103 protein-coding genes, 1 tRNA gene and 8 pseudogenes (2 of these 112 cut by a window edge) are annotated in these 115,343 nt (G+C 57.9%); 51 read left to right on the top strand and 61 right to left on the bottom strand.

The window, feature by feature from the left end; translation table 11 throughout:
- The 5 genes and pseudogenes from AC0L39_RS02890 to AC0L39_RS02910 all read left to right on the top strand — a co-directional run.
- Positions 1-59 carry the final stretch of an aromatic ring-hydroxylating oxygenase subunit alpha gene (locus tag AC0L39_RS02890; protein WP_473260600.1) on the top strand. 1,099 nt of this gene lie to the left of the window's left edge, so 59 of the gene's 1,158 nt are visible here — the last part of the coding sequence; the start codon falls outside the window, past its left edge; its stop codon occupies positions 57-59.
- Positions 56-457: a PaaI family thioesterase gene (locus AC0L39_RS02895; protein ID WP_473260602.1), complete on the top strand. Its 402-nt coding sequence runs from the start codon at positions 56-58 to the stop codon at positions 455-457. The genes AC0L39_RS02890 and AC0L39_RS02895 overlap by 4 nt, the downstream gene beginning before the upstream one ends.
- 151 nt (positions 458-608) lie before the next feature.
- Positions 609-1,022, top strand: a complete 414-nt coding sequence (locus AC0L39_RS02900) for a DUF4279 domain-containing protein (protein WP_473260604.1) — start codon at positions 609-611, stop codon at positions 1,020-1,022.
- A 210-nt stretch (positions 1,023-1,232) separates the two neighbouring features.
- Entirely contained in the window at positions 1,233-1,937 is a 705-nt protein-coding gene (locus tag AC0L39_RS02905) for an aspartate/glutamate racemase family protein (protein WP_473260605.1), read from the top strand.
- Between the two features lie 271 nt (positions 1,938-2,208).
- A pseudogene (locus AC0L39_RS02910) lies at positions 2,209-2,558 on the top strand (DDE-type integrase/transposase/recombinase); the annotation flags it as partial.
- Between the two features lie 219 nt (positions 2,559-2,777).
- Here the strand turns inward: AC0L39_RS02910 and AC0L39_RS02915 are convergent.
- From AC0L39_RS02915 to AC0L39_RS02945, 7 genes are all read right to left on the bottom strand, one after another.
- Positions 2,778-3,269 carry a hypothetical protein gene (locus tag AC0L39_RS02915; protein WP_473260607.1) on the bottom strand — a complete coding sequence of 164 codons (492 nt, stop codon included), beginning with the start codon at positions 3,267-3,269 and terminating at the stop codon, positions 2,778-2,780.
- On the bottom strand, positions 3,266-3,817 hold the full coding sequence (locus AC0L39_RS02920) for a hypothetical protein (RefSeq protein WP_473260608.1): 552 nt from the start codon (positions 3,815-3,817) through the stop codon (positions 3,266-3,268). Before AC0L39_RS02920 ends, AC0L39_RS02915 begins: the two co-directional genes overlap by 4 nt.
- Positions 3,818-4,263: 446 nt before the next feature.
- Positions 4,264-4,635, bottom strand: a complete 372-nt coding sequence (locus AC0L39_RS02925; protein ID WP_473260609.1) for a bleomycin resistance protein — start codon at positions 4,633-4,635, stop codon at positions 4,264-4,266.
- Positions 4,636-4,990: 355 nt separating this feature from the next.
- Entirely contained in the window at positions 4,991-5,209 is a 219-nt protein-coding gene (locus tag AC0L39_RS02930; protein ID WP_473260611.1) for a hypothetical protein, read from the bottom strand.
- Between the two features lie 167 nt (positions 5,210-5,376).
- Entirely contained in the window at positions 5,377-5,595 is a 219-nt protein-coding gene (locus AC0L39_RS02935) for a hypothetical protein (protein WP_473260613.1), read from the bottom strand.
- Positions 5,596-5,763: 168 nt separating this feature from the next.
- Positions 5,764-5,895, bottom strand: coding sequence for a hypothetical protein (locus tag AC0L39_RS02940; protein WP_473260615.1), 132 nt, complete (start codon positions 5,893-5,895; stop codon positions 5,764-5,766).
- A gap of 367 nt (positions 5,896-6,262) precedes the next feature.
- Positions 6,263-6,517: a cold-shock protein gene (locus AC0L39_RS02945; protein WP_473260616.1), complete on the bottom strand. Its 255-nt coding sequence runs from the start codon at positions 6,515-6,517 to the stop codon at positions 6,263-6,265.
- Positions 6,518-6,955: 438 nt separating this feature from the next.
- Here AC0L39_RS02945 and AC0L39_RS02950 point away from each other — a divergent pair, with 438 nt between their 5' ends.
- Complete coding sequence (locus AC0L39_RS02950; protein ID WP_473260618.1) at positions 6,956-8,194, top strand: sensor domain-containing phosphodiesterase; 1,239 nt, start codon at positions 6,956-6,958, stop codon at positions 8,192-8,194.
- Positions 8,195-8,234: 40 nt separating this feature from the next.
- On the opposite strand, the gene AC0L39_RS02955 is transcribed toward AC0L39_RS02950, so the two are convergent.
- Positions 8,235-10,421 (bottom strand): sensor domain-containing phosphodiesterase, encoded by a 2,187-nt coding sequence (locus AC0L39_RS02955; RefSeq protein ID WP_473260620.1) that lies wholly within the window; start codon positions 10,419-10,421, stop codon positions 8,235-8,237.
- A gap of 536 nt (positions 10,422-10,957) precedes the next feature.
- Between AC0L39_RS02955 and AC0L39_RS02960 the strand changes: the two genes are divergently transcribed.
- Complete coding sequence (locus AC0L39_RS02960; protein WP_473260622.1) at positions 10,958-11,218, top strand: hypothetical protein; 261 nt, start codon at positions 10,958-10,960, stop codon at positions 11,216-11,218.
- A gap of 206 nt (positions 11,219-11,424) precedes the next feature.
- On the opposite strand, the gene AC0L39_RS02965 is transcribed toward AC0L39_RS02960, so the two are convergent.
- Positions 11,425-12,060, bottom strand: coding sequence for a PilZ domain-containing protein (locus AC0L39_RS02965; protein WP_473260623.1), 636 nt, complete (start codon positions 12,058-12,060; stop codon positions 11,425-11,427).
- A 477-nt stretch (positions 12,061-12,537) separates the two neighbouring features.
- On the opposite strand from AC0L39_RS02965, the gene AC0L39_RS02970 reads away from it, so the two are divergent.
- The 6 genes from AC0L39_RS02970 (at position 12,538) to AC0L39_RS02995 (ending at position 20,401) form a co-directional block, all read left to right on the top strand.
- Positions 12,538-14,160, top strand: coding sequence for a tetratricopeptide repeat protein (locus AC0L39_RS02970; protein ID WP_473260625.1), 1,623 nt, complete (start codon positions 12,538-12,540; stop codon positions 14,158-14,160).
- Between the two features lie 312 nt (positions 14,161-14,472).
- Positions 14,473-14,868 (top strand): response regulator, encoded by a 396-nt coding sequence (locus AC0L39_RS02975; RefSeq protein ID WP_473260583.1) that lies wholly within the window; start codon positions 14,473-14,475, stop codon positions 14,866-14,868.
- Positions 14,869-15,245: 377 nt separating this feature from the next.
- Positions 15,246-18,056 (top strand): TonB-dependent receptor, encoded by a 2,811-nt coding sequence (locus AC0L39_RS02980; RefSeq protein WP_473260627.1) that lies wholly within the window; start codon positions 15,246-15,248, stop codon positions 18,054-18,056.
- 62 nt (positions 18,057-18,118) lie between these two features.
- Complete coding sequence (locus AC0L39_RS02985; RefSeq protein ID WP_473260628.1) at positions 18,119-18,610, top strand: phytase; 492 nt, start codon at positions 18,119-18,121, stop codon at positions 18,608-18,610.
- Positions 18,522-19,091 (top strand): phytase, encoded by a 570-nt coding sequence (locus AC0L39_RS02990; RefSeq protein ID WP_473260630.1) that lies wholly within the window; start codon positions 18,522-18,524, stop codon positions 19,089-19,091. The genes AC0L39_RS02985 and AC0L39_RS02990 overlap by 89 nt, the downstream gene beginning before the upstream one ends.
- Positions 19,088-20,401 (top strand): alkaline phosphatase PhoX, encoded by a 1,314-nt coding sequence (locus AC0L39_RS02995; protein WP_473260632.1) that lies wholly within the window; start codon positions 19,088-19,090, stop codon positions 20,399-20,401. Before AC0L39_RS02990 ends, AC0L39_RS02995 begins: the two co-directional genes overlap by 4 nt.
- A gap of 95 nt (positions 20,402-20,496) precedes the next feature.
- On the opposite strand, the gene AC0L39_RS03000 is transcribed toward AC0L39_RS02995, so the two are convergent.
- The 3 genes from AC0L39_RS03000 to AC0L39_RS03010 all read right to left on the bottom strand — a co-directional run bounded on the left by AC0L39_RS03000 (position 20,497) and on the right by AC0L39_RS03010 (position 24,069).
- On the bottom strand, positions 20,497-22,854 hold the full coding sequence (locus tag AC0L39_RS03000; RefSeq protein WP_473260633.1) for a TonB-dependent receptor: 2,358 nt from the start codon (positions 22,852-22,854) through the stop codon (positions 20,497-20,499).
- Between the two features lie 536 nt (positions 22,855-23,390).
- On the bottom strand, positions 23,391-23,501 hold the full coding sequence (locus AC0L39_RS03005) for a hypothetical protein (RefSeq protein ID WP_473262474.1): 111 nt from the start codon (positions 23,499-23,501) through the stop codon (positions 23,391-23,393).
- A 70-nt stretch (positions 23,502-23,571) separates the two neighbouring features.
- Positions 23,572-24,069, bottom strand: a complete 498-nt coding sequence (locus AC0L39_RS03010) for a Fe2+-dependent dioxygenase (protein ID WP_473260635.1) — start codon at positions 24,067-24,069, stop codon at positions 23,572-23,574.
- A gap of 82 nt (positions 24,070-24,151) precedes the next feature.
- Between AC0L39_RS03010 and AC0L39_RS03015 the strand changes: the two genes are divergently transcribed.
- The 12 genes and pseudogenes from AC0L39_RS03015 to AC0L39_RS03070 all read left to right on the top strand — a co-directional run bounded on the left by AC0L39_RS03015 (position 24,152) and on the right by AC0L39_RS03070 (position 35,283).
- Positions 24,152-24,976 carry a hypothetical protein gene (locus AC0L39_RS03015; protein WP_473260637.1) on the top strand — a complete coding sequence of 275 codons (825 nt, stop codon included), beginning with the start codon at positions 24,152-24,154 and terminating at the stop codon, positions 24,974-24,976.
- A 217-nt stretch (positions 24,977-25,193) separates the two neighbouring features.
- Positions 25,194-25,505 (top strand): annotated as a pseudogene (locus tag AC0L39_RS03020) (hypothetical protein); the annotation flags it as partial.
- A gap of 68 nt (positions 25,506-25,573) precedes the next feature.
- Complete coding sequence (locus tag AC0L39_RS03025) at positions 25,574-27,325, top strand: TonB-dependent receptor (RefSeq protein ID WP_473260639.1); 1,752 nt, start codon at positions 25,574-25,576, stop codon at positions 27,323-27,325.
- Positions 27,312-28,562, top strand: a complete 1,251-nt coding sequence (locus AC0L39_RS03030; protein WP_473260641.1) for a PepSY-associated TM helix domain-containing protein — start codon at positions 27,312-27,314, stop codon at positions 28,560-28,562. The genes AC0L39_RS03025 and AC0L39_RS03030 overlap by 14 nt, the downstream gene beginning before the upstream one ends.
- Positions 28,505-29,245 carry a phosphate-starvation-inducible protein PsiE gene (locus tag AC0L39_RS03035; protein ID WP_473260643.1) on the top strand — a complete coding sequence of 247 codons (741 nt, stop codon included), beginning with the start codon at positions 28,505-28,507 and terminating at the stop codon, positions 29,243-29,245. Before AC0L39_RS03030 ends, AC0L39_RS03035 begins: the two co-directional genes overlap by 58 nt.
- Before the next feature lie 102 nt (positions 29,246-29,347).
- Entirely contained in the window at positions 29,348-30,217 is an 870-nt protein-coding gene (locus AC0L39_RS03040) for a LysR family transcriptional regulator (RefSeq protein WP_473260645.1), read from the top strand.
- Positions 30,218-30,336: 119 nt separating this feature from the next.
- A complete protein-coding gene (locus AC0L39_RS03045) occupies positions 30,337-31,347 on the top strand; it encodes a sodium-dependent bicarbonate transport family permease (protein ID WP_473260647.1) in 1,011 nt (336 codons plus the stop codon).
- Between the two features lie 41 nt (positions 31,348-31,388).
- Positions 31,389-31,703, top strand: coding sequence for a P-II family nitrogen regulator (locus AC0L39_RS03050; protein ID WP_473260649.1), 315 nt, complete (start codon positions 31,389-31,391; stop codon positions 31,701-31,703).
- Between the two features lie 397 nt (positions 31,704-32,100).
- A pseudogene (locus tag AC0L39_RS03055) lies at positions 32,101-32,406 on the top strand (transposase); the annotation flags it as partial.
- A gap of 275 nt (positions 32,407-32,681) precedes the next feature.
- Positions 32,682-32,954: a hypothetical protein gene (locus AC0L39_RS03060; protein ID WP_473260650.1), complete on the top strand. Its 273-nt coding sequence runs from the start codon at positions 32,682-32,684 to the stop codon at positions 32,952-32,954.
- Between the two features lie 213 nt (positions 32,955-33,167).
- Positions 33,168-33,809 (top strand): hypothetical protein, encoded by a 642-nt coding sequence (locus tag AC0L39_RS03065; protein ID WP_473260652.1) that lies wholly within the window; start codon positions 33,168-33,170, stop codon positions 33,807-33,809.
- 418 nt (positions 33,810-34,227) lie between these two features.
- Positions 34,228-35,283: a BLUF domain-containing protein gene (locus AC0L39_RS03070; protein WP_473260654.1), complete on the top strand. Its 1,056-nt coding sequence runs from the start codon at positions 34,228-34,230 to the stop codon at positions 35,281-35,283.
- Between the two features lie 104 nt (positions 35,284-35,387).
- On the opposite strand, the gene AC0L39_RS03075 is transcribed toward AC0L39_RS03070, so the two are convergent.
- Genes AC0L39_RS03075 through AC0L39_RS03085 form a run of 3 tightly spaced genes read right to left on the bottom strand, consistent with a single transcriptional unit; the run spans position 35,388 to position 37,545 of the window.
- Complete coding sequence (locus tag AC0L39_RS03075) at positions 35,388-35,810, bottom strand: universal stress protein (protein ID WP_473260656.1); 423 nt, start codon at positions 35,808-35,810, stop codon at positions 35,388-35,390.
- Positions 35,811-35,824: 14 nt separating this feature from the next.
- On the bottom strand, positions 35,825-36,637 hold the full coding sequence (locus AC0L39_RS03080; protein WP_473260658.1) for an NAD-binding protein: 813 nt from the start codon (positions 36,635-36,637) through the stop codon (positions 35,825-35,827).
- Positions 36,634-37,545, bottom strand: coding sequence for a cation:proton antiporter domain-containing protein (locus AC0L39_RS03085; protein WP_473260660.1), 912 nt, complete (start codon positions 37,543-37,545; stop codon positions 36,634-36,636). The genes AC0L39_RS03080 and AC0L39_RS03085 overlap by 4 nt, the downstream gene beginning before the upstream one ends.
- Positions 37,546-38,021: 476 nt before the next feature.
- Between AC0L39_RS03085 and AC0L39_RS03090 the strand changes: the two genes are divergently transcribed.
- Together AC0L39_RS03090 and AC0L39_RS03095 are read left to right on the top strand one after the other, a co-directional pair.
- Positions 38,022-38,354, top strand: coding sequence for an HU family DNA-binding protein (locus AC0L39_RS03090; RefSeq protein WP_473260662.1), 333 nt, complete (start codon positions 38,022-38,024; stop codon positions 38,352-38,354).
- 430 nt (positions 38,355-38,784) lie between these two features.
- Positions 38,785-39,996, top strand: coding sequence for a DUF3363 domain-containing protein (locus AC0L39_RS03095; RefSeq protein ID WP_473260664.1), 1,212 nt, complete (start codon positions 38,785-38,787; stop codon positions 39,994-39,996).
- A 210-nt stretch (positions 39,997-40,206) separates the two neighbouring features.
- Here the strand turns inward: AC0L39_RS03095 and AC0L39_RS03100 are convergent, their stop codons facing one another.
- The 3 genes and pseudogenes from AC0L39_RS03100 to AC0L39_RS03110 form a co-directional block, all read right to left on the bottom strand.
- On the bottom strand, positions 40,207-40,887 hold the full coding sequence (locus AC0L39_RS03100; protein WP_473260666.1) for a class I SAM-dependent methyltransferase: 681 nt from the start codon (positions 40,885-40,887) through the stop codon (positions 40,207-40,209).
- A gap of 258 nt (positions 40,888-41,145) precedes the next feature.
- A pseudogene (locus tag AC0L39_RS03105) lies at positions 41,146-41,860 on the bottom strand (RES family NAD+ phosphorylase).
- Positions 41,857-42,273, bottom strand: a complete 417-nt coding sequence (locus AC0L39_RS03110; protein WP_473260667.1) for an MbcA/ParS/Xre antitoxin family protein — start codon at positions 42,271-42,273, stop codon at positions 41,857-41,859. The pseudogene AC0L39_RS03105 and the gene AC0L39_RS03110 overlap by 4 nt, the downstream one beginning before the upstream one ends.
- Positions 42,274-42,506: 233 nt before the next feature.
- On the opposite strand from AC0L39_RS03110, the gene AC0L39_RS03115 reads away from it, so the two are divergent.
- From AC0L39_RS03115 to AC0L39_RS03130, 4 genes and pseudogenes are all read left to right on the top strand, one after another.
- Positions 42,507-44,534, top strand: a complete 2,028-nt coding sequence (locus AC0L39_RS03115; RefSeq protein ID WP_473260669.1) for a conjugal transfer protein TraG — start codon at positions 42,507-42,509, stop codon at positions 44,532-44,534.
- A 12-nt stretch (positions 44,535-44,546) separates the two neighbouring features.
- Entirely contained in the window at positions 44,547-44,975 is a 429-nt protein-coding gene (locus AC0L39_RS03120) for a CopG family transcriptional regulator (protein WP_473260671.1), read from the top strand.
- Positions 44,976-44,999: 24 nt separating this feature from the next.
- Complete coding sequence (locus AC0L39_RS03125; RefSeq protein ID WP_473260673.1) at positions 45,000-45,524, top strand: tyrosine-type recombinase/integrase; 525 nt, start codon at positions 45,000-45,002, stop codon at positions 45,522-45,524.
- Between the two features lie 957 nt (positions 45,525-46,481).
- Positions 46,482-46,761: pseudogene (locus AC0L39_RS03130) on the top strand (IS110 family transposase); the annotation flags it as partial.
- Positions 46,762-47,115: 354 nt separating this feature from the next.
- On the opposite strand, the gene AC0L39_RS03135 reads toward AC0L39_RS03130, so the two are convergent.
- From AC0L39_RS03135 to AC0L39_RS03160, 6 genes are all read right to left on the bottom strand, one after another.
- Positions 47,116-49,281, bottom strand: coding sequence for an amidohydrolase family protein (locus tag AC0L39_RS03135; protein WP_473260675.1), 2,166 nt, complete (start codon positions 49,279-49,281; stop codon positions 47,116-47,118).
- Entirely contained in the window at positions 49,235-50,293 is a 1,059-nt protein-coding gene (locus tag AC0L39_RS03140; protein ID WP_473260677.1) for a TolB family protein, read from the bottom strand. The genes AC0L39_RS03135 and AC0L39_RS03140 overlap by 47 nt, the downstream gene beginning before the upstream one ends.
- A 68-nt stretch (positions 50,294-50,361) precedes the next feature.
- Entirely contained in the window at positions 50,362-53,391 is a 3,030-nt protein-coding gene (locus tag AC0L39_RS03145; protein ID WP_473260678.1) for a TonB-dependent receptor domain-containing protein, read from the bottom strand.
- A gap of 140 nt (positions 53,392-53,531) precedes the next feature.
- On the bottom strand, positions 53,532-54,593 hold the full coding sequence (locus AC0L39_RS03150) for a FecR family protein (protein ID WP_473260680.1): 1,062 nt from the start codon (positions 54,591-54,593) through the stop codon (positions 53,532-53,534).
- Complete coding sequence (locus AC0L39_RS03155; protein ID WP_473260681.1) at positions 54,574-55,032, bottom strand: RNA polymerase sigma factor; 459 nt, start codon at positions 55,030-55,032, stop codon at positions 54,574-54,576. Before AC0L39_RS03155 ends, AC0L39_RS03150 begins: the two co-directional genes overlap by 20 nt.
- A gap of 314 nt (positions 55,033-55,346) precedes the next feature.
- Positions 55,347-56,840: an aminotransferase class V-fold PLP-dependent enzyme gene (locus AC0L39_RS03160; protein WP_473260682.1), complete on the bottom strand. Its 1,494-nt coding sequence runs from the start codon at positions 56,838-56,840 to the stop codon at positions 55,347-55,349.
- 73 nt (positions 56,841-56,913) lie between these two features.
- Between AC0L39_RS03160 and AC0L39_RS03165 the strand changes: the two genes are divergently transcribed.
- A complete protein-coding gene (locus AC0L39_RS03165; RefSeq protein ID WP_473260684.1) occupies positions 56,914-57,387 on the top strand; it encodes an Lrp/AsnC family transcriptional regulator in 474 nt (157 codons plus the stop codon).
- 62 nt (positions 57,388-57,449) lie between these two features.
- Here AC0L39_RS03165 and AC0L39_RS03170 read toward each other — a convergent pair whose 3' ends face one another.
- From AC0L39_RS03170 to AC0L39_RS03205, 8 genes and pseudogenes are all read right to left on the bottom strand, one after another.
- Positions 57,450-58,400 (bottom strand): branched-chain amino acid transaminase, encoded by a 951-nt coding sequence (locus tag AC0L39_RS03170; RefSeq protein WP_473260686.1) that lies wholly within the window; start codon positions 58,398-58,400, stop codon positions 57,450-57,452.
- Between the two features lie 29 nt (positions 58,401-58,429).
- Positions 58,430-60,361: a transketolase gene (locus AC0L39_RS03175; RefSeq protein ID WP_473260688.1), complete on the bottom strand. Its 1,932-nt coding sequence runs from the start codon at positions 60,359-60,361 to the stop codon at positions 58,430-58,432.
- Positions 60,358-60,816 carry a hypothetical protein gene (locus tag AC0L39_RS03180; RefSeq protein WP_473260690.1) on the bottom strand — a complete coding sequence of 153 codons (459 nt, stop codon included), beginning with the start codon at positions 60,814-60,816 and terminating at the stop codon, positions 60,358-60,360. Before AC0L39_RS03180 ends, AC0L39_RS03175 begins: the two co-directional genes overlap by 4 nt.
- A gap of 42 nt (positions 60,817-60,858) precedes the next feature.
- On the bottom strand, positions 60,859-61,353 hold the full coding sequence (locus AC0L39_RS03185) for a GNAT family N-acetyltransferase (protein ID WP_473260692.1): 495 nt from the start codon (positions 61,351-61,353) through the stop codon (positions 60,859-60,861).
- Positions 61,350-62,504, bottom strand: a complete 1,155-nt coding sequence (locus AC0L39_RS03190) for a PLP-dependent cysteine synthase family protein (protein ID WP_473260694.1) — start codon at positions 62,502-62,504, stop codon at positions 61,350-61,352. Before AC0L39_RS03190 ends, AC0L39_RS03185 begins: the two co-directional genes overlap by 4 nt.
- Positions 62,491-64,242, bottom strand: coding sequence for an amino acid kinase family protein (locus AC0L39_RS03195; protein ID WP_473260696.1), 1,752 nt, complete (start codon positions 64,240-64,242; stop codon positions 62,491-62,493). The genes AC0L39_RS03190 and AC0L39_RS03195 overlap by 14 nt, the downstream gene beginning before the upstream one ends.
- A 760-nt stretch (positions 64,243-65,002) precedes the next feature.
- Positions 65,003-68,533, bottom strand: a pseudogene (gene putA, locus AC0L39_RS03200) (bifunctional proline dehydrogenase/L-glutamate gamma-semialdehyde dehydrogenase PutA).
- 11 nt (positions 68,534-68,544) lie between these two features.
- Entirely contained in the window at positions 68,545-71,115 is a 2,571-nt protein-coding gene (locus AC0L39_RS03205; RefSeq protein WP_473260698.1) for a prolyl oligopeptidase family serine peptidase, read from the bottom strand.
- Positions 71,116-71,442: 327 nt separating this feature from the next.
- Here AC0L39_RS03205 and AC0L39_RS03210 point away from each other — a divergent pair, with 327 nt between their 5' ends.
- Positions 71,443-71,982: an RNA polymerase sigma factor gene (locus AC0L39_RS03210; protein ID WP_473260700.1), complete on the top strand. Its 540-nt coding sequence runs from the start codon at positions 71,443-71,445 to the stop codon at positions 71,980-71,982.
- Positions 71,983-72,128: 146 nt separating this feature from the next.
- Here the strand turns inward: AC0L39_RS03210 and AC0L39_RS03215 are convergent, their stop codons facing one another.
- The 16 genes and pseudogenes from AC0L39_RS03215 to AC0L39_RS03290 form a co-directional block, all read right to left on the bottom strand.
- Positions 72,129-73,094 carry a TniQ family protein gene (locus tag AC0L39_RS03215; protein ID WP_473260702.1) on the bottom strand — a complete coding sequence of 322 codons (966 nt, stop codon included), beginning with the start codon at positions 73,092-73,094 and terminating at the stop codon, positions 72,129-72,131.
- On the bottom strand, positions 73,091-73,303 hold the full coding sequence (locus tag AC0L39_RS03220; RefSeq protein WP_473260704.1) for a hypothetical protein: 213 nt from the start codon (positions 73,301-73,303) through the stop codon (positions 73,091-73,093). Before AC0L39_RS03220 ends, AC0L39_RS03215 begins: the two co-directional genes overlap by 4 nt.
- Positions 73,304-73,329: 26 nt before the next feature.
- Complete coding sequence (locus AC0L39_RS03225) at positions 73,330-73,983, bottom strand: TniB family NTP-binding protein (protein ID WP_473260706.1); 654 nt, start codon at positions 73,981-73,983, stop codon at positions 73,330-73,332.
- On the bottom strand, positions 73,980-75,380 hold the full coding sequence (locus AC0L39_RS03230) for a transposase (protein WP_473260708.1): 1,401 nt from the start codon (positions 75,378-75,380) through the stop codon (positions 73,980-73,982). Before AC0L39_RS03230 ends, AC0L39_RS03225 begins: the two co-directional genes overlap by 4 nt.
- An 818-nt stretch (positions 75,381-76,198) precedes the next feature.
- Positions 76,199-76,675, bottom strand: a complete 477-nt coding sequence (locus tag AC0L39_RS03235; RefSeq protein ID WP_473260709.1) for a DUF6262 family protein — start codon at positions 76,673-76,675, stop codon at positions 76,199-76,201.
- Positions 76,672-78,804, bottom strand: coding sequence for a site-specific integrase (locus AC0L39_RS03240; RefSeq protein WP_473260711.1), 2,133 nt, complete (start codon positions 78,802-78,804; stop codon positions 76,672-76,674). The genes AC0L39_RS03235 and AC0L39_RS03240 overlap by 4 nt, the downstream gene beginning before the upstream one ends.
- The gene (locus AC0L39_RS03245; RefSeq protein ID WP_473260713.1) at positions 78,795-80,006 is read right to left on the bottom strand and encodes a tyrosine-type recombinase/integrase; all 1,212 of its coding nucleotides are present in this window, start codon (positions 80,004-80,006) and stop codon (positions 78,795-78,797) included. Before AC0L39_RS03245 ends, AC0L39_RS03240 begins: the two co-directional genes overlap by 10 nt.
- A gap of 158 nt (positions 80,007-80,164) precedes the next feature.
- The gene (locus AC0L39_RS03250; protein WP_473260714.1) at positions 80,165-81,319 is read right to left on the bottom strand and encodes a thioredoxin family protein; all 1,155 of its coding nucleotides are present in this window, start codon (positions 81,317-81,319) and stop codon (positions 80,165-80,167) included.
- Positions 81,320-81,366: 47 nt separating this feature from the next.
- A complete protein-coding gene (locus AC0L39_RS03255; RefSeq protein WP_473260715.1) occupies positions 81,367-81,621 on the bottom strand; it encodes an alpha/beta hydrolase family protein in 255 nt (84 codons plus the stop codon).
- Positions 81,551-82,054 carry an alpha/beta hydrolase family protein gene (locus AC0L39_RS03260; RefSeq protein ID WP_473260717.1) on the bottom strand — a complete coding sequence of 168 codons (504 nt, stop codon included), beginning with the start codon at positions 82,052-82,054 and terminating at the stop codon, positions 81,551-81,553. The genes AC0L39_RS03255 and AC0L39_RS03260 overlap by 71 nt, the downstream gene beginning before the upstream one ends.
- The gene (locus AC0L39_RS03265; RefSeq protein WP_473260719.1) at positions 82,039-83,910 is read right to left on the bottom strand and encodes a hypothetical protein; all 1,872 of its coding nucleotides are present in this window, start codon (positions 83,908-83,910) and stop codon (positions 82,039-82,041) included. The genes AC0L39_RS03260 and AC0L39_RS03265 overlap by 16 nt, the downstream gene beginning before the upstream one ends.
- Before the next feature lie 85 nt (positions 83,911-83,995).
- Positions 83,996-85,678 (bottom strand): TonB-dependent receptor plug domain-containing protein, encoded by a 1,683-nt coding sequence (locus tag AC0L39_RS03270; protein WP_473260721.1) that lies wholly within the window; start codon positions 85,676-85,678, stop codon positions 83,996-83,998.
- Positions 85,671-86,678 carry a TonB-dependent receptor plug domain-containing protein gene (locus AC0L39_RS03275; RefSeq protein ID WP_473260722.1) on the bottom strand — a complete coding sequence of 336 codons (1,008 nt, stop codon included), beginning with the start codon at positions 86,676-86,678 and terminating at the stop codon, positions 85,671-85,673. The genes AC0L39_RS03270 and AC0L39_RS03275 overlap by 8 nt, the downstream gene beginning before the upstream one ends.
- Before the next feature lie 107 nt (positions 86,679-86,785).
- Positions 86,786-87,340, bottom strand: coding sequence for a FecR family protein (locus tag AC0L39_RS03280; protein WP_473260723.1), 555 nt, complete (start codon positions 87,338-87,340; stop codon positions 86,786-86,788).
- A 382-nt stretch (positions 87,341-87,722) separates the two neighbouring features.
- Positions 87,723-87,827: pseudogene (locus tag AC0L39_RS03285) on the bottom strand (hypothetical protein); the annotation flags it as partial.
- Positions 87,824-88,333 carry an RNA polymerase sigma factor gene (locus AC0L39_RS03290; protein ID WP_473260725.1) on the bottom strand — a complete coding sequence of 170 codons (510 nt, stop codon included), beginning with the start codon at positions 88,331-88,333 and terminating at the stop codon, positions 87,824-87,826. The pseudogene AC0L39_RS03285 and the gene AC0L39_RS03290, both read right to left, overlap by 4 nt.
- A 347-nt stretch (positions 88,334-88,680) precedes the next feature.
- Here AC0L39_RS03290 and AC0L39_RS03295 point away from each other — a divergent pair, with 347 nt between their 5' ends.
- The 6 genes from AC0L39_RS03295 to AC0L39_RS03320 all read left to right on the top strand — a co-directional run bounded on the left by AC0L39_RS03295 (position 88,681) and on the right by AC0L39_RS03320 (position 97,209).
- Positions 88,681-89,274: an RNA polymerase sigma factor gene (locus AC0L39_RS03295; RefSeq protein WP_473260726.1), complete on the top strand. Its 594-nt coding sequence runs from the start codon at positions 88,681-88,683 to the stop codon at positions 89,272-89,274.
- A gap of 270 nt (positions 89,275-89,544) precedes the next feature.
- Positions 89,545-90,357 carry a FecR family protein gene (locus AC0L39_RS03300; RefSeq protein ID WP_473260727.1) on the top strand — a complete coding sequence of 271 codons (813 nt, stop codon included), beginning with the start codon at positions 89,545-89,547 and terminating at the stop codon, positions 90,355-90,357.
- Between the two features lie 248 nt (positions 90,358-90,605).
- Positions 90,606-93,146, top strand: a complete 2,541-nt coding sequence (locus AC0L39_RS03305) for a TonB-dependent receptor domain-containing protein (RefSeq protein ID WP_473260729.1) — start codon at positions 90,606-90,608, stop codon at positions 93,144-93,146.
- Between the two features lie 133 nt (positions 93,147-93,279).
- Positions 93,280-95,523, top strand: coding sequence for a S9 family peptidase (locus tag AC0L39_RS03310; RefSeq protein WP_473260731.1), 2,244 nt, complete (start codon positions 93,280-93,282; stop codon positions 95,521-95,523).
- Between the two features lie 248 nt (positions 95,524-95,771).
- A complete protein-coding gene (locus AC0L39_RS03315) occupies positions 95,772-96,044 on the top strand; it encodes a beta-eliminating lyase-related protein (protein WP_473260733.1) in 273 nt (90 codons plus the stop codon).
- Positions 96,034-97,209 carry a tryptophanase gene (locus AC0L39_RS03320; RefSeq protein WP_473260734.1) on the top strand — a complete coding sequence of 392 codons (1,176 nt, stop codon included), beginning with the start codon at positions 96,034-96,036 and terminating at the stop codon, positions 97,207-97,209. Before AC0L39_RS03315 ends, AC0L39_RS03320 begins: the two co-directional genes overlap by 11 nt.
- A 335-nt stretch (positions 97,210-97,544) precedes the next feature.
- On the opposite strand, the gene AC0L39_RS03325 is transcribed toward AC0L39_RS03320, so the two are convergent.
- From AC0L39_RS03325 to AC0L39_RS03335, 3 genes are all read right to left on the bottom strand, one after another.
- A complete protein-coding gene (locus AC0L39_RS03325) occupies positions 97,545-97,868 on the bottom strand; it encodes a hypothetical protein (protein WP_473260735.1) in 324 nt (107 codons plus the stop codon).
- 227 nt (positions 97,869-98,095) lie between these two features.
- Complete coding sequence (locus tag AC0L39_RS03330; RefSeq protein ID WP_473260737.1) at positions 98,096-98,851, bottom strand: tyrosine-type recombinase/integrase; 756 nt, start codon at positions 98,849-98,851, stop codon at positions 98,096-98,098.
- Positions 98,852-98,998: 147 nt separating this feature from the next.
- Positions 98,999-99,090, bottom strand: a tRNA-Ser gene (locus AC0L39_RS03335).
- Positions 99,091-99,365: 275 nt separating this feature from the next.
- Between AC0L39_RS03335 and AC0L39_RS03340 the strand changes: the two genes are divergently transcribed.
- Positions 99,366-100,223 (top strand): DUF1134 domain-containing protein, encoded by an 858-nt coding sequence (locus tag AC0L39_RS03340; RefSeq protein ID WP_473260738.1) that lies wholly within the window; start codon positions 99,366-99,368, stop codon positions 100,221-100,223.
- 105 nt (positions 100,224-100,328) lie between these two features.
- Positions 100,329-101,505 (top strand): annotated as a pseudogene (locus AC0L39_RS03345) (amino acid aminotransferase).
- Between the two features lie 62 nt (positions 101,506-101,567).
- Here AC0L39_RS03345 and AC0L39_RS03350 read toward each other — a convergent pair.
- The gene (locus AC0L39_RS03350; RefSeq protein ID WP_473260740.1) at positions 101,568-102,056 is read right to left on the bottom strand and encodes a hypothetical protein; all 489 of its coding nucleotides are present in this window, start codon (positions 102,054-102,056) and stop codon (positions 101,568-101,570) included.
- Positions 102,057-102,197: 141 nt separating this feature from the next.
- On the opposite strand from AC0L39_RS03350, the gene AC0L39_RS03355 reads away from it, so the two are divergent.
- Positions 102,198-102,653 (top strand): DUF6869 domain-containing protein, encoded by a 456-nt coding sequence (locus AC0L39_RS03355; RefSeq protein WP_473260742.1) that lies wholly within the window; start codon positions 102,198-102,200, stop codon positions 102,651-102,653.
- Between the two features lie 64 nt (positions 102,654-102,717).
- On the opposite strand, the gene AC0L39_RS03360 is transcribed toward AC0L39_RS03355, so the two are convergent.
- From AC0L39_RS03360 to AC0L39_RS03390, 7 genes are all read right to left on the bottom strand, one after another.
- Complete coding sequence (locus AC0L39_RS03360) at positions 102,718-103,068, bottom strand: hypothetical protein (protein ID WP_473260744.1); 351 nt, start codon at positions 103,066-103,068, stop codon at positions 102,718-102,720.
- 171 nt (positions 103,069-103,239) lie between these two features.
- Complete coding sequence (locus AC0L39_RS03365; protein ID WP_473260745.1) at positions 103,240-103,863, bottom strand: riboflavin synthase; 624 nt, start codon at positions 103,861-103,863, stop codon at positions 103,240-103,242.
- A 16-nt stretch (positions 103,864-103,879) separates the two neighbouring features.
- Positions 103,880-104,824 carry a bifunctional diaminohydroxyphosphoribosylaminopyrimidine deaminase/5-amino-6-(5-phosphoribosylamino)uracil reductase RibD gene (ribD, locus tag AC0L39_RS03370; protein WP_473260747.1) on the bottom strand — a complete coding sequence of 315 codons (945 nt, stop codon included), beginning with the start codon at positions 104,822-104,824 and terminating at the stop codon, positions 103,880-103,882.
- Between the two features lie 96 nt (positions 104,825-104,920).
- Positions 104,921-105,352 (bottom strand): hypothetical protein, encoded by a 432-nt coding sequence (locus tag AC0L39_RS03375; RefSeq protein ID WP_473260749.1) that lies wholly within the window; start codon positions 105,350-105,352, stop codon positions 104,921-104,923.
- 40 nt (positions 105,353-105,392) lie between these two features.
- On the bottom strand, positions 105,393-106,115 hold the full coding sequence (locus tag AC0L39_RS03380; RefSeq protein ID WP_473260750.1) for a M48 family metallopeptidase: 723 nt from the start codon (positions 106,113-106,115) through the stop codon (positions 105,393-105,395).
- Complete coding sequence (locus tag AC0L39_RS03385; RefSeq protein WP_473260751.1) at positions 106,112-106,588, bottom strand: YcgN family cysteine cluster protein; 477 nt, start codon at positions 106,586-106,588, stop codon at positions 106,112-106,114. Before AC0L39_RS03385 ends, AC0L39_RS03380 begins: the two co-directional genes overlap by 4 nt.
- Positions 106,576-107,163: an SCO family protein gene (locus AC0L39_RS03390; protein WP_473260753.1), complete on the bottom strand. Its 588-nt coding sequence runs from the start codon at positions 107,161-107,163 to the stop codon at positions 106,576-106,578. Before AC0L39_RS03390 ends, AC0L39_RS03385 begins: the two co-directional genes overlap by 13 nt.
- Positions 107,164-107,272: 109 nt before the next feature.
- Here AC0L39_RS03390 and AC0L39_RS03395 point away from each other — a divergent pair, with 109 nt between their 5' ends.
- The 4 genes from AC0L39_RS03395 (at position 107,273) to AC0L39_RS03410 (ending at position 110,455) form a co-directional block, all read left to right on the top strand.
- Positions 107,273-107,941 carry an ankyrin repeat domain-containing protein gene (locus AC0L39_RS03395; RefSeq protein ID WP_473260755.1) on the top strand — a complete coding sequence of 223 codons (669 nt, stop codon included), beginning with the start codon at positions 107,273-107,275 and terminating at the stop codon, positions 107,939-107,941.
- Between the two features lies 1 nt (position 107,942).
- Positions 107,943-108,629 (top strand): COQ9 family protein, encoded by a 687-nt coding sequence (locus tag AC0L39_RS03400; RefSeq protein WP_473260757.1) that lies wholly within the window; start codon positions 107,943-107,945, stop codon positions 108,627-108,629.
- Between the two features lie 132 nt (positions 108,630-108,761).
- Positions 108,762-109,307: a single-stranded DNA-binding protein gene (gene ssb / locus AC0L39_RS03405; RefSeq protein ID WP_473260759.1), complete on the top strand. Its 546-nt coding sequence runs from the start codon at positions 108,762-108,764 to the stop codon at positions 109,305-109,307.
- Positions 109,308-109,366: 59 nt separating this feature from the next.
- Complete coding sequence (locus tag AC0L39_RS03410; protein ID WP_473260760.1) at positions 109,367-110,455, top strand: energy transducer TonB; 1,089 nt, start codon at positions 109,367-109,369, stop codon at positions 110,453-110,455.
- A 23-nt stretch (positions 110,456-110,478) separates the two neighbouring features.
- Here the strand turns inward: AC0L39_RS03410 and AC0L39_RS03415 are convergent, their stop codons facing one another.
- Both AC0L39_RS03415 and AC0L39_RS03420 read right to left on the bottom strand, forming a co-directional pair.
- On the bottom strand, positions 110,479-110,997 hold the full coding sequence (locus AC0L39_RS03415; RefSeq protein ID WP_473262476.1) for a YceD family protein: 519 nt from the start codon (positions 110,995-110,997) through the stop codon (positions 110,479-110,481).
- Positions 110,997-111,524: a ubiquinol-cytochrome C chaperone family protein gene (locus AC0L39_RS03420; RefSeq protein ID WP_473260762.1), complete on the bottom strand. Its 528-nt coding sequence runs from the start codon at positions 111,522-111,524 to the stop codon at positions 110,997-110,999. Before AC0L39_RS03420 ends, AC0L39_RS03415 begins: the two co-directional genes overlap by 1 nt.
- Before the next feature lie 274 nt (positions 111,525-111,798).
- Between AC0L39_RS03420 and AC0L39_RS03425 the strand changes: the two genes are divergently transcribed.
- The 5 genes from AC0L39_RS03425 to AC0L39_RS03445 form a co-directional block, all read left to right on the top strand.
- Positions 111,799-112,293, top strand: a complete 495-nt coding sequence (locus tag AC0L39_RS03425) for an outer membrane protein assembly factor BamE (protein WP_473260764.1) — start codon at positions 111,799-111,801, stop codon at positions 112,291-112,293.
- A gap of 47 nt (positions 112,294-112,340) precedes the next feature.
- Entirely contained in the window at positions 112,341-112,901 is a 561-nt protein-coding gene (gene hslV, locus AC0L39_RS03430) for an ATP-dependent protease subunit HslV (protein ID WP_473260765.1), read from the top strand.
- A 30-nt stretch (positions 112,902-112,931) separates the two neighbouring features.
- A complete protein-coding gene (gene hslU, locus AC0L39_RS03435) occupies positions 112,932-114,233 on the top strand; it encodes an ATP-dependent protease ATPase subunit HslU (RefSeq protein ID WP_473260766.1) in 1,302 nt (433 codons plus the stop codon).
- Positions 114,233-114,625, top strand: a complete 393-nt coding sequence (locus AC0L39_RS03440) for an ACT domain-containing protein (RefSeq protein WP_473260768.1) — start codon at positions 114,233-114,235, stop codon at positions 114,623-114,625. Before hslU ends, AC0L39_RS03440 begins: the two co-directional genes overlap by 1 nt.
- Positions 114,626-114,726: 101 nt before the next feature.
- A protein-coding gene (locus AC0L39_RS03445) for a M16 family metallopeptidase (RefSeq protein ID WP_473260769.1) crosses the window boundary here: on the top strand, positions 114,727-115,343 show its 5' end (the start). Its footprint extends 2,254 nt past the window's final position; 617 of the gene's 2,871 nt are visible here — the first part of the coding sequence; the start codon lies at positions 114,727-114,729; its stop codon lies beyond the right edge, outside the window.

Consider the following 115,343-nt stretch of genomic DNA (forward strand, 5'->3'; position numbering starts at 1 on the left):
CACTCGACCAATTCAACCGCACCGTCGATGCCTTTATTGGGAAGAGCGAGGCAGCATGACAGACAAGCGTTTCAATCCACCGAACGGCGGCCTTGTGCCGCATATGGGCATTACTCTGGTGGGCGAAGGTGACGGTTGGCTCGAAGCAAAGATGGAGATCGGCCCTGTCCACCTTCGCTCCGGTGCCAACGCACTGCGCGCCGCAAGTGTAGTTGCGCTTGCGGACTCTGTGTGCGGGTTTGCGGCGGGCAATGCTCTGCCGGATGGAGCAAAGGGCTATACTACGGTCGAAATCAAATCGAACTTCGTTGGCACTGCGAGCGATGGCACACTGATTGCTCGCTCATCAGTTGTCCATCTTGGGCGCAGCACTCAGGTGTGGGACTCGATTGTTACGCACGAACAAACTGGACGGAAGATCGCTTACTTCCGGTGCACCCAGATGATTTTTTACTGAGACGTATCAAGGTCCGCAATTGGGGTCGTTATCAGACCGACCGCTTTCGGCTGGTATGCCGTAAACGCCTGTCTGCTCTCGGGATCGCTTCTGTGGCCGCTGTAAGGCCGCTAATGGTGGAAAGCAGTCGCTCGATGTGTAAGCTCCTGCGATGAGACGCTTACTAAAATCTGCGGCAACAATCGGCTTCTATGGTGACGAGCTGGTCCCGGGCAAAGTCACTGCTTTGCTCGGCGCGCCTCCTACGGTTGGCGTTGTTAAAGGAGGGAAGTGGACGACCTTTAGTGGTGTCGAGAAGGTCGCATATACAGGCTCGTGGCGGATCGAAGCGGAAAGGTGCGAGCCAGAGAATCTCAATCGCCAAATCGAAGGCCTTTTTGCGCAGCTGACGCCTGATCTAGCTCTCTGGCAAACGCTGACCCGACAATTCCGCGGAGTGGTGTTCTGCGGACTTTGGATGAGCACCTATAATGATGGTTTGGAACTTAGCCCTGCGTTGCGCAATTCTATAGCTGAGCGCGGCTTGCTTCTCGATTTCGACATTTACGAAAGCGATGGCACCTAAACGTCCGTAATCGGGTCGGTAGCTGAAGGTCTTCTTTCAACGTTTGGAGCCGAAAAGCAGACTGACTGCTGTCGGTAGAAGAGCCGGTAAGTGCCAGCTATCAGGTCAGCTTGTTTCAGAGATATACGGTTTTGAACAGGTACGGGTCATGGACTGATGGTATGCACGCTTCTAACTTGCCTGGATCGGTAGCGAATAAGGAGTGGACGGATGCGCAAGCTTGGCCTGATTGGCGGGATGAGTTGGCTCTCCACTCGCACCTATTACGAGCAGATCAATCGCCTTGTTCGAAACAAATTGGGCCAGCATGCGAGCGTCCCTATGGCGATTGAGAGCCTTGACTATAGGCTGCTTTCCAATCTTGAGACCGACGAAGCATGGGAGATCGCTACGTCTCAGCTCGTCGATGCCGCAAAAAGAGTCGAGGCTAGTGGAGCCGAGCGAATTTTGATTGCAGCCAACGTGATGCACCGTGCTTATGATGAGATTGCGGCAGCTGTCGATACGCCTATCTTGCATATCGCTGACTGCACGGCAACCAAGATGGAAGCCGATAGGATAGGCAAAGCATTGATGTTAGGCATGCAATCCGTTGTAACCGAGGGATACCTGCGCGACAGGTTTGAACAACGCGGGATTGAGCTGGTGTCGGCGAGCGAGTCCAGTTCTGCAGAAATCCACCGGTGTATTGTTGAAGAACTGAAACTTGGCAAGGCCACTCGCAGCGCGGAGAGGACAGTCAAGACTGCCATCGCTGTTGGTCAACAAGCGGGTGCAAAGGCGGTCATTCTTGCGTGCACAGAATTGGACCTGGTGGTCGACGTCGACGCGAATGTTCTTCCCGTTTATGACACCGCACGAATTCACTGCCAGGTGGCTGCAAATTGGTCGATGGCAGATGAAGCAAAAGACTAACGGCGGCGCTCATCATGACGAGCTAAAGCCGAGCTGCGAGTAAAGATCGTATGACAGCTCATCATTATTACGAAGCAGGCCTGAGAAACAACATAGATCACCAGGCTCCACGAAAAGTCCGACTCGCTCTCGGCTGAGCTCGACAAAAATGCGCCGACCGAGAAACGGGCATAAAAATTCCGTATAAACCTACTCCTCTCGGCAAACTATCGGGTTAGAGCAAGCTGTCAAAAGGATGGCCGCTGATTGGCGGGCTTGCTGGCTGGCTTGGATGAACAAGCCAAAGAATCCGTTCCGCTATCTTCACTCGTCACCTGATGTAATCCGCATGGTCGCGATGCTTTATGTCCGGTATCCGCTTTCGCTGCGGAACGTGGAAGACCTGCTATTCGAGCGCGGAACCGATATCTGCCACGAGACGGTACGCTTGTGGTGGAACAGGTTTGCCTCGATGTTTGCGGCTGATATCAAGCGGCAGTGGATTAGCCGGATGAATGGCAACACAAACTGGTGTTGGCACGTCGATGAATCTTCGTGAAGATCAAACGAGAGCCGCATTAATTGTGGCGCGCCGTGAATCATGAAGGCGCGATTCTGGAAAGCTATGTCACTAAGAGTCAGCCAGACGAACCAGGCTAACACGAGTGCGGCCCATGCCGAGCGAACATCGGAAATCTAGGAGAGGCCAGGAGCCAATAGTGCAAGCCCGATCGATATCCCGGGCATGCCAACCGTGATGAAGGTTCCGATCACATTTCTTTCCTCCGCTATTGGCATCCTATGGGTGAAAAGCGGCCTTCTTCAACGCATTGACCGCCTTCCACCCATAGTCATATTGTTTCACTCGGCGAGCGCAGAGCCCTGACGCGGAGGTGCCGGGATTTTGTTTCGGTCCTCACGGGCTATAACAACTGTGACATCACTCTTGCTGCCGGTCAGCTCGGCAATCAGAACCCGCGATGAATCTCCCTTTTCAGAGCACATCCAGGCGGCGAGAACGGTATCATCTGGCGTCGAATAGACGCGGCGCAAATAGCAACCCTCGAGCTTCTTCGTCAGTTCGCGCGCTGAAACGCCACGCTTGGTTGTTATCCAAGACGACATTCCCACCATATCGCTATTGTCTGCGGCGAGAAGAAAGGCGCGTAGCGGACTTACGCTGTCTTCCAAGCTCACTGGCGCTTCGACGTCGGCCTGCTCAGCCGCCTCTACCGGTGAGAATGCCAGAGGAAGCAGCGCGGCAGCGCATACGATCAGGCGGTGGGCGACGCGCCTGCCGTGGATCGCCCCTAGCAAAAGGCCTTGCTTCTTGTGAAGGGTTGCCGTCTTCATGTACCAGACTTCTTCTGCACCCATTCGGAGAAATCTTTGGAATAGGCATCGCGTAGCTCGATCTGCGCGGCTTCGACCATTGTTTCATCTTTGGGTGGGAAATGCTCTAGCGGGCTCTTCACCTGTCCTTGACCACTTGAAACCAGCTTATTGCCATCAAAGACGCGGTAGTTCCAACCGGTGAAGAGGTTCGATCCATACATCATCGCCTTATGATAGAAGATATGCGTGGTAATCAGCTCAGCGTAGCACGGTTTAGTGCTGTCGGTTATGCGCTGACCGGCCTTGATTTTCTTGTTCAATGCCTTGGTGGCAACCTTCAGTTCGGGATTGTCCTTAAGGTCTTCGTTCCAAGGCGTTGGTGCGTGGACGATGACTTCGTATTGCGCAGGATCAAGACCAAGCTTGCTGACATAGTCGAGCTTCTGAAGTTCGCTCAATTGAATGTCCGGGCCAAGATAATCGCGCATCAGCGTCTTGATATTGGTGACGCCCTTTTTGTTGGCTGCTTGGTCGGCGACCGCACCGATGGCACCAAACCCGCTCAAGAGACCCATTTTGACACCGAGATAGTTCTCGGTCGGCCAGACATGCAATTCGCATGGGGCATCGTACCGACATTGTTGGGACTGGCACGTCTGCGTCGTTCGTTACATCCTGCGCCTGGATAGGGCCATGCATCACGACCGCTACGGCCACGAGCCCGAGCGCGATACTGTCAAACTTCATTTGTGAATACCTCCACGGCTCAGGACGCACAATCGCGTTAGGCCGCAGATCAATTATCCAATGATTCGCTGATTCCTGCAATCGGATTTGAAGTGCAGCGAGGCGTAAGCCCTGTGAATTTTCAGCGCAGTGTCTGCAAGAGATATATTTGCCACATCTTGGTCTACGACTGGGTATGGGTCGTTATCAGACTGTCTGCTCTTAGCGCTTCAATACCTCGGCGAACCCGGCTGCAAATTGGGTAAAAAGCAGACGATACTTCTATTCAAGCGTCGGGAGATCCATATTGAATCAAGCGTAGCAATGTCCCGTCGCAATCGACCAAGTAGGCGATAGTCAGCTCGCTCGGCTCGACATTGGGGGCATGCAATCTTGGCCAACCCTTGTCGTGTTCGCGAATACCTGCCGCTTGGCAAGACCCGTAAAAGCTCGAAAGATCATCGAGGTGAATGCAGCAGCTAAACCAATTTTCATCAGGTTTGAGATCTGGGTGGGGAAAGAACTCCAAGCAGATATAGCCAAGTTTCAGAACCATCCAGCCGTCATCACGCCAAGTCTCGTGGAAGCCCAATGCTCCGTAAAACTTGGAAGTCGCCTCGAAGTCAGTCGACGGAAGGTTAGGTGTTGCGAGATCCATTGCTTTGCCCCCAAACTAGTAAGCGATCAGTCCTCAGGTGATCAGACAGGCACGTCGCGCTTTATCTATGAATAGCAGGTAGGTTCGGCTCCGCGCCTAGAAAAAATTGTATTGCGACAGCAACTCGCTCGTGAGCCGAGCAGCCGCTCTTGGCCAGCACCGAGCAAAGCCGCCTGTCTGTTTTCAGGATAGCATCTGAAGGCGCTGAGAGGCACTCATGACGGTGGAATGAGGTCATAGCAATCCATTCTGATCTAAACTGACCTAGGATCGGGGTCAGTCAGTATTGGAAGAAGGCCTTTGTTTCACAGATGCCTTGCTAACCGCAGTAAGTGAGTACGGCCGACGTTCGTTACTAGAACTCCGTGCTGGAACGGTTCGCTGGCTCGTCTGCTCGGCGATTAGCGCGTTCACTGTTCGCCGCTTTCACATCAGCCAATCTCTTTTTTCTGCGCCAATCCAAGTTCAATCCCCAGATAACAAGCGCCGCGACCGCCGGCACTGCAATCCAGCTAGGAAGTCGACTGGCTTGCCACGTCATGGCCACCATGATCAGGGCGATGGCGGCGGTCAAGATTCGGAGTGCTTTCATACTAATCCTTCGGAGGGTGGCGAAGTCCGCGATCTTCGGCTGGGGCACGGCTTGAAGAGCTTTCGATACCGATCGCAACGGGGGCCATGCAATCGGAGCCGGATCATCCGCTTTGGAGCTTTGACTAGTCAATAGATCAGTCCTCAACCTCAACTTGCCTCCTGCTTCGCGAGGTAGAAGCCGTCCCTTTCGATGGTGGCAATAATCTCTGAAGGCTCCACACCGAATCTGATGCGGCCTCCAACAACCACTTCAGTAAGCCCATCGGCCTTCCAACTTGAATTGGCCTTTGGCAGTTTCGTGCCGGAAATCTCGTTGGTGATTACGACCGCAGAGCTATCCGCCTCATGAAAACGATAATATGGCAAGGAATGACCTCCCCTCTCGAAAGGGAAATGGGGCTGCGCTATGGCCTCGTTACCGACATGCATAGCGCCGAATGTCATTAGACGTGCGGAAAAGCGATCATCGCTGGAGAGCTTGGACGAGAGTCTTGTTGCAGGAGGGCTCCCTTTAGAAAGCGGGCACTGCTTGCCTCAATCGTTCCTCATGTTTTCCAGCCCTTTGTCTTCGCCGGGTTTGACCGTTGGCTGGGATGCGTTCGACTTCGGCTTCACCTGCTTGGGCTTGCGAATTTCCTTGTTCGATTTACGCTGGCGTATGGACATGACTTGTTCCGATCCGAGTTGAAGCCAAAGCACTCTCCAGCTAGCTGAATAGCCGACGCTTATTTGGCTAAGGCTGTGAATTCAGGAGCTCGACAATCTCGTCAAAGCTCTGACTGACCTTAGCCTGCGTCACGAGGCCTGCCCGTCTTTAAAGGGCCGTTCACCTTTTGCCACTCGCCCATCCGCTTCGCACGGCATGCCATCAGTTCGAAACGTGCTGGCGTTCTTCCGCTGAACCCGAGCGATCGATTTTCATGGCCGCTAGCTGTTGATCGAAGAGAAACTGATTTATCGGCATGGCGAAGGATCCTGGTGCTTGAGGTTGAGCGTGAGCCGGAGATAAATATCCCCGGCCCTGTTGTTGGCGTCAGCCCTGCTGGGCGCGAGCCTGCTTCTCTAGCGATGAAGGTTCGCCCTGCTGATGCTGCAAGCTTACGGCACTCTTCTTTCCGCCGTCGACCTCGCTGGTTTCGTAACTGAAACGTTGATCGACCTTCGGTACCTGACCTTCCTGTTGCAGGTCCGCCTTCTTGAAGCGGAGCGCTTCGCCACCCTCTTCAGGCGTGATTGAGCCCGTGCCCATGCTGCTGTCGTAACTCTTGATCTTGCCAAAATGTGTCATGTGTTATTCCTTCACGTAAGCTTGCAGCGCGCCAGAATAGACCCGGCTGCGACTCTGAGGCGGAACTGAAGGAAAGGGCTTCCAACTGTGGAAGCGGTGACCGTCGATTGCGACTGATAGCTGGACTTTAGATGGCTATGCCGGGGCTCGATTACAACCGCCGTGTGAAGCAAGATCTACAAATAGAACCGATGTCCGCAATTAGGGTCTGAAGCGGAATGTCTGCTTCATGTTCTCAGAATGCACCAACCTGACATTGCGCAACCGGCCCCACACCTCACTTGCCTACGCGTCTTTACAGAATTGCATGTGCCGAGGCTTGTCCTCTTCGTCCAAATTCATGAGGGTAGTCGATTAAGATGAGGCGACTGTTTTCGTCGTGCAAATTGGGAGCGGACAATTATCGAATTAGAAACACAACCCCTCTAAGTCACTCTAATGCAACAATACACTTCTTCTAACTTCGATACCGCGGTCACCTCAGTGTCCGCACTCGTGCCAGAAAATTCCAGCACGGATGACATCATCCAACGATCGCTGCAAGCGGCGCGAAAGCACCTCAGTCTTGAAGTTGCTTATCTGTCAGAGATCGTTGGCGATGAATCTGTCTTTAGACGTGTCGATGCGCCTGGGTTGGAGGATCTTATCAAAGTCGGCGATCGCCGTTCGCTCAATGATGTGTATTGTCGGCATATTCTGAAAGGGCGCCTGCCGGAACTGATCCCCGATACGGCTGCAGAACCGTTAGCCGTGTCCATGCCCATCACGGCAGCCGTGCCGATCGGCTCACACGTCAGTGTTCCCGTACGCCTGGCAGACGGTGAACTGTATGGGATGTTCTGCTGCCTAGGACCGGGTGCTAATCACACCTTTAATGAGCGCGATTTGAATGTCATGCGATGTTTCGCAGATATGGCAGCGATGGAGGTTGAAAAAACCCAAAAGGTTAGAGCTGCTCATGAGCTGAGACGCCATCAGATCGCGATCATACTTGCAGAAGAACTGCTCGACATTGTCTATCAACCGATATGGGACACAGTGACAAAACGTGCGTCCGGATTTGAGGCTCTCTCACGCTTTCGTACCGAAGAGATAAGATCACCAGATCAATGGTTTTCTGAAGCGCAATCGGTTGGCTTGGGAGGTCAGCTCGAATTGCTGGCTATTACAAAGGCGTTGGAAGAGCTCGAGCGATTGCCCAGCGAGAGCTACCTGACAATCAATTGCTCACCGATGACCGCGGCAAGTCCGGAATTGCGAGCTGCGCTGAGCAAGTCTCCGCCAGAACGATTGGTGGTCGAGCTAACCGAACACGAACAAATCGAAGACGCCGCTTCGCTCGCCAGATCGCTCGAACCGCTTCGCAGTTCCGGCGTCCGGATTGCCATTGACGATGCAGGCTCCGGATATAGCGGCCTTCAACAAATTCTCGAGCTCAAACCGGACATCATAAAGCTCGACCGGTTCTTCGTTCGCTCGATCGGTACCGACCCAAGCAGGCAAGCTATGGCAGCGGCTCTGGCAAACTTCTCGCAATCCGTGAAGTGCTCAATCATAGCCGAAGGCGTGGAAACTCAAGAAGAACTCTCTGCATTGGAAGAGCTGGGGTTTCACCACATCCAAGGGTATCTATTGGGCAGACCGAGCTCCATCGACGCATTGCAATGGCAAGCTTGAGTTTCCGGCTAATGAATGAAGATCAGGTCCGCTATTGGGTTCATGCTGACTTCGCGGCAGAAGCCGAATTCCTATCGTACCAATTTCGAGCGCCGGCAATGGGCAATCGACTTGCGCTTTGCGCGGAGCTGTAAAGAAAACCCTGCCCGAAGCCGCAGCCCATTTGCATCAAGAGACTTCGCTGGGCTTCTGTCTCGATGCCTTCCGCGACGATGTCGATCTCGAGGCTTCTGCCCATGGCGACAAGCGCGTGAACGATCATCCGCGTCTCGTGTTTGTCACAGATATCCTGGATGAATGATCGGTCGATCTTGACTTTACCGATCGGGAAATCCCTGAGATGCGACAGCGACGAATAGCCCGTTCCGAAGTCGTCAAGCGCTATAGATACGCCGGCCCGGTGAAGCTTGTGCAGCACATGTCGAACGGTTTCGGTGTCATTCACGAGCAACATTGTCTCGGTCACCTCGAGCGTCACCGATGTTGGTGCAATCGCATGCTTGCGCAGCTCTCCAAGGAAATGATCGCAAAAACCCCTGCCGAGAAGATCGGCTTCCGACGCGTTGATGCTAACGAACTGCAGATCGGGATACGCCTGCGTAACGGTCTTGAAGTCACGGCAGAGCAGGTCCAGCATGCGCACGCCGATCTCGCGCGCGAGCGTTGGATCGACCAGAGCAGGCAGGACATCCCCGGCGCTCACAGTCTGACCACTAGGCGCCTTAAGGCGCATCAAGGCTTCTAATCCCACGACCTGGCCATCTGCAAGGTCGATGATCGGCTGATAACCTGCGTAGATGCTTTGGCTGTCGAGCGCCTTGCGGACCTCCAACAAAGCCTCTTGTCTGGCGCGGCTCTCTTGCTCGAGCTTGGCCTCGTAATGGTGGAACGTGCCCGCTTCACGGTTCTTGCCATGATAAAGCGCTAGGTCAGCCATGCGGACCATTTCGTTGGCCCCCATACGCCCCTCGAATTGCGCGATGCCGCAGGTGGCACCGACTCGGACGGTGTCGTAGGAGATCTGAACCGGGATGGAAATCGTCTCGAGTGCAGCGCGCACGATGGCTTCAACTTCGGTTTTGGACGCGCCGATGGGCGCTATGATGGCAAACTCGTCGCCGCCCCAGCGCGCAAGAACAGAACCCTCCGGCATGGCCTTGGCCAGCCGGTCGCTGATTTCCTCAAGCACCACGTCGCCAACAAGATGCCCATAGGTGTCGTTGATATCCTTGAACCCATCGAGGTCCGCCAGGATCATGAACAGATTGCTGCCATTCTTATTGTGGCGTTCGATCTTTCGCTTGAGCAGCCGGTCGAATGCGAAGCGATTGTAAAGCCCCGTCAGGCTATCGTGATCCGCTGCCCTTTTGAGCGCTGTCGTTGCGACGTGCGAGTCCGTGATGTCCTGGACGACACCGACGATCCGATCAGGGAAGCCCTTCGCCTTGAGGAGTTCGCCCATGGATTTGACGCGCTTGATACCATTGTCTTCACAGATGATATTGGCCTCGAATTCGAAGGGCTGGCCCGTTGCAATGGTCTTTTCGAGACACGCTTGTACCAATGGACGGTAGTCGGTCTGATAGTACCGAATTGCTTCCTCGACGGTAATAGGGCGAGCAGCCTCGCGCCCGTGCAAGGCGTAGACCTGATCAGACCATTCCAGGGCACCGCTCTCGACCACCATATTCCAAGTGCCTATCTTAGCCACGCGCTCGGCCTGGCGAAACACAAGATTGGTGCTTTCAAGTCTGGTCGCATTCTCGGAAATCGCTTCGTTCATCACGTTCATAATGAGCGAGTGCATATGCGCGGTAATGAGATCGTTGATCGTCTTGGCGAAACGCTGGAGCGTTTCAAGATCCACTTCTGAGAACTTGCCGGGCTCAGGATCGAGGACCCACAGCGCTCCAATGACCACGTCGTCTGGGCCGCAAATCGGCGCGCCCGCCCACGAGAGTACATGCGGAGATCCGCCTAAAATAGGGCTCTGACAGAAGCGCTCATTGTCCCTAGTGTCCTCAATCAGGAGAGGCTCACCGCTTTCAGCACAAATCGCGGCGAACGATACTTCGCGGCTTTCCTCGGGCACCATGCGCCCGGTGGAAGAAAGACACCAAGTGCGCTTGTCTTCGACCAGTCGGATCCCCGCCAACTGACAATCGAATGTTCTCGTCACAAGATCGACGATCCGGTCGAACGGCTCGAGCTGAGGAGCGTCAAGCAATTGCAATGATCGCAGCGTATCGCAACGGGCATCTTCGCTTTGGATTTCAGGCTTTGACATCGTAAACGCATGGCAAAAAATTCTTAAGAAATTCCAGAGGAATTCTGATTTCTCATCTACTTATGAATGAACAGATATTTCTGTAATATTCCAGCGGTGGTATGCCATTACTGCTTATCGCGAGCCGAAACAGTTGAGTCGAATACCAGCCTGGGACGTACTGCCAAGCGTGCGAATTGCCACGTGGTAGACTGACCACCTCGGTCCATTAATCAACGCTTCGGCGCAGTCTGGCCTTTGAGGTCAGTGCGCTCAGAGTCCGCAGGCATAGCCAAAGCGCGGCGAACAGCCGGATTATCATCCGCTAGAGGTCACCCTTCAGAATTTATGAAGTCGTATTGTCGGCGACAAAGTTGCACGATGCATTTGTTCTCACCGAACGAAGGGGCACCTAGCACGACTTAATCCGCACTGATGTGGTGCACCGAAATAGTTAACGCGCTCTCAATTCTGAGGCGTCGACAGGGATGATCTCAATGCAATATCATGGCCCGAAGCTTGAACGCTTGAGTTTCGACAAAACAGCACCAGAAAACCCCGTGGATTGGCCGGATCTCGGCATTTCGATGAAGAACTGTTTGGGAGTCATCCAGTCAGCCTACGATGATGCGCAGCTTTCCGGACCAGAGTTCACAAAAGCAAAACTGGATATCCTCGAATTCTTATCGCAGGGGCACGTTGAGATGGCGATCTACAGGGCTATTGTCGGAGCAGCGCAAGCTCGCGCGATCACTTGACCCAGGCTTATACGCCACATTGAATTGTGCCTCGTTCCAGAAAGCCGGTGATCCGCTCCGACATCTTTGTCGTCCATATTTATCGGTGAGCTAACCCCGCCATAGGGTCTTCAACCGCACTTCGGGCTTCATGAAGAAAAAGCGCGCAAAACCAGCAATTTCCGCGAATGTCCAAAGGCTCTTCCGCTCTGAGTACTGCTGTTTCATCACGAGTGCTCCGAGGCGAAGTCGATGCTCGCAAGTCCAAAGCGCTCGTCGAGCAGGAGCTGCGCCAACATCTCGCGGGTGAGCCGCTGGGAAAAGCGCAGGCCGGCACGTCCATTCTTGCTCCAGCGTACCGACACGGAATTGAGTTCGAGGTCACAAAATCTGATCGAAAGGAGGCTACCCGGTTGGAATGGAGGCAAGCCTTTCAACCGCATGCCGCCGAGCGAGATGTTTTCGACGAGCGCGGTATGGGTCTCGCCCTCAATCCAGCAGCGCGCCTCGCTTTCGCAAGGCACGCGAACCGAGCGCACAGGAAAAGTCCGGTTCTCGGCGCGGACTTGATCGGTATGCTCTAGTCCGTAAGACTTGCCATCGCGCCAGACCACCTTGGCCGTGATGCATGAATTGGCTTCCCAGAAATAGCTGATCCGGTCGCCCACACGAAGCTCAGTATCTACCTCGATCCGCGCTCCGCCCTTTGAAAAGTTACGAATGAGGCCCATCGTGACCGTTGTGGCGGAAATCACACAGCAGGGGCGATAGGTCGCCCGGTGGCGCGGGTCGCGGCGGCGATCGGCTGCCACGAGCGGATCGTGCTGCGTGTTCTGCATCTTTGCACTGACTAAAATCGACATACGAACTTACCCTATTGTTACCGACCGACCTACCAACAGCTTGGACAATTTCCTCGCTCCCGGCCTGATTGCTTGTGACGATCCCTCGAGTCGCTGGGAGGACCAACTGGACCCAACGCCCGAAGGGATCGTCGCAGTCGTCTGCACCGTCACCGCATCACGTTCGAAACTCTTCGAAGCTTTGCTAACTCATGCGGGGCCAAGAGACCTTGCAGGTGTCAACGCGATAGACAGTTCGTTCGACTTGCAAGCATATTACGACGGCAAGGGGCCAGTGTTCAGTTCCCCACGGTGTCTGACACGTTGCGCAATCCACACACTGCACAAAACCTTAAGTTACATCGCCGCATGTAACGCTGTAACAATCCCAGAATTCCGGTCACTTCCGGTTCAATACGGATACGAAAGCGCTGATCACTTCTTACTCATAGATTAATCGAATTTCCTATTCGTGAATCAAATTTTAAGGATTTGCAGGTGTCGCAGGATCAGGGTCCGAGGTTCAAGTTCGAGCACCAGCTCAGACTGGAAGCCGACCGCGTGCTGAGCGACCTCGTGTTTCAGCGCGCGCCGGTCCAGAGCCAGCTGCTGGAATATCTCGTAGGGCGGGAAATCTCGGGCGAAGGGCCACCAACGCAATATGAGATCGCCGTCGACGGGCTGGGACGAGATCCGGACTACGATGTCGAAAACGACAGCTATCCGCGGGTGCAGATATCGCGGCTGCGGCGCAATCTCGAAAACTACTACGCGCGGAATCTACCGGGCTGCGGCCTCCGCATCGAGATTGGAGCCGGATCCTACAGGCTTTCGCTCGTCCCGGGCGAACCAAGTGATGGAAGCGCGCGGCCGCTGCAAAAGCACCGCGATGATCCGGACCATCCGACGAGCGTTGATTGGTTCGCGCGGACCGCGCTAGCGGCGTTTGCAATGGCGAGCCTAGCAGGCATTGCGTTGCTCGGTTTCTGGCTTTGGAATGGGGACAATGCGCCTGCGTCTCAGGGCTCGGTCAAGCCTTATACCGGTTTCGCGGTCGATGTAAGCGATTCCTTCCTCGGCGATACGGTCCCTCGGGAATTTGTCGACACCGCCAGACAGGTGACGCAGATACAGCTGCGCAATTCATTCGTCTCAAAGCCGCTCGTGCCCGGTAATGATCCCGGAAGCGTAAGATACTTCATCAATCTGTCCTTCGGTCCCAAAGACGGCAAGGCTGCGTTATTTCTCACCTTGGCAGGCGCCGATGGCGATGCACTCTATTCAAACACGATTCCTGTGGCAGGTGACCCATTGGGCGGTTTCGCTGACGAACTCGAAGCTTCGCTGGTTTACATCACTTCACCGACCGGTGCGATCGCGCAAGCCGAACTCCCTCGCCAAGGCGACCTTGCTGCCTCAGATTACGCGTGCTTTCTCGGGATCGAAAACCAACGCTCGAGCGGAAACGAAACATCCGAATTGGTCAATCGCTGCATCGAACGATACCCAAACAGTGATTATCGCGCGTTCTGGTATGCGCGGCGGGCTTTTTCGACTTATCAGGCGCAAATCGTCGCAGGCGAACCCATCGAGAAGAACGGACGTGGCTGGCGTGATCTAAGAACCGCACTCGAAGCCGATCGCTACAATGCATTTGCCAATTTCGTCGCTGCCAAGGTCGAGTTGTCTCTAGGTCATTGCGAGGATGCACGCGCATATGTGGAGCGCGCGCTGGAAAGGGGCGGCTCCTATCCCGCTCTTGTCGTGGCCGCTGAAGCCAACGCGGTTTCATGCGGCATCATGGGCGAGGGTTGGGAAAGCCTTTCCGATCGGTTGCGAACGGTCGCTCAATTCAACCCCAATCCCGATCCGCTGTTGCAACTTTATCTCGTAATTGGGTTGCTTGCAGCCGATGATCGCGAAGCGGCCCGTTCGATTGCAGGACGGCTGGTTCTCAGCGAACCGCAAGGTCCCGTCGAGCAGACTTCCGATTTGCTCCGACGCTCGCTCGAGGATCGTAGCGTAGCAGAGGCCAACCGCGAACAGATCTACGACACCATCTACCTGTTTGTCTGGAGCGAGCAAACAACCGACACCATCATGGCGGCGCTTCTGCGCTAGCAGGTACTCGGTGCACCAGCGATTGCGAGCGCTCGCTCGCTGGCAATTGGCACGACGATCATCTCAGGCTGGCCAACTTCTGCACCAAGTGCACGGATTAGAGGTCTGAGCTAGAGAAAGGCTTGCGCTTGCCGTGCAGAAGCTGATTGATGCGGCTGCTATGCTGCGGATCGCAGGATTGCAGCAAAGAGCTAGCCGGAAGCGCTGCGAGTTTCTAGGCGGAACGTCCTCTTTGTTGCCCAATTGTTGACATTGATCTCGTGATTTAAACTGGGCCGGAACATTTCAGGCGGCCTATCATTTGTTAATCAGATGGCTTGCAGCTGCTCTGCCTCCGAGCCCGATAGCGGCCAATGTGTCCTCATCGTTGAGGATGATGCGCTTATCGCACTGGCCATCGCAGATGATTTGCTGGATCACGGTTTATCCTCGAAGCATGTCGCCTGCTGCGAAGACGCCTTTGACCAGCTACGTCCGGATGCAAGCCAGTTTGCCGCGGCAATTCTCGACATTGACCTTGGCAATGATCAAACAAGCGAGCCGATTGCCAAGACACTTTCAGATCACGGGGTACCGTTCGTATTCCATAGCAGTGACGGGCCGGAGATGAAGAGGCTTGCGAAGCGCTACCAAGTCACCTCGATCAGCAAGCCTGCCCCCCAATGCTTCGTTAGTCGATCGGTTCAGGCCCTGCTCGAGCGCCAATAGCAAGAGGGCTTATCGTCCGCCGCAAGGGCCGTGCGTGAGCCGTTTCCAGACTGTCTCTTGTGGATGGCGATTACGGAAAGCGGTCGCTCCTTTCTCAATCCTACGGCGACACTCCCATTCCAAGGCGCGCGGTCGATGCCTGCCGGGCCATAGCGTGAACAACTCATTTGCTTTCTTCTTCGGTTACAAGGCCAAGCAGAAGATATCGGGCCAAATCGGTTCCGTGCCTCCGCACTCGGATGCTGTGCGCATCCATCGCAAGTGCGACAGGACCGTTACGGTTCAGAGCCAAATGTCACTGACCGTTCTTCAAGCTGACGCGATTGTGACCATTGCGGACCGTATCGCGCCCTCAACTCCTGGAGGGCAAGTCACCAATGAAACTGAAGTCGATTCTCTTCGCCGGCGCGGCGATCGCCGCCGTCTCTGCTCCTGTCGCGGCTATTGCCGGCGATATCCGGGGCACGGTAACCGATGCAGAGGACACGGTGGCTGTACGCGCCGCCGAGGTGCGCCTCGTCGAGCTGGATCGCACAGCTACGACGGAGCGTGACGGCGGCTTCAGTTTCGACAGCATCCCGGCTGGTACCTACACTCTCGAGGTGCGCTATATCGGCGCGGCAACCCAGACCCAGACGGTCACCGTTGGTGAAACAGGAACCTCGACTGTCACCTTCGACCTCATGCGTGAAGGAAGCGGCAACATTCTCGTGATCGGCCAGATCGCCAATCAGGCCTCATCGCTTTCGCGCAAGCGCGCAAACGATGGTGTGAGTGATGTGCTGACCCGCGATGCGATAGGCCAGTTCCCGGACCAGAACGTCGCGGAATCGCTCCGCCGCCTGCCGGGAGTCAACGTCCTGAACGACCAGGGCGAGGGACGCTTCGTTTCGGTTCGCGGTCTTGATCCGACGCTCAACGCAACCTCGGTCAACGGTGTGCGGCTGCCTTCGCCTGAAAGCGATATCCGCGCGGTGGCGCTCGACGTGATCTCTTCCGATATCATCGAGTCCATCGAAGTGAAGAAATCGCTTACGCCGGACATGGATGCCGATACGATCGGTGCCTCGATCGAAATCGAGACCACCAGTGCCTTCGATCGGCGCAAGGACCTTTTCGTCGCCTCCCTCGGTGGCAGCTACAACGACCTTTCCGAAGAATTCACCCCCGATCTTAGCGCCGATTTCGCTGTTCGCCTCAATGAGAGATTCGGCGTGTCGGGCGGCATCTCGTTCTACAACCGCCGGTTCGAAACCGACAATATCGAAGCCGACGACTGGGAAGAGGATGGCCTGATCTACGCCGAGGAAATTCAGTACCGCGACTACGATGTCGAACGCGAACGGATCAGCGCTACCCTCGGCTTCGATTTCCGCGTCGGCGACAGCACCGAGCTCTACGTCAAAGGTATCTGGAGCCAGTTCGACGACCAGGAATTCCGCCGCCGCCTGACATTCGATCTTGGCGATGCGGGCGTCTCCGGCACAAGCGACACGCCTCTTTATGACGACGACGAGGCTATCACGGTCGAACGCGACGTGAAGGATCGCTTCGAACGTCAGCAGATCCGTTCGGTCGTGTTCGGCGGAGAAACCGACTGGGGCGAGTGGTTCGCGGACTATTCGGCCAGCTATGCCAAGGCGACAGAATTTGAAGAAGGCAGCGTCGATCCGACCGTGTTCGAACGCGAATTCGAAGCCGAAGGGCTTCAGGTCGGATTCGATTTCTCCGATCCGCGCGTGCCGATCTATTCGGTCGTCGCCGATCCGACCGGCGATTTCTTCAACCCGGCTGCCTATGAGCTCAACGATATTGAACTGACCGCGCTCTCGGATAGCGAAGACGAGGAGTATGCAGCGCAATTCGATATTGGTCGGCGCTTCTTCAGCGACGCCGGTACCTTGACGGTGCAGGCGGGCATCAAAGGTCGGTGGCGCGAGAAGAGCTTCAACGGAGAAATCCAGTTTTACGAGAACGACAGTTTCACGATGGCTGATGCGCTTGGCATCGGCCCGACCTACCGCATCACCGATCTGGCACCGCTTCCGGGCCTAACCGAGTCCACCGATTTCTTCTTCGCCAATTTCGGCGATTTCGAACTTCAGGAAATCGACAGCCAATTCGATTCGAGCGTAGAGGATTTCGTGGTAGAGGAAGACATCCTTGCCGGCTATCTGCTCGGTCGCTGGGAAACGAGCGACCTGACCGTGATCGCCGGTGTCCGCTATGAAGACACCTCGAACACGCTTTCGGGCAATGATGTGCTGTTGGTCGAAGAAGACGGCACGCTTCCGGGCGGCGCGATCGCCAACGACGACACCGTGATCGTCACGCCGGTCAACATCGATCGCGATTACGATCACTGGCTCCCGAGCATCAACATCCGCTATGAAGCGCAGGATGATCTGATCCTGCGTCTTGCAGGCTATCGCAGCCTCGTGCGCCCTGGGCCGTTCCAGCAGGCCCCACGGATCACCGTCGAAGAAGCCGATGATGGCGAGCGCGAGGGCGAATTCGGCAACCCGGCTTTGCTTCCGACCGAGGCGTGGAACATCGACGCCGCGGCCGAATATTACATGAGCAGCAACGGCGCGATCTTCGCGTCGGTGTTCTACAAGAGCGTCGAGGATTTCATCGTCGAGCAGAACTTCGACAATGGCGGGACCTTCAACGGTGTGGTCTTTGACGAGGCCACCATCTTCACCAACGGCGATGAGGGCGATATCTTCGGGATCGAGCTTGGATTTGCTCAGGCCTTTGGCGGCGCGCTCGATGGCTTCGTGGTGCAGGCCAACTACACCTACACCGACGCAAGCGGCACGATAACAACGGTCGAAAGCGACGGTCCGCGTGACATTCCGCTCCCGGCTACCTCGGAGCATACGGCGAACTTTTCGGTCGGCTATGACAAGGGGCCGTTCGATATCCGCCTGTCCGGCACCTATCGCGACGGTTACCTCGACGAGCTTTCGGACGAAGCGGAGCTCGACCGCTATGTCGACGACCATCTCCAGCTCGACCTCAGCGCTAAGTTCCGCGCAACCGATAAGCTCCAACTCTATTACGAGTGGGTGAACATCAACGACGCGAAGTATTTTGCGTTCAACCGCCTTGGCGGACGGGAGAACCTCTTGCAGTACGAGGAATACAACTGGACGATGAAGTTCGGCGCACGGTACACGTTCTGAGCATGCGGGAATTCCAACTTTTTGCACTCGCTTCGCTTGGGATTGCTGCTGCGTGCGCCTCCGTGTTAATCAGCGGCGACCCGGCGGTTGAGGTGGCGGCTAGCGCGCAGACCGAACCGGTCGGGACAGCCAATGAGGACGCGGCCGATGATCCGGCGATCTGGCGCAATGCGGCCAATCCCGCAGCGAGCCTGATCGTCGCCACCGACAAGAAGGCCGGACTGTATGTCTACGGGCTCGATGGGAAAGTCCGCAGTTTTCTCAAGGGCGGGTTGCTTAACAATGTCGACCTGATCGAGCTCGCGGATGGTTCGATCCTTGTCGGTGCGAGCGATCGCAGCGATCCTGTCAAAGCAAAGGTCCTGCTCGGATCGCTCGACACTTCGAGCGGCACACTCACCGAGCTTGTCCGCGTCGATGCTGGTCCCGGTGAGGCGTATGGCTTTTGCATCGGGGAACAGGCCGATGATGGCTCGGTTTCGCTCTACAGCCCTATTAAGGACGAGCCGGATCGCGCTCAATATCATCAGCAAGGGCGAGATCGGGTGGACTAGCGAGACCTACACTTTCGCCAACGTCCCGTCGCAGCCCGAAGGCTGTGTTTACGATCCCCGTACCCGGCAGCTTTATGTCGGTGAGGAGTCGGCGGGGATCTGGCGGTTCGACACAAGCGCGCGCGAAGGCGAACTGGTCGCGCGGGTCGATAATCGCATGCTTGTTGCCGATGTCGAAGGGCTGGCCCTTGCGCTGAAAGGGTCCGACGGCGGATACCTCGTCGCGTCGAGCCAGGGCGACAACGCCTATGCCGTCTATGCCCTTCCCGGCATGACCTCGGTCGGGCGTTTTCGCATCGGCGGCGGCATTGTCGGATCGACCGAGGAAACCGACGGGATCGCGCTGGGGCTCGGCGGGTTCGGCGCGGATTATCCGCGGGGCGTTTTCGTCGCGCAGGACGGGATTAACGAGCCTGGCGCACAGAATTTCAAACTTGTCTCGTGGGAAGCCATTCAGAACGCGCTTGGGCTTCAGCCATGATCCGGCATGACAGGCGACAATTCCTTACCGCGACCGGGAGCGCTTTTGCTGCGCTGCTCGCTAGCGGGTGCCTGCGCTATTCGGGCGATCCGACCGGCTCGCTCTCAGCCAGTCCCTACGGTCCGTTGCTACGCGATCCGGCGGGCTTGCTCGATCTGCCGAGCGGCTTTTCCTACTACGTCATCTCGCGCCTCGGCGACACGATGAGCGATGGGGGCCGCGTGCCCGATCGTGCCGATGGCATGGGCTGCTTCGATCTCGGCGGCGGAAAGATCGCGCTGGTGCGCAATCACGAGCTTAAGGTGCATCACGATGCCGGAGGCGTGCTCGAGACAGGGTTCGACCGCGACGCTGAAGGCGCGGTCCTGCCCGGTGGCACGACCAACATCGTGCTCGATGCAGGCAGCCTTGAAGTCGAGCGGGAGTTCCGCTCGCTCGCGGGCACGATCCGCAACTGTGCTGGCGGGGTAACGCCTTGGGGCACTTGGCTGACTTGCGAGGAGGATGTGACCAACGCCGGAGACGGCGTTGCGCGCGATCATGGCTGGGTGTTCGAAGTGCCTGCCGATGCAAGCGAACTCGTAAATCCCGCACCGATCAGAGGCATGGGGCGGTTCAACCACGAAGCCGCCTGCGTCGATCCGGCGAGCGGCATTGTCTACCTGACAGAAGACCGCGACGACAGCCTGCTCTACCGCTACCTGCCCGATCAACCGGGCGAGCTTGCGAAAGGGGTGGGCTTCAGGCGCTTGTCGCCGCGGGCGTCTCCGACAGTCGCAACTGGAGCGGCGTGTCTTTGCGTACCGTCGCAATGGTCGCAAGTGAGTTGGGTCGATCTCGACAATGCCGATAGCCCGAACGACGATCTGCGCGAGCGGGGCGCGGCGCTTGGCGCTACGCTGTTCGCTCGCGGCGAAGGCATCCACATGGGCAATGGCGAGCTGTATTTCTGCGGTACGTCCGGCGGTGCGGCGAGACTTGGCCAGATCTTTCGCTTGGCTCTTCCTGCGGGCGACCCGGCACAGCTGCAATTGTTCTTCGAAAGCACCGATGCTTCGCAGTTCCACTACGGCGACAATCTCACGGTATCCCCCAACGGACACTTGATTGTCTGCGAAGACCAGAGCGGCGACGTGTCGACCAATCATCTGCGCGGTATCACCCCGATCGGCGAAGCCTATCCACTGGCGTGGCTGAGGCAGGAAACCGAGCTGGCCGGGGCGTGCTGGTCACCCGGTGGCCGGGTGCTGTTCGTCAACGCCTACAGTCCAACGGCAACGCTGGCGATCACGGGGCCTTGGGTGGGCTAGTTCTCCACACAGGGCAAAACCAAGCCGAAGGAAGAACGCCGCCGGAATTCATCTCCGGCGGCATTTCTCTTGCCCCTTGTGGAGGCGTGGCCCGATCAAGCCCCGAAACGGGCGCTCAACTGGACGCCGTAGAATTGCGGTTCCGCCGGAATGAAGGTCGGGATACCGAAGGCGCCCCCCGTATTCCCCGCATCGAGCAAATATTCCTCGTCGAAAGCGTTGCGTATGAAGCCTGCAATTTCGTAGCGATTGTCGGCGAAGCTGATCCCGGCCCGCGCATTGACCAACGTAACGGGACCCTGCGAGATCAGATCGCTGTTCGGAACTTCGAAGAAGATCGTGCTGCGATGCGTGATGCTGGGGGTCGCAAAGAAGCGCACGCCGCCTGCAAACTCGTAATCGACCGTAAAACCGCCTGCCGCCTGCCATTCGGGCTGGAGCCGGAACCGCGCCCCCGAAAACTGCGGAGCGAACGTGTTGTCTTCATCGATACCGCCGTCGATATAGCCGACATTGCCGAACACCTGCAGCCAGTCGGCGACATCGACCGCGATCTCCGCTTCGACGCCTAGGTTGCTCGCACTGCCCGCGCTTTCGGTGCGGGTGCTGCCGGTGGGATTGCCGTTCGCATCGAGCTCCTGGACGGTTACTTGGAAGCCATCATAGACCTGGTAGTAGACCCCGAGCGAACCGGAGACCGGTCCGCTTGCGAGCTTGATGCCGCCCTCATAGTTCCAAACCGTTTCCTCGGGAACGACTTGGAGATTGGGCACGACATTGCCCACGTCATCGCGCGCCGCGTTCAACTGCACTACAGGGGAGCGCCGACCCTTCGAAATCGTCGCGAACACATTCACATCGTCGCTCACCCGGTAGAGTGCGTTGAAGCGCGGCAGGATCGCCTGGAAACTGTCGTCGGCGCGGAAAGTCCGGCCGTTGGTGTCGATCTGTCCCGGGATCAGCGGTGCACCGCTCAGGACGGCATTGGGTATCTCGGCGAAGAACCCGGACTCGCGATATTCATCGAGCAGCCGGACACCGGCAGTGAGTTCGAAGCTTTCGGTGGCAAACCAGGTGACGTCCCCGAATACCGAGTAGGCCTCGTTGCGGCCCTGGTTCTCGAACACCGAACTGTAGGGGATCGCGTTTGCGGCGCCCATCGTGGCAAGGCTGGTGACTGCACTTGCAGGAACGCTGCCATCGGGCGCCACGCACGGGATGCCTGGGATCAGAGGCGCACCGAAGATCGAGGTCAGGCATTGCAGATAGGTACCTTCCTCGGTGGCGAATGGCACGTTCTGTCGGCCATCCTCGATGAACACGTTCCACCCCATGCTCGCCCGCACCGTGCTTCCGCTATAGGTGAAGCGACCTTCGTGGCTGATCTGCCAGCCATCGGCGATTTCGGTGAATTCGAGGAAAGGCGCAGCTGTGCCATCGGCATCGAAGACCTCAGCGCTGTCGAACTCGCGGTAGCCGTTGACGGTGGTGAAGGTCCAGTCGTCGGCGAATTGGTATTCGGCGGTGAGGTTGAGATCGTAGACTTCGCGATTGAGGCCCAACTGATCGTCGCCGAGCGCCGCCGCTCCAGCGGGGTTGCCGCCGAGATTGGCGCCCTCGAAAGCGTTGTCGGCGCCGCCCGGCGCTCCGGAGAAAGCCGGGAAGGTTCCGGAAATGAATGGCGTGCCGCCGTTGCGCTGCTGGTCGTATGTGCCGATCAGGTCGACCGTCAGGTCAGTCGTCGGGGTGTAGCGCAGCGAGGCTCGCACACCGAGTTGATCCTGCGCGTAAAGCTCTTCTTCCTGCGCCGGATTGAGGTTGTCGACATAGCCATCGCGCGTGCGCCATTCGAAGGCGATGCGCCCGGCCAGAACGTCCGATCCGGCATTGAGGTGGCCGCCGAGCAGGGTCTGATCGAAATTGCCGTAGCCGCCGGTGAGCTCTCCGGAAAAGCCCTCTCGCGGACGCGCCGAGACGAGGCTGATTGCCCCGACCGCCGAGGCAGTGCCGAACAGGGTCGCTTGCGGTCCCTTGATCACCTCGACCCGCTCGAGATCGTAGATCGCCTGATACGAACCCCGCGACCGCGAGATGTCGACACCGTTGTAGTAAAGCGTAACGCGCGGCCCCTGTTGCGATGAGCCCGAATCCGAAGTGATGCCGCGGATCACGACGCCGGGATTGTTGGCGCTCTGTTCTTGAATGTTGAGGCCTGGAACATAGTTGGACAGCTCGTCGAGGTCGCTGACGCCGAGGTCTTCGATCCGGTCCCCGGTAACTGCGGATATTGTGATTGGCACGTCCTGAGCGCGCTGTTCTACCTTTTGTGCTGTGACGATGATGGTGTTTCCGGAATCGGCATCATCAGACCTCTCCGCATCTTGGGCCGACAGCGGGGTCCCTAAACAGGCAATCGATGCCAGGAGGGCGGCGCGATGGAAACGATGTGTCATGGTGGGCAGCTTTCGATTGAGGGAGGGTAGCTGCGTGGTAATTCTCCCCTGTGACGCAATGACGACGCGAGTGCGTCAGACTGGCTGCAATTGTTACAGTCAAGAGTCCCTGAGCCATGGACTTCAATTGATATCTTAGAAGAAGCCGTCTGCCATTGCTGCTCTCGTGCAACCCGAGGAGCGGCGAACTTCGAATCCGGCCGAAATCCGCCACTGAATGACATGAGACCGGAAAATGAAAGATTTGGGACGACCTTGGGAGCACTCTCTGTAGCATATTGTTCAAAGGCGAACGGAACACGTCGTACGTCTTGGAGTGTGCAGGGCGGCACTTGCAGGTGAAGGCTTTGGTAGCGCCATTTCTTGTCGCAGATTGCCGATCCTAAGCGCTTGAGCGAGGCTAGGTACCAGCATCTTTCAGCACGGGAATTAGCCCAAAAAACTCAGGGCGTCTTGGCGATATGGGCGGAAGCGGACCGTCTGCTTTTGGCTAGTTCAGCGGCACAGCCGACACGAAACTCCAGCTCGAATTCAGCTTAGGGCGTCCCCCACATGCGCAACAGATTTGCGATCGACTTGTCCAGCATTAAGAGCTCGGGCGATCCTTTGTCGAGCCTCTGCCTGAGCGACGCCCGAAGGTTCTCCATATCGAAGAGCAATTCGCGCTGGGTGGGGTCGGCAATGAGGCTTTCGATCCATCCGACGCACACGATCCGCTCACCACTGGTGACCGGTACGAACTTCGTGAATGCTCGAAGCCGGATAGAGAACAAGCTGGCCCGCCTTCGCTTTGATGTGCGAGGTTACGCCGGCAGTATGGATGGTTAGCTCACCCCCTTCATACTCGTCAGGTGCTGCTAGGAAGAGTGTGAAGGAGATGTCGGTGCGCAGCCGCGATTTGCCTGAGCCCATGATCGCATTGTCCACATGCGCGCCGTAATGTCCGCCATCGCGAGTTCTGCTGATCATCAACCGCGAAAACCGACGGGGCCGAGCCGCTGCTGCCAGCACCGGATTGTTCTCGATGAAAAGCCGCAACTCGTCACGCAGCGCCTTTCCCGCCGCGTCCGTCAAAATAGCTTGCTCATTGCGTTTGACGGCGCTCGCAGTCTTGCCAGCTGTCGAGCGGCCATCCCGCCAGGCCAGCGCGCCGATCTTCTTGCGCAATGCACTGAGCTTCTCAGCATCGTCCAGTAAGGAGATCGTCAGGATCATTCACTTCTCAATTTGCGAATGGTTTGCAATAAGCGCAGAAGGCGCTACGATTTGAAATCTGACGATTTCGGGAAAGATTGCAATGAAAGTAGAGCTGAAGACATGGGCCGGGCTTGGTCTGGCCACAGCGCTTGCCGGCGTCGGTCTCGCTGGATGCGTTGAAGAGTCCAACACGGGAGCAGATGCCTCACCGCAATCCCGAGCAGGCGAGATGGGTGAAGGTGAGGGCGGAGAAGGCGGCGAGAGCGGCGAAGGCGGTGTTGACTTCGCTTCCGCCGGTACCGATCCAGTGGAATACCGCTCCGCTATTGCTGTCGCTGAAGCCCATGCGATCGCTGCACGAGACGCATTCGCTATCGGAAGAACCGATGAAGCAGCCGAGATGTTCGGCCACCCAGTGTCGGAGGTGCTGGCGGATATGGACCCGGTCTTCGCCGAACTTGGCGTCGACAATTTCCAGCCACTCTTCCTCGATGCTTCCGCCGCCGTGATCAACGGCGAGTCAGAAGCGCAGATCAACGAACGCTTTGACGCCATTGTAGGGGCATTGCGAGCAGCAGCCGGTAAAGCACCAGATGATGGGACGAGCGAAGCGATGGTGGCTGCCGGCGTGGCCGCCGACCAAATCGATCGTGCGATCTCGATGTATCGGCTTGCAGCCAGTGATGGGATCTATCCGCCCTATCTCGATGGCTATGGCTTCTACAAGGCAGGGCAAACAGCGTTTGCCAGGTCAGAAAGCGCAATCAAGAAAGCCGATGCCGACCTGCATGCACGCCTCACCAAGGCGTTGGCGCTCCTTGCGCAGGCGTATCCAAGTGCGGACATGCCAGGGAGCCTCGATGCCGATCAAAGCGCGCTGACCTCCGCTGGCTCCGGCGTGCTCTTGGCGATGCCCATCAGGTGACGTGACGCGCGGCAGCGCGGGTCTCTTCGCAGGTGCGGCGCCATTCAATCGGTCAGTAAACGGCGGTACGGTGACATTTCCGAAAATGGATTGGCTTTCTGATGATCGCCAATCTCTTGACACGTATGGACGAACCAAGCTCTCAAAACAAAAGTCTCTTGCAAATGCGAATGATTTTCAATAGCGAGTTGTAAGGCACGCATCGCAAGAGAGATCAATGAAACCCCAATTCTGGCTCGGAAGCGCCTTTGCCGCAATTCTTGTCGCATCCGCTCTTCCCGCCCACGCTCAAAACGGCCCCGATGCTGACCCTACCGACGAGCAAGATAGTTCAGGGTCAGCACCCATCATCGTCACAGCAACCCGGTCGGGGACTGAGATCGAGAACCTGCCCCTTTCGGTTTCGGTGATCGACGAAGCGGAAATTCAGGATCAGCTCGCGCAGAACCGCAACATCGTCTCGGCACTTGAATTTGCTGTGCCAGGCCTCAGCACCACGGGGCCGGAACGCGCAGGCTGCGGCATTCAGGTCCGTAGCAGGCAGGTAGCGTTCCAGATCAATGGCGTCCCGATCAACGAGGATTTGCGCCAAGGATCTTGCACCGGGCCCTTCACCATCTCCCCTTCGCGCTCGAAAGAGTGGAAGTGGTTCGCGGCGGGACGGCGCTATACGGGTCGGGTTCGCCTGGCGGTATCATCAATCTCATCACCCGGCGCGGCGATAGCCCAACGCTTGAGGTCGATGCCGTCGCGCAGACCAGCTTCAACACCAACAATACGGATGACACCTTCACCACCGATCTGTTTGCTGGCATCGGTCAGCAGGTTGGCGACTTCGATTTCTATGTCGGCCTCGGCTACACCGATGGCGGGCTGGAACGGGATGCCGAAGGTCGCCCCACGGTATCGCGTGCGTTTGAAGCCATCGACGTGACCACCTCCCTCGGCCTGCGGATCGGGATGGGCGAACTGCGCGTTACAGGCACGTTTCACGATGAAGAAGCCGGTCGCCAATTCGATGCCGACGGCACCGATATTCCCGGCACCGATATCGGCACCGTGGTGCCGATCACGCCCAACCCGTTTCTCGACCAGGCGGGTGATCGCAACATCACCGCCGCGCTCAGCTACACCCATCCGGAGCTGCTCGCGCATGACGTGACGGTGAGCCTATTTATGCAGGATCAGGAAATCATCCAGCGCGCCAACTTCTTCGATGCCGCCGATGGCGACTTTTTCTTCGCTTCCAACCGTACGAACTCACGCGTGGGCCTACGTTCGACGCTCGTGCGCTCCTACGCGCTCGGCAGCGGCGATCTGAAGACGAGTTACGGCGTCGATTACACCCGCAATGACTTCCAGCGCTTCATCGTCGACCCTTCGGCGAATGGAGCTATCACCGGTTACATCACCCCTGCTTTCTTCCTCCAAACCACGGCTGTATTCGGTCAGATCGAATACCAAATCGATCAGCTGACGCTTAGCGGAGGTGTGCGGCAGGAATGGTATTCGGGGGCGATCGAGGAAGATGGCTTCGACCCCAACCTTCCTCGGGCGGCCACGCCGGGTGATTTTGCTGATAGCGACCTAGCACTGTTCAATATCGGCGCGGTTTACGACATCGTTGATGAAATCCAGCTCTATGCCAGCTTCACGCAGGGCGCCGAACTGTCGCAGCTGGGCCGCGCGGCGAGGGGTGCCCCAGATCCCGGCGCAATATCCAACGCGCCAGCCACGTCCGACCAATATGAAATTGGTGCCCGCGGGCGGCTTGGACCGGTGCGTTTCGGTCTTGCGGCCTATTACGCCGAATCGGCCAGTTCGGCGCAATTCCAGCCCGATCCAAGCTGCGTAGGTCAGCAGGTATGCCCGCTAATCCCCTTGCGTATACCGGAACGCGCTTATGGATTCGAAGCGGATGCAGAGTTGGCGGTGACCCCAACACTCAGTCTGTCGGGTGTCTTCACGCTGCAACGCGGCGAAGTCAGGGACCAGGAAAGCGGCGAGTTCATCGACTTCAGCACCGAGCGGGCCGTACCGGTTCGCGTCACAGCGCGCGCCGACTGGCAGCCGGTCGAGGCGTTCGACCTCGGCCTACAGATCACGCATTTCGGCTCATCGTCCTACTTCTCTCCAACGCAGGAAGAGATCGGGCTGGTCGATACCGAAGCGTACACTCTCGTCAGCGCAAGCGCGGGCTACGATCTGGGGCCGGCAACAATCTACCTAGCGGCAGACAATCTGCTCGACGAAGCTTACGTCAATCCGTTTGTGCAGGTGCGCGGCTTTCTGACCAATTATCAGGCACCCGGACGGCGCGTTACGTTGGGTGTTCGTGCGAGTTTCTGAGCGCACCCTGCCCAGCAAAGAGGCACGCCAACGATCGCCTCTTTGCTCATCTACAGCGGGCCGACGCAAGCCGCGCCCGCTGGCCTTTTGGCTGCACAATTTCTTCGGACTGAATGTCAGCCTGTTTCTTGCGTTTGTCTGCCTCACTGGAACAATTGCCAGCGTCTCGCATGAGATCGAATGGCTCTATAAACCCGAAGTCCGCGCCACTTCGTTCGAGGTAGGAACCGAAGACTGGGCCTCGATGTGGGCCGCCGCGCACCAGGCCTTTCCCGATGCGCAACTGGACGGCATCGGGTCCTATGACCGAAGTGATAGCGGTCATTTTGCGAAGAAGGTGACCGCGACCGACGTCGATGGAGTGAGCTTCGAGATCTATGTCGATCCCGGCACCAACGAGGTCACTGGCCATGAATATGGGCGCAGCCTGCAGGATGTGATGCGCGCCCTTCATTACTACCTGTTTCTTCCCTTCGACATCGGCTTTTATCTCGTCGCAAGCCTCGGCTTTTTCCTGCTCGGTTCGCTGGTGACCGGCCTCTTCGTCTACAAGAAGTTCTGGCGCGGCTTCTTCAAACGCCCGCGTACTGACCATACGATACGAACCTTCATGGGTGATCTGCACCGCCTAGTAGGCCTGTGGTCGGTCTGGTTTGTGGCGGTGATTGCGCTCACCTCTGTTCTCTATTTCTATGAGCGCCTCGGCCCAGACATGAACTCGCAAACGCCTCGAATCGAAGCGCCGCTAGCGAGTGGAACAGTTCAGTCGGAGGACATTGCGCTATGGACGCTGTTGGCGCGTGAGCGCAAACCGGGCTTTGCCATAACGGCTGTCTTTCTGCCCTTCTCCGAAGGCGACCCCCTGATCGTGCAGGGCCACTGGAAGGCCAATCTCGTTCGCGAACGCGCCGACGCGGTGTTCATCGATCCTTCGACCGACCGGATCATCGGCGAACGCACGGGCCATGAAATGGACGTGGGCGAGCGGCTCGTTCACACTGCCGATCCATTGCATTTCGGCACGTTCGGCGGTTTGTTCACGAAGCTTCTCTGGGCTGCTTTCGGCCTGATGTTGACGGGGCTCGCTGTTACCGGGGCCTACATCTATGCGAAACGGTCGCGCGTCGCCGTGCGTGACGGCATTAATCTGTCATTTCTTGATTATCTCGGCGTCTGGAAATGGCCGAGCGTATTGCTCGTCTCCGCCGTTCCGGTAATCGCGTTCATGTTTTGGTAGAAAAGGGCCGTGCCGGAAGGCGGCATAGGGTGGATAGAAAATCAATTCGTCGGTCGCTCTTCGCGCCGCTGATCTGGGAAGGGCCAGGAAAGGGACAGTCTGCAATCAAATTGTTCGTTCGCGAACGCGGACTTATGATCGTCGATCCAGCATCGTATTCGCACCCTTCGAAAGTGCATCCCGGATGCGGCTGGCAGCTGGTAGAAAGCTGTACATGCCCTTCAAATGGCTTCGAGTTCGTCAATTGGCACCAGGTGCTGTATCCCGTTGACATGGACGAACCCCAGACAGAGCAGATCGGAGAAAATGGTTCGAGGAGCGAGCCCGAGCCAGCTCAAAGGATTTTCAAGGCGGTAGAACGACTTCTCCTCGTCATTACGACGGTCATGACTCTCGCCGCAGTCGGAGTCGAGGTATGGACCGTAATCGATCGAGGTACGATTGAATTGGCGGACCTTCTCCTGATGTTCCTCTATACCGAAGTCATTGTGATGATCGGAGTGTTCTACACTGGCAAAGGATCCTTTTTCGTTTTTCCGATCTTCATCGCAATTACGGCCATTTCTCGCTTGATCGTGCTCCAGGGGAAAGACATGGCCCCGGAAAATGTTCTCTTTGAAGCGGGCGCGATCCTCTTGCTTGCTGTCGCGGCGGTAGTGATCTCACGCATACGCTCTGAATAGTCGACACGGCTTGAGGCACGTGCGGCTCGCTCATCGGATTGCGAAATCATTCGTCCCGAGATAACAAGCGCTCGCCTTCATTCGGTTTCAGCGATTTCGCTCATGCTCAATTACAATCATCTGCGCTACTTCTGGGCCGTCGCCAAGGAAGGACACCTGACGCGGGCGGCGGAGCGTCTGAACGTGTCGCAATCGGCCTTGTCGGTGCAGATCAAGAAGCTCGAGACGCAGCTTGGACATGCGCTGTTTGAACGCCGTGGAAGGCAGCTGGTGCTTACCGCTGCCGGTAGAATCGCACTTGGATATTGCGAACGGATCTTCACCGACGGAGAGGCGCTTGTGCGGCGTCTCAAAGAAGGCGATGCCGAGGACACGCGGGTGCTTCGAGTTGGCGCGCTATCGACCTTGTCGCGTAATTTTCAGCTTAGCCTTTTAGATCCGCTGCTTGCGGATGGCGACTTTCGCATCGTCATCCGATCCGGCTCGCTGTCCGACCTGCTCGCCGCGCTCGAAGCGCATGTGCTCGATCTCGTTCTGGTAAACCAGGTGCCGCTGCGCGACGCGACGACCAACTGGACCGCCCGCGTCATCGACGAACAGCCGGTTAGCTTAATCGGTTCGCCGGAGCGCGTCGCAGACCGAACGGACTATCTCGATCTTCTTGCCAGCGAATCTTTGATCCTGCCGACAGGGGACAGCGGATTTCGCAACGGCTTCGATGTTCTGGTCGAGCAGCAGGATTTGCCGATCAGGATTGCGGCGGAAGTAGACGATATGGCCATGCTTCGTCTTCTGGCGCGCGCAGACATTGGGCTTGCGGTCTTGCCTCCCGTCGTTGTCACAGACGAACTGGCCTCGGGCCGGCTTATCGAGGCGCGCCCGCTTCCCAATATTACCGAGCGGTTTTCGATTCTGACTTTGAAACATCGATTTCCGCACCCCGCCTTGGAGCGCCTGTTTCCCCGAGCCTAGTGTGGCACCATCGTTCGTTATTAGGCATCAAATTGTTACAAACAATCTATTTTACGCATAGTATGTTGGTCATCTAGCAGCGCGGCAATCATTTGTCTTTGCTCAGGAGCCTGCACTTCATGGACCTTCTTGCGACCTTTGCCGCGAGTTTCCTTTCACAACTCCAGTCTCCCTCTCTCGCCTTCCTGATCGGCGGGATGGCGCTGGCCGCCACCGGCAGCAAACTCGCCATTCCCGACGCGGTCTACCGGTTCATCATTTTTATGCTGCTGATGAGCATCGGCCTTCACGGCGGCATGGAAATACGCGAGGCCGACCTCGCCGCTTTAGCCCTTCCTGCATTCTTCGCCGCTGTGATCGGCTGTATCTGCGTGTTGATCGGCGCGGTGACGCTTGCGCGCTTGCCAAGTATCCGACGCGACGACGCCCTGGCGACCGCCGGTCTGTTTGGCGCGGTGAGCGCCTCGACGCTCGCCGTCGCTATGGTTGCATTGGAAGAACGAGATATCGCTTTCGAGGCCTGGGCGCCGGCGCTCTATCCCTTCATGGATATCCCCGCCTTGGTCCTCGCCATCGTTCTGGCGAGCATCAATGCAAAGAAGAAGAAGAAAGCCGCCAGCGGTGAACCGATCCGGATCGGCGCGATCATTGCGGAATCTCTGCGCGGCTCGGCCCTGTCAGCGCTCATTCTGGGCCTTGTGATCGGCTTCCTCGCACAGCCTGAGGGTCTCTATGACGGCTTTTACGATTTGCTGTTTCGCGGCTTTCTGTCAGTTCTGATGTTGGTGCTTGGCATGGAGGCGTGGTCGCGGCTGTCCGAACTGCGCAAAGTGGCGCAATGGTATGTGGCTTATGCGATCATCGCACCGATCCTGCACGGGTTGATCGGGTTCGGGCTAGGCTATGTGGCTCATGTCCTCGTCGGTTTCAGCCCAGGCGGTGTCGTCATCCTCGCGGTGATTGCCGCATCGAACTCGGATATTTCCGGGCCGCCGACGCTCCGCGCAGGTATACCGACCGCCAATCCGTCGTCCTTTATCGGTGCATCCACCAGCATAGGGACACCGATCGCGATAGCGGTGTGCGTTCCGCTCTTCATCGCGCTCGCTGAACTGACTTTCGGACTGTGACGCAGCGCTAGTAAACAGGATCGCTCACGAGGAATTTAATCATGGCCACCCACGCAACTACCGTTGTTATTATTGCCGAGCGCCTGCTCCAGGACAAGATCATACAGCTTTTGGGTGAGAGCGGGGCAACCGGCTACACGATCGTCGAGGGCAGCGGCAAAGGCCGCCACTTCACCCGCACGCACGAGCGCCCCTCGATCGTCCGCGATTTCGATATCGTGCGGATCGAATTCGTCATGGCAGACGGTGCTCACGCGCGCGAAATCGCCCAGCAAATCGCCGACACCTATTTTGAGGAGAATTCGGGGATCATCTACATCACGCCTGCAGAAGTCCTGCGCCCAGAAAGGTTTTGAGGACACAGGAGGGGAGATCAATGCCGTTCCGTTTTGACGCGCGGGATTTGTACAGCAGATATTCGGTCATCAGACCTGTTGCTGAAGCTGCGATGTCTCATCTGCAACGTCGCTGGATGACCTCCAAACGCGAAGCGCACCGTCGGCCATTGCTCGTTCAAACAAGAAGGCGACGGACCATGCTGTCCGCGTAGCTGGACATTATATACTTAACAAAGCACACCCCCTTGCTAGGGTGAATTCATTACAAACACGAACGTATTTGAGCCCCGTTTCCAAGACGCAGACATCGCCCGCATGTATCTCGAAGACCTGCGCTGGCCGGCATGGTCCTGTGTGCCCTCATTGTGAGAGCGGTGACGATCAGAAGCGGCTCAAGAGTGCAAAGCATCGCCCCGGTCAGGACTTCGCAAAGCACGAATTGGTGAACCACACGCAAGACGAATATGTCAGCGCATCGGATCCCACCGCCCACACCAACACGGTTGAAGGCTTCTCTGGTTTTTTCAAGCGCGGTATGCGCGGCATCTATCAGCATTGCGGGCAAAAGCATCTGCACCGCTACTTTGCCGAGTTTGACTTCCGTTATTCCAACTGTTCGGGTCGCGGTATCGAAGACCGTGAGCGCACCGACATTGCCCTCAAGGGTATTGCTGGCAAGCGCCTGACCTATCGGCGTATTGGCGATGCAGTCGCCGCTTAGGCCTGATCCTCCGCGCAAGATTGGCGAGCGCCGAAAGCGGTGGACACGCTAATCTCCTGTTTAGACTCGCAATTTGCACGGCTTATCCCCGCCTGAATCAACGCGCCTGCCTCCGATTCTGATATTGATTCCCTAGAATAGCAATAGGCCGAGTCGTGGGGGACCCGGCCTATCTAGAAATCGCTGGTTAGGAGCGACCTCATGTTTGGAATTCTTGTGTGCCGAATAGGCCCGCTTTGGTCAATCCTTTGCAGTGCAACTCAAAGGAATAAATAATGGCTAATCTGCTGGTCACCTACGACCTCAACAAAGAGACAACCCGTCCCAAGATCGTCAAGCACCTCAATGACGGTTATGGAGCGTGGGCCAAACTCTCTGAGTCAAGTTACGCAATTGACACAAACCAGGCCCCTGATGACGTCAGGGCTTATTTCAAACCCATGATCGACAGCAACGACACCCTTTACGTCATTACTCTCAAGAAGCCCTATTCAGGGCGCGGTCCTAGTGACGTGAACGACTGGTTGGCAAAGAATCTGAGCTACTGATTATGACTTAGCGGCCCGTACCCTACTCAAGGGCTGCCATTTTTCGATGTGTCTCAGGTTGAATTACAAATTCACCCTGCCGTTCGACCTACTTCATCTTCACGGTCCTTTCGCCGCCGCTTCCCCAGCGGAGTAGTCGGTTTATGCTTCTCATGCGGGGCGTTCAGCATTCGCTTTAGCACCTCATCTTCTTCACATTGATTGGTGTCTATCATGTCAATAAAGTTCTCAGATAAAGCCACGCGGAAAATCCTGAATGAATTGGACGCATCTGAACGCCTACTTAAGTTGGTGAGGAACACGCATTTGCCGGGAGAGGCTGTTGCTCAATGGGAGCAATTCCTCCTCTCAACTGGCCGAATAATCCACTTCATCGAGGGCGAATGCCAAAGAACCCCGCAGGGACGCCAATGGTATGGCGGAGAGCGGAGAAAATCCCGGCAAGAACCTTTCCTCAAATACATGTATCAAGCGCGAAATATCGCAGAGCATCAACCCTCATCAGATGCGGCAGCAATTTCGGGCGACGAGGTAACAATAAGCAATATCACTCGGAAAAACGATGGTCCCGACCCAATACCTCTGACTGGGCCAGGAGGCCTCATAGATTTCCACTCGGAAGGCGCAAATATCCACCCTCTACTTGAAGAGTCGATCAGGCCGGACAGCTCGATCACAATCACACCGGGAGGAAACGTTGAGCTTGCCAAGATCATCACTGACACCAAACGCGATAATACATTCAAGCTGCCAGATACCTTCATGGGGGAAGATATTGACCCTCAAGACCCGGCTCAGGCTGGTGAGCAATATCTAAATAGTCTTCGAAGTTTAGTTGGCAGAATCCCCACCTGAACCTCGCACAAGCTCCATCATGAGATAGACCTCTTCAGCGACCCCAGCGAGAGGCTCGCCGAAAGTGTGCTCGCGCAACGTCACAGCGCCCGCCTCAATCATCTTCTCAGCAATTTCAACCGGCCTATCACGCTCGGATTTATCGTGCGAATCCATGCTGCGTTCTCAAGTATAGTATGTCCGCATACCTTGACAGGATAGCGCGCGGCATGCAGCTTTTCGCACGGATCGAATCGAGGCGATCGACGTTTGGCCCGGGCGCAGGATTGTGCGTCTGCTGAGGTCTCCATAGCCGCGCTAGTTGAAGGTGCGGTTGTGAGAAGCAATACCGCTCCTGAGCGGTCACTAGAGCCTGACGAGCGCGGCGGTTCGCAAAATGGCTAATCTCCGGACCATGAATTGGGAGCCTGGCGTGTCTATGCAGACTGAAACCGTCGAGACCAAGCCTGCTGAATGGACCAGCAGCCTAGCTTATCAGAGCAGGGCTACTGCCAGACCGACTGCGGCTGATTTGTGTGAATTGACTTCGAAAGCCCGCGAGCGAAACCGCAGCCTGGGCGTCACAGGCATGCTTCTCTATGATAGGGACCGCTTTTTCCAGACCCTTGAAGGCCCTCCTGCCAGTCTGGAAGTGCTCTGGACGTCAATCAGCCGCGATACGCGTCACACGGATATCGAGATTCTAAGCGAACACATCATTCCCGCTAAACTCTTCAGCGGCTGGGACCTCTTAAGCTGTCATGGGGACGACGACGGAATTGTTGATGTGCAGCGGGCCAAAGCAGAACACGAACTCACGTCGCAAGTGCCAGATCTGATCGATCTTGTGCTGAACGGTGACGATATCGGCATCAACACACTGATCGCATCGCATGCCGAGAGGGGGTGCGATGGGGATTCGATCCTCACACATCTGATCGAACCGACTGCGCGCGCTCTTGGCGATGCATGGCTTTCTGATGATTGCTCCGAACTGGATCTGACTATCGGCCTCAGCATGCTGCAGCTCGCCGGTCATGCCATACGCCACAGCCCGACGCCTGCATCGCTTCGCCAGAGCCAGTACAGCATTCTGCTGGCCAGTGCGCCAGGAGAGCCACATTCGCTAGGAGCTTCGTTGCTCGCCGATCTGTTTACCGATGCGGGCTGGCATGTTGATTTGGCATTCCCCGACAGCGACCAGGCGCTAACCAATCAACTCGCCTCCGAGCAGCCGGATGCGCTCGATATCGGGCTGTCCGAAGCACTGCCGCGTGAGCACTGCATAGCGAAATTGCGCGAAACGATCGAGCGGAGCCGTTTTGCTGCACCCGATCGTTTGACGGTGATATCTGTCGGAGGCCGGCTATTTGCGGATGCTGCCGCCACTGCGCAAAGCGTTGGAGCAGATCATGCCCGAAAAACTGTTGCCGGATCGAGCATTCGTATCGCCGAGCTCATCAGGCAAAAGCGTCAGCAGCCTCGTCAAGGGTGATCTCAACCTGTCAACATGTGCGCCTAGACGCTCGCCATGGCCGCTCGGCCTTGCCGGACGAGCCGCGACTGCAGGCAACTGGTCTCGACCCCTACGTCTTGAGTTCACGCATTACCAAGACGTCGCATGGTGCATCCCGAACGATTGCTTGTGTGTTGGTACCGAGCAAGAGACGAGCTGAGATCCATCCGGTGTGCTGTCACCCAGATTGCCTCGACATTCAGGGAACGCGCAAGCTCAACTACCTCCCGCGCAATCGACCCGGAAGGAGCGTGAACGCCTGCCAAGGAAGCGGACAGCCCAGACTGCTCGGCATATTGACGAAGCCACACTTCGGCTTCGCTTCGCTCGTTTGTTTCCCAGTGTCGTGGCAGTTCTCGCACATATGAATGCGGCAGCGGCGTACGAACATACACCAGATGGATATCGACTGGTTGGACTTCGGGCAATGATCGGTATCGTGTCGCTACCAACTGCGCTCCGGCCTCGTCCTCTCGATCGAGCGCGACTAAAACGGACCGATACATTGCGGCATCCTTCCTCAGACTTCCTTGACTGGGCGCTCGAGTTCGACGCTGCGACTGGCAACGTCGCTATCTGTCCCGAACTCCAAGAGCAGCAGCTCAGCGAGCCGCAGACTGCCTTCGATTGTCTCAGGCACAGCGACATTCGCCCCGTCTTCGAGCAACTTGTCGGCGTGGCCGACATCGCGTGCGCGGGCAAAGATCGGGACGCGCGGCGCGAGCCGGTGGATCTCATGGGTGAGTGCCTCGGTCGCATCCTTGTCGCCTATGGTCACCACCACGCCTGAGGCTTTTTCGAGACCCGCCTCACGCAAGACGTCAAGCCGCGAGGCATCGCCCATGCGCACCGGCCGGCCCTCGTTCGCGGCTTTGCGCGCAATCTCCGGGTCGCGATCGATTGCGACGTAGCGAATGTCTTGCCGATCAAGCACTTTGCCAATCGTTGCCCCGACCCTGCCATAGCCTGCCAGAATGACGTGTCCGCCTAACTCGCTGGCCCACGGCGTCTCTTCAAAACCCGTTTTCGGTACGCCGCGCTCAAGTGCCGCGGCGACCCGGCGCGCAAGCACATCGAGGCCGGGCGTAGCGAGCATGGTGAGACCTACGACGATCAGCATGAATTGCCCGGTTTCCGCAGGCAAGAGGCCAACCGTGACCGACAGCCCGATGACTAGAAAGCCGAATTCGCCCGCCTGACCGAGCAGGATCGCTACTTCTGCTGCGCGGTGTCTTGGCAACCGCCAGGCGAGACACAGCGCGAAATTGAGCGCGATCTTGATGAAGATAAGGCCGATCGCCGAAGCGATGATCCAAAGCGGATTGTCAATCACAATCCGCCAATCGATACCCATGCCGACCGAAAGGAAAAAAGACCGAGCATCAACCCTTTGAAAGGCTCGATGTCGATCTTGACCTGATGACGGAACTCAGTCTCGGCAATCAGGAGACCGGCGAGAAACGCGCCGAGGGCCATCGAGAGTCCGACGAAGCCTGTGAGCGCGGCTGTGCCCACTGCGATCAGCAGGGTAATTGCAACAAAAGCCTCGCGGCTCTCGGTACGTGCGACGAGCTGCAAAAGCGGCCTCAAGCATAGCCGACCAACTAGGTAGATCAGCGCTATGACGATGAGCGCCTCTGCGACGGCGAGCCCAAAACCGAGCGCGACGTTATCGATCGCCATCGTGCCAAGCACGCTCACCGCGAACAAGATCGGAACGACGGCCAAGTCTTGCATCAGCAGGATCGAGAAAGTCGCGCGGTCGCTCGGCGTGCCCAACCGTCCTCCCTCGATCAACAACTGTGTGACAATCGCGGTCGAGGACAGCGCGAGGCATGCTCCCAAGATGATCGCGGTAGCGGTCGCATTTCCCCAAAACATGGCAATTGCTGCAATCACCGCACCCGTAATGAGTATCTGCGCGCTTCCCAGGCCGAAGACGAGCCTTCGCATAGTCCAAAGCCGCTCGAAAGAGAGTTCAAGGCCGATCACAAATAGAAGAAAGATTACACCAAGCTCGGCTAGGACAGTCACGCCATCAACGTCAGTGATGACGAGATATGAAACCGGCTCGTAAACATCAGCAAGCAGGCCTAGTCCGAAGGGGCCAATGACACTACCGACAATAAAATAGCCAATCACCGGGCTCACAAATCGCTGGAGCAGCGGAACCGCGATCCCCGCTGCGAGAAGGAAGAGCAGCACTTCTCGCAAAAAGGGGATATGGACGTGCGATTCCATGACTGCTTGTTCGGGCAAAGCCGCTCGACTTGCAAGCAGAGTCGCCGATGCAGCGCTGCATAGAAGTGTTCCGAGAGACAAGGGCGAAAGAAGAAGCGTTCGCCAATAATGGTCCTAGCCTCTGATTCTCATTGACCTGTCACAGTTCCAAGGGTTTCATCCCTGTCCAGCATCAAGAGAGGCCAGCAAGTCTTGCAATCGCGATCTGCTCGACTGGATTATAGCGGGATGGATCTCGCGGTCACCCGTATCATGATCCCAATAACGAAGACTGATCCAGGCAGCCTTCTCCGTTTGGCTGAGGTGGCAAGGCTCGGGCAACTTGGAAATGAAAGCCGCGCTGTCGAATTTCCGACCAGAAAGTGCGGCCTTGCACGAATCGATAATCTCCAGAGTCTTCGCGTCCATGATGGCGATATGCGATAGAAATTCCGCCAAAGGAAGACCAGTAATCTCAGTGTCATATAGACATGCGAATGAAGCGTATTGAGGGTTCTGCATTGATTAAATCCACAATCAACAAAGCCAATCTTGTTCGTCACATTGCCGGTGAGACGGGCATCTCAATCGCGCACTCTAATGTTGCGCTAAATTGTTTATTGTCGAGAATCGCCCAATGCTTGGAGCAGGGTGAGGACGTGAATATCGCCAGGTTCGGGACGTTCACCGTGCGACGGCGAAGAGAGCGCATCGGTCGTGATCCTCGCAGCGGTTTGTCAATAAAGATTCCGGCTTCGAATATGCCAGTTTTCAAACCGTCCGCGGCCCTACGCGATTCCGTCCGTGAACCAATGCCGCCTATTGGATAGATAGCAAAAAAGGGCCCCGCTCAGAGGCGGGGCTCGAGAGTTGGGCTCGAAACGAAGTCCGAGCCCGTCGGGTCGCATTATCTAATTTGCACACACCTATGACACACGCGAGACACTTGGCCGCGCATCTCCACTCTGGGACAAATCCGCTCAAAGGGTAACCGTGATTGGCTCTCTTTGCATGCATCTGGGCCGGACGTCGAACGTCCACTGACCCATTACGGAACTCGATCACCAACGGTCCGATACCGGCTCTCTACACACCCCGCCTCTTACTACGATTGCCGCAACAAGGCGCGGGTTGTGATCATTCGAGCAGCTGGTCTCGGATCGCAGTGATTTCCGCACCGATCTCGAAATCGAGGAACGACTGCGGCACGATATTGGTCAAAAACGACTGACTGCAATCGACCGCCGTTTGCTGCGACAGATGGACGAGCGGCGCCTGGTATCGGCCAGCCACCGCGATCCATTCCAGCAGACGCTGCGCGCGGGACGATTGCAGAAACTCGGCAAGCTCGGTCTGGCCGAAGATGTCGGCGGCGGGAACTGGCAGCTTGGCGAGAGCATGGAGAACGAGCTGCGCGATCTTGGCGAGCGCGGCGACATCATTCGAACGATGCAGCGCGAGCTGACCGCGGCAAAGCTGGATCGCGCGCCAGCCAATCGCTCCATCTATAATCCAGCGAGCAAAGAGGCTGCGCCCATTGTCGGTCGCGTCGTTGCGCGCGGGCTGGCCGACGAATTGCACGATCGCCATTACCTAATCATCGACGGCGTTGATGGGCGCACGCACTATGTCGGGATCGGCAAGGGCGATGCGGTGGAACCCCTTCCCGAGGGATCGATTGTGCGCATCGAGCCTTGCGGCGGGGGTGTGCGAAAGTCCGATCGCACTATTACCGAAGTCGCAGCCGCTAATGACGGGCGATACAGCGTGGACGCGCATCTGAGACATGACCCGAACGCGAGCGAAGAGTTTGCACAAGCGCATGTCCGGCGCCTCGAAGCGATGCGGCGCCTCATGCGCAGCGTCACCCGCGAGGCTGATGGAACTTGGCAAATTACAGATGACCATCTCGACAACGCAGCCGCCTATGAAGCGCGCTGCACGCGCGACCGGCCCGTCACTGTCGAGACCTTGTCGCCGCTTCCGCTGGAGCAGCTGCCGGAAGCGGATGCGGCCACCTGGCTCGACCGGGAGCTTGCGGTCGATGACCCATTACCAATTCGCGATTCAGGGTTCGACCGCGAAGTGAAAGCGGCCACGGCAGCCCGCAAGCAATGGCTTGTGGGTCAGGGCTTAGCTGAACAGCGGGGAGAGCAGATCGAACTTCGGAAGGGGACAATGGAGGCCCTTCGGCGCCGCGAGCTTATGCGCGTGGCGAGGAAGCTGTCAGACGAGCTAGGGCAGAGGTTCAAGGAGGCAAAACCGGGTGAGCAGATCGAAGGCGTTCTGCGCAAGCGTATCGATATGACGAGCGGTCGCTATGCGCTCGTGACGCAATCGAAGGAGTTTACCCTCGCGCCCTGGAAGCCGGTATTGGATCGACACGTCGGGAAACCAGTCTCGGGGATATTGCGTGGCGAAGGGGTTAGTTGGAGCCTGAGTCGCGGTCGCGTTGGACCTTCAATCGGCTAGGTCCGCTTCGCGCCCCAATCTCGGACATTCGAGGCCGGGCTCCAACAACCCAATAGCCGAATGAATGCTTTCAGGAGAAGCGGGCTATCGTTCTATCGTCTGAGATTGGGTGGTTTCCTGAATGTCAGAAAACGAGGTTGCACATCCTGATTAGCCAAACCGGGCACGCCAGCTAGAAGCTGGGCGACGTATGAATGGCGAGGGGTCATCTCATAACTTCTGCGCCAAGATCTCAAGAAGATAAGGCGTTTCTGGCGGCCTTCTTAACATCCTCGGGTGGGGGTTTGCGAAATCCTTGCGACGCCAAGTTTTCTGCTGAATGATCTTGAGATCAGCTGCACCAATCGCCTGCTCGAAATCGACGACAGGATGGAAAAACGTCGGCATTTCGACAAGCGCTTCGGGAGTTTCGAAGCAGGCCTTTACGCCTTTGCTGGCAAGTTCAGGGTGTATCTCTACTATTCCCACATAGCCGCCGGGCCGCATCAGACGTGCGGCCTCGAGCAGTGATTCACCCAGATTCTCTATGTGTTCGAGGGTCAAGCAGAACAACACGAAATCCGCACTCTGCTCGGCGAACGGTGCAATTTTGCTATAGTCGCCCTGCGCTAACGATGCCGACTTCGCCACCTCGACCGCCTTTGCCAACATCTTGGACGATGCATCAATACCGCTCAGTGATTTAGCGCCCTGTTTGGCGAAATTTGCGAGATTGCGACCGCTCCCACATCCAAGCTCTATGACGTCTCGGCCGTGCACCAGCTTGGCAAAACCGGCGACTACTTCCTCAGCCCCGACCACAAGTGAGGTAGGCACGTCGTCATACACTGCTGCCCAGAGGTCGTACGCCCCCTCGACATCGAGCCGCAAAGTCGGTCGGTCATCGGTCATGGCTCAATATCCAAGGGCCACGGAGAGCCAGGTTCCTGCGCTTGTTGACTCACGCCTTTCTCCTAAAACTACCGCCCTCTGTTGATCTTTTGCGGCCCGGTTGGCCATCTAGAGCTTGAGGATGCAACCTTTATGAAACCGGCGGCTATTGGGTCGTTAGCGGAACGTCCGCTTCGCCCGATGGCCGCGCCAAAAGCGGCTGTTCGGCAATCGGCCCAAAAACTTGAGCTGCTCGCCCCGTTCAGACTTTTGACGCTTTCACACAATCCTAAACACCTCCCCGCTCCCGCTGTCGCGGTAGAGGTCCACGCGTTCGCCATCCCAATGATAGTCAAGATGCCGACCCTGCCGCGCTTTGGCGGCAAGGTCTGGATAGAATAGCCCAGCGCACTCCCCGCTATCATGGCGAACGCTGGGGTAGACAATCCCATCCGATCCGGATGCGCGCAGTTCTCGTCCCAGTGCCTGGCTGGCCGAATAGTCGTCAGGCGCGAGCAATGCGGCATGACCATCGTTTTCCGCCCGCAGATCGTGCAGCCTGACATCGATATCGAGCAGCACTTCGCGAAATTGCGACGTCCAACCGGGCGCTTCATAGGTGCGCGCCATGAAGCGCGCATGGTGATGGATGGTTTCGAGGAGTGCGGTCTCGAAGTGCCGACCGGCATAGAGCACGCCAAAGCTGCCATCGCTGAACCGGGTCGACTCGGTCGAGGCTGAGATGGGTAAAGGGCGCCATCAGATAGGTCGCGCCCTGCCCGCCGACGCGTCTTTCAGGCGGGACGAGATCGAGCTTGCCGATATTCTCGACAAGACGCGGATTGGTCTTCTGTTCGCTCGAAATCAGCAGTGGCCAATCGGCCGGATCGGCGATGTCTTCGAACAAATCGATCGGCGGGTGGATCGAGCGGATGATCCGTACCGCACTTGGCCATTCGATATGCGATTGCGGGATCTCCGCGATATCGCTCACCACCCACCGCGCTCGGCATCAAGATAGCGCCGCACACGCATGAGATCGGTGAGTTCGCCGCCGAGCATGATGTCGAGCGCCGAACGGCCCTGGAACGCGCTGTTGGGCGCTTGAACCCAGGCATAGCTGCGCTGAGTTTCGCGGAACATGTAACGCAGCGCCTTGTGGATACCCATGAGGTTGGAGAGCCTTGCCTTCGTGTCGCGATCGATCCGGCCAGGCGCGCCATCGGCTTTCCAGCGGCGGTAGGAGCGCACCGGCACATCAAGCAGGATCGAGGCCTGTTCATCGGTTACATCCCATTTCGCAAACAGGTTGACCACGGCACGAAACATCGCAGCCGCTTCCTCGTCGGTAATCGGCAGCGGGCGAAAGTCGCGAACGGCGGTGTCGACGGGCTGAATGGCGGTCATCTTCGTGCTCCTATATGGCATTATATAGGATACTTCATGCCAAATGGCAATATCCGACATATCGGGGACGAGCTCACTGTCGGACATGCACCATTGATGGTGCATTATGGGGGTGCCGTCAGCCCATCTCGCGCGAGCTGCGGCAGCTAGGCATCTGCGTTCGGCGAACGCGCGCTACGCGCATGCGCCTGCACGAGCGATCCTCCCGGTACTGCGAATCCCGGGAGCGAGACATGACCCCCACCAAGCTGCTGATCGGCCAGATATTGATCGTTTTCGCGATCGTGATCGCGGGCGTGTGGGCAGCGACGCAATGGACCGCGGCGCAGCTCGGGTATCAGGCGCAGCTGGGCAGCCCATGGTTCATCGCCTTCGAAGTGCCCTTCTACAAGCCCTGGGCGATCTTCCCCTGGTGGTATCACTATGAAGCCTATGCGCGGCCGATCTTCAATCGCGCCGGCCTGCTGGCAGGGGCGAGCGGCTTTCTCGGCTGCGCGACCGCGATAGCCGGGTCGATCTGGCGCGCGCGCCAATCGAGCCATGTCACCACTTATGGCTCGGCCCGCTGGGCGAGCCTCAAAGAAGCAGCGCGCGCAGGACTGTTCGGCGATGCCGGCGTATTCCTCGGGTGCCATGAAGGCCGCTATCTGCGCCATGATGGTCCTGAACATGTCATGGCCTTTGCGCCGACCCGCAGCGGCAAGGGCGTCGGGCTGGTCGTGCCGACCCTGCTCGGCTGGACCGGCTCGGCGGTCATACACGATATCAAGGGCGAGAACTGGGAGCTGACCGCAGGTTGGCGGTCGTGCTTCTCGCATTGCCTGCTGTTCGATCCGACCGATCGCTTGTCGGCCAAATACAATCCGCTCCTCGAAGTGCGCCGCGGCCCCCACGAAGTGCGCGACGTTCAGAACATCGCCGATATCCTGGTCGATCCCGAAGGCGCGCTCGAACGCCGCAACCATTGGGAAAAGACCGCGCATGCACTGCTGGTCGGCGCGATCCTGCATGTCCTCTATGCCGAAGAGGAGAAGACGCTCGCGCGCGTTGCGACCCTACTCTCCGATCCGCAGCGCAGCTTTGCCGCGACTTTGCGCCGGATGATGGCAACCAACCATCTCGGCACTCCCGAAGCGCCCACAACGCACCCAGTGGTCGCATCAGCCGCGCGCGAGCTCTTGAACAAGTCGGAGAACGAGCGCTCGGGCGTGCTCTCGACCGCGATGAGCTTCCTCGCGCTCTATCGCGATCCCACCGTCGCCGAAGTCACCTCGCGCTGCGACTGGCGTATTGCCGATCTGGTCGAGAGCGAGACGCCGGTCTCGCTCTATCTGGTGATCCCGCCATCGGATATCAGCCGCACCAAGCCCCTCGTGCGCCTTGTGCTCAACCAGATCGGGCGGCGGCTGACCGAAAGCCTGGAAGACAGCGCGCGCAAGCAGCAGCTCCTGCTGATGCTCGACGAGTTCCCGGCTTTGGGCCGGCTCGATTTCTTCGAGACCGCGCTCGCCTTTATGGCTGGCTACGGCATCCGCGCGTTCCTGATCGCGCAAAGCCTCAACCAGATCGAGAAGGCTTACGGCGAGCACAATGCCATTCTCGACAATTGTCATGTCCGCGTGGCGTTCGCCACAAACGACGAGCGCACCGCGCGGCGCATTTCCGATGCGCTCGGCACCGCGACCGAGCAGCGCGCGATGCGCAATTATGCCGGACACCGGCTCGCGCCCTGGCTCGCGCATGTCATGGTCAGCCGGCAGGAGACCGCGCGCCCGCTGCTGACCACGGGCGAAGTGATGCAGCTTCCTTCTGATGACGAGCTGGTGATGATCGCCGGCACGCCGCCGATCCGCGCGCAAAAGCTGCGCTATTACGAAGACCGCAACTTCCAGTCCCGGACGCGACCCGCTCCAGACCTGCTCCGAGACCACTCCAAGACACCTCCAGCAGCCTATCCCGACCGGCCTGCGCCGCGCCCCAACCCGTGGGAGGGCATCAACGCGATGCCCGATTTGCGGCTCGCTGGACAGACGAACGACGAGAGCGAGACCAATGAAGGCGGTCTCCAGCAGCAGCGCCATCCGGGCCTCGCCGAAGAAGCGAAACCTCAGGCGCCAGAGCCGGTCGAAATCGATCCGCTGGGCCTCGAAGACGAACCCGACGCAGCGGTCGAGGCCCGCGCCATGAGCCACGCGCGTACAGTGGTGCGCGCACATGCCCTTAACAAGAGCACGGACCGCGATCCGTTGCCGAATTTCTGAGGGGTGCGCGCGATGAAAACTCCCAAAGTCCGCCACCAGCTATTTCTGCCCGAAGAATTAAGTGAGCGGCTCGAAAAACTCGCAGCGAAGCCCGGCGCATCCAAATCCTCGATCCTCGCCGATGCGCTGACCGCCTGGCTCAACCGGCAAGCGGCAAGCGAGTTGGAGATGAAGTTCGCGCATCGGCTCGACCGGATGTCGATGGCTTTGGGGCGCATCGAGCGCGACGGCCATGTGCTGCTCGAATCGCTCGCGCTGTTCATTCGCTACGAACTCGCGGTCACGCCGCCCTTGGCTGAGAACGATGCGGCGGGCCGCGCGCAGGCGCGCGAGCGCTTTACCGCCTTTGTCGAGCGCGTCGGTGCAGCAATGGCGAGCGGCGAGAAGAGTTTTAAGCCGCCCGAACTGCCGTACGCCGATCATGCGGGAGACCCATCATGAGCGGTACTCCCGAACGCCTGTCGGATGCGCGCCGCCGTCGAGCGCGGGATCACGCTGACTGCGCTGCTCGCCGCGCGCGACACAGATCCAACCGGGCTACGCGATGCGGCTTTGCTTTCGCTTGGTTACGATACGGGGTTCCGTGTTGCTGAGCTGGTGCGCGTAAAGGTCGAACATATCGGTCGAGCTGAGAAAGATCTCGAGGCTGGAAGGCTTTTCATTCCCACGTCGAAGACCGACCAAGCAGGGAAGGGCGCTTATGCCTGGGTCTCGCCCGACAGCATGCGCCGGATCGCCGCCTGGCTTAAGGTATCGGGAATTCGCTCAGGGCCGGTGTTCCGGCGGGTTTCGGTTCGCCGGCGAAAGGCAAGAGAAGCCAAGCGTCCGGCGCGGATCGGCAGTTTGGCTTCTGGAGCGGAGCTTACCGATGAGCGAATGTACGGGCGGGCAGCACGGGCTGCGTCGATCAGCTATGCGATTGGTGAGCTTGCGCTCACTCCTGCTCGCAGTTCGGCTGATTATCAAACGCACTGCTCTGCGCGCGGCTGATCTTGGGCTGGTCGAATTGTATGGTAGCGCACTTAATGAGGCGGTTTCCAGGCTCAGCACGCACTCGCTGCGTGTGGGCCTGACGCAGGACCTATTTGCGAATGGGGCCGATGCGGGCCCGATCGCACAAGCGCTGCGTTGGACGTCGACGGCTATGGCGCTGCGCTACGGTACCGTAAGCTTGCGCCGGAGAGCAACGCGACCGCACTGATGCTGAGAGATATTCGTTCGTGATCCTACTCGTCGCTTTTGGGCTGGGAAATCGACAGAGCAATTCTGGGCTACGCGGAGTTTGGCTGAGCTAGGACCACAGTGTTCCTGTCAGGATCACTCATATGAGAGATCGTTGCTGTATCTCCAGCCATCGTTTCACCTATATCTAGTCAAGCGTCGGCCAAGCGTTTCAACTCCGCTTCGATGTTGCTGACGATAAGCGTAAGATATCCATGCCTCGCGTCGGCCTCGTTCCGAAAGAGCTGGAAGCAGCGCTTTCTCCATGGTGCCATTCCTTTAAGTCATCCATAGGGGCTTTCTCCGGTAAACGACCGAACAGCTTTGCGAACCACTCAGTGCTCCGCTCAATGTCGGAGCAACTTAGCTGACCGAAGATTTTCTGAAGGAGCATGAGCGTTCTCCTTGCTACGCGCCCTATCAAAGCTGGGGCAAAGATTACAGCCCGCGGCATGAGCAAAAAGAAAGCGCGACCGGAGAGGTTGGGGACGTCAGCAATGAAGAGCGGAGCTGGACATCAATTTCGGCGAGAAGACTGTGCTGCGCGGCTTGAAATTGACATCATCTTTGACGTTTCACACATGAAAAGAGAGATTGTCACCATTGGGTTGGATTTGGTGAAGAACGTGTTTCAGGTGCACGCAATTGGGAGCGATGGCGAGATTCTCGTCCGACGGAAGTTGCGGCGCTCTGAAGTAATTTGCATCTTCTCGGATCTGCCACCCTGCCTGGTCGGCATGGAAGCCTGCGCATCGGCGCCCCGCCACTATCCTTGGCACTGGCTCCATTACCGCATCCGCCATTGCCGCTGCCGTTCCAGACGCGTCGCTTTGCCGATCAGGGCGACGGTTACCTCCGGCAATTGCTTGTTGTCGGCGCAACCGCAGTGATGCGCATGGCGCGCAAGGATGCCTCTCGCCAAGCTTGGATGGCATAGTTTCTCGTGCGCAAGCCGACGAAGATCGCAACCGTGGCGCTTGCAAACAAGACAGCGCGTATCGCCTGAGCGGTGATGACACGGAAGGACGTCTACGCAGCCCCTGTCGTGCAACAACTATCCTCGCCGGTCGCGCAATCGCTACCGGCAGGAGGGCGAAAGGACAGCTCAGCAATGAGGACGAACTGGTCAGACCGGGGGTTGGTGAAACCCAGCGGGTCACAGCGCTTCGAGCGCGATGACGTGATTTGGGAGCCGACCTGCGGACTTCATCAGGGCCAGCAGCCATGCGGTGCTGCGCAAACAGGCCGAACACATGTATGCACCTGACCGAAATCATCAGTGCAGAAAACCCTTGCGCAGCAGAGGCCGTCCACGACATCACGTCAGAGGCCACAGCAAAAAAGTAGGGGGACTAAACTCTCAATTGACATGCTCTAAAGAGTCGGAATTGTACACTAGCCCGCTTTGCACTGTGTATTTCAGAGTTATGGTGTTGAGAATATCCTCGAGCGGATTCTCGTCCAAAACTATGAAGTCTGCAATCTTTCCGACTTCAAGGGATCCCAGGTCAACTTGGAGACCAAGCTTCTCCGCGTTTGTCATTGTTGCAGATCTTAATGCCTCCGCTGGGGGCATTCCCCCCTGTGTGAGGAGCCACATTTCGGTGTGAAGTGAGGCACCGGGCCTATTATGAGCACTAACGCCTATATTCACCCCTTTGAACGACGCATTGGCCGCCTGACGCGCCACTCGCGAAATTCGGTGAAGCTCAAAAGGAATCTCTGGTGTTCGGCGCGTGGGCCGTATGAACGGCTCATATGTTGCGTATTTTTCTTCTTCTGACGGCCATTTTTCAAGGACATGCGCCCAGTAGTAGTTTTGCATATCAGTTGCCTTCGCGACGCTGCTAATTGCGAGGACAATGTTGGGGGTCCAAACAAAGCCAGTCTGGCGGAGCATTTCGGTCACATCTTTGAAGAACGGGGCGGGTATATAAGGGTGGTCACCGCCTGTGAAGCCATCGACGACGTTCGTCATCATGCCTTGATAGCTTTCAACATGTGAAACAATTCCAACGCCGCTTTCTTTAGCGGCGAGAGCCAGCCAACGGCGCTGCTGGCGGGTTGGTGTATTGTATTCCTTGAGGACGGTGGCCCCTAATTCTCGATGGCGCTCAACTGTTTTCAGGGCGCTGTCGTAACTGGTCAATATGCTCCACGGGTAACCGACAGCGCCAGGTCCAGCGTGGATCGTTCTTGGACCAAAAAGCCTACCGGACATCTGCAGATCAGACAGTGCTGTGTTTCGGTCGCCCATCCTTTCCCCTGGGATCCAAGCAGTCGTTACACCATACGCTAGTGCAGAAAGATCATGAAAACCTTTGACCGGGATTGCATTGGCCGAAAGGTTCAGTCCACCCAATCTGTGGTAGTGAGTATCCATGAATCCTGGGACGATCGTATGGCCAGCTACATCGAATGTAAGTGCGTTCGTCGGGATAGCGATATCGGCTGCATCGCCGATCGCCACGATACGGTCTCCACTGGTTACAATTGTGCCACTCTCATAAACTTGTCCGGCACCCTGATCACCTGACATGGTGATGATTCTAGCACCGGTAAACGCCAGCAATTTCTCTTCCACTGGGCCGGGAAGACTTAAAGCAATTGGTATATCTCTCGTATGACTATCAAATAGATCTTTTTCGAATACGGTGTTAGCAAAACTGAAGGACAGGCGGTGTGAGCTAGACCAACTCGGATAATGACCGCCGTTATTGCTGATCTTTCGTGCGCCAAACGAATTGGGGCCGATTATTTGATCCACTCCAGAGGTATCAAATGGAACAATCCAAACGTCGGTGTCATCAGTCTTGAAGGCTAAGTAGGAAAGATCTTGAGACGGAATTAGTCCTACAACATCTGATGTTCCATAGGCCAAAACTCGACGACTATTTCCATCTATTGTAACCTCTTCGAGTCTTGACCGCTTCTTTCCGTTTTTCGAACCGGGCGAGTTAAAGCGAATAAGTTTACCGTCAGCGCTGAAACGAATGTGACGGGAGTCGAGGTCAGAAGCCAAGGGAACGTCCGTGGAAGGAACAGTTGCAATCGGGCTAAACTCAGGTTTGTCTACGGATAACCAGCCGACATGTGCCTCCGAAGTTCCGCCCGCCAATTGCTCTGCAACGACCGCAATCTTGCGTCCGTCGGGCGACCATACTGGCGACAAATATCGCACACCGTCCGTGTTCAAGAGTGTTCTAGAATTTCCTCCGTCTAGCGGCACCAATTTGAGTACGGAGCGTCCGCAGCAGTTCAACGCATCCGACTGGACAAAACTGACGTATACCACATCACTGCCATCCGGAGAGATTGTGGGCATGTATTCGAAATCTGAGGAATTGGTGAGGGGCGTGATTTCTCGCGAGGTCACATCCATTCGCCAAATAGATCCTGCAGCCGAGAAAACTATCGTCGAACCATCTCCGGATATTTTTGGCCACCGAATTGCCTTAATCTGGTTAAGCTGAGTTATCTTAACCTTTTGAGGAACGATCTCGTGGGAATACTTCACGCTCAACATGCACATTAAATTCTATTTCGTTAGGCTCTCCTCCACGAATAGAGACATGCCAGATCTTACCTGCGTGCGAATAGATAAGTGCGGTATCATCGTGCGTAAATGCGTAGTTTGGTTGCATTTCATTGATTGAAATGATTGATGAGTCGTCGGCATCCTCGAGCTCTGCTACGTGCCAATCACTCTTTGAGGACAAGTCTCTGACGCGCAACTCTGTGGTGCGATCTGCGTATTGGCGTTTGTAAGCTACTAGCCGCCCGTCGCGGGATGTTTGTGGCTTATATTCATTCATGTCCAAATTTTCAGATGTCAGCCGGACGACACTTTGTGAGGCTGGCGTCAATTGAAAAAGGGCAGTGGAACTCTTTCCCCTTGAGTACTTGGTCATTGAGAAAAAGACCCTGTTGTCCGCTGCCTGAGCGCCAGAAAACATTCTAGTTGCGTCGCGATTTTTCTCGTAGGTGACCATATCAATCCAGGGTTCCTGATATTCCTGGTACGCCATGGCCTCGCCAGTTGCGGGATTGACTTCATGCAGCACGATTTCACTCATGGTTGCCGCATCATTTATGCCGATGATTATCCGGCTACCATCATTCGTAAAATTCGGGGTCCCGATCAAATCGCGTTCGAAAGCCGTGACTTGCTCGATTTGTTGATCAGAAATACGAACACGCCATAGATTAATAAACCCCACGCGGTCACTGAGGAAGTAGACCCATTCACCGCTCGGATCTACGCGCGGTGCGCTGTCCCACGCTGGACCATTTGTTAGTGGTTTCGCGTCTCCGCCTTGCATGCCCAAAACATACAGGTCGCCTAATAGGTCAAAAACAAGCCCTTTGCCATCCGGGAGCGCATCGATGCTCATGAGCGTGCCTTCGTTTGTCTCGAAAGCTATTGTCCTGATTTCTTGGATCGAATCTTCCGATTGCGCATTGATTGGAAATGCTTGGCCAACTTGTGATACTAGAGACTGGGTCTCTGAAGCCATCAGCGGGGTCGCAATCAACATTGCGACCCCCAGACAGATCTTCAATAAGGCGTTCCCGACCCCGCAACGAACAGATTTTTGAGTCACAGTTACCATCGCTTGGAAACTTCGAACGCAACAAAACGGCCCAATGGATTCCCGTTCGCAAGATCATATCCAACAGCTCGAACAAACTCCGAGTTCAATGCGAACGGTGGATCATTGTTGAAGATGTTGAGTATATTTAATGAGAAGCGCGTTCCATTCAGGAGCCCCTCACGATTCTCGAACGAATAAGCCAAATTGATGTCGAGAGTTGTTAGAGCGTCTATGGGCTCGGCAGGCGATACGATGTCGTTCTGATATCCGTCCTGATAATTGACGAATAGACTCGCCGAAAAGTCCTCCCTGGCAATGGTCAAATTACCTCGTGCCCTGAAATCAATTGGGTTGCCTAGGGTATTCAATGTTTCGATAAATGTAGAATCTGGAGTTATCGCGTTCTCCAGATTAAATAGGTAATTAATATTAATGGCTGTTGAAAGTGTGCCAATATCTGTCTCTTTCGTGTAACCTAATTGACCATCAATACCATTAATTCTCGTCTCTGAAATATTGGAGATGCGCGCATCGGCTATAAGTCCAATTGGAATTGCTCCGGAAAGTATGTCGTCGATCAAAACTCCTAGAGGATTTGAAAGCTGTGGAGAAGTCACTAGACCGTCCACTTGTTCTTGAGAGGGATTTTCATTTAAGAGACTGGAAAATTCAGGCTCGAATAAACTTGATATATTCGATATTGGACTAACAATCCGGTCAGTGAAGTCGATGTCAAAATATGTAACCGAGATATTTAGCCCATTAACAAGCTCGTCGCCGACGTCGAATCCTACCGTCCATGTTGACGCTTCCTCGGGCCCAAGAGTTGGATTACCCGACCCCAACAGCAACAGCGCGTTCACTGGGAACCCAAGAACTCCGGCAGGAATGGGGGTAACAGATCCGCCCTTGGAGTCGAGCTGTGTGAGTAACGGTGTGCGGAACGATGTGCCAAAAGTACTTCGTACATTTAACCCTTCGATTGGGGACCAGGCCAAACCGAATTTGGGGTTCACAGTGGTTCCGAAGTCACTGTACTCTTCGACCCGTGCCGCCAAATTGACGGTTAGGCTGTTGAACCCAGCGATAGCGTTGCGTGAACTGAATACCGGAATCGAGATTTCTCCGAATGCCGCGAGTACATCACGATTCAAAGTTTCAGTAGGGCCCAGTACTGGTGCTCCAACGGTAAACCCGCTGAAGCTTGCGGAATCCAAATTCTCCTCCCGATATTCCGCACCAATCGCCAATTGGACTGCACCCCCCGGCAAGTCGAACAATTCTCCATCGGCATTTACAAGCAAATTACGGACGTCCAATTTGAGCTTCGGGCCGGCAGGTGTGGCGTCTATTACCAGCGCATCTAAAACTGACTGTGCTGTATTCGAACCGTCTCCAAAAGGATTGAAGGCGCTGTCAGGCTCACTAGCAGCGAGCGCTGTAGTCAGGGCATCCAAATTGATGGTGTTGAACCTCTTCTGTGACCCCTCCTCTTGTGCATACATGCCCGTAACACTAACGAGCCATGTATCACTTAGGTCAAGAGACGCGCCTGCAGTCAGACCGAAGTTTTCGCTAACACTATTGAAACGACCTACGCCGATATCGTCTATAAATGAGTATCTGAGCACACTAACTGACGTTCGCCCCGAATCAGAAGGGTCTACAAAAAATGGGTTAGATTGTGGAACTCTGAGAGTCCGGACAGAAGGGGCTACACTGGAGCTTTCCCGCCATGAGTATCGTCCCTCAAGGAACAATTCAAAATTTGAGCTGAGCTCCTGGTTCAAAACACCAAAAACGCTGTGACGCTCCTGTGAGGGAAGTATCGTCGTTCCCTCACGCTCATTTATCAGATTCTCTGTATTTGCCGCGAAATCCGATGCACTAAGATTCGTGCCATCTTGACCGGTTGGAATCGCGAACAGCTGCCCACCCGCCGAGATTGTTCCAGGATTCCCGCCTGCACGCCGCAAATCGGGTCCGCCAATTGATGTTAAGTCATTGCTTGCGGAAAAACTGCGATCAGCACTTAAAAGCATATCACGATTGAAGAATTCATACGAGACTAGTGCGTTACCGCCACCCCAAGACCTGCCAAAGGTTTGGCTGAGCCTCACTTCATCAAGTCCGCCATCAGTTACTGTCCCATATCTTAGTCGGGTCTCGGCTCCATCGAAATCTTTTCTCAAGATGAAATTTACGACCCCAGCAATTGCATCCGAACCATAAAGTGCGGAAGCTCCGTCGGTAAGAACTTCAACTCGTTCCAGCGCCGTTACTGGGAGCGTCGATATATCAACGAACGCACCCTGCGTTCCGCTTGGAGCAGTCCGCCTCCCGTTGACCAGAACCAATGTCGATGTAGCTCCTAAGCCTCTAAGATTTACTGCAGAACCACCAAAAACGTTGCCAGAATTTTGCTCCTCATTGGCAAAAGTCTGGCTCACGTCGCCAGGAAAATTTTGCGGAATGCTATTAAGTAATTGCTCAACATCACCAAAACCAGACCTTGCAATTTCATCTCGATCGATCGAGATTATGGGTGCGGATGCGTTTTCTACTCCGCGCAACAACGTCCCCGTGACAACGATCTGGTTGCGATTTTGCTGATCATCCTCGTTCTCGACGTCAGCTTGATCTGAGTCCTCATTCTGGCCTTGGGGACTCCGTAGGCGAACTCTGTTCGATGCTCCCTCCTGCCCCCCAACGCCCGCGTAGCTAGCGCCCACAAGCAATGTCCCGTCGCGATTGCGTCTATATGTGACACCGCTACTTTGCAGCAGCATGCGGACAGCCTGATCGGTGGAATATCGCCCCTCAATACCGCGCGTTCGCTTCCCGCGTAGCTCGGCGCTGTCGAACAGCACTTCGACGTTAGCCTGAAGCGCAAGGTCAGTGAGCGCGTCATCCAAGTCTTGGGCTTCAATATCGAACTCGACTGTTGCCGTCTGTGCCTGCGCCGACGCACCCGCCAATGCGATGGCTGCGACTCCAGCAAGTGCCGATACCTTCAGATTCATCCCCCAACCAAATTTCATTCTCCAACTCCCCAACTCGAGCGTGATTGTTATGCGGGTTAGCCCGCCCCTCAACTTTTCAAACGCAAGGGGTCGCGAAACTTACAGCAAACTGTCACAAAAAGTTCGTGGGTGGGCGCACTCGATCAATGGCTCGAAGGCTAATTGGCCCATTCGAGGGTGATCTCATCGTCGCCAGTCTCTTGCGCTTGCAGCGGATGCATCGCCTCAATCGCGCCCACGAAAGTGTAGGCGCGACCTGTGCGAAAGACACCGCTAACCGTAAGTCCATTGATCCGCGGATCGGGCGCGAGCACGATCTTCCGCGAGGAGTATAGGTTGAGTTCCGCGACCACGTCCGGCAGCGGACGGTCGCGGAAGATAAGCTTACCAGTCATCCAGCTGGTTTCGTCTGCTATCTTGGCCTCAGCGATGGCGGGCGCCTCAACGGCTGTGTCGATCAGCTTCTCGCCCGGACGTAGCGAGAGAGTTTCCAGTCTCTCAGCTCGTTCACCTCGGGAAATGTCGCCAGCAAACAGATCGACATCAACGCGCCCCTCGACAAGCGTTACCTCGACCGTACCTTCTTCACGGTACCGCACATCGAACTCGGTCCCGACTGCAACGATACGTTTGTCATTGGCGATGACGACAAAAGGTCGCGTTTCATCCTTCGCAACCTTGAAATAGGCTTGGCCGCCAGTGAGCACGATGCGCCGCTCATCATCCGAAAAGGACACTTCGATCCGGCTGTCAGCATTGAGCGTGACCTCGCTGTCGTCGAGAAGCGTGATTGTCGATTGTTCCGCGATAGCTGTCGCAAAGACTTTAGGCGTGGGAGCGGTGAGCTCAGCGATGATCTCAGTGCCAGGCACAGCATCGGTCCGGGTCAGAAGCGTGAATGACAATCCTATCGCGAGCACAAGGCTAGCCGCCAATGCGGCGACACGCGGATTGGTGAGACGCCAGAACGAGGGCTCGGTTTCTTCTCGAGCCTCCTCGGCAAGCGCGAGCATCTCCGGATCGTCGAGCAGGCGATCCATCATCGAGTTGCCACGCCTTAGACGCTCGTAGGCTTCCTGATGGGAAGGATTGGCATCCTTCCACTTTTCGAATGCTACCTGGTCTTGCGGTGTTCGGTCCTCAGATTGCAGGCGAACGAGCCAGAATCCGGCGACATCGTCGATGTCGCTCTGGATCTCCTCAAGTGCTCTCTTCGTCATCTGCCGCTTTGCTGAATGCCTGTCCGAGCCGGGTTTTCGCAGTCGCAAGATGCTTGTCGATCGCGCTTGTCGAAATCCCGAGACGGCGAGCCAGCTCCTTTCTCTTCATCCCCTCTACTTGAAAGAGGAGATAGATTTGCCGTGTCTTGTCGGGAAGCGCGTACAAGGTTCTCTTGGCAAGTTCGAGCGCTTCCTTGCCCTCTATAACGCGCTCGGCATCAAAACTTTCAGGAGAATGGGCGAATTCATCGAACTCGGCATGCTGGCGATCGGGCCGCGCCTTGCGGCGGCGCAGATGGTCGATCCAGACGCTGTTGGCGGTCTGCATGATGTAGGCCGCATTCTTCTGCGTCTGGTCTTGGCCGTCGCGTTTCAGGAGTTTTTCGAAAACAGCCTGGGCCAAATCCTCCGCGGTCGAGCGCTGCGCGCCGCGGCGCATGAAAGCTCTGACAAGCGGGGTCTGGTACTCGCTCACATAGGCGGCATAGACCGCGTCGCGGTCGAAATTGTCACGCTGTGGCGACCTTGACGCCATTGCTCAGATCGAGCCTCCTTTTGACCAGATCTGTAGACTCCCGTCTCGAGGATCGAATGTCCAGCGCAGCCGCCATTTTTGGCAATGCTCTGCGAACAACAGCGGCATTTGAGTGACACTCTTCCCGTCGTGGAGCCGGTCAGACCACCGAGATCGGCCTGACATGTCATCGCCTGGTGGCTCTTTTGGCTCGTCAGAGTTGAAAAGCAGATTCACTATCATGACGCCGCCGAAGCCATGGGCTCGAAAACGGCTGTCCTCGGATCACCCTGATAGCGCTTAGCGTAATCATCGATGCTGCCTGCCAATTCGCAGATGGATTCAATCAGGTAGTCGCATTCGAGATCGCTCATCAGCGGCGAGAAGTTCACCCGCACGAACCCGGGCTTTTCGAGTTCGTGCCCAGACTGGATGGCGCGGCGCATTTCCTCCGATTGCTCGCAGGTGATATCGAGCAGACGGTGGACATAGGGGCCCGCGCAGGCGCAACCGCCGCGCGCCTGGATGCCAAAGCGATCGCTGAGCAGTCGAGTGACCAGCTGGTGATGCACCGGCTCTCCGCAACTGTTGGTCAGCTGGAAGGAGATGATCGGCAGTCGCGGTCGCTCGGGGTCGCCGAGGACCTTGACCAAAGGATGCTCTCGCCATGCCTGCAGAGCGCATTGGGCCATCGCTTCGGCTCGGTTGTCGGCGTTTGTTTCTTCAAGACATGCACGCACGATCACGGCGAGCGCGGCACGAATATCGGCCATGACATTGGGCGTGCCCGCTTCCTCGCGTGCCGCGACGTCGGCAAGGTAAACATGGCGCTTGGGCGAGACGAAACTCACCGTTCCGCCCCCAGATGCGGTTGGTGTATCGATTTCAATTGCATCGCGGCGCACGACAAGGACACCCGAGGCACCGGGCCCGCCAATGAACTTGTGCGGCGAAAAGACGATTGCATCAGCGCGTACTTCCGGCGCATCGCCCATTAGGACGGGCGCATAGGATGCCGCGCCGGCACAATCCCAGATGAGTAGGGCGCCGTGCGCTTTGACCTGTCGCCCGACGGCGTCAACATCTGTCATCGCTCCGGTCACATTGGAGCCGGCTGAGAAGGCGCAGACAACTCGGCGACTTCCGCCTCGCGCCAATTGCAGCTCGAGCACCCGCCGATCAGGGCCACCTTGCGGGTCTTCGGGCAGTTCGATCACCTCAGCGCCGCTTTCTCGCCAGGGTAGCAAGTTGGAGTGATGTTCATAGGGTCCAAGCAGAACGAGCGGGCGTTCGCCAGTCTCATCCCGCTGATCGCATTCGAAGAGGCGCACGAGCTTCTGGATGCCGGCGGTCGCGCCTGAGCCAGCAAAGATTACAGCATCGCTTTCGGTCGCACCGCAATGGTGCGCGATCTCGTTGCGCGCAGCCGCACGCAGGGCATTGATCATCCGACCGCAAAAGGAGGCCTGTGTGTGCGGATTGGCATAGATGGGAAGAACGTGCTGGAAGATGAAGTATTCAACCTGACGCAGCGCGCGTCCCGATGCGGCGTAATCGGCGTAGAGCATGGATTTAGGGCCGAACGGCCCATCGATGACGAGATCCTTGCCGATGATCCCCTCGGAAAGCGTGCCATTGGCAATCGCGGTGCGGACAGTCGCGCGAAATTCATCGAAAACGCGCTGCGCCCACTCTTTGGCCGACGCGCGGTTCTGTAAGCTCTGGATACCCATTACATAAAGTTCGCACGGAGAAAGCGCAAAATCATTACCCAAATGAGCCAGGGTCGGCTATTTGATGGGTCATATGACCACAAAGACTGTTGAAATCGACAATATCGATCGCAAAATGCTCGCGGCACTGCAGCAAGACGGGTCGCTCAGCCAACGTGCGCTGGCCGAAATCGTAGGCCTGTCACCCAATGCCTGTTGGCGGCGGCTGCAGCGCTTTCAGTCGGAAGGGATTCTGCGCGGGCAGCGCGCCGAGATCGACCTTGCGATCTTGGGCCTCGACCTCTCGGTGATCGTATTTATCAAGACACCGCATCATTCCAAGGACTGGTCGGTTCGCTTCAGAAATCATGTTGCCAAGCTACCGGGCGTGGTCGATCTCTATCGGATCGGCGGCGAGTGGGACTATATGATCAAGGTCGTGACCCGCGGGATCAGAGGCTATGACGCCTTCTACCAAGCTCTCGTCGACGGGTTCGAGCTCTCGACCGTAACCGGTCACTTCGTGATGGAAGAAGTGATCAGTGGTCAGGCGATCGAGTTGGGCTAACCAATGATCAAAGGTGATAGGACTTCCCTTAGCCTTTCCCATTGCAGAACGTTCTCTTGCGACTAAGGATCGAGTGCTGAGGCAGCCTGCTCGACGCGTTGCAACCAGCCAGACGGTGCGATCTTCGTTGTCCGGAAGATTCCGAAGAAGGCCTTCTGGAGATGATCGGTGATGGGGCCGGGCGCTCCGTGTTTCGTATTGCGACCATCGAAGGAGCGGATAGGCGAGACCTCTGAAGCGGTGCCTGTAAAGAAAGCTTCATCGCAAGTGTAGAGCCCTTCGCGCGGGATGGGCGCTTCGATCACGTCTATATCAGTGTCTTTAGCAAGCCTGATGATCGTGTCGCGCGTGATCCCCTGGAGAATCGAGGCACAGATGGGTGGCGTCAGCAGCTTGCCGGATTTCACCAGGAACAGGTTCTGTCCACCGCCCTCAGATACGCGTCCGTCAACATCCAAGGCGACTCCTTCGCCGAACCCATGCCGCTTGGCCTCCTGTGAGATGAGCACACCCGACAAGTAGTTGCCGCCCGCCTTGGCGGCAGCGGGAATCGTATTTGGAGCGACGCGAGTCCAGCTCGATACGCACACATCGACACCGCGCTTAACGGCGTCCTCGCCGAGATAGGCGCCCCATGGAAAAGCTGCGATCGCGACCTGAACCGGCGTCTCGTTCGAAGGCGCGATCGAAAGATCACCAAAGCCATAGAAAACAAAGGCACGGATATAGGCGTTGGCCAAATTGTTGCGCGCGACAGTTGCGAGGCAGGCCGCCTCAATCTCTGCTTGGCTGTAGGGGACCTCGCAATCATAGATCCGCGCGCTGTCGAACAGTCGCTCGATATGATCGCCAAGCCGGAAAATGACCGGGCCTGCGGGCGTATCGTAAGACCGAATGCCCTCAAAGAAGGTCGTGCCGTAATGCAGCGCGTGGCTGAGCACGTGCACATTGGCCTTGTCCCAATGGACGAACTCCCCATCCAGCCAAATCTCTTTTGCCTTTTCGATTGCCATCGCTCTCTCGTTTCTGGTTCTTTTGGATGTCAGCGCGCGAGGCGGATGCGTCGCCCCGGCGCAATTTCTTGCGCTGCCGCCACGATCGCATCGGCATCAATCATAAAATGCCGGTAGAGATCGTTCACGGTCCCGGTTTGACCGAAATGCTCGACGCCCAGCGGCACGGTCGGATGTCCTCCAACTCCGCCAATCCAGGCCAAAGTCGCCGGATGACCGTCAGTAACTGTGATGAGCGTCGCGTTGCGAGGCACCTCGCCCATCAATCGCTCGATCTGGCTAAGCGCACCCTTCTGCCCGCGCGCGCGGGCTCGCCGTGCCGCCGTCCACCCAGAATTCAAACGATCCGCGCTGGTCACAGCAAGCACGCCGATGTCGCGGCGGTCATTGCCGATGCGTCCCGCTGCTTCGATAGCCTCGGGCGCCACGCACCCCTGGTAGGCGATCACTACCTCGCAATTGGGTCCAGGCTGGCGCAGCCAATAGGCGCCATCGATCACGCCCTCGACAAAGCTCGCATCGTCGCGAGCCTTGTTGTGCAATTGGTCGAGGGCCCGGGTGGTGAGGCGCAGATAGACCGAACCACCGGTTTCATCGCGCAGCCAGGTCCGCTCATCGGGATCGCCTTCGCCATCGCGTTGGAGGTAATCGAACGCCCAATCCATAATGATCGAAAGCTCATCGAGATAGGCCGGTTCGAATGAGACAAGCCCATCCTGGCTCATGCCAATCAGCTGCGCGCCGATCGACTGGTGCGCGCCGCCCTCAGGAGCGAGCGTCACGCCCGAGGGCGTCCCGGCGATAATGAAGCGTGCGTCCTGATAGCGCGCGTAATTGAGCGCATCGAGACCGCGCGCGACGAAAGGATCGTAGACGGTTCCGACAGGTATCAGTCGCTCGCCAAACAGCGAATGCGAGAGGCCTGCAGCGCCGAGCAGCAGAAAGAGGTTCATCTCGGCGATGCCAAGCTCCAAATGCTGGCCGTCCTCGCTGAACTGCCATTTCTGCGCGGACGGGATCTGGCGATCGCGGAAGGTGTCGGCTTTGGCGTTACGTGCGAAAAGGCTACGTCGATTGACCCAGGGACCAAGATTGGTGGAAACGGTCACGTCGGGCGAAGTGGTGACAACGCGCTGCGCAAGCTCGCTCTCGGACTTCGCCAGCGCATCGAGGATCTTACCGAAGCCTGCCTGCGTCGAGAGTTGGCGATCGTTGAGGAAGATGGGGCCGGGACGCTCGACCTCGGGCGCTGCATGTCGGCGCGGATAGGTCTGGAAGAAGGGCGCTTCATCCAGAAATACCTTCAGGTCCTTGGCATTCTCCACTCCGGCCAATGGCTCCCATTCCTTGCCTTCGACAACACCCATCACTTTCTGGAACTCGGCCATCTGAGCTTTGGTCATTAGGCCGGCATGGTTGTCCTTGTGTCCGGCAAGCGGCGTGCCCCAGCCTTTAATTGTGTAAGCGAGGAACACGGTGGGTTGATCGTCGGTGATTGCATCGAAAGCCTCGGCAAGGGTTTCGACGCATTGTCCGCCCAAATTGTTCATTAGCGCGGCGAGTTCGTCATCGCTGCGCTTCTCGAGCAGCGCCGTGACGTCGCCTTGGTCACCGAGATCATCCATCAGCCGCTCGCGCCAGGCTGCACCGCCCTGATAGGTGAGCGCGGAGTACTCAGGGTTGGGGCATGTTTCAATCCATTGGCGCAACGCTTCGCCACCCGGCTCCGCGAACGCGGCGCACTGGAGTACGCCATGGCGCAGGGTAACCACCCGCCATCCGAAGGCTTCGAAAATCTTTTCGACCTTTTCCCATAGGCCTTCCTGGACGACGCCATCGAGGCTCTGGCGGTTGTAGTCGATGATCCACCAAGTGTTTCTTAAGTCATGCTTCCAACCTTCCTGGAGACATTCGTAGATATTGCCCTCATCGAGCTCGGCATCGCCAACGAGCGCAATCATTCGGTACCGAGCGGACGATCCTCAGCCCAAGGCTTTGCCGCGAGGTAATCCTGGACGAGCGAAGCAAAGGCGGTGATCGCGACACCAAGGCCCACCGAGCCGGTCGAGAAATCGACATCGTCGATATCCTTGGTGCGCGAGGGATAGGATTGCGCGCCGCCGTAGCCTCTGAAGTTCTCGAGCTTTTCGCGCGTCTGGTTCCCCATAATGTAATGCATCGCATGAAAGACGGGCGAGGCGTGCGGTTTGACCGCCACCCGGTCTTCAGGACGCAGCGCGTGGAAATAGAGCGCGGTCATGATCGAGACCATCGAAGCGCAGGACGCCTGGTGCCCGCCGACCTTGACGTCGCCCTCTTCCTTCTCGCGCAAATGGTTGGCGTTGTGGACGATCCAGGAGGAAAGCCAGAGCAAGCGTTGCTCGATCGTTTTTAGGTGTTCTGTCAATGTCGTCATTGTTCGTCTCGTTGGGCGATCCACATGGATAGGCATTTTAGGTCAGTGTCGCTTCGGCTCTGTAAAGCTGTCGGGCAACTGCGCAACGGATGCGACCAAGCGCTCGCGTTCGGCATATGTGCGTGTTCCAGTCCAATAGATGGTCCAAGCCCCCTGCTCCTCATTGCCGTCGGCGCGCTCTGTATAGAAAAGGTTGAACGGATTGGTGGTCCGCGCGCGCCAGACAAGTCTCGGGGCCGCCTTTGAAAGCTCGCTCCAAAGGGTGCGGGCCAGACCTTCGCCGCGCGCTTCAGGAGCGACTGCAAATTTGTCGAGATAGGTCATGCGATCCACGCGCGTTACAAGAGTGGCAGCCTCATACTCGCTTGCATAAAGGGCAAAATCGAGCCGTAGGCGATCCCACCAGTCTGGCCGGAGCGACCGCCCGAACGCACCTTCGATCAGACTGCTGCACCGCTCGGGGTCGAGCTCTTTCTTAGATTGCGCGAATTGAACGCGGTCATATTGCGCCAGTTCCATGAGCTTATGCGCGTTCATGACCCCGCTCCTGTACTGGGCAATCCATCGGCCCGATCGAACCGCATCAGCTGCCGCAAAGTGGGCGCAAGGCTGATGCCTTCGGCATCGAGCCAGTCATCATCAAATATTGTGTTCGCATAGCGCGCGCCGCTGTCGCAGATCAGCGTCACCAGGCTTCCTGTTTTGCCCACCGCGCGCATCTCTTCGGCCAGCGCAAGGGTCGCAAAAAGATTGAGCCCGGTCGAACCGCCCACGCGCCGCCCCAGCGTGTCAGACAGCCAATGGCTGGTGGCGATGCTCGCCGCATCGGAGATCCGCATCATCCGGTCGACCACGCTTGGCACAAAAGACGGTTCGAGCCGCGGGCGGCCCACCCCTTCAAGCCGCGAGGGCGCGCAATACGAAGGCACGCTGCCCGGATCCTCGAACCCGTCGAAAAACACCGAGCCCTCGGGATCGGCGACGCACAGCCGCGTCGCGCCATACTGGTCGGGGCGATAGCGAATAAACCGCCCGATCGTCGCCGAGGTCCCGCCCGTGCCGGCTCCGACCACCACCCAGCTTGGAGCGGGATGCGGCTCGCGCTCCATCTGCTCGAACAGGCTTTCGGCGATATTGTTGTTGCCACGCCAATCGGTCGCGCGCTCGGCGAAGGTGAATTGGTCCATGTAATAGCCGCCCGCATCATGCGCGATTTTCTCGGCGTAGTCGTAAATCTGCGCTCCGGGCGCGAACTCGCATGACCCGCCGAAGCGTTCGATCTCCTCGATCTTGGCGGGACTGGTCGCTTCGGGAACGACGGCGACAAACTTGAGGCCAAGCAGTCGTGCAAAATACGCTTCCGAAATCGCTGTCGAACCCGAGGACGCTTCGACGATCATGGTGCCGGGCCCGATCTTGCCGTTGCACAGGCCATAAAGAAACAGCGAGCGCGCCAGGCGATGCTTGAGACTTCCGGTGGGGTGGGTGGACTCGTCCTTCAGGTAGATGTCGATCCTGGGGAGGGCAGCGATCGGTAGCTTCAACAAGTGGGTATCGGCAGAGCGATGAAAATCGGCCTCGATCAGGGCGACGGCTTGGCGCACCCAGTCGCGGTCAGTGACCCCGATCGCCTCGCTGCACCAGGCATCGCCAAGGATAGCCGATTGCATGTCGTTAGAATTCGTCATTGGCCCCCTCCTGCAACGCTGCCGCGTTATCGTTGTCGCTGGCGGGCGGCATATCCAGCGCTCCGGCCTCGATCAGATGGCGTTCGATCTCTCCCAGATCGCCGAGAATGCTCTCGGTGGTGGGGATACGACCCGCGCCACGGGCGGAGATGAACACGCGGCGATCGTTATCGCAATACAGCACCACGCCGCAGAACTCGTCCTCGAGCGTATCCAGAAACGAATGAAACCCTCCCGTTTCCAGCGCAACGCCGATCGACGCGATCTCGCCCTCGCGCGTCAGCCGGGCGACCTGCTTGGGCGCGCGCACCGTGCGCAGCAATTCGTGCGCGGCATCGCCTGCGGGAATTGCGAGCGGCGCCTCCTCGATCTTCAAGTCACCAAAGAGATGCCGGGCAAGGATGCGCGATTTGGCCTGCGCGTCCTTGCCTGCGAGGTCGGCGCTGGGGTCTGCTTCGGCAAAGCCGGCATCGCGCGCGGCGCTGATAGCCTCCACGGTCGATTTGCCTTCTGCGATCCGCGAACCGATAAAATTGACCGTCCCGTTGAGCACGCCCTCGATCCGTTCGATCCGGTGTTCCTCGCTGATGGCATCCACCGTCTCGATGATCGGTGCCGCTCCGCCAACGCACGCCGAATACCTGAGCATTACATGATTGGCGCGCGCATGATCGAACAGCGCGGCCAGATCGCGCGCCACCGCCTGTTTGTTGGCGCTGATCACGTGGATCTGATGATTGAGCGCGCGCGCAATCAGGTGGCGCGCATCGGTGCCATTGGTGGCCTCGATCAGCACGTCAGGCTCGAGATGCGCGATCCGGCTGACATCGCTGATTAAGCGGTCGATGTAGGGGGTGTCTTTGTGCTTCTGCGCCCTACTGACCAACACGCCGACCAGCTCATAGCGCGCCGGCTCGGCAAGCAAGCGTTCGGCCACCCCGCCGCCGACCGTCCCGCAGCCGGCGAGCACGATCCGCAAGGGGCGTCGCCGGGGAGCCGGCAGGGGAGGGTTCGATACGGGCCCGATCCGGGTCGCGCCGACCTGGCCGATCCGTGCAACCTCGATCTCGACTGTGTGCTGCGCGGCGAAGGCCACCGCCTCGCTCTGCACCAGCACCCCGCCAATATCGCGCGCGGTCTCCCAATCGATATCGGAGTAACGCAGCGCCTGGGCGTCGAGATTGGGATCGCTGGTATAGAGCCCGTCGACATCCTTGATCAGCCGCACACCTCCTAGATCGAGCGCATAGGCGAGAAAGATCGCGGTCATGTCGCTGCCGCCGCGTCCCAGGAGCACAGGCTGCCCGCGCAGTCCGATCGCGTTATAACCGGGAACGATCGTCACCGCATTGCGCTTCATGGCGGCGCGCAGCACCGACGTTTTTGCACCGATCGGGACCGCGTGGTCGGCTTCGCCTTTTGCGCGCAGGTCGATAGCCTCGGGCGTCAGGACCTCGCATGGCAGGCCAAGTTTGTCGATCGAAGCGCGCAGCGCCTGGGCACTTCTCAGCTCTCCCAGGCCAACCACGCCGGCATAATCCGAACTGTCCGGAGTAAACCCGGTCTTCAGCGCGGCGGCGATCAGCCGGTCGGTATGCCCGTCGAAAGCCGAGACCACCGCAAGCACGGGGCGTCCTTCGCGCACGTAACGGTAGATCTCGCTCGCCACGAGAGGAAGCTCGGCGCTGCCCCTCAGCGCCGAGCTTCCAAACTTGAGGACTATTGGTATTCCAAACATCTTGCGCCAGCCTCGCAACAAAACCGAGCGCCGATGCACTTTGAAAAAGGGGCGGGACAATGAGCCATCCTCAAGAGAGCATGGCAGACGTTCCCGCCCATTTTCTCTCCCGGTTTAGCTGTATTTTTTCCCGCGCCCGCAATCGAGCAAATCGGCGCGTTACTCGCTTCATGACGCATCAGAGAGGAAAACCAGCGAGGGTAGAGTGCGGGCACTTTCCGCAGCGTCACTTAGTAAGACGCACGACACCGCAAAACTTGCACAAAAAATCTCGGAGAAAGTTTGCTATCGCTCAGATTGTTGTCGTTTTCCCTTAAATCCGACACTGGTCCCTTAATTCCAAGAACGGGTCCCTATAACGTGGTCTCGCCGCCGCTCGCATTTGGACTTGGGATCAAGCAATTAGAGCTGTAGGCGCGCTATTGCACTCCAGTTCCCGCCGGGCGCTTTCGCGAAAACCTACGACATCAGAGGCGTAGCTGAGCGGTACCCGGCGCTTGATCCTCCGCTTGATGCGCGAAGCCACTATAGCAATCACGCGGTTCCCGCAGTCCACGATTTAGGGTCCCATTCCACGATTTGGGAAACCGACAGCATTCGCCGGGGCCAAGGACTTGCGCCATTCTTCGCCTTTTCCCGTTTTCGGATTTAAGGGAAAACGACACCAGATGGGCCGTACTATTTCATTGGGATCAGTGCGACCGATGAGGTAGGGAGCTCCTTTCAAAGGTCTTTATGATTGATCTGTGGGGCTAAGACCCTATGCCACCGCCATCAGACTGGCATTTCCGCCGGTACCGCCGTGGTGTCGATTGATATCGAGACCTCTTCGAGCATCCAGTCGGTGCGATAGGGGCGGTTCTTGCTGCCCAGCTGGACAATGGGGATCGGTCCTTCCCTCGAGGCAATTGCCATCAAGACGGGTGCGATGTCCTCACCTGCATCCTCGATCAGCACATGGGCGAAGCTTGTTTCCATCTCCCAATTGCTGGTCCATTCGATCTTGGCGAATATGTCGGGTTCAAGCTTCTCTGCGAGCGCGCGAGCTGCCAGAGGCACGATCGCAGCATTTCCGGTCGCGTCGACGGCGTCCAGCTGCGCCCGAAACCCGTTCATGGTGGCCGGGAGCAGCAGAATTGATCCGCGTGGATGGACTGCGTAGGTGTTGCGCTCACCGACTGGCCCAGGGAGGTGTGCGATTTGCCCGAGGGGAGGAGCTAAGTTTGGCGCGTTTGTTACCAGTCGTCCCAGGTAAAGTGGCCCACCAGCCTTTGGGCCGGTCCCCGAAAGCCCGCGCCCGCCAAATGGTTGAACTCCGACAATCGCACCGATCACATTGCGGTTGATATAGACGTTGCCGACCTCCGCTAGCGCCGTGACGGTCGTAATGGTCTCATCGATGCGGCTGTGAATGCCGAAGGTGAGGCCGTACCCGGTCTGCCGAACTTGTTGCATGAGTTGCTGCAAGCTTAGGCGCTTAAACCGCAGCACATGGAGGACCGGGCCGAACACTTCCCTTCCAAGCTCGGCAAGATCGTCGATCTCGATGATTGTGGGCGGGACGAAGGTGCCCCTGCGGGTGCTCTCATGTAGTGCAAGCTGTTGAACGCTTCGTCCGCGCCGACGAAATGCTTCGATATGCGCTTCAATTCCATCGCGGGCTTCGGCGCTAATCACTGGTCCAACATCGACCGCAAGGCTGTCGGTGTTGCCGACCCGAAGCTCCGCCATGGCGCCGCGCAACATCCGCAGTAGATCGTCGGCGATGTCCTCTTGGAGACAAAGCACGCGAAGTGCGGAACAGCGTTGTCCGGCGCTGTCGAACGCGCTCGCGATGACGTCTCTAACGACCTGCTCGGGCAGCGCAGAACTGTCGACCACCATTGCGTTCTGACCACCGGTCTCGGCTATCAACGGAATAGGTGCGCCACTGGATAGCGTCCGCTCGGCGAGTTGGCGCTGGATCAGTTTGGCGACTTCGGTTGATCCGGTGAATAGCACTCCGCAGGTATGCTCGGAAGCGACAAGCGCTGCGCCGATTGCGCCGGCACCTGGAATGAGTTGCAGCACCTCTTGCGGAACACCGGCCTCATGCAGGATGCTGATCGCTTGCGCTGCAATAAGTGGGGTTTCTTCGGCGGGCTTAGCTAAAACTGTGTTTCCAGCAACGAGTGCTGCTGCGATCTGGCCAATGAAGATTGCGAGCGGAAAGTTCCACGGACTGATGCACACGACGGGTCCAAGCGCCTTGCTGTCCTCGAGGTTATCACGCGCTTGCTGTGCGTAATAGCGCAGGAAGTCGACGGCTTCGCGCACTTCTGCAACGCTGTTGGCTGCCGATTTGCCTGCTTCGCGCATGATCAGGCCGAGCAACTCCTCCATTGCCGCTTCAAGACTATCAGCGGCTCGCTCAAGACACGCTGCACGTGTGGTGACTGGCGTGATCGACCAAGAGGTGAAGGCTTCTGCGGCCCGCTTCATTGCGGCGCCTGTATTGGCTTCGCTGGCCCAAATGACCTTCCCCACAAGGTCGCGGTGATCAGCTGGATTGACGATGTCCCGGGCGCCCCCGCTTGGGATTCCACCAAATGTCGGTTCGGCGCGCCATTCCACTTGGGTGGAAGATCGGAGCGTTTGGGATAGGTCTGCAAGAACATGTTCATCGCTAAGGTCGAGCCCTCGCGAATTCACCCGATCAGGATAGAGTTTGCGCGGCAATTGGATCAGCGGATGCGGGGATCCTACCGGATCGATCGCAAGCGCTTCGTCGACCGGATCTTTTGCGAGTTCTTGGGGTGCGACGTTCTCGTCGTAGATCTGGTTTACGAACGAAGAATTGGCGCCGTTCTCGAGCAGTCGTCTCACCAGGTAGGCCAGCAGCGTCTCGTGCGCGCCGACCGGGGCGTAGATGCGGCATGGGCGGCCCAGCTTGCTGGCTCCAACTACCTCTTCATAGAGGGCTTCGCCCATCCCGTGGAGGCACTGAAACTCATAATCTCCGATCTCGAACTGTTCCCCCGCCAGGTGATAGATCGTCGCGACCGTCTGAGCGTTGTGCGTTGCGAATTGCGGGAAGACATGATCGCGCGCGGCAAGCAGCTTTCGGGTGCAAGAAATATAGCTTACATCGGTATGCACTTTGCGGGTGAAGACAGGGAAGTCGGAGAGACCTTCGACCTGCGCGCGCTTGATCTCGCTATCCCAGTAAGCACCTTTGACAAGACGCACCATGATCCGGTGGTCTGAGCGCTGGGCAAGATCGACGATCCAGTCGATCACCATCGGACACCGTTTGCCATAGGCTTGGACCACGATCCCGAGCCCGTTCCAGTCCGCAAGCTCGGGATCGAGAGCGAGGGCCTCGAGGATATCGAGCGACATCTCCAACCTGTCAGCCTCCTCGGCGTCGATGTTGAGCCCGATGTCGAAACCTTTCGCCATGATCGCCAGCGCGCGAACCCTAGGCAAGAGCTCGCCCATGGCTCGGTCAAGCTGCGCGCGCTCGTATCGCGGATGCAGCGCGGAGAGCTTGATCGAGATACCGGGCCCTTCGTAGACGCCGCGCCCATCAGAAGCCTTGCCGATCGCGTGGATGGCTCGCTCGTAATCTGCATAATAGCGCTCGGCATCGGCCATGGTCATGGCTGCTTCGCCGAGCATGTCATAGCTGTAGGAAAAGCCCTTCGCTTCTTGCTTGCGCGCTCGTTTGAGCGCTTCGGCAATGGTCTCTCCGGTGACGAATTGCTCGCCCATCATTTCCATCGCCATGTTCACGCCGCTGCGGATAACGGGCTCGCCGGCTCGCTTGATCAAGCGCGTCAGCGATGTGCCAAGACTATCCTCAACTACCGGCGTCACGAGCTTCTTCGAGACAACCAGTCCCCAGGTAGCTGCATTCACGAAGATAGAGCGATCCTCTCCCAGATGCGAGCGCCAGTCGCCGCCTGCGATCTTGTCGCGTATCAAGGCATCGCGGGTCGCCTTATCCGGCGCGCGCAGCAGCGCTTCGGCAAGACACATTAACGCAACGCCCTCTTCGCTTGAGAGCGCATACTCCTTGACCAGGTTTTCAACGCCGCCTTGCTGTCCCTTTGCCCGTAGCCGCGTGATGAGGCGCTGTGCGATGTCAGCCACAATCTCACGCTGAAGATCTGTCAGCCGCGCATCTTCAAGGAGTGGAGCAACCGTTTCAGGTTCGAGCAGCCGATAGGCCAATGTAATCGCTTCGCGCAGCGGAGTTGGTTTCGCGGTACGCAGATGCGAATTTTGCGAAGGAGGCATGCCCAGCCACGGCAAGGTGGTTCATTCGGCCTGAGCTAAGACAGTTCTGCAATCCTCTCCTTCAGGAAAAGGCGAAGCAGTCGATCCATAGAGCGAGAGTTCGAAGATGAGGGCATCGTTGGGTCCGATTGTCTCGCCCCGGGCTTGATCACCGTAGGCAAGACTTGGTGGAATGTAGACTTCAAAGCGGTCGCCAGGGCGCATGAGCTGAAGTACTTCCTGCCAGCCTTTTATCACCCGGTCGGATTTGAAGGCAATTGCAGGTTCAGGAGCCGTGCGAGACCAAAATGCAGTGCCATTGGTCAGGCGTCCCGATGCGTGGGTGCATACATAGTCGCCGAGCCGAGTAGTCTGCTGCTGCTTGTCTCCAGCTGCAATGATGCGGTACTGCAGTCCTGAGGGAAGAGCGACGACACCATTGCGCTGCGCGTTCTCTTCAAGCCATTCAGTCGACCGGCGCAGATTGGCCGGGGCATCGACAAGACGCTCGAGCAGGTAAGTGAACTGCAACGCCTGGATCTTGGCGCGCTGCTCATTGTCGACCCCTCCCGAATGACCACCTGTCATATCCTCGAAGTACCAGTAGGGATGACCAAGCTCCTTGAGCCGGGCGGCACCTTTGCGTGCATGCGCAGGATGCGTGCGATCGTCGGCGGTCGAAGCCCACAGGAACGGTGTGGGATAGTCCTTGTCCCCGACGAGCTTGTGGTAGGGCGAGTAACCCTCGATCCATTCGCGCTGCTCGGGGATGCGCGGATCGCCATATTCGCCGATCCACGAAGCCCCGCGCCCAATCAGGTGATAGCGCAGCATGTCGAACAGCGGGATCTGGACGATCGCCGCCCCGAAGAGGTCCGGGCGCTGGGTGATGGCCGTGCCCACCAACAATCCTCCCTGCGAGCCACCTTGAATCCCAAGATGCTCAGGCGACGTGTAGCCGCGAGCAACCAGGTCCTCGCCGACGGCAATGAAATCGTCCCAGGTCCGCTGCTTGTTCGCGCGGATCGCGGACTGGTGCCAGTTCGGCCCGAACTCACCGCCGCCTCGTAAATTGGCAAGCACATAGGCTCCACCCCTTTCGAGCCATAGCTTGCCGGTGGAACCCAGATAGCTCGGCAGGCGCGACACCTGGAAACCACCGTAGCCAGTCATTAATGTCGGTGTCGTGCCGTTGAGCGCCATACCCTTGGGCTTCACGATGAAATAGGGGATCTGGGTGCCATCAGCGCTGGTTGCTTCGTGCTGTTCGACTTCCATCCCCGTCTTGTCGAAAAAGCTCGGGCTAGTCTTGATGATGCGCGGCGCGCCTGTTCCGTCTGAGTAATAGAGCGTCGTTGGGTTGAGGAAGTCGGAAACAGTGAACATGATCTGGCCGGTCTCATCCGAGCTTGCCGCGATGCCAACCGTGGCATTGTCGGGCAGCTCAACCTGCTCGCTCATCCATTGACCGTCCTCATAATTGAACTTGAGGACCTTGCCGACGACGTTGTCCAGCAGCCCTACGAACAATGCATTGCCGGTTATTGCACCGCCGCGCCTGGTCTGGCGCTCACCCGGAGCCCAGACCAGCGTATTCTGCGAGCCGTTTGGATCGGATTTCCATTCCTCCAGATCAACAGCAGTCAGGCTGTCGGCGGGGAAGGTTCGTCCTTGCGTCTCCCAATCGACGTCGGTTGAAAAAAGCAGGTGACCATCGACGATCCCGTACAGTGAAGCTTTGAGCGGCATATCGAGTTGGAGCCATTTGTCTCCGTCGAAGAAAAACCGCTGGGCTTCGTGGAAGCTGGTCCCACGATATGCCGTGAACCCGTGGATTTTGCCGCTATTGTCTTGAAGAAGATTGGCACCTGCCCAAACGTCTTGGCGGCTGCCGCGAAAAATCACGGGCGCAGCATCGATCGTTTCTCCGCGTCGCCAATAGCGGGTCGTGAATGGGTACTCGCTCTCCGTCATCAGCTCTTCGCTGAAGTTGCGGGTTACCAGCATGGTGTCTTGATCGATCCACTCGATGCTGCCCTGGCTCTCGGGCAATTCAAACCCGCCTTCGACAAATTGCTTCGTTGAGGTGTCAAACTCGCGCAGCACAGTCGCGTCCTTGCCGCCATCCGAGAGCGCGATCATGCATTTGGTAAGATCGGGCGGTAGGCAGGTCGAGCCTTTGTAGACCCACTCACGGCCTTCTCTTGCGGCTAACTGGTCTACATCAAGGACGAGGTCCCATTCGGGATCGTCGGTCGCATAGGTCTCCAGATTTGTGCGCCTGAGAATGCCGCGCGGATTGTCCCTGTCCTGCCAAAAATTGTAGAGTCCATCGGGACGAAATGAGACGTAAGGGATGCGGTCTTCGCTATCGAGGATCGCGAGCGCCTCGCTCTTCAACTGCTCGAAGCGAGGGTCGGCTTCCAAGTGCGAGAGAGTGCGCTCGTTTTCCTTCTCGACCCATGCCAAGGCTTCATCGCTGCGCGCCTCTTCTAGCCAGATGTAAGGGTCTTGCTCGGGACCGGGGACGCCCTGATCGGATGCGGGCTCAGCAGCGGATGGAGAAGCGGCAGTGAATAGAAGCGCTGCTGTGAGAATGGTCGATTTCGTCATCTAGGTCGGTCCGCCTTTCGCGAGAATGGGAGGGCGCCTACCGATGCGAAGAATTTCACGGCCGTAAGGCCATGCGATCCCCCATGCGCCACATAGTAAGACGCACGAAAAGGCGAAACTTGCAGAAAAACGTTCCCGAAGTTGGATGCTGAGGTGGGAGACGGAGGCAGTTGTCGTTTTCCCTTAAATCGGGAAATGGTCCCCTAAATCGTGGAACGGTTCCTTAATTCGTGGACTCGTCGCCGTTCGCAGCTAGGCTCGGTATCGACCAAAGACGCAAGCGCGAGTCGGAGTGGACCAGCTCTGCTTCGTCCAGGAGTCTCAGCGATGAACGAGCAACGTCACGCTTTGCTAGACCGATATGCGCGAGAGCACTGGCGCGAGCTTGAGTCTTATTTTCGCAATTGGCGATATCCTCCTCACCTGATTGAAGAGATGGTGCAAGAGACTTTGCTGCTTATCTGGTCCGCGCCCTGTGAGCCAGAAGATTTGCAGGCATATGGGAAGCAAGTTGCCATCAATCTTGCTCGCGACCAGGCTCGTCGGATCGAAGTTCGCACGCGGTGTATGCCGATCGAGTTGATGCTCTATGGCGAGGACGTCGATCCTCTCGATCCATATGCGCATGTTTCGGGGTGCGATCTGCTGCGGCGAGCGGCGCTGAAAATTGCCCAATGGCCAACAAGCGATCAACATATTCTCGCGTTCCGACATTCCGAGGGCCGACTGTGGCCGGTCGTGGGGTTCCTCGCGGGGATGAAGGTCAGGGAGGCAAAGGAACGTCTGGCCTCTGCCTGCCAAGAACTCTTGGCGGCTTTGGATTTCGAGCCCGGCGAGCTCGATCGGTCACGTTGCGTAGCTTTATAGGCCGAGGTGTTGAGCAAGGGCTGGTACGAGCCGAGGCGATCCCGCTTCCGTTGTCTTTAGATTCATGGCTGTTGTGGCCGCGGTAAGCTGCGCGGCCATGGCGGAGGGGAGGGATGGGACAAAGATATTGTCGAGGACCCGCGCTCTTACCTCCCCATCTTCAGCGTGGTGGCGCAGTACGGCGTAAATCGTGAGGTCGGGCTCGAGGATCGATGCCATAACGGACAGGCGTTTTTGCCATGCTGCCGTGACCCAGGCGAGAACAAGAAATCCCCCTGATGGCTGGTAAGCCGTAAGTGGCTTCGTTCTATCCCGATATCCTTGGCGACGACCGTCGCAAGCTCTCTGCGGCGATCACAGCCAGAACCGTCCCAGATCAGACTCAGAATGAATACGAACAAGGTCAGCGCCTCAGGCCAGGTAACCGTGTGTTCTGCGTCGAGCTCGAACCAACCTGTCTCGCTTGCGTTGAAGAGGCGCTCCTGGAACGCTGCCGCTACAGCCGGCGCCGAAATCTGCTGCGCGGTGCCAAGATCGAAGCCGCATCGCTCACATTTATGAGGCTCGAACGGCCCGAGGTTCCCAAGGCTGGCAATCTTCGGACACGAGCCACAGTTCGGGCATTGCCCACTCAAAAACTTGCCGTGTTTGGGGCAAATTGCTGCCCAACCCACTGCCCACGTTCGCCGGACGTAGGGTACGCCATCCTCCGCGAAGCAGCTGGCGCAAAAGCCGATCCTTCGGGATTGAGAGTGCATTGCCAGGCCGGTGTAGAACTGGTGCATCGAGAAGCGGCTCGGCGGATCATAGGGGAAGTCTGGGCTCCATGTTACGGTGGTCGCCATCACCAGTTCCTTGGACGAGCCTGTGACCGACGCAATCACCTCTATCATCGCGTCGCTCGGCTTCGCCCACCAGTCCCGATGCTCCTTCAGTATCCGGGCATCGCCGCCAAACATTTCGTTCGGCGTCAGACCCAGCGCGTTTGCCCGCCGGTGAAGCCACGATCCGAGCACCTCATCGGCGAACGGCGCTAGAACCAACTTGCCGCAAGAGTGTACATGCGGTTCAATCAGTTCCACAGGGAACAGATCGCGCGCCACGGAGCTCATGCGAATGTTACGCTTCGTCGCTCGGAGGGCGGCACAAAACCGATCTGGTCAAGCGCATCGAGCCTTATAGTCTCTTCTCCGTGCTTGATCGCATTGACCGCGCACTGCGTGATGATGGTCACCACCTCGCCCAGTATTCCTTCCGAGGTGCCCAGTAACCGCTGAAGGTTCTTTGGTTCGGTCAAGTTCGAGGCTTTGCGCAATGGCATCACCGCCTCCAGCGTTGCTACCAGCCTCATAAACTCGGCATCGGTACCGACCATCGCGGCAAGCGATAGGGTGTAAATCGGTTGGCCAGTTGATCGTCGCTCTGGATCGCGCGCATACTCTCCGCAGTGCCCACCGCTACCAGTGGGATCTGCAACTGATTGCCCAGCCAGCGCAAGAGATTGAGGAACCGACGCTGTTGGTCTCGCGTGCCGCTCAGCAGGTTGTGAACCTCATCTATGATGAGCATGCGTACTTCTGTGGCGCGCAATAAACGCATGGCGATGTCCTGCTTCGCGGGCAGTTTTGCAGGCCCGCGATCGGGTATCCCCATTGCTTCAATCACAGCGCCGAAGAAGCGGCATTCGTTCGGAGAGGGCGGCATCTCTACTGTCAGCACAGGCACTTGCACCGAGTTTTCTGGCCTATCAGGCACATGCGTGCGGCGGAACTTCTCCACGATCATGGTCTTGCCGTTGTTGCTTGGCCCTACCAGCAGCATGTTGGGCATGCGCGTGCGCTTGGGGAAGCTGAGTAAATCCTCCATCATCGCCAGCGCCCCTTCAGCCCGCGTGTAGCCCAGCCACCTATCGGTGCGGATGTGCCGGATCCGCAACGCATCCGGTTCGTCGGCGAGCGCTCGCACGCTTTCCAATAAATGCGTGTAGTCGCGTGATGTCATTGCCATTCCTCGACGTCGAAAAGGTTTGGCTTCTCAGTAATATTCGGGAAGTCCTCAGCATTGGTGGCTGCGGGCTCTGCTGAGGATAAGGATTCCGCCTGATCGAGTTCTGAGCGCCGGCGTCGCTCGCGTTGTTGGCGAGCTGCCCTTGTATCTTTTACCGCCTTGTCGCTGATCGCCTGCATCGCATCCAAAGCGCGGAACAGTCCGTCTTCGTTCACCTTACCCCATCCTTGCGCGGCCGCATACTTGAGTGCAGCGCGTTGTTCCCCAAGCGATATTGGCCGCCTCCGCAGGTCGGCATAGGGAACGTCGTAATATTCCCCGTCGGGAGCAAGCAGATAGACCCGGCTCAAATTGCGCGGATCATAGCGAACGATGAGTTTGTCGGGATGGCCGACAAGTGTGGCCAGGACGTCCGACCAGTAAGCGATCTTGTGCAGCGCGATGCCTTCGCGGCGCACTAGTCGCCGTTTGAACGGCAGAAAGTCGATGAGCAGACGTCGCCGATCGGTGATCGTTCGCGGTTTGCCGCGCCCCGGAAGTTTCTCATCGCCCTCGATGCCGCGTTGCCATGCTGCAAGTGGTGTGGTGTCGATGCCTCGGTGGAACTTGTTATGGTAGGCGCCCACCATCGCATGGGTGAACCAGGCTTCCAGCTCGTCGATCGTCATCGCCGCTGTCTTCGCTGGATCGATGTCGCCTTTCTCACGAATGTTGGAGTAGGTGGTGCCCGGCAACAGATGAACCTCCCCCATCATCGTGCCGATCAGCCGTTCGATATGGCCGCCATAGTGCGGTGTTCTGACAGGGCGATAGTCGATTTTGATCCCATACTGGGCACAGCCTCGCGCGAGCGCCTCGGAGCGGAAGTCCTTACCATTGTCCAGGTGCAGCTTGCTGGGCACGCCGTAGACTGGCCATTCGCCCTCGACTTTTCTTGCCGACAGCCAGCCATCTTTTGGGAGGATTGCTTGTGCCATGCAAAGCGCCACGCTGGTCGCGGAAGGATGCTCGAGCGAGAGATGGAAGCCCGCTACGCAGCGCGAGTACACGTCGATCGCTAACGTAAGCCAAGGCCGTTGGAGCGGCTCTCGGGTTATGCTGTCGACCACAATCACATCAACCTGTGTGTGATCGATCTGAACCACAGCAAGCGGCGAGGGCGCCTCAAATGCACCGGTCACTGGCGCATATCGATCGCGCGTCGCCTTCGGACCATGGCGTTGAGCGTGTACTTCGGCGTTTGGGCGACGCGAGAGGCGCAGGGCAATCGCTTTTCGGCTTGGAGGCTCCAGGCCCGCAGCATGGCATCGACGCCGCACTTCACGGACAAGCTTCGCGATCTTCGGCTTCTGACGGGTCGCGTAGAATTCATCGATGGTCGTCTCGACCATCGCATTGACCTGATCCTCAAGGCGCACATCGCCTTCACGTCGGCCTCGCCGTTCTGGAAGCAGGCTCGTAAGCAAAGGAGCTGTCTCGTAACGCGAGAGGAGCCGATAAACCAGCGTGAGGCTGATCCCAAGCTCCTCAGCCGCGTCTTTCGCGTGCTGACGCGTTCGATTGGGTGTCTCCGCCAATCGCTTGATTACGGGCAGGCGCTCATGCGCTAAGTTCCATTCATCCGCCGGGACAGTGCTAATGTCCCGACTGGCATTCATTTCGCATCGCACCGGGTTTGTTGGCAGAGAGGAGCGGTCGCACCGAACTCAAACGTGCGATCGTGTTCCAGCTTCTCGGCGCCGCCTGAGCGAACACCCGCCAAATGAGAGCCACAGCTGAGCGATATCCGGCGCATAATTCTCCGACTCGATGTCGAGAGCCTACATACAGTCCCGCGGTCACTTCAGTCCACGAATTAAGGGACCATTTCACGATTTAAGGAACCGACCGCATCCACCGGAGACAAGGATTTCCGCCATTCTTCGCATTTTGCCATTTCCGGATTTAAGGGAAAACGACACTATGCGCTGGCAGCGTCAATAAGATGTTGCGCTGTGGTCCAATAGCCCGCTTGTGGCTGCCTCTTTCCGATTTCACATATATCAGTACCCAATTGGCATTTCCGTCGAAAACTCATGATATTGAGAGTAAAGGTCTGTCCATTGTGTCTTCTTCAACTGGACGACTGAGGAAGTTGGAAGTGTAAGACGCCGAAGGCGGCTCACTTCTGACTTCATCGGTCGTAACCATCTGGGTCGGCGAAGGATCACTATTCCGAGGACGGGAGCGGGGTAGGGGCCTCCTCGGGTGGCAAACGTGAGAGCGCAACTGTGTAGAGCTGCCGCCAGTGCTCCGCCTTTCCTCGCTCTCGCTCAGCGGTCCGTTCAGCAGCAACCTTCCTGGTGCGTGTCTCTGCAAGCTCGGCTTCGATGCGCTCGATCTTGTTCCGCAACGCCGCCTCGATGTGCCGGTGCTCCTCAGGTGTTCGCATCGGCACTTTCTTGCCGTCGATCACTTCGGAATGAGTACGAGTGTCGGCGCGCTCCTCGCCGATTTCATCGGCGAAATTGTTGTAGAGGTACTGACGACTGACACCGGCTTCGCGGGCCACTGCAACAAAGGTCACAGGCTGTTTGCTTTGGCGGAGGCGAAGGATCGCGTCTTCGACCGCTGCGCGCTTTTCGACGCTGCGTCGATTGCGAGCGTCATTGAGGGTTGCGATGCGCCGATCCTTCACTGAACTCATCGAGCAGTCTCCTCTTCGGGCGAGGCGGGCTTGTAGCGCTGCTTCGCTCCTTCAAAGCCTCCGCTCTCTTCGATGGATCGGATGATGGTGTCGGTGTTCTGGACCGCATTCTTGTTACGCTGGAGCCGCTTGCGCATGATTTCAGCCATGCGGGCCTGACCGCCTTCGTTCAGGTTCTTTGCTTCCTCTTCCAGGCTTTCGATCGCGACGTAAAGTTTCGCGCGCTCGCTTCGAAAGTGGTCGAGATCTTTGCCGTCGGCGCGGAAGAACCTGCATGTCAGGCAGGCATGGGCATGGTCGCACCAATCTCCCAATTGGCCCGGCAAGGTACATGCTCCGCCGCACACCCGTGTGGCTGTCATGCTGTCCTTGCGGACCATGAGTTCACCGACGGCTTCGTCGACCTTGCCCTCTATCGTGAAGAACCGGCCGCCGCCCTTACTGAGCAAGGCCTTCTTTTTGAGATCTAGGCGCCGGTTGACATAGGAGGCTGCCATGTCGGGCGATGTATGGCCGAGCTCGAACATGATGTTGAGAATGTCGTGCCCTTCAGCGGCCATCTGGGTGCCGCGGTGGTGGCGGAGCGGATGCCAGGAGAAATCGAACGGCTTGCCTTCGTTACCGACGATCTGGTGCTTGATGCAGAACTCCTTCAGCTGCTTCATTGTCCAGTGGTAATCGATGAACGATTCCCGTTTGCCGTAGAACACGGGGAACAGATACTTCGTATCGCCTCCGACGAGCTGCCGAAGTCGAGCGCGCTGGCTCTCGATCCGCATAATCATGGACCGATGCGCGGGGTCGGTACGCAGCAAGGGCTTGGTGTTCCAACGGCTCACCTTGTTCTGCCAGTAAGTGAACAGCATGAAGCGTTCATCATGTGGATCGGGGCGTAGGCAATCGAAGAGGAGGGCATGCAGATCTTCCGCACGCGCGCCGGTTGTCAGACCGATCGTGAAGATCGCTGGGAGCGGATCTGGCAGTTCGTCGAGTTTAGCGACCATCGCCGCCAGTGCCTCCGGAGGAGCCGCTCGATTTGCCCCCTCGCGCGACGCATAAAGTCGGTTGCGTGGATCATCTGAGGCTTGTTTGCGGCGGATGCGGCGCGCCGCTCTCTTGTCGAGGGCAATCCGCGGCCACTGGCCCGGGAAAAGGATAGGAGCGGCACGCAGCAGCTGAACAACATCTGTGTACCAGTTCTTACCGACCGCATTGTGAGCGTTCCCCCAAGCGAGATAGCGCTCCATCGTCGCTTCATTGATTTGGCTTGGTTCGCGAATGCCTTCCTCGCGAAGGAACCGGGCGAACAGAAGCAAAATCCTCCGTAAGCCTGTGAGTGTACCCGGAGCGATCTCTCCATGGGTGATCTTGTCGAGGAAGAAACCGCGCATCAACGGGCGCTGCCACGGCTCGAAACTCGTCAGGTTAAGGTAGGCGTCTTTCTGCCGCTGGCGGTCACGAAAGCGCGTGTCCTCTTCGCTATAGAGATCGTTAAGGAGGATGATGTCGCGCTCTTTCAATACCGACATCTGTGCCTGATTGATGATCGAAAAACGGTGGACGTCGCCGATCAGCTGGATTTCGGGCGAATGGTAGATGCTTGTGACCACCTTGCCGCCGCGGATCCACTTGCGTGTCTGTGTTTGCCTCCGGCATTTGTAGTTCGCGAGATACCACGCGCCGTAGACATCCAGCAGGGCGTGATTGTGCTGGCTCGGATGTTCAGCGCCGGCTTCATCGGGAGGCCGGAAGCCGGGGTGAGTTAGGTCAGCAAGGCAGGCTACCTGGAACTGCCGAAGTAGGGTTTCTCCCTCTTCGGCCAGGAATCTGATGACAGGTGCACGACGCGAAAACCAGCCTGCGCTGGCTTTGCGGTCGTCCAGGACCGAGGCCGCGAGGTAGGATTTGATCTCGTTGGTGAGGATCGGGTCTGCAGAGCGAAGCGACACGCTTTCATAGGTTGGGCTCAGCCAGTGACGATCGAAAGCGACCTGCATGACCGCGTCGGACCAGACATCGTTGTCGTTGAGCTGCTGGGAATAGGCTGCCAGGCGATTTTCGAGCCAGTTGCTGTAGCGATCGCTATCGCGCGGCGTGCCGCCTACCTGTGCCAGCGGCGTCACGCCCATCGGATATCCTTTCCGACCAGTTCTGCCTCGCGCAGGCGCTCCAGCCTTTCTTGCACCGCGTCTGGTCCGGTCAAATAGAGTTGCCGGATCTCCGAAGCGAAGAGATGCTGGTAGAACGTCGAGGTTGTCTGGGGGCTGGAATGTCCGAGACGATCCGCCACCTCGAGCAGCGTGTATCCCGCTGCGATCGCTTCCGATGCATGGCTGTGGCGGAACATATGCCAGCTAAAATCAACGCTAGCGCGCTTCCTCAAGAGGCGCTTGAGCTTTTGCACATAGGACAGGCTCATTGCCTTCCCGATGGTACCGGCCTGCACGTTGGCGAACACATATTGGCTGCCAGCTTCGAATGCCGGCATGTATTCTGCGGCGGTCAGATAATCGACATACATGTTGAGCACGTAGTCGTGGACCGGGATGCCGCGAGTTCGTCCGGATTTCGCACGAGCGCCATTGGTGTTGTCGTCGCGCGGAACCACCCAGACAACCTTTTCTGCCAGATCGATATCGACGTGCCGCAGACCGAGCGCCTCGCCGATCCTGAGACCCGTGTTGTAAAGCAGGACGACCAGAAACGCGTCGCGAGCGAGCCTGCAAGCCTCGACCAGTCGAAGAACCTCGTCGGGGGTGAGGCGCTTCTTGAGAACTTGTCTTTGGACCCGGTTGGTATCACCCGAGAGATAGCGGTCCTTGCGCCGCGTCGCGCGGCGCTGGTTGATGTGTTCGAGAAACGGCTTGTAAGCGCGATGACCGTCATAGGCTTTGCTAACATCGACCGCGTCGATCTCGAAATCGTCGGTGCCGTTGTAGAAGCGATAAAATGACTTGATCGCGAGCTGGATCTGGGTGCGCGTCGATGGAGATAGTTTCGGGGCCTCGACAGCTCGCAGACGGATGAGCTTGGGACTAGGCAAAGCACCTTTGGGCTTGGCAAGACGCCAGGCGAGAAAGCCATCGTAAAGCGCGACCGTTGATTGACTAAATCCAGCGTCATGCGCGCCAAGGTAGTTCGCGAAATCGACGACATGGCGTACGTATGAGCGGATTGTGTTGGGCGAAGAGTGGGTCTGCTCGAGGTGGAGGATCCAGTTGCGGACATCCCCGATTATGTCGCCTTCCCGGTCCAGGGCGGTCCATGATCTTCGTCCGTCCGGTAGCGTGATCCGCGCGAGTTCCAGAGGGTGTTTGAGCGAAGTGGACACGGGTCCGGATATTGCTGAGCAAGACCCGTGATCGCAAGCAGTTCCTTTACTGTCTGGACATAGTGGACATGGACAGTTGTGGTGCTTCTAGTCACATAACTGGCGTTATCCGTCTGCCCAGGTCACTACCGGGCTCACGTGAGACGTGAAGGATCGAGCTATTTGGGCCCGGTTGCAACACGGATCAATTCAGTTTCTAAGTAGCGAGAAGCCTCTTCTGACATGTCAATTACTCGCAGCAGTCGTGCTCCAAAACGAACGACAATAGTCCTTTCATGTGAGTTTGGCGCGTTTTGAATTGCTGCATCTATTCGTGCCAATGCAAGCTGATTAAGGTCTTCAGGTACTTCGTTCGAAAGGTGGCTCAGTTTCAGGATTTGCGCTGCAGATTGGATCATGCTGAATTGCTCGATTGTTGTGAGTGACGGATCATCAGCGCGTTCGAGCAGCGCATCCGACCAACGAAGGACAAGCTGATTGCGGTGATCGAGATTTTTGCCCGTCAAGAGGCGGATGAATGGCGGCCCCAAAAAACTCAACCAATCGAGGTTGCTTTGGACCGAGGCTTCGTTATCGAGCTCTTTCAATAGAAATTCAGCAAATCGGTATAGGTCATCTGCCGAAAAGGGCTGGTTCTTTGCGAGTTGAAGCCGCTGGAACAATTGTGCGAATTTCAAACGGCTGCAGGCAACTCCGACATCAATAGGACAGTTCACATAGAGCTGTTCCAAGAAATTGGCTCGTTCTTCATCGGAGAGAACATGCCCTTCATCCTGGCGCCAATCGTACTGTGCAAGCTGAACCCACCCGCTTGGGGTCAGCCTTCGGTCCTCTCGAATGCCTTCGATCAGGTCTTGCATAGATCCGTGAGTGTTCAAAGTACCATCAAATACCATCGCGTATAGTGATGGATGCAGAGCATTTGGAACTCGAGTTATCTCCTCTCGATCCGGGTTGTAGACTGCGATCCTTGGAGTGGCGCTCATCGAAAACGCTTCACGAATTCCTTGGCTCGATTTTGCGTGGTAGTCCAATCGCACCAGGATGAAACCTGACGCTCGATCAAGAAAATCCTGGCTCTTAAGGACGGTTTCCCGGAACCGTGCCGAATACGGGCAGGTCTGAGAATGCATGAAGACAAGCACCGGCCTTCCTTCATTTTTGGCCTTCAGAAATGCAGCTTCTAGCGATCCTTCAAACCACTGGACTTCCTCTTGTTTGGACTTGATCTTCACACCGGAAGTTATCGAAGCTTCACTTGCTTCTGGCCTTGCTTGCAAGGCGTCGCCCGGCCAAGCGAGCATCGCACTCATGATGCAAGATATTGCGAGTGATCGCATGGTGATGTGCTTTCCGATGGCTATTCGTGACTGGTTAGATGCTCGTCGTACCAAGCAAGCCTACGCCGCCACATATCTTCGATATTTTCGGGTGAGTGGAGGTTGTGGCCTTCACCCCAATACCTCAAGAAAACTGCGTCTTTGCCAAGCCGCTTAAGTGCGGTGAAGAGTTCTTCCGGCTGAGTGACACCTATATAGTCATAGTCACCGTGAATGAGCATGACAGGAGTCGATATGCGCCCAACCTGAGAAAGGGGGCTCTCTCGCCAGTACAATTCTGGCTTCTCCCATGGCGTGGTTCCAAGATTGTGCTGACCAGATTCCAAACCACCGTACCGCGGTCAAGTTAAGCCCTTCGTACTGATCAAGATACCGCATCCGAATGTCGAATAGTCCGTAGTAGCTAAGCAAGTTGTAGGCTCCAGCGCTCGCTACCGCCGCTTTGAATCGATCAGTCTTACCAATTAGGCCGGCAGTAGCGTAGCCCCCAAAGCTGTGGCCTTGTATCGCCAGTCGGTCAGGATCAATAAAGCCAAGCTCGACCCCACGGTCGATCGATGCGAAGACTTTGGCCTCTGCCGAGTCTAGAGGCCAAGTTGGCATCTGGTCGCGAGACGTTGGAAGGTCAGGGTAGAGTACAGCATAGCCATTGCTTGAAAGGATCTGCGCGTCTGGGGATCTAGTGGGCGAACTTAATCTTCTACCCATGGCGTCACCCCCTCGGCGACCAGGGTAGATGTCGACAACGGTCGGGAGGGGATTGTCCCCCCTCTCCAATCAGGAGGTAGGAGGATCCAAGAACGCCTCGGCACTCCTGACGGGCTCAGATGATCGATTGGCTTGGGAATTCCCAATCTCATGCCGCTAAGGTGGGAGTTCAACTCGAGGACTTGGGAAGAGTGGCCAGTCCCATCCCGCACGAACAACTTTTGCGTACCATCGCGTTCTCGTGAAAAAATGGCGATACTCGCAGTGCTCGCCGAGGCAGCTAAGAGTTGAGAACCTGAATCCAAGGCGTGAGTTTGCTCGATTGTGCCGTCCGAGAGATTAAGAAAAAAAACCGACGTTGGTCCACCCACTTGGACTTGTTTAGTTTGAAGAACGATCTTCTGAGTCGAGCGAACATTTGCCAAAGACTGTCCCGCCCACACTTCTACCGGCTGCTCGATTGACGCGGTCAGATTGTACCGTTGTCCAGCACTATCGATGGTCCAAACGTCGCCGCCTTGAAGCACCAACAGTTCTTTACCTAGCGCAAGGATTGGCTCAGGCTTGGCTCCGTCAAATGTCTCGCTCAAACTGACTGGACCGGCAGGCGTGATGGAATACCAGTTTACGCTTTCCGCTGTGACATCACCCTCGTATCGCCCTCCAAGCCGCAATAGTGGGAGGCCGGACCACCACATACTGCCAACGCGAATATTGGCGCTGCTCCTCGTAAGGAAAGGCGCATTCTCGCCATGACTGATCGGGTGACTTTCGCCATAGTTCAAATCGAATTCGAAGAACGAAGCTTGGGCCCAAGACTGGATATCTTGCCGGGCGAAGAAAAGAAGACTTCGCCCATCGCCGGACCATTGTAGCGCGTCACCTCCAAAGGAACCTCGCAGGACGTCGCAACCTGGGCAGGGTTCATAAATCTTGAATTTCCCGGAAGGTGATTTCTCGACTACAAAGAGGCTGCTCCTATAGTTGTTCGCGTTGCCACCATTATCGAGCGGGGCGTTTGAAGAGTTCGCGATCCGCTCCAATCTGAGAGCTGCAATCGCGGTTCCCGTGTCGTTCGAGACAACTGTCGAATAGTGGCCCTCGAGCAGTGCTTTTGCCGCTTTAGTATCCGGACTGTAGATTACGAGCCGACTACCGCGGTAGGGGTTATGATCATACTTACCGCTGCCTAGGACACTGGCTGTGCTCGCCGTTCCAATCCTCTGCTCTCGCCATCGCTGAATTAGCCATTCCCGCATTCCTCCCCGAAGCCCATCTCCGAATGAAAGATGGCCATCTCCTAGTGTTGAGAGGATGAGACCGCCGAAAGCCCACTGGGGATCATCAATGCCAGGCCCAGCTGCATTCACATCGACAGACTGGATCCTCCCGGTTTCGAGATTAACGATTTTTCGAACAAAGCGTTCGTCAACAGAGAAAGCATCGAATAAGAGTTCGGTCCCATCCTTTGAGAACCCTCTGAGCCTGAAATCTGTGCCGGATGCTTGGTGGAGAAGCGGCTCTAATGCCCTATCTGTTTGATTGAAGTCGTAGACAAAGATACGACCTTCCCCACTTGGCCCGACTCCACGACCGAAATCCGAAGCGTCTCTAATCGACCCGAGAACTTCCACAAAGATTGCTTCGCCATCAGGGCTGAATTCGACCCTTCCGACGTCTTCTAACGCTAACATATCTTCGACCGAGAAATGCTCGACATTGCGATCGGCTTCCCTGCCAACGCTCCCGTCAGATGCCTTGGCTTGAGTGAAGGCGAATTCGCTTGTGCCAATAACCGTAAGCACGATCAGACAAAGCGTGCGCATGATGTCGCGCCATGCGAGGTGGTTGTTCACTCTTCATTCCAATCAGTCCAAAAGGAGATATGATCATCAGTGGAGCCCGCCGCATATTCGCCGACCGCCCCGGAGGCCGACCAACTCAGATCGCCAGCTTGAGACTCACGGTCACATATCGACCCAAAGCATCTGCGTTCACCGGATCGAAACCTACCGGTATGGCGAGAGCACCACTCACACCACCCTCCTGTACGCGGACGAAGGGTGGGTCCTCATCAAGGAGATTGTTGATCGTTACAGCGAGTTCCAAGTTCTCAACAAGCGAACTGGGCCTGTCGAATCGATACCGCAATGCGAGATCGAACGTAGTCCAACTATCAATGGTTTCGGGCGTCAATACTGATCTGTTCTCGTATGGGCCTACGTAATTTGCATTGAGTTGCCCGCTGAATCCGCCGCCACTTAAGCCAGCGAAAGCTCGACCTCGCCAAGAAGCGGGTCGTCCTACAATATCCAATATATCATCTTGAGGGAAATTGATGGTTACCTGTTGGCTAGATTCAATAGTGTGGGTTGCTCTAATGCCGAAATTGATCGAGCCGAAAGGTACATCGTGCGCGTAGTCTACAACGAAGTCGAGGCCACTAGTTTGTGCACTCGCGAGGTTTTGGCGACGATTGTCCAATATGACGGTAACCGCCTGGGCAATATCGCTTGGTTCGGGATTGAAGTCACCTGGGATCTGGTCGCTGAGATTGCTAATGCCGCCTCCGCTTGCGATTATGTTCTCCGCGATCGATTGAATCTCCTCTGGCGTTGGCGAAGTATCGTAGAAGAAGCGAAACTCCTCCTGATTGAAGAGGACCTGGGACGCATCCGGGAGCCGATCACCAAGGCGGTCTGTGTAGTCGATATTGAAATAGGTTACCGAGACCGACAGTCCATCAAACGCGGTCGGTTCAATATCAATACCCAAAGTGTAGGTATCGGAGAATTCAGCAGTCAGATTGGCCAGGCGCGGCCCGGTCAGGTTCATGAGAATTGAAGTACCGTCGTCAGAAAAGGCGTCCGGGAAGCCAAAGGCGGCCAATGGGAAGATCGTCGCGAACTGACTGGTCGGATTTAGACCAAGCAATTCCGGTGCCCTGAAACCTCTAGCATAACTTCCGCGGAGGTTCAGACCATCAATCGGGCTCCAGAGCACACCGAACCTAGGCGTCGATGCCGATCCAAAATCAGAGTAATCGGTGTATCGAATGGCTGCGTTTAACTCGAGCCGCTCGATCCCTGGAGTGCGATTAAGCTCGCTCACAAGTGGTACAAATGTCTCGGCAAAACCAAAGTAGGAATCGCGTCCGAGGATGTTGAATTCTTCGACCACCGGAATTTCCGTGCGTGAGGAGGCAGAGCCAAAGCGAAAGTCCTGTTCGGAGTATCCGGCCCCGATCGAGAATCGGGCAGCGCCTCCGGGCAGATCAATGAGCTTTCCGTCGATCTTGGCCAACAAATCAGCTGAGCTGCCGATTCTCGAGAGTTGCGACAGCGTCTCTCGCCCACGTCGCACCCGACTGTTTCGAACGATTTCGTCATACTCGAGATATGTTCCGTCAATCTCCAGCTGGAGGTCGCGAAAAAAGTTATAGCGTAGCCCGGCACCAATGAAGAGTTGCTCCTGATCACCATTGGAGGTGATAGCTTGTGCGTCGGAAGTGGTGGTATTGAAGATATCTCTCGAAGAATATGAAAGGGTACCTGAGAAGTTGACCCTTTCTCCAAAATCCTGGTCAATCCCTACGAGGACACTGTGAGTTTCCTCTTCAGGCACAAGAAATGTGGGTTCCAGTGCTTCGGTACGAAAAACTGCGTTCGCGCGCCTCAAGCGGTGACTGCTGATTGTAGCCGTAAGCCACGAACGCAGATCCACTTCGCCACGAAGTTCCTGCGCCGAAATCTGCTTGTGTTCGTTCAGCACCGCCCCGATCGGCGAATCCATAGTTAACCCCGCCCTCAATTCCGTTGAAGTCATCGCGTAGGATGATGTTTACGACACCTCCTATTGCGTCCGAACCGTAAGCCGCGGAAGCGCCATCAGCGAGCACTTCCACGCGCTCAACCATGCCAACAGGGATAAGCGAAATGTCCGCCGCGTTTCCGCTTGGATCAGTTAGCCTGCGCCCATTTAGCAAAGTAAGTGTTGTACCAGGACCAAACCCGCGCAGATCTAGCCCACCCCCTTTTACAAAGCCGCCTTGACCTGGACCAAGAGCGAAGGACCCAGGCGCTGAGCTATTGAGGTTCTGCGGTAGAGTGGCAAAGAATCGTTGCAGCGTAGTCGCGCCGCTAAGTGCGATGTCTTCGGACGTATAGATGTCGAGAGGTGACGAATCCGGATTGACACCCCGAATCGTTGTACCGGTTACGACGATCTCTGACTCGTTCTCCTCTCGCGAAGTTGAGTTGGCGCCGCCAACTTGCACCTGCCCGTCACCTGAACCTTCGGCTCGTTTCACAATGAATACACCAGAGCTGCCCTGCTGCACCGTCAAACCGGAATTCGCTAACAACCGATCCAATGCAGCACGTGCCGTTAGCAATCCCCGGACCGCCGGCGCTCTCTTTCCGCGAACCGCTCCGTCGTCGAACGTCACCTGCTGACGCGTCTCACGCGCGAACTCGCGTAGAGCCGAGCCAAGGTCCTGAGCTTTTACATCGATCTCATAGGTCTGCTCTTGGGCATACGCTGGCACGGCCTGTGCAAATGCGAGCGCCGCAGCGGTCGCCGAACAGCTTGTGAGAAAACGATTGCGAAATGCCTTGAGAACCATGAATCTACCTCCCCTGTCGCCACCTTGGTTAGCGGCTTGGAAAGGTAAGACGCACGGGCCGAACGATCGTGCAGCAAAATGTTGCAGATTTTTTTCGATATGACGCTTTAGTCGCTTTCAACGGCGAGCTGGCTGCGCGCAGAACGACGCAATTGGGGGTTGAGCGCCATCACACCCTCAAGGAATGCATCGTTATCGCCCGCGTCGAATACACCGCTTACACTGATGCTGTCAGCAGCCGTTTCCGAGACCACGATCTTCTCGTTCGAATAGCGGTTCATCCTCTCAACCGCAGATCCCAGCGGCTCATTATCAAAGCTGATCTGACCTGCCTCCCAGGAGCGGGCCTTCTGCAGGTCGATGGTGGCAATGCTTGCCGCACCATCGTTTAGCGATGCGACCAACTCACGACCGGGCTCAAGCGAAACGAGCTCCGCGCCGATGCCTTCCCGCTCGATCGACAATTGCCTTGGTTCCGCGTCTTCACTTGGTCGTTCGAGGACATCGACAGAGCCTTCGTAGAGAACAACACGGGTCTGATCCTCCAGCAGCTCGACACTGAACGAAGTGCCCGTCGCGACCACCACCTTGTTGCCTGCTGTCACGCTGAAGGGTCGCAAAGGGTCCTTGGCGACGTCGAACTTGGCGCGGTACGGAGACAAGTGAAAGTTCGCGTCGCTCGTTTCCTAAGATAACTTCGACGCGCGTGTCTGCATCAAGGGAGACGGTCGATCCATCGTCGAGAACAGCCACCTGGCGCTCGCCTATGCCGGTCTCATAAATCTGAGTGGGGTCTTGCAAGAAGAACAGGCTGGTGAGCACCGCGATTGCGAGCGTCGCTGCTACAGCCGCGGGCCATTTCCAGCGCGAGATGCTCCTTTTACGCCAACGATAACTGTTGCGCTCACGGTAGCTATTGAGCGCGTCAGAGCGCGCATGGATCAGCTCCGGCCACTCAGCAGCTTCGTCAGCGGACTGCCAGACTTCAATTGCATCGCGCAGCGCTGCGGCATTATCGGCGTCGGCATGCCACGCATCAAATGCACTCCGCTCATCCGCACCAAGTTCACCTTCAGCAAGGCGCATACACCACAGGGCAGCTTCTTCGTCGCGCGCGCCGCCCGTATCGTTGTTTGCAACGAGCTTCATCGACGGCCTCGCATGCGCTTCATCAAGAAGGCCATGGCTTTGGCGACCTGCTGATGGACCGCGCTCTTCGAAATCCCATAGGTCTCGGCGATGGTATCGAGGGTCATGTTCTCGACGCGATAGAGCACGAAGATCGTGCGGGTGCGTTCGGGAAGATCATCGAGGCCCGCCACGAAGGTAGCCAGTGCATCGCGCCCTACGGCCATTTTGTGGGGATCGAGTGGATCCACGCCGCGTCCGTCGATCTGGCCGACATCCTCGCTGTAGTCGGCCCTCACCTTCGAACGCCGCGCGCGGTCGCGCAGCAGGTTCGAGGCGACCTGGAACACGTAGGCGTCCGAGGACTGGGTGATCTCTTCTTCTCGCCCAAGCAGGCGCACAAAAACCTCCTGCGTCAAATCTTCAGCTTCCGCATGATTGCCCACGCGCCGCAGAAAATACGACATCAATGCCGGGCGCCAGCGGCGTCCGAGCTTTGCCTGGTCACTGATCTTCTCGGCGCTCACTTCCGATAGCGATCCTTTCGCCTCAAGTTTGGCGACACGTAGCATAAGACGCATCACGAAGCGGATCGGACAGTTTTTTCTTTCGGGGTATGGAAAAATCTCGGATCCACGCTTGGGACCAACCAAAGAAACTCATAGGCGGGAGGCTACTCCGTGGTGAGGGCGACCTAACACCAGCGTTGAGCTGCCGCACGACGGATAACCTATCATATGTTAAGTCGCCAAAAAGCCGCTTGCGCGCCTCCCCAAAGCGGATCGCTCACCTTTAAATTTGGCGAAATCAGTCTCCCTGTGCCAATACTCTGCGACATACGAAGATAAAAAGAACACCTAGGAGTTGAGGGCCTATGCCGCACCGCGGCATCAATCGCTTGGACGAGCCAAGCCTAAAGTCCGCGCAGCCGAGTGCGACGGGCCTTACCCTTGATCGCACCTATCGTTTGTACTGGTCCGAGCTGTGCGGCCACATCAATAAGCAGTTCGGTGGCGGTCCGCCCGAACCCGAAGATGTCGCGCAGGCCGCGTTCGAAAGATATGCGGGCGCGAGGGAAAAAGCCGATATCGAAAACCCGCGCGCATTTCTCTACAAGACCGCGCGCAACATCGTTTTAGATTCCAAGCGCCGCAGCAAAGTGATCGAGGCTTACGCCGATGATGCGCTTCACCGGGTGGCAGGCGTGGGTTTGGAGGAAATCACTCCTGAGCGCGTCCTATTAGAGAAAGACCAATTGGAGCGCATCGAGCAAGTGTTCGAGCAGCTCCCTCCAAAGCAAAAAGTGGTGCTCCTATTGAAACGCGTCTACGGCGAAACTTTTCAGGCTATTGCGGATCGGACCGGTTGGTCGGTGAGCGATTGCGCGCGTCAACTGTCGTTGGCGCTTGCGGCCATCGATGAGGCCTTGGCTAAGATGGACCGAAAATCGGCGGCAGATGATCGATGACCGCTGCTCTCTCACCCCATAGATCCTACAACCACGTCAATCGGGAGGCGGTACGGTTGGGTTGCGACGCTGCGCGTTGATGAACTGAGCGACGAAACCAAGCGCGATTTCGAGAACTGGCTCGCCGCATCTCCGGCGCATGCCAAGGCCTTTGCCGCTGCCGAAAGCACGTATCGTAGCCTCGAAAATGTCGCCGCGCTTAAGGAGCGGGACGTCGATGCCCTGATCGACGAGGCGAACGAACAGGAAGCTGTCGACGCACAGGCCCCCATGGGATGGTCCGGCTCCTGGAAATGGGCCGGAGGTGCAGTAGCTGCAGCGCTGGTAGCGATGGCCGCCTTCCTGCTTCCGTCCTCACCCTTTAGCAGCGGGCAAGACGTCTTTGCTGACGCCAGCCCGATCGCAACCGAGGTCGCACAGCTCAAGACTGTCGAGCTCGAAGATGGCTCGCGCATCACGCTCGGGCCGCAAACCACGATCCGCACGTCAATGACCGGCGAGGCACGGCGCATCGCGCTTGCCGGTGGAGAAGCCTATTTTGAAGTTGTCAGTGATCCGGATCGACCCTTCTTTGTTGAGGCGGGCGATGCGGTGATCCGCGTGGTTGGCACCGAGTTCGAGGTGAAGTTCGTCGACGAAAGTGTCGCCGTCGCCGTCAGTGAAGGCACGGTCGAGGTCGCCTATTCCGAGGCGTCGGACGGCAAGCGTTCGCTCGCCACGCTTCGGACCTTGCCATTGCGTCCGCTCGAGGCCGGCGAGAGCACTTTGCTGTCGAGAGCCATGACCGAAGCCACGAGCACGATTATTCCAACTCGTGTGGCAGCGGACGCCGTTGCGGGATGGCGGTCGGGCCGCCTTCGCTACAACGACGTGCCATTGGAAACCGTCATTGCAGACGCCAATCGTTATAGCCGCACACCGATCGAAATCGCTGACGAGAGCATTGGCGACATCCGGATTGTCGGGGCGTTTCGAACCAACCAGATAAGTGGAATGCTGTCGGCTCTGGAGGCAACGCAGCCTATTGTCGTCGACCAATCCTCGCCTGAAAGGATCGTGCTGCGCTCTGCAGCAGGTAATTGATCGCGGTCGATATTTACCAGCGCGAACAAGGCCCACGCAGCATCTTTCGAACCTTTTTGAAGGTTTTTTGGCAAAATGATTAAGGCCGTGCGTCACATCTCTGACGCCGAGCGAAACGCCGAAAACGGCAATGCTCGGCATGGGGAGCTTTGTGAAGGGGCACGAACATGCGTGAGTTGAGGAAGAAGAGCGTATTCACACTGGCAGCAAGCGCAATGGCGCTATGCGTCGCGATGCCGGCACCGGCCATGGCGCAGAGCGACACGCCGGTCGTTTTCAGCATTGAAGCGCAGCCGCTTTCTCAGGCATTGATTGAGTACTCCGAGACGACCGGGATTGCAGTCGTTGCTCCTGCTGAGTTGACGCGCGGAAAGCGCGCACCCGCGGTCGATGGCTCGTTGGCGCCGAGTGTCGCTCTTGAGCGACTACTGCGCAGTTCCGGGCTTCAGGCTAGGCGGAACTCGCGCGGGGTGATCATGATCTCGCAACTTGTTCAGCAGGATGAGGAGGAGCAACTTCGGTCTGAGACAAGTCAGCCCGTCGAAGACGTCGCTGATGAGCCCGAAATAATCGTCACAGGCACTAACATTCGTGGTGTTGCGCCAGTTGGCGCGCCTTTGTTGCAGTTCGATAGTGAGCAGATTGCGCAGACGGGTGCGACAACGATTCAGGAGTTCTTTGAAACACTCCCGCAAAACTTCGGCGGTGGCGTAAGTGACGATTCAAACGCGATTGGTGGAAGGGTTGGCGGCACCTTATCTCCAGACCGTGGGGCCGGATTGAACCTGAGAGGCCTTGGCAATGGTTCCAACCTTGTGCTGGTAAATGGAATTCGCGTGGCTGCGTCTGGAAGGTTTGGTTTTGTAGACGTTTCCATGATCCCGATTACAGCAGTGGAGCGGATTGATGTCCTTACTGATGGCGCCTCAGCGATCTATGGGACGGACGCTGTGTCTGGCGTGATCAATATAATTTTGCGTGATGATTTCGAGGGATTTGAAACCCTGGCAGGTTTCGGGTCTGTCACAGATGGGGGGCTTAGAGACTACAGGCTCACACAGTCCTTCGGTACTTCTTGGCAGTCAGGCCGCGCTTTCTTGAGCTATGATTTCTCGGACCGGGGCGTGCTCCTTACCGAAGAGAGGCAGTTTACTGAGCTCGCGGAGGATCCAACGAATTTGATCTCTGGCCAAGAGCGGCATTCCGTGTTGGCTTCCTTGAATCAAGACATCACCGATGGAGTGGCTGCAACAATTACTGGGCTGTACTCCAGCCGCTCCCATTCTGACCGAGCCAATCGAGGTGTCTTTGGGGGTATTAATGAGCTATCGGGGGAATCTCAGCAGTATAATCTCGCTGCTGGCATCACTGCTCAGCTAGGCGACTCTTGGAGCGCCGACATAAGCGCGTCGTATAGTGTTTTAGACGCATCTTTCTCAAGTGAATTTCCGAGCTCAGAGCGGGTAACTAACACCACTGACCGGCAAGAGCTTTTCACGGTCGATGCAAAGGCAAGCGGTGCACTACTGGATTTGCCAGGTGGTTCGGTCAGAATGGCTGCCGGAGGCCAATATAGGACCGAGGAATTCGAGATCGACGGCGAGAGTATTCGGCCTGATCGGACGACAACTTTCGGTTCCGCTGCTGACCGCGAGGTCTTTGCATTGTTCGGTGAAATATTGGTCCCGGTCATTGGAAAAGCAAACGCAGGTAGTCTTGGGAGGCGGCTCGATTTATCTCTTGCGGCGAGATACGAGGATTACAGCGATTTCGGTTCATCATTCGACCCTCGACTTGGGGTGAGCTATGAACCGTTTGAAGGTTTTACCTTGCGAGGCTCTTGGAGCACCTCTTTTCGCGCTCCTCTGTTAGATCAAACAGCAGAGAGAGATCTTATTGCGCGCACTTCGACTGGGGTCGTTGTCCCTGACCGGCTTAACCCAGGAGGAGTTACTCCACTCATTTTTCTACTCGGCAATGATGATCAGTTGGCTGAAGAGGGATCCACAAACTGGACGATTGGTGTAGACTTCTTGCCGAAGGCAGTCCCAAATTTTGAGCTGAGTTTCACCTATTTTGACATTGAATATGAGGATCGAATTGCAGTCCCTGCGGTGGGCCTTCAAGTACGTAATGTCCTCCTCGATCCAAGCTTTGATCCGATCGTAACGAGAGATCCGAGTATTGACGAGGTGCTGGCGATCTATGCATCGCCTGACTTCAGCAATTTCGCCCAGATAGCCCCTGATGATATAGGAGCGATTGTCGACAACCGCACCCAGAACGTGTCGATCACCCAAGTGCGGGGCTTAGATTATTCTCTCTCCTACAGTATTGATGGAGATTATGGGCGCGTTAGCCTCAACTCGAGCGGAAGCTACTACCTGGAGTTCTCGAACCAAATATTGAGAGGAAGCCCGACTATCGATGTCGCTGGCACAGTATACAACCCCACCGATTTTGTAATGAGAAACTCAGTGATATGGCAAAAGGATGGGCTGAGAGCATTGCTCGCTTTCAATTACGCAGACAGCTACACAAACAATATTTCCTCCCCTTCTGAAGCGGTTGACTCTTGGGAAACATTTGATCTTCAATTCGCCTATAGGACTGACAGCGAGGGTAGTCCCCAGTGGCTGCGAAACACGGAGTTTATTCTCAATGTAGCAAATTTGCTGGATGAGGATCCCCCTTTTGTTCAGGCTGCAAGCTCTGAGTTCTTTTTCGACGCTACAAACGCCAACCCACGCGGACGTTTTGTATCTCTTCAAATCCGGAAGCGCTGGTGATTTTCTGATCGACATCAGCCGAACTCTAACACAGCTTGTTCTTCGAACGCAGACATTCAGCAAATCGTCGCCAAGTGTTCTCGCAATTTGCATTGCGGTTGCCTTTTGGCGGATGCAGTCCAAGGAGGAGTGTATGAATGCCGGTCCCGATGCCGCATCAGAAATAGGGAATGGCCCACTAGTGAGCCTCAATAATGGCGTTTCTTATGGATATGCATTTTTCGGACGCGGACATGGGTCGCAGAACTTGTCTGGCTCTCGAATTGGAAGCGTGATTACAGCCCGGGTGGTGCTCTTGTGTCGAACGGGGGTCACCCTTCTTCTTGGTGTCGTACTCTCTCTGACCGTCCATAATTTAGCGAACGCGGCGGATGATGCCTTCGGAGGGAAATTGAATGGGAACGAAGTCCTTAAGTCCCTGCTTGAGATGACTACGATCGCGGAAAGTAGACCGCTCTATATCTCTCCGGACGGTGAACACGTCCTTTTTCGGGTCAACAAAGCAGATGTAAGCAATCGCCAAGATCTAAGTAGCTGGATGCTAGGGCGAATTGAGCGCGATGCCCTTGTTGACGTACACCCAGTCTCGATTGGCGTGAGCTCAACTTGGAACATTGCTTGGGTTGGCTCAAAAAGCATTAGCTATTTTTTGCCGAGGGAGACCGAAGGCAAGTCACCAGGAATTAGGCTGTACGATACAGAAACCGGTTTCGATGAACTCGTCGTGCCGAACAACCTATTTGGCGGAGAAGCGTCCCTTTTGGGCGACTTTGCTTGGAAGCAAGACGGTAAAGCTCTGGTCCTTCGCGTTTCTACCCCAGCAGATGAATTGCCCATTGACGGAGGTTTGAGGTACGAGAGGTACCTGGAGAACGTTGCGAACACCGTTTCCCTCCACGTTTTTGACGTCGAGACGAGAGAACACTTCCGACTCACTCCTCCGGGATACATCGCTCGATGGACGTACGACTGGTCTCCGACTGGCAATGAAATTGCTTTCTCCTTTGAAACCCGTCCTGAGGTCAATCCCAACAGTTCAGGCATGTTTTCGAATGTCGCCATCGTTGGCCTTGCCGATCGGCGCGTGAAGAAGGTTTTTCCACCTGACCTTATCCTGGGTGGCCCGCGTTGGTCACCGAATGGCGATCGAATATGGATGGCGGCAAAGCGGGGCCGGCCTCGCTACGTTGGGAGTTGGGGGAGCATTGGCTCTTTGAAGACTGGTGAGATACGCCATGTTCAGCCATCTCAACTTACACATGCGCATGAGTATTGGTCACGTGACGGTGCTTGGTATATCGGATCAGAGCCGTCCGGCTTTTCTGAGAAGCTGGTCCGTGTCGACGCACTCTCTGGCAAAAGCTCAACCATCGATTGTCCCTGTTTGAATTCAAATTCGGTGCAGCGGCGTTCTTCATTTTCATTCGCCGATGATGGTACTTTCATTTTCATTCAAGCAGGTCCGCGGACACCCGCAGAAATATTTCTCTCTAGCATTTCAGCTGATGGCCGGACCATGTCACCTCCGCGTCAATTGACGTCAATTGGATCGCAGACGCGAATAGGTGAAACAATAGATGCCGAAATTGTGAACTGGCGTAGTCCGGACAATGATTACGAATTGGCAGGACTCCTAGTAAGGCCCAAGAACGCTATTGAACCGTTGCCGACGATCCTAAATCTCACCGGAGGCCCCTCCCAAGTTCGATCTGAGTTTTTGGGTTCCGCTTGGCCGGGGATGATACCTGCAGCAATAAATGCAGGTTATGCGGTATTCACCCCAACCAGTCGTGGGCGTCCTGGTTTTGGCGACTCTTTCTTCAACGCCATCGGTACTGAAGGTTCTAGTATGGCCAGACCCTGGGCTGATGTTTACTCAGGAGTAGAGCATTTGATCAAAGCTGGAATTGCAGATCGGCGCCGAGTTTCGGTCATAGGACATTCGTATGGTGGTGCGCTCACCGCCTACGGAACCACTCAGGTAGATTTTGCCGCAGCGGTAATTTACGAGCCCGGCGATCTCGATCGAACATCCTATATCCCGTTTGCACGCGCTGACGGTTGGCAGGCTTACATCAGCCGTGATTTGTTTGGGGTCCGCGACAGGTTCGACGATGCAGATCAGGCGATGGTCGTGAGGGAATCGGCAATCTGGCAGGCTGATCAGATCAATACTCCAACTCTCTTGCAATGCGCGGCACACAATAATAAAAAATGTGAGCAGTTCTTTGTAGCATTGCGTGAGTTGGATGTCCCATCTGAGTACTATATCTACGATGACGGGCATGTCTTTCAAGCTCCCCTCTCGCAATACAACAACGTGCTACGCGCGCTCGCCTGGATAGAATATTGGACTAAAAGGGAGACCGAGGATTAACGGCTAAGAGCATCCGATTTTTCATTTTGACAGCATCCATTTACGAAGCCTCAGTTCTGATCCGGCAACAATAAGAATCTAGATTTCCCCCTTAGAAATGAGCTTTGAATGCATTTTTTGTTCAACCGCTGACTGCTTCGAGCCACATCGGGCGCTGAGCGCGATCTGCCTTTGGGGTGAGCAGCCGCGGCGCGATCAGCCCCGCTAGTGTCGTGCCGACGGGGCCTATTATTGGAGCCCTGTTTGCCATGAAGACGATTATCGAACCTTTCCGGATCAAGTCGGTTGAGCCGCTGCGCATGACCACCCGCGAGGAGCGGGAAAGACTGCTGAAGGCGGCACACCACAACCTCTTCGCGCTCAAGTCTGACGACGTACTGATCGACCTGCTGACCGACAGCGGAACGTCGGCAATGAGCGCCGCTCAATGGGGTGCGATCATGGCCGGCGACGAGAGCTATGCGGGTTCGCCTTCATTCCAGCGGTTCGAAACGGTACGTTCGGGATCTGATGCCTTTTGAGCATGTCATCCCAGCCCACCAGGGGCGTGCCGCCGAGGCGATCTTGTTCTCTATATTGGGCGGTGCTGGCAAGGTCATCCCGTCGAACACGCACTTCGATACGACACGTGGTAACATCGAAGCGACCGGGGCGCAGGCACTCGACCTGCTGTGCGAGGAAGGCGCCGACACTCAACTCGATGCGCCGTTCAAAGGAAACATGAATCTCGCAAAACTCGAGGCTCTTCTAGAGGAGGGCGCTGACGAGATACCAGCGGTGATGATGACCATCACTAACAATGCCGGCGGAGGGCAGCCGGTCAGCCTCACCAATATCCGTGGTGCTGCAGAGCTGGCGCATGCCTATGGTAAGCCGTTCTATATCGATGCTTGCCGCTTCGCGGAGAACGCCTGGTTCATCAAGCAGCGTGAGCCAGGGCAATCTGATCGTTCGATCAAGGACATCGTCCGCGCCATGTTCGCGGACGCGGACGGGATGACCATGAGCGCTAAGAAGGACGCGTTCGCCAATATCGGAGGCTGGCTGGCAACGCGCGATCCTGACCTTGCTTCCAAAGCGCGCGAGCGGCTGATCCTGACCGAGGGTTTTCCGACCTATGGCGGTCTTGCCGGACGCGATGTCGATGCGATCGCTCAGGGCCTCATAGAGATCGTCGACGAGGACTATCTACGCTATCGGATCAAGACCAACGAGTATATCGGCGAGCGCCTCGAAGCGATGGGCGTCCCGATCGTCAAGCCAACCGGCGGGCACGCTGTCTTTGTCGATGCCCGTGCTTTCCTTCCGCATATTCCGCCGCTCGAATATCCAGGACAGGCACTAGCCACAGCACTGTATCTCGAAGGTGGGATTAGAACCTGCGAGATCGGAACGGTTATGTTTGGTCAGCAGCTTGACTGCAGTGAAAAGGCAGCCCCGAAGGATCTCGTTCGCCTTGCGATGCCGCGGCGTGTCTACACGCAAAGCCACGCCGACTACATACTGGAGGTGTTCGAGAATGTGCTCGCCAAGAAGGAACAGCTCTCAGGCTATCGCATTACCGAAGCTCCGCGCAGCCTGAGGCACTTTACGGCAAAGTTCGAGGTGTTGGGCGCCAGCTCGACTGAGCCGGCAACCAGTTCAGGCGCTATACAGCGCGCCGATGGGTTCAATGTGATTTCTTGAGTGTGATCCCTTGGCCCGTCAGGCAGCCGGTATTCGAAAGTCTAGCCGCGCTACCTATTTGCTACCTAACCGGCGGCCCAATAGTGAAAAATCCGGATAAGCAGTTGATATTATGGAGCGGGCGAGGCGATTCGAATGCCCGACCCCAACCTTGGCAAGACTGTGTCAGTTTGACCGCAGAATCCCGCCTCATTGATCTACGATGTGGTATGCTTCACCGCATGCCTTCGCGATCTGACCGAGTTTGTGGGGAAAAGTGTGGGAAAGGATCGGAACTTTTTAATAAACGTCATTTATAAACAAATCAGTAGATGCAGTCTTTAGCGGACTCCGTCTCAGCCCCAATCCATTCGTAAGGTCTTACTGGGCTTTTCAAGCAGCGTGCTCGGCTCAGAAAAACCGTCCATCAGCATGTCAGCCCAAATCACGGCCAGTTCGCGTCGCCGGGGCAGGTAAGCGGCGCGATTGTATGCGCCTTCAACTCGGTTCTGTGGAACGTGAGCAAGCATCAGATCGATAACCTCTCGATCATCTGCGCGTCCATGCTTCTTCGCCCATTCGTTCATGATCGTGGAGAAAGCGGCCCGCCATCCATGAGGGACGTGACGCCCGTGATAGCCAGAGCGGTTCAATAAATATCCAATTGCGTTCTCGCTCATCGGACGGTGACCATGACGCACGCTTGGGAAAACCAAGTTCCCCGACCCAGTCAGCGGTACGCAATGCGTCGATGACGGACACGCTGTGAAAAGAGAGCGGCACCAAATGATCGCCCCTTGAATCATTCTTGCGGGACTTGTCGCCTTTCATGCGGCTTGCCGGGATACGCCATAACGATTCGTGGCCATCAAGGTCTTCGAATTCGCACCATTCAGCTCTTCGTAGCTCACCTGGCCGAACGGCTGTCAAAGCTAGCAGACGCAGTGCCAAGCGCGTGACTGGCCGTGCGTAACCCTCTTCGGCATCGCGCATCATCTGCCTTAGGGCGCTGAGGTCTGTGATGGCAGGCTGCTTGCCTCGAGCGGGCAGGGGCTGTAACGCTCCACCAAGGCTGGCGGCCGGGTCTATCTCGGCAACGCCCGTCGCAATTCCATAGACAAACACGGCTAGATATACGCTGGCGCACGCGTTTTGCAGTCTCAATGGCGCCTCTCTTCTCGATCGCCCGAAGCACATCTAACACGGTCGGCGCCTTTATCAGAGCGATCGGCAAACTCCCGATTCTTGGAAACACATCGCGTTCCAGGCTGCGAATGACGTCAGCCGCATGAACTTTCGCCCATTGCGGTCGCCGCAATTCGTGCCAAGCCCGCGCGAGGTTTTCGAATGTCTCCCGTGAGGAAGCGAGCTTGGCCTGCCGTTTGAGGCGCTTCTCAACAGAGGGATCGTCGCCTTCGAGCAGCTGCTTGCGCGCTTTGTCACGAGCGGACCTGGCTTCGCTCAAGCTCACAAGCGGGTAGGGCCCGATCGAAAGGGTCTTTTGCTTGGAATCGTATCGGTAGTTCATTCGCCAGAGCTTCGACCCGGTTGGGCTGACAAGCAGATATAGTTGGTGTCCGTCACTGAGCTTGTAGGGTTTCTGCCTTGGCTTTGCTGTCCTTAGCTTCACATCGGAAAGCATGATTCTTCTCCGAAATACCATATTTTCGGAGGTCTCGGCCTAGCTCGATACCATGCGATTCATCGGATGGGGACGAACGCCTCTGACCTCGTGGATAACGGAACCATCGGAAATCTCGAGGGAATGTCAAGACGAGTGAACGGAAAAGAACTCGTAAAAACAAGGTGTTGGCGGAGACGGAGGGATTCGAACCCTCGATACCCGTTAAAGAGTATGGTTCCTTAGCAGGGAACTGGTTTCAGCCACTCACCCACGTCTCCGCATGTCGTTGCCTTGGCAATTTTGCTGCGAGCCGCGCGCTATAATGGGCGATATCCGCAGCGGCAAGGTCGGATACCACATTTTCTCGCCCCGCCGCGATTCCGCCTGTGTTCAGACACTTCATGCCAGACCGCCGCTCACCCGATCGATTCGTCTTAGCGCGTTTTCGATTCGGTTCACCGCTGCGGCTCTTGCCCGGCGAATGGGGAGCGACTCTGCTGCCCGATGGATAGGCGCGGGGGCGATCGCTCCCAAGCTGTAAGGAACAGATGCCATGACCAAGCAAGCCGCAGCGAGACCGAAGCCCGGATGGATCGGGTGCTTCGTGGCCGCGATCGGAGCCGCCGCTCTCGCCGTCTCGCCTGCCTACGCGCAGGATCTCGAAACCTTCGATCCCGATGAAGCCTATGCCCCCGCGCAGCCGCAGGACGCGCAGGCCTCGGGAGCGATCGACGCGGACCTCAATCAGCCATCCGCCGCACGCGCTGCCTCCGGCCCGCAGTCGGTCCCGGCCGAAACAGCCGGACCTGCCGAAGTCCAGACCACCCCCGCTCCAGGCTATGACGATGCATACGGCGCCACTGGCGCTGCACCCGCCGAAACCGGCGATCCGGTTGCAGGCGAAACCGTTGCGAGCGCGGACACATCGAGCACTTACGGCGAAGACGACCTTATCGGCGCTGCCGAGGGCGTTTTCGGCAAGGGCGCGGAAGGCCTTGCGCGCTTGATCGAGGACTTGCTGCGGAAGCAGGGCGAACCCAATGGCTATATCGTCGGACGTGAGGCGGGCGGCGCCTTCATCGTTGGCGCGCGCTACGGCTCTGGCACACTGTTCCACAAGGTCGAGGGCGAGCATAAGGTCTACTGGACCGGCCCGTCGGTCGGCTTCGATGCAGGTGCAAACGCGGCGAACACCTTCGTGCTTGTCTACAACCTGTTCGATACCGAAGAGCTGTTCGAACGCTATCCCGCCGGTGAAGGCCAAGCCTACCTCGTGGGCGGTATGCATGCCAGCTACATGCGCAAGGGCGACGTCGTCCTGATCCCGATCCGTGTCGGTGCAGGCGCGCGGCTCGGCGTCAATGCCGGGTACATGAAATTCTCGAAGAAGCAGCGCTGGTTGCCCTTCTGAGGTCGCAAAGCCGCCGGTAATCGGCCTGCGCAAAGCAGGCGAAATCGGCAAAGGATGCAAAAGGCGGTTGCGGCGCTCGCTCTCGCACGGCATTCGGCGTGCATCATGCTGCACCGACTCGAACAACAATCGCCCGACGCGCTGCTTGCGCTGATCAAGATGCACGCCGAAGATGACCGTACCGGACAAGATCGACCTCGGGGTCGGTGTGTACCGGACCGGGCAGGGCGACACCCCGGTCTTCGGCGCGATCAAGGCGGCCGAGCGGGCGCTGGTCGATGAACAGGCATCCAAGAGCTATCTCGGCCCTGAAGGCGACTTGGGCTTCGTCAACGCGCTGATGCCGTACATCTTCGGCGAGGATGCGACGATGGGCGGACGCCTTGCCGGGATGCAAACGCCGGGCGGAACCGGCGCTGTGCGCCTTGCGCTGGCGCTGGCGCAGAAGGCGGGCCTCAAAAGGCTGCACATGGGTATGCCAAGCTGGCCGAATCACGCGCAGATCATCAACGATATCGCGCTCGAGATGGTGCCGTTCGACCACGCCAACGCCGACGGCACGGCGAATGTCGAGGCCGCGCTTGACGCAATCCGCGGGGCCGGGCCGGACGAGGCGGTGCTTCTGCATGGCTGCTGCCACAACCCGACCGGGATCGACTATTCTCCTGCTGAATGGGAAGCGATCGGCGATGCCATTGCCGACACCGGCATCTTCCCGATCATCGACACGGCCTATCACGGCCTCGGCAATGGCCTCGAAGAGGATGTTGCCGGCCTGCGCAGCGTGCTTGCGAAGGTGCCGGAGGCGTTCGTTGCCTATAGCTGCGACAAGAACTTCGGCATGTACCGCGACCGCGTTGGCGCGTTCTACATCCTCGCCGATGGCGGAGAGACATTGGACAAGGCATTCTCCAACGCCAACGCGCTGGCCCGCGCCAGCTGGTCGATGCCGCCCGACCACGGCGCGGCGGCGGTTCGTCTGATCCTGCGCGACAGCGCGCTGACGCAGATGTGGACCGACGAGCTTGACCAGATGCGCGAGCGCATGCGGCAGGTGCGCGGAGTGCTGGCCGATGCCGGGACGGCGGGAAGCGTGGACCTGACGCCGCTCGGCTCGCAGAACGGGCTGTTCTCGGTCCTGCCGGTGAGCAAGGAGCAGGTTGCCCAGCTGCGCGAGGATCACGGCATCTACATGGCCGGATCGGGACGCATCAACATTGCCGGTTTGACCATGGCCAATATCGAGAAGTTCGTGGACGCGTTGGCCGACGTCACTGGCTGAGGCGCGCTGCGCGTCCCCGCGAGACAGGTAAGCGGGGCCTTTCGAAATATGTTCGAGCATGGTCATCGCGGCCCGCGCTGGGCCCGCCCGGCACTCTCGTCGGAGCGCGCGAGCAGCCGCAAAAGCGCTGAATTGTCGGGTTTCCGGCGGATGCCGCGCATCTTTCCGCGATAGATCACCGGCTGCCAAAGCCCGGTCTCATTCATCCAGGCCAGCGTCTCGGATGTGACCTTTCGCCAGTCCGGAATTCGGCGGCGGCGCACGGATGGTTCATCAGGATCGGAAGGCCCGGCAAGAATGTAGTCCCACGCTGCGGCGAAGCTCGCCGCGTCTTTGCGAGCGCGCAGACGATAGGCGCTTTCCCGCGACCGCCCGACCCGCACCGCTGCAAGGCTCACAGAGCCGGTGAGATAAAGCTCGGCCAGAAACGCGCATTGCACGAGCGGCGTCCACCCATCGCGCCGCGAGCGCAGCTTCACCGGGGTGAAAGCAGGCGGACGCGAGCGAAGGTTGCGATCCGGGGCGCGCCGGGGACATGACGAACGAGACATCGCGTGCAGCCATGCAAATCACGGAGCCTGTAGGAAAGTTGAAACTTGCGGCGGTTAGCGCGCTGGCAGTGTCCGCTGTTGGGGTGGAAAGCAGACATTGAAGTTTGTTGTCTCTTTACCATCTTCCGCTAGCTGAAACGCATGGGCAAATCTGCTTACATTGACGAACTACACTTAGCGCTCGCTCGCCCTGATGCGCAAGAGATGTGTGATCTCATTGACGCCTTTGCTGCCCACCCTGAATGCAATCGGCCTGACGAATATGCAGAGGCGATCGGCGATGAGCTTTTCTCCGCTCCACCTTTTGATCCCGACAAGATGCTGGCATATGTGGTATTGGCAGCTGCCCGTACAGATGACGCAGCCTTCCTTGGGATGATGGCCTGCGGCCCTCTTGAAGACATCCTCAGGGATCCCTCGCCCGATATGTTGGATCGGATCGTAGCAGAAGCGCGAAAGTCGGCCCGCTTTCGTTGGTTGCTTAGTTTTCCTTTCAAGGTCGCAGTCTCCGATGAGGCTTGGGCTGCTATAGCAAAGTTTCGAATAACCGGGCCGCACGAAGAACCTACGGATGAAACTATGCCGCCGAGAAACTGATAGAAATTTCTAACGTCCGCTAATGGGTGGGAAGCGGACGTTGCTCAATTTGGTCTTTACAACTCTAGCCGAGGTTCTCGACCGACCCATCGGCATGGATGACGAAGCGACCGCCCCCATACCCGGTAGAGCCAGTCGAGGTGTTGACTGTGTAGACCACTTCACGAACCAGTGGTTTGGCCGACACCGCACCAATGCTTTCAGTGAGGGTGCCCTCGAACTTACCGTAGGTTAGAGGAAACGCATTCTTGCATCGGTCAGTAAACTCGACATGCTGATACCAAAACGTTCCGTAACCTACGCGAGTTCGATCATCTCCAGAATCGGCCTGCGCAACCTCGTCACCTTCAGCGCGGACCTCGACCATGGTCACACAGTCTTCGTCAGCGGTAAAAGTCAGTTGCCCATTCTGCACCACGGCAAGCACGTCATAAACGTAGGAGCAGCCATTGAGGCAGAGGCACGCTAATGCAAGGGCAATGGTTCGATGCAGCACTGGTCGAAGTTACTGGCAATCTTCGATCTCTGCAATCAAAGGCCTACGTCCGCAATCGGGTCGAAAACGGCCATTCGCTAATTTCGTCGCTCACCCAGCCGCAGCAAGCCCCTGCATCCGTTTCAGGTAACGCGCCAGCACGTCGATTTCGAGGTTCACCTGATCGCCTTCCTTGAGGCTGCCCAGCGTAGTTACTTCGCCGGTATGCGGGATGATGTTGAGTGCGAAGTCGCAGGCCCGGTCGGGCTGGTCGCGCACATCGTTGACGGTCAGCGACACGCCGTCGACCGTGATAGAGCCTTTTTCGGCTATGAACGGCGCCATGTTGGCAAGCGCACGGATGACGATGCGCCAGCTGTCGCCTTCCTGCCTGGCCATGACGACCTCGCCCACGGCATCGACATGGCCGGTCACGATATGCCCGCCAAGCTCGTCGCCCACACGCAGGGACGGCTCGATGTTGAGAGTGCGGCCTTCTTCCCACATGCCGAACACCGTGCGCGAGACTGTCTCGCCCGAGACATCGACATCGAACCAGGCATCGCCTGCCGTGCCGCCGCGATCCACGACGGTCAGGCACACGCCCGAACACGCGATCGAGGCGCCGATATCGATCCGCGCCGGATCTAGCGGGGCGGCGATACGCACGCGCAGGTCGCCGCGCTTTTCGATATCGGCGATGGTCCCGATGGCGGTGACGATTCCGGTGAACATGTAAGGCAGGCTCCTGTTAGCGCGTCCTCAGATAGGCTGTGAATTCGTCGCTGCCAAGCTGGCGGCGCTCGGTTGGTTGCCAGCGGCCATGCGCCTTAGCCAGATCGTCAAGGCCAAGCGCGCCGATGCCGCGCATTCCGTCACCAATCAGGATCGGGGAGCGGTAGAGGTGCAGCTCGTCGACGAGGTCTTCGGCAAGGAAGCTCGCGGCGGTTTGCGCGCCGCCCTCGGTGTAGAGATATTGCACGCCCTCGAGCCCGGCGATCTGGTCTGGCCGGTTGATGACCGAGACGCCTTCTGGCGCGACGCCGCGCGAGAGCAGCAGGCGTCTGGGGCTGCGGTCTTCGAGACCGGGCAGGCGTACATCGAGGCGGGGCCGGTCCGCGCGCCAAGTCGCGCCGCCGACAAGGATTGCGTCGTAGCGTGCGCGCCGGGCGTGGACGTGCGCGCGCGCGATCTCGCCGGTGATCCACTGGCTCGTCCCGTCGGCCAGCGCGATGCAGCCATCGAGCGAGACGGCCAGTTTGAGCGTCACAAAGGGGCGGCCATTGCGGCGGACCGACAGGTATCCGGCGAGGCTGGCAGCGGAGGCCGGATCGTCCAGCACCTCGGTTGCAATTCCCGCGCGCCTCAGCCGCGCTATGCCCTTGCCCGACGTGCGCGGGTCTGGGTCGCTGATGCCGATGACGACGCGGGCAGGGCGTGCCTCGGCGATCAGGTCAGCGCAGGCCGGGCCGCGCTCGGATTCGTGCGCGCACGGTTCCAGCGTGACGTAAAGAGTGGCCCCCTTGGCGCTGCCACCCAGCGCATCGAGCGCCATCGCCTCGGCGCGCGGGCGTCCGCCTTCCTGCGTCCAGCCGCGCGCGGCCACGCGGCCCGCGCGCACCAGCAATGCGCCGACGCCGGGGTTCGGGCTGCTGATCGGACGCGCCCTTGCGGCGAGCCGTGCTGCGGCTGCCATCCAGTGGGTATCGTTGGGGGGATGCGCGCTTATGGCGCGGGTTCCTCGGCGGGTGGGCCGGCGTTATCGCCCTGCGCGTCTTCGCCCGCATCGTCATCAGAGCGTCCAAAACGTTCGGCGCGGGCCGCTTCTTCGGCGGCGGCCTCGGCTGCGCGGCGGGCATCGGCCTCGGCAGCGATTTCCTCGACGTCCATTCCGGCGAGCCGCACCGAGCGCCTTGTAAAGGTCACGCTTGCGCTGGGCGAGGCGTTCCTCGGCCTCTTCGCGCATGTCCTTCACTTCCTGATTGGCCTCGTTCGTGGCGATGATCTCCGCATCGCTCCGCGCCGGGTCGAAGGTAGTAATGTAAGTGATGCTAGGGCGCTCGGGATCCTTGTAAACCGTCTCTGTCCCCAGCCAGTAGAAGATCACCCCGAACGGCAGCATCGAGACGAGCAGGATCGGAAAGCGCAGCGGATTGGGCTTGCGAAACTCGGTCCAGAAATCGAGGATGCCGGAAGTGGGATTGAAGCGCGACAGGAGGGCCATGCGGCGCAATATAGGGCGCAATCGGGCCTAGCGCCAGATGTCAGCCAAAGCTGGCATAGAGAGTGCGGCCATTCGCCTTGAGCCAGCGGTCGGCGCGGCGGATATCGCCGTCATAGATTTCCGTGAGCATGGCGTGGAAAGCGGGGCTGTGATCGAAATGGACCAGATGCGCGACTTCATGCGCGACGACCGAGCGGCGGACGAAAGCCGGGGCCTGCACCAGACGCCAGTTGATCCGGATGCGGCGCTGGTCGCTACAGCTGCCCCAGCGCCTTTGCGCCCGTGAGAGCGCGACCGGGACGGGGGCCAGAGCGGCGCGCTCGCAATAGAATGTCGCATCCCCTTCGAACAAGGCAAGCGCACGGCGTTCGAGCCAGCGCCTGATGCGCCCCTCGATCCCGCCGACCGGCCCGCCGACGCGCATTTCGCCGGCTGTCAGTGCCGGGCGGCGCGGCGCGCTTTCATCCCATATCAGCGTGACCGCCTCGCCCTCGATCAGGAGCTCTGCGCCGGGGGCCAGCTCAATCCGCTTCGGCACCTTGGCGCGCTGCTGCGCAAGCCAGTCGGCCCGGGCATGAGCGAAGGCAATCGCTTCGGCAGAACGGGCCCATCGCGGCAAGGTGATCCGCACTTCGCTGCCATCGGGGGCAAGTCGCAGGGTCAGCCGCTTGGCCGTCGGATGGCGCCGCAGGGTAATCGGCAGCGTTTCGCCATCGAGCTCGATCTCCGGCGGAAACTCGGCGCGGGTGAGCCAGTCGATCACTCTGCCTCGCCCTGCTCGGCCGGCTGCGCGCGCGCCTCGCTCCAATCGACGATATGGTGTTCGAGCGGGCCGGCATCGGTTTCGCTCACCACGCGGCCTGCGACCGAAACACCTGCGCGCTGCACCGCCTCGCGGTCGCCGCTGATGAGATAGTGCCAGCTGCGAAGCGGACGGTCGGCTGCGCGGAGGCGGTATGCGCAGGTCGAGGGCAGCCACGGCACGTCCTCGACAATAGCAAGCGTCAGGCGCAGGCAATCGGGCACGAACGCCTTGCGGTTGCGGTAATCGGAGCACTTGGCGGTGCCGGTATCGAGCAGCTTGCACGCGACATTGGTGTCGGCGATGTCGCCGGTATCGGAGTCCTCGATCTTGTGCAGGCAGCACCGCCCGCAGCCATCGCACAAAGCTTCCCACTCCGCCCGCGAAAGCTCGGCGAGGGGAAGCTTCCAGAACTCGTCTCTCATTTCACCCATTTGTCGAGTTCGGCAGCGACCGCGCCGGGGCCCTTGTCGGTCGGCAACGTCGCGAGCGGTTCGCCCGATGGGCCGAACAGGTAGGTGATGTTCGAATGGTTCATCAGGTACTGGCCTTTGCCCAGATCCTCGCCGCGTTCATAATAGACGCGGAAGGTGTCTGCGGCGGCCTTGACCTGTTCAGGCGCGCCGGTGAGCCCGATAAGGTCATCGGAGAAAGCGTTCGTGAATTCTCCCACCACGTCCGGCGTATCGCGCTCGGGGTCGATGGTGATGAAGATCGGCTGGATCTTCGCGACCTTTTCCGGAGCGGTTTCGGCGAGCCGCTTCAGCCCGCGCGTCATCTGCCCGACATCTATGGGGCAGACATCGGGGCAATAGGCATAGCCGAAATAGACGATCCGGTACTGCCCGTCGAAATCCGCCCAGCGCACGGCCTCACCGTCCATATCGACAAGCTCGAACTCGCCGCCGATACTCGCCCCTTCGAGCGGAGGCCGTTCAGGCACGGTGTCTTCGCCCGCGCCGCTGCACGCGGACAGCCCAAGAGTTACCGCCAGTGCGAAGGCGGTCACCAGACTAAGGGTTCGAGAAGGCTTGGCGTGTCGGTTCATGCTCTGCTAACTGGCAAACTTTCAAGAGGGGGGTCCAAACGGGGCACTCACCACAAATGTGTGACAGGTAATGGACAAGGATCAAAGCGCGTTGGCTTATGTTTTGCGCAAATTAGGACGCACCGGGGCGATTGCCAGTGCGGTTTTGGCAAGTCTGGCTGCGATGATGGCGATTTCGCCCGTGTCGGCGCAGCTCTATTCGCCGGGCTACGAATTCCTGAAAGCGGTCGATGACCGTGACGGCGATGTGGTGACGTCTATGCTGAATGAGCCGGGGGCGGGCGAGACGCTGGTCAACACCCGCGACATCACGAGCGGCGAAACCGGCCTGCACATCGTTACGAAACGCCGTGACGCGCTGTGGATCCGGTTCCTGATCCAGCGCGGCGCCAATCCGAACATCCGCGACAACAAGGGTGTGGCTCCGATCCAGATTGCGACCCGGCTCGGTTTTGTCGATGGCGTGGAAGAATTGATCAAGGGCGGCGCGCAGATCGGCGTCGCCGACAGCCAGGGCGAAACCCCGCTTATTTCGGCGGTACACCAGCGCAACACGCAATTGGTGCGCCGCTTGCTGGCCGAGGGCGCCGATCCGGACCGCAATGACAATTCCGGCTGCTCCGCACGCGACTATATCGACCTGATGAGCCAGAACACCGTGCTCAAGATGGAACTGGAAAAAGCCGACGAAGAGCGCGGCGCAGAGGGAACCACAAAGCAGTACGGGCCTTCTTTCTGATATGAACGAGAACGCTCCCGACTTCGCCGACATGACCCTGGACGAGCTGCGCATCGCGCTGGCTCCCGAGATTGCCGCTTCGGCCATTTTCGATGGCTGGAACGAAACCGCGCTGCTCGCCGCTGCCGACATGGCCGGGGCCGATCCGGACATCGCCAAACTGGCGTTTCCGGACAAGCCGTTTGGCGGGCGAGCGATGGACATGATCGAGGCGTGGGTCACCAGCGTCGACCTGCAGATGGAAGCCGCGTGGCCGCAGGACAAACTGGCCGAGCTGAAGATCCGCGAGCGCATTCGCACGCTCGTCGCTTTCCGGCTGGAAGCGGTCGCAGACGTCGATGAGGCCGTGCGCCGCGCCATGTCGATCATGGCGATGCCGCAAAACGCGCCGCGCTCGCTGCAGCTTGGCTGGCGTTCTGCCGATCTGATGTGGCGGCTCGCCGGGGACACCGCGACCGATTACAACCACTACACCAAACGCACGATCCTCGCCGGGATATACAGCGCGACGCTCGCCGTGTTCGTGAACGACGATAGCGAGGGCAAGGCGAAGACCTACGAGTTCCTCGACCGCCGCATCGACGGGGTGATGAAGTTCGAAAAGGCAAAGGCGAAATTGACCAGCCGCAATGTCGAGCTGCCTAGCCTGACGCGGTTTCTCGGGCGGCTTCGCTACCCCAGCCGGTAATCCTTTCGGAACGGACGTGGAAAACGTGACGCGCACCTTATCAGTGCGCGCCCGCTTCCCTATGACAGCATGGGAATCGCGAAACCGGCATTGGGATTCTGCGCGAATATTTGAATCAGAAGGGATGTTTCGATGGCGGGTTCGCTCAACAAGGTCATGCTGATCGGTAATCTCGGGGCCGACCCCGAAATCCGCAGTTTCCAGAATGGCGGCAAGGTCGCCAATCTGCGCATCGCCACCAGCGAGACGTGGAAGGACCGCAACACGGGCGAACGGCAGGAACGCACCGAGTGGCACACCGTCGCGATCTTCTCCGAAGGGCTCGTGAACGTGGTTGAGCGGTTCCTGAAAAAAGGCTCCAAGGTCTTCATCGAAGGCAAGCTCCAGACGCGCAAATGGCAGGACCAGAACGGTCAGGACCGCTATTCCACCGAAGTCGTCCTGCGCGGTTTCGACGGCACGCTGACCATGCTCGACGGCGCACAAGGCGGCGGCGGTGGCGGCGGCTACGGCGGCGGTTCGGGCGGAGGCAACCAGGGTGGCGGGAGCGGCGGCTGGAACCAGGGCGGCGGAGGAGCTGGTGGAGGCTCGGGCGGCAGTGCTGGATCGGGCGGCGGCGCACAAGGCGGCGGCTCGGGCGGCGGCTATGACGACCTCGACGACGACATCCCGTTTTGATCGACCGCGTTTAGCGCCAGTCAGTTCCTGATGGCGCGCCCCTTGGTGGAGCTACCAAGATGCTACTTCTCGCCAGTCTGATCGCTGCCAGTCCGACGCCTCCGCCAATTCGGCTGGCACCTGCTGGGACAATCGCCGATCGCGGCCTCGTCGTAGGGTTCACGGCTGGTCCGGCGACATGCGCTGGCGGAACGCGCATCAGCTCGGAGCGGTTTATCGAGCCGATCCCGCTCCTGCTCCATAGCAATCGCACCTCCATGAACGTCACGGTCGAATTCTCCGTCGACGACACGGGCCGGCCATATTCGATAAAGTCGGATTTCGGGCGCCGGCTCAGGGCTCACGAACGCGATATCCTGCCGTCACTGGCGGCATCGCGCTTCGAGGTGGACCGTGCCCATTCGGACTGTTCGATCACCTATGAGCCGTTCGAAACACAGCTTGCCGATGCTCCTCTCGAGACGGTCGCTCGCATCAATATGTTGCCGCGGATGCGTTTGCCGAAGAACGGGTGGGACAGGCTCGCCCCGGGCGATTGCCGCACGCGTCCCTCACCTGCGCCCTTGGTCCGCGCCTATCCGGATTTCCGAGAGTTGGAACCACGCGCAGGGGCGCGGGAATGGACGTATGTCGGGTATGATCTGGATGCGGACGGCGTGCCCGTCAACGTGTCCACGATTTCGAGCTCCGGCAGCGCGGAACTGGATGAAGCGGGGCGCATGGCAATGGCCAATTCCCGCTTCGCCGTGCCCGGTCCGCGCACCGGCTGCGCGCGCTCGTTCTGGAAAAATGCCGCCATCGTCGAAGCACCTGAGCCGCCTGAGCAAAGCGAGTTTGGTGACCCCGACGTCTGCGATATCGATGACCGGTGGGAGCGAAAGCCCAATCTTACCTTCCCCGAAGCCTATCGCCGCCGATCGATCAATGGCTGGGCAATTTTGCGCTATGATGTCGCCCCTTGGGGAGAGATCGGATCGATCGAAGTGCTCGCAAGTCAGCCAACCATGGATTTTGGTGAAGCTGCGCGCCGGGTTGTCAGCCGGGCACGGTACAAAGAAATGGATACCGGTCTGAGCAATTGCATCGAACGGGTGATCTTCCGGATGAACGACTACGGAGCATCCGCTGACAAGGACGGCTCAGAGTAGGGGGCAGGGCCAACTACGCCCGCTCACCCCTTCTTCAGCGCCGCCAGCGCGTCGGCCAGCGGGCCGGTCTGCTGGCCTTCCTCGACGATCCCGGCTGCCTTTCGCGCGGCATCGGCGTTCGGGCCTTCGGCGTAGGGGTCGATCGCGAGGCCCAGCGTCTGCGCTACCGCTTCGCCAAGGTCGAACATGTCGCCTTCATATTCGATTTCGTCGCAATCGCCGGCTTCGAGCTCGATTTCCTCGCCCTCTTCGTGTTGCAGGTCGCCTGCAGGGACGAAGCGCAGGTCGAGCGGTTCGCAGATCGTCACGGGGAAGTCCTCGGCAGACACCGCGCAGGTTTGCACGATTTGCGCCTCGACCTGCCCGGCTGCGCGGACCGCCTTGCCCGCCTCCTCCAGCTCGATTTCGGCGCGCAGATGCTCGACCGAGGCCAGATCGAAACGCTGAGCCAGCGCGGCGCGCTCGCTGTCATCGGCTTCGATCACGACCGGAGCGGCGGGCAGGGGCCGCGCCTTGATGAAGTGGGACAGCTCCGCAGACATCACCAGATACCGCTCGCTTTCAGCATCTCCTCGTCGCTGTACTTGCCGAGCCGCTCGGACATGGCGAGCAATTTCCCGGCGACGCAGGCCGATCCGGCTGCCTCGTCGGCGCCGTCCACGAAGGTCACGTTGCGGCCTACTGCGGCGACCAGTTTCTGGTGATCCGCATCGGCGAGCGCGCTGCGATAGGCGCCAAGCCTGCCGCCGAGCGCGCTCATCAGCTTTCCGACATGCTTGCCCACGACGACATCGTTGACGCCAAACTCGCGCAGCTGGCCGTCCATGTCTTCGACGAACAGCTCGGCCAGCAGCGCGCTTTCGGCGCGCATGTCGGAGGCCTCGACGCGGACCATGACGGTGCACAGGATCGCGGTGATGAGGTCGAAGCGGCCCGCGACCGTATCGGCCACCTGGCAATCGTTGTAAAAGGATGGCTCGCGTGCCAGTTCGACAACGCGGTGCCACAGCGGGCGTACGCCTTCGCGCGGGTCAGGGGCGGTGCCGAGCATGCGGGAGAGGAAGGACATGAGGAAATTCGTTCTTTCTGATCTGGCGCGCCAAGCATGGCTGCTTTTCGCGCCTGTTCTACTCTGGCCAACCCGCACTGCCCGTGCCCGTTCCTTGAAACCGCATGAAATACGCGCGCGCCGGCGCATTCAGGCACAATTCAACCGGTTCACCCCAATTCACCGCACCAGTGACATTGCAAGGCCGCTGGCTTCGTCTTAAAGCCGGTTGCAACAGATATAGGAAGCCGCGTCAGCGCGGCAATGACAGAGCTAACGGGAACTGACTGACACCATGGGTCATCGCAATCGAGTATTTGATTTCGCAGGAAGCCGCGCTGCCAAGGCCGCTTTGCTCGCAGGCGCGGTTCTGGCGCTCGGCGCATGTTCCTCGATCCGCGAATCGCGCGGATATGTGGTCGATACGACGCTCACCCAGGCCATCCAGCCGGGCATCGACAATCAGCGCTCGGTCGAAGGCACGTTGGGCCGTCCGACTTTCACCAGCCAGTATGGCGAGCCGACCTGGTACTACATTTCCAGCGTGACGGGCCGAAAGCCGTTCGTGCGCCCGCGCATACGCAATCATTCGGTCCTCGCGGTGAAGTTCGACGGTGCTGGCAACGTCGCCTCCGTCGATCGCAGCGGTATCGATGAGGTCGTCTACCTCCAGCCCGATGGCGACAAGACGCCGACACTGGGCCGTGAGCGCGGCTTTCTCGAAGACCTGTTCGGCAATATCGGACAGGTTGGCGGCCTTGGCGGCGGCGCAGGCGGGCCGGGCGGCTAAAGCCTCCTCCGCTTGACCCTGATTTTCAAGCGCCCATATCTCGCCGCATGAACAATGATCAGGCGAGCCACGGCCTCACCCAGTGGCACGGTACGACAATCGTCGGCGTAAAGCGCGGCGGCAAGACCGTGATTGCCGGCGACGGCCAGGTCTCGATGGGCAACACCGTGATGAAGCCCAATGCGCGCAAGGTCCGGCGGATCGGCGAAGGCGACAAGGTCGTCGCCGGGTTTGCCGGGGCGACCGCCGATGCTTTCACCCTGTTCGAGCGGCTCGAGGCCAAGCTGGAGCAATATTCCGGGCAGCTGATGCGCGCCGCGGTAGAACTCGCCAAGGACTGGCGCACCGACAAATACCTCCGAAATCTCGAAGCGCTGATGATCGTGGCAGACGAGGAAAGCCTGCTGGTCCTTACCGGCAATGGCGACGTGCTCGAACCCGAAGGCGGGATCGCCGCGATCGGATCGGGCGGCAATTACGCGCTCGCCGCGGCCCGCGCGATCGCCGAATATGAAGAGGATGCGGAACAGATCGCGCGCAAGGCAATGGGCGTCGCCGCCGATATCTGCGTCTTCACCAATGGCAATGTGACGCTCGAAACCGTTTAAGTCTGCGGCTCTCCGGAAAATCAGGAATTTATGACCGACAACCTCACACCCAAGGCGATTGTCGCCGCCCTCGATGAACACATTATCGGGCAGAAGGATGCCAAGCGCGCGGTTGCCGTGGCACTGCGCAATCGCTGGCGCCGCCAGCGTCTCGGCGCGGATCTTCGCGAAGAAGTCACGCCCAAGAACATCCTGATGATCGGCCCGACCGGCTGCGGCAAGACCGAGATCAGCCGCCGCCTCGCCAAGCTTGCCGAGGCTCCCTTCGTCAAGATCGAGGCGACCAAGTTCACCGAGGTTGGCTATGTCGGGCGCGATGTCGAACAGATCGCCCGCGACCTTGTCGAGGAAGCGATCCGGCTGGAAAAGGACCGCCGCCGCGATGCCGTGCGCGAAGCCGCGAGCGAGGCCGCGATGGAGCGGCTGCTCGATGCGCTGGTCGGCCAGAATGCGAGCGAGGCCACCCGCGAAAGCTTTCGCCAGCGCATCACCGACAATTCGATGAACGATACCGAGGTCGAGATCGAGGTGGCCGAAGCTCCGGCAATGCCGTTCGACATGGGCGGCGCGGGCGGCAATATGGGCATGATCGACCTGTCCGACATGCTTGGAAAAGCGATGGGCAAGGCCCCGACCAAACGCCGCAAGCTGCGCGTGCCCGATGCGTGGGACAAGCTGGTCGATGAAGAAGCCGAAAAGCGCATGGACCAGGACGATGTCGCGCGCGTTGCGCTCACCAATGCCGAGACCAACGGCATCGTGTTCCTCGACGAAATCGACAAGATCGCTGTCAGCGATGTTCGCGGCGGCTCTGTCAGCCGCGAAGGCGTGCAGCGCGACCTGCTTCCGCTGATCGAAGGCACGACGGTCGCGACCAAATACGGCCCGATGAAAACCGACCATGTGCTGTTCATTGCGAGCGGCGCGTTTCACCTTGCCAAGCCATCCGACATGCTGCCCGAATTGCAGGGCCGCCTGCCGATCCGAGTGGAGCTGCGCGCGCTTACCGAAGAGGATTTCGTGCGCATCCTGTCGGAAACACGTGCCAACCTGGTCGAGCAATACCGCGCCCTGATCGGCACGGAGAAGGTCGAGCTGATCTTCACCGATGATGCCGTGCAGGAGGTCGCCAAAATTGCTGCCACCGTGAACGAGAATGTCGAGAATATCGGCGCGCGGCGTTTGCAGACGGTAATGGAAAAGCTGATCGAGGACATCAGTTTCGAGGCCGAGGAGCACACCGGGGAGACGATCACGATCGACGCGGACTATGTCGGCATGCGGCTCGACGACCTCGCAGGCAACACCGACCTGTCCAAGTATATCCTGTAATGCCTCGGCCCGTCAGCGATCTTCGGGACATGCTGGCGGGAATGGAGCCGGTCATGCGTGACGAGCACGGCTGGCAATTCCAGGGCGACTGGAACAGGCAGCTTGATCCGGCGGCTTTCGCGATTATCCGCGAGGCCGAAGGACTGACCGCCATCCTTCCTGCGGGCGAGGAGAAAGAAGATCGCCCGTCCTTCGCGCGAATTACCCTGCAGGTTCGTTCGGACCTCGAAGGGGTGGGGCTGACCGCCGCTGTGGCCAGCGCGCTCGCTGAAAATGGGATTGCTTGCAACGTTATTGCCGCCGTCCATCACGACCACGTTTTCGTGCCGTGGGCACGGCGAGATCAGGCACTGGCGATCCTGAAGCAGCTATCGCAAGACGCGCGTCGATAATATTCGGCGTTTTGGCGGGCGGGCTTTCGAAAGTCCTTGAGCATGGCTCGCGCGGCGGCTTTAGTGGAGCCAGCAGAAGTCAAATTCGGGGACTGAATACCATGATCAGGAAATCCATGCTGGTCGGCGCTGCCGCCGCCTTTGTCGCAGCCGCGCCTGCATTGGCGGACGGCCACGACTCTTCGGATGGTGCCGCGCAGCTGTCCGCCCCGGAAATCGAATACACGATGTGGACGCTGGACAACGGCCTGCGCGTCATCGCCATACCCGATGCCACCACGAGCACGGTCACGACCTCGCTATGGTACGACATCGGATCGAAGCTCGACCCCGAAGGCCGCAGCGGATTTGCGCATCTGTTCGAACACATCCTGAGCCGCAAGACCGAGAACATGCCCTACAACATGATCTACGGGCTGACGGCGGATATCGGCGGCACGCGCAACGCCTCCAACTGGATCGACCGCACGAATTATTACGAGCAGGTCCCCGCTGCCTACCTCGAGACGATGCTGTGGACCCACCGCGAGCGCATGGCGAAGGTCGTGGTCGATGACGAGGTCTTCGAGACCGAGCGCGGCGTCGTAAAGGAGGAATTGCGCCAGCGCGTGCTTGCGCCGCCCTATGGCCGCCTGCAGCGTTTCGTCATTGCCGAAAACGCCTATGACGTGATGCCCCATCGCCGCCCCGGCATCGGCTCGATCGAAGACCTCGACAG

The sequence above is a fragment of the Erythrobacter sp. K21-9 genome (assembly GCF_055808355.1).

Excerpts from the sequence above, each read along its gene's own strand:
- AC0L39_RS03250 (WP_473260714.1), bottom strand. The coding sequence starts at position 81,319 with ATGAGTGCGATGCTCGCTTGGCCGGGCGACGCCTTGCAAGCAAGGCCA.
- AC0L39_RS02940 (WP_473260615.1), bottom strand. The coding sequence starts at position 5,895 with ATGTCCATACGCCAGCGTAAATCGAACAAGGAAATTCGCAAGCCCAAG.
- AC0L39_RS03310 (WP_473260731.1), top strand. The coding sequence starts at position 93,280 with ATGAATGCCGGTCCCGATGCCGCATCAGAAATAGGGAATGGCCCACTA.
- AC0L39_RS03065 (WP_473260652.1), top strand. The coding sequence starts at position 33,168 with ATGTCAATAAAGTTCTCAGATAAAGCCACGCGGAAAATCCTGAATGAA.
- AC0L39_RS03350 (WP_473260740.1), bottom strand. The coding sequence starts at position 102,056 with ATGTCTCGTTCGTCATGTCCCCGGCGCGCCCCGGATCGCAACCTTCGC.
- AC0L39_RS03120 (WP_473260671.1), top strand. The coding sequence starts at position 44,547 with ATGAAAACTCCCAAAGTCCGCCACCAGCTATTTCTGCCCGAAGAATTA.
- AC0L39_RS03330 (WP_473260737.1), bottom strand. The coding sequence starts at position 98,851 with ATGGTATTTCGGAGAAGAATCATGCTTTCCGATGTGAAGCTAAGGACA.
- AC0L39_RS03070 (WP_473260654.1), top strand. The coding sequence starts at position 34,228 with ATGCAGACTGAAACCGTCGAGACCAAGCCTGCTGAATGGACCAGCAGC.
- AC0L39_RS03040 (WP_473260645.1), top strand. The coding sequence starts at position 29,348 with ATGCTCAATTACAATCATCTGCGCTACTTCTGGGCCGTCGCCAAGGAA.
- AC0L39_RS03160 (WP_473260682.1), bottom strand. The coding sequence starts at position 56,840 with ATGGGTATCCAGAGCTTACAGAACCGCGCGTCGGCCAAAGAGTGGGCG.
- AC0L39_RS03210 (WP_473260700.1), top strand. The coding sequence starts at position 71,443 with ATGAACGAGCAACGTCACGCTTTGCTAGACCGATATGCGCGAGAGCAC.
- AC0L39_RS03365 (WP_473260745.1), bottom strand. The coding sequence starts at position 103,863 with ATGTTCACCGGAATCGTCACCGCCATCGGGACCATCGCCGATATCGAA.
- AC0L39_RS03175 (WP_473260688.1), bottom strand. The coding sequence starts at position 60,361 with ATGATTGCGCTCGTTGGCGATGCCGAGCTCGATGAGGGCAATATCTAC.
- hslU (WP_473260766.1), top strand. The coding sequence starts at position 112,932 with ATGACCGACAACCTCACACCCAAGGCGATTGTCGCCGCCCTCGATGAA.
- AC0L39_RS03010 (WP_473260635.1), bottom strand. The coding sequence starts at position 24,069 with ATGATCCTGACGATCTCCTTACTGGACGATGCTGAGAAGCTCAGTGCA.
- AC0L39_RS03260 (WP_473260717.1), bottom strand. The coding sequence starts at position 82,054 with ATGGGTAGAAGATTAAGTTCGCCCACTAGATCCCCAGACGCGCAGATC.
- AC0L39_RS03425 (WP_473260764.1), top strand. The coding sequence starts at position 111,799 with ATGGGTCATCGCAATCGAGTATTTGATTTCGCAGGAAGCCGCGCTGCC.
- AC0L39_RS03300 (WP_473260727.1), top strand. The coding sequence starts at position 89,545 with ATGGGATGGTCCGGCTCCTGGAAATGGGCCGGAGGTGCAGTAGCTGCA.
- AC0L39_RS03395 (WP_473260755.1), top strand. The coding sequence starts at position 107,273 with ATGGACAAGGATCAAAGCGCGTTGGCTTATGTTTTGCGCAAATTAGGA.
- AC0L39_RS03090 (WP_473260662.1), top strand. The coding sequence starts at position 38,022 with ATGAAGCGTATTGAGGGTTCTGCATTGATTAAATCCACAATCAACAAA.
- AC0L39_RS02975 (WP_473260583.1), top strand. The coding sequence starts at position 14,473 with ATGGCTTGCAGCTGCTCTGCCTCCGAGCCCGATAGCGGCCAATGTGTC.
- AC0L39_RS03110 (WP_473260667.1), bottom strand. The coding sequence starts at position 42,273 with ATGACCGCCATTCAGCCCGTCGACACCGCCGTTCGCGACTTTCGCCCG.
- AC0L39_RS03035 (WP_473260643.1), top strand. The coding sequence starts at position 28,505 with ATGGCCGAGCGTATTGCTCGTCTCCGCCGTTCCGGTAATCGCGTTCAT.
- AC0L39_RS03400 (WP_473260757.1), top strand. The coding sequence starts at position 107,943 with ATGAACGAGAACGCTCCCGACTTCGCCGACATGACCCTGGACGAGCTG.
- AC0L39_RS02990 (WP_473260630.1), top strand. The coding sequence starts at position 18,522 with ATGATGGCTCGGTTTCGCTCTACAGCCCTATTAAGGACGAGCCGGATC.
- ribD (WP_473260747.1), bottom strand. The coding sequence starts at position 104,824 with ATGGCAGCCGCAGCACGGCTCGCCGCAAGGGCGCGTCCGATCAGCAGC.
- AC0L39_RS03150 (WP_473260680.1), bottom strand. The coding sequence starts at position 54,593 with ATGACGAAGAGAGCACTTGAGGAGATCCAGAGCGACATCGACGATGTC.
- AC0L39_RS03165 (WP_473260684.1), top strand. The coding sequence starts at position 56,914 with ATGACCACAAAGACTGTTGAAATCGACAATATCGATCGCAAAATGCTC.
- AC0L39_RS03135 (WP_473260675.1), bottom strand. The coding sequence starts at position 49,281 with ATGTTGAGCGTGAAGTATTCCCACGAGATCGTTCCTCAAAAGGTTAAG.
- AC0L39_RS03305 (WP_473260729.1), top strand. The coding sequence starts at position 90,606 with ATGGCGCAGAGCGACACGCCGGTCGTTTTCAGCATTGAAGCGCAGCCG.
- AC0L39_RS03085 (WP_473260660.1), bottom strand. The coding sequence starts at position 37,545 with ATGGAATCGCACGTCCATATCCCCTTTTTGCGAGAAGTGCTGCTCTTC.
- AC0L39_RS03170 (WP_473260686.1), bottom strand. The coding sequence starts at position 58,400 with ATGGCAATCGAAAAGGCAAAAGAGATTTGGCTGGATGGGGAGTTCGTC.
- AC0L39_RS03190 (WP_473260694.1), bottom strand. The coding sequence starts at position 62,504 with ATGACGAATTCTAACGACATGCAATCGGCTATCCTTGGCGATGCCTGG.
- AC0L39_RS03320 (WP_473260734.1), top strand. The coding sequence starts at position 96,034 with ATGCCTTTTGAGCATGTCATCCCAGCCCACCAGGGGCGTGCCGCCGAG.
- AC0L39_RS03220 (WP_473260704.1), bottom strand. The coding sequence starts at position 73,303 with ATGCCATTGCGCAAAGCCTCGAACTTGACCGAACCAAAGAACCTTCAG.
- AC0L39_RS03145 (WP_473260678.1), bottom strand. The coding sequence starts at position 53,391 with ATGAAATTTGGTTGGGGGATGAATCTGAAGGTATCGGCACTTGCTGGA.
- AC0L39_RS03295 (WP_473260726.1), top strand. The coding sequence starts at position 88,681 with ATGCCGCACCGCGGCATCAATCGCTTGGACGAGCCAAGCCTAAAGTCC.
- AC0L39_RS03045 (WP_473260647.1), top strand. The coding sequence starts at position 30,337 with ATGGACCTTCTTGCGACCTTTGCCGCGAGTTTCCTTTCACAACTCCAG.
- AC0L39_RS02945 (WP_473260616.1), bottom strand. The coding sequence starts at position 6,517 with ATGACACATTTTGGCAAGATCAAGAGTTACGACAGCAGCATGGGCACG.
- AC0L39_RS03325 (WP_473260735.1), bottom strand. The coding sequence starts at position 97,868 with ATGAGCGAGAACGCAATTGGATATTTATTGAACCGCTCTGGCTATCAC.
- AC0L39_RS03275 (WP_473260722.1), bottom strand. The coding sequence starts at position 86,678 with ATGGTTCTCAAGGCATTTCGCAATCGTTTTCTCACAAGCTGTTCGGCG.
- AC0L39_RS02995 (WP_473260632.1), top strand. The coding sequence starts at position 19,088 with ATGATCCGGCATGACAGGCGACAATTCCTTACCGCGACCGGGAGCGCT.
- AC0L39_RS03440 (WP_473260768.1), top strand. The coding sequence starts at position 114,233 with ATGCCTCGGCCCGTCAGCGATCTTCGGGACATGCTGGCGGGAATGGAG.
- AC0L39_RS03410 (WP_473260760.1), top strand. The coding sequence starts at position 109,367 with ATGCTACTTCTCGCCAGTCTGATCGCTGCCAGTCCGACGCCTCCGCCA.
- hslV (WP_473260765.1), top strand. The coding sequence starts at position 112,341 with ATGAACAATGATCAGGCGAGCCACGGCCTCACCCAGTGGCACGGTACG.
- AC0L39_RS02895 (WP_473260602.1), top strand. The coding sequence starts at position 56 with ATGACAGACAAGCGTTTCAATCCACCGAACGGCGGCCTTGTGCCGCAT.
- AC0L39_RS03000 (WP_473260633.1), bottom strand. The coding sequence starts at position 22,854 with ATGACACATCGTTTCCATCGCGCCGCCCTCCTGGCATCGATTGCCTGT.
- AC0L39_RS03075 (WP_473260656.1), bottom strand. The coding sequence starts at position 35,810 with ATGTATCGGTCCGTTTTAGTCGCGCTCGATCGAGAGGACGAGGCCGGA.
- AC0L39_RS03420 (WP_473260762.1), bottom strand. The coding sequence starts at position 111,524 with ATGTCCTTCCTCTCCCGCATGCTCGGCACCGCCCCTGACCCGCGCGAA.
- AC0L39_RS03060 (WP_473260650.1), top strand. The coding sequence starts at position 32,682 with ATGGCTAATCTGCTGGTCACCTACGACCTCAACAAAGAGACAACCCGT.
- AC0L39_RS03240 (WP_473260711.1), bottom strand. The coding sequence starts at position 78,804 with ATGGGCGTGACGCCGCTGGCACAGGTAGGCGGCACGCCGCGCGATAGC.
- AC0L39_RS03155 (WP_473260681.1), bottom strand. The coding sequence starts at position 55,032 with ATGCGCCGCGGCGCGCAGCGCTCGACCGCGGAGGATTTGGCCCAGGCT.
- AC0L39_RS02965 (WP_473260623.1), bottom strand. The coding sequence starts at position 12,060 with ATGTCGATTTTAGTCAGTGCAAAGATGCAGAACACGCAGCACGATCCG.
- AC0L39_RS02980 (WP_473260627.1), top strand. The coding sequence starts at position 15,246 with ATGAAACTGAAGTCGATTCTCTTCGCCGGCGCGGCGATCGCCGCCGTC.
- AC0L39_RS03015 (WP_473260637.1), top strand. The coding sequence starts at position 24,152 with ATGAAAGTAGAGCTGAAGACATGGGCCGGGCTTGGTCTGGCCACAGCG.
- AC0L39_RS03095 (WP_473260664.1), top strand. The coding sequence starts at position 38,785 with ATGGACGAGCGGCGCCTGGTATCGGCCAGCCACCGCGATCCATTCCAG.
- AC0L39_RS03230 (WP_473260708.1), bottom strand. The coding sequence starts at position 75,380 with ATGGTCGAGACGACCATCGATGAATTCTACGCGACCCGTCAGAAGCCG.
- AC0L39_RS02925 (WP_473260609.1), bottom strand. The coding sequence starts at position 4,635 with ATGGATCTCGCAACACCTAACCTTCCGTCGACTGACTTCGAGGCGACT.
- AC0L39_RS03415 (WP_473262476.1), bottom strand. The coding sequence starts at position 110,997 with ATGTCTGCGGAGCTGTCCCACTTCATCAAGGCGCGGCCCCTGCCCGCC.
- AC0L39_RS02900 (WP_473260604.1), top strand. The coding sequence starts at position 609 with ATGAGACGCTTACTAAAATCTGCGGCAACAATCGGCTTCTATGGTGAC.
- AC0L39_RS03375 (WP_473260749.1), bottom strand. The coding sequence starts at position 105,352 with ATGGCCCTCCTGTCGCGCTTCAATCCCACTTCCGGCATCCTCGATTTC.
- AC0L39_RS03180 (WP_473260690.1), bottom strand. The coding sequence starts at position 60,816 with ATGACGACATTGACAGAACACCTAAAAACGATCGAGCAACGCTTGCTC.
- AC0L39_RS03355 (WP_473260742.1), top strand. The coding sequence starts at position 102,198 with ATGGGCAAATCTGCTTACATTGACGAACTACACTTAGCGCTCGCTCGC.
- AC0L39_RS03005 (WP_473262474.1), bottom strand. The coding sequence starts at position 23,501 with ATGGAGAACCTTCGGGCGTCGCTCAGGCAGAGGCTCGACAAAGGATCG.
- AC0L39_RS02950 (WP_473260618.1), top strand. The coding sequence starts at position 6,956 with ATGCAACAATACACTTCTTCTAACTTCGATACCGCGGTCACCTCAGTG.
- AC0L39_RS03340 (WP_473260738.1), top strand. The coding sequence starts at position 99,366 with ATGACCAAGCAAGCCGCAGCGAGACCGAAGCCCGGATGGATCGGGTGC.
- AC0L39_RS03125 (WP_473260673.1), top strand. The coding sequence starts at position 45,000 with ATGCGCGCCGCCGTCGAGCGCGGGATCACGCTGACTGCGCTGCTCGCC.
- AC0L39_RS03185 (WP_473260692.1), bottom strand. The coding sequence starts at position 61,353 with ATGAACGCGCATAAGCTCATGGAACTGGCGCAATATGACCGCGTTCAA.
- AC0L39_RS02915 (WP_473260607.1), bottom strand. The coding sequence starts at position 3,269 with ATGAAGACGGCAACCCTTCACAAGAAGCAAGGCCTTTTGCTAGGGGCG.
- AC0L39_RS03140 (WP_473260677.1), bottom strand. The coding sequence starts at position 50,293 with ATGTTGATTGCGACCCCGCTGATGGCTTCAGAGACCCAGTCTCTAGTA.
- AC0L39_RS03050 (WP_473260649.1), top strand. The coding sequence starts at position 31,389 with ATGGCCACCCACGCAACTACCGTTGTTATTATTGCCGAGCGCCTGCTC.
- AC0L39_RS03225 (WP_473260706.1), bottom strand. The coding sequence starts at position 73,983 with ATGACATCACGCGACTACACGCATTTATTGGAAAGCGTGCGAGCGCTC.
- AC0L39_RS03215 (WP_473260702.1), bottom strand. The coding sequence starts at position 73,094 with ATGAGCTCCGTGGCGCGCGATCTGTTCCCTGTGGAACTGATTGAACCG.
- AC0L39_RS03100 (WP_473260666.1), bottom strand. The coding sequence starts at position 40,887 with ATGACCGATGACCGACCGACTTTGCGGCTCGATGTCGAGGGGGCGTAC.
- AC0L39_RS02960 (WP_473260622.1), top strand. The coding sequence starts at position 10,958 with ATGCAATATCATGGCCCGAAGCTTGAACGCTTGAGTTTCGACAAAACA.
- AC0L39_RS03385 (WP_473260751.1), bottom strand. The coding sequence starts at position 106,588 with ATGGGTGAAATGAGAGACGAGTTCTGGAAGCTTCCCCTCGCCGAGCTT.
- AC0L39_RS03115 (WP_473260669.1), top strand. The coding sequence starts at position 42,507 with ATGACCCCCACCAAGCTGCTGATCGGCCAGATATTGATCGTTTTCGCG.
- AC0L39_RS03235 (WP_473260709.1), bottom strand. The coding sequence starts at position 76,675 with ATGAGTTCAGTGAAGGATCGGCGCATCGCAACCCTCAATGACGCTCGC.
- AC0L39_RS02905 (WP_473260605.1), top strand. The coding sequence starts at position 1,233 with ATGCGCAAGCTTGGCCTGATTGGCGGGATGAGTTGGCTCTCCACTCGC.
- AC0L39_RS03315 (WP_473260733.1), top strand. The coding sequence starts at position 95,772 with ATGAAGACGATTATCGAACCTTTCCGGATCAAGTCGGTTGAGCCGCTG.
- AC0L39_RS03205 (WP_473260698.1), bottom strand. The coding sequence starts at position 71,115 with ATGACGAAATCGACCATTCTCACAGCAGCGCTTCTATTCACTGCCGCT.
- ssb (WP_473260759.1), top strand. The coding sequence starts at position 108,762 with ATGGCGGGTTCGCTCAACAAGGTCATGCTGATCGGTAATCTCGGGGCC.
- AC0L39_RS03195 (WP_473260696.1), bottom strand. The coding sequence starts at position 64,242 with ATGTTTGGAATACCAATAGTCCTCAAGTTTGGAAGCTCGGCGCTGAGG.